Here is a 115,343-nt window from a genome sequence, read left to right as displayed (position 1 = left end):
TTGCTTAGCTGCGTAAGCGTTTTTGCACAAAAGGAAGAGTACTCTATTATTGTTAAGGATATAGAAACTTTGGAGCCAATACAAAATGCCACGGTTAAAATAATGAAAACCCAGCAGATTTTATTGAGCAATGAAGAAGGAAAAGTTACTTTTATGCTGACAGGGGGATCGAATGTTCAGGTTTCTGAAACTAATTATGAAGATCTGACTGTACGCTGGACTTCTTTAAATGGAGATCAAAAATTTGTTATTTATTTAAAGAGTAAAAACAATAAATTGGATGAAGTAGTTTTGTCTAAGGAATCTCCAGAAAAAATTCTGCAAAAATTGGTTAACAATTCTACCAAGAAAATTAGTATTTCCCATAGACAGAAAGTATATGTGAGAGAGTTTTTTATGCTTGACAATCAGTACACATATTATAATGATGGATTGGTAAATTTTCAATTTGATAAAAATAATAATGCAACCACTTTATTGGTTGAGCAAAATCGCTCTTACGGACTATTAGAAGCAGATGTAAGTGCTGATTTAAAAGGATATAATTTGAATAATATAATGGAAAATTATTTGGATTTTAAATACTTAGAACCATTATTAGATCCAAAAGCCAAAAAGGAATATGATTTTACAACCAAAGGACATTCAAAAAACAAAGATTACTACATAATGTCAGTTGTTCCTTTGGATAAGTCCAAAGAAGCGATTGATAATTTCGAAATTATTTATGATCCTTTAAAAAAGATTATTGTAGAATACACTATTTCTGTTACTCCTGCTACTCTTGATAAAGTGGAAGAGAAGACAAAAGAAGGTGAAAAAAACATCACAAAATCGTTTGTCAAAGTAAATTACAGATGGGATGGAACCGATTATTATTTACTGAGTTCAAATGAAGAAATTGGTTATAATGTTGTTTTAAAAGATAAAGCTAAAAATATACAGGTAAGAAATAGTTTTGTCACGACAGGTTTTAATAAACAGAATTTTACTTATAGTGAAAGTGATGTTTTTAAAGAAAAATCACTTTTCAACAAAAAGAATAAAATCTTAACGAATTACTGGGATATATCTGGTTTTACGGCTACCGATGAAGAAAAAGCAATCATCGCATCACTAGAGTTTAAATTGTAATTAAATAAATAGGAAAGAAAAATCCCGAACTTCATTTGTTCGGGATTTTCTTTTTTAAGAAATAACGTTAATCAATAGAGCAGAAAAAGAACTCTTTATCAAATTGCATTAATGTAAATATTTAATTCGCTAAAGAGTTATTAAATCTTATATTTGCAAAATTTTATTGCCGAAACGATTCATTTTGGCAATAACCCAAAAAAGCATATAACGGGTCTGAGTATTTAAAGGCCGATTAAAATAAATAGAAACAAACAGATGAAAGCAGGAATTGTAGGATTACCAAATGTTGGAAAATCAACATTATTTAATTGTTTATCTAATGCAAAAGCGCAGAGTGCAAACTTTCCGTTTTGCACTATCGAACCTAATATTGGTGTTGTAAACGTTCCAGATCCAAGAATCAATAAATTGGAAGAATTGGTAAAACCAGAGCGCGTTCAAATGGCAACAGTAGATATCGTAGATATTGCAGGTTTGGTAAAAGGAGCAAGTAAAGGTGAAGGTCTTGGAAACCAGTTTTTAGGAAACATTAGAGAGTGTAATGCTATTATTCACGTTTTACGTTGTTTTGACAATGATAATATTGTACACGTTGACGGAAACGTAAATCCAATTCGTGACAAAGAAACTATCGATATCGAGTTGCAGTTAAAAGATCTGGAAACTGTTGAAAAACGTTTAGAAAAAGTAAAACGTGCTGCAAAAACTGGAAATAAAGAAGCTCAGGCAGAAGAAGCTTTATTGAACAGAATTAGAGAAGCTCTTTTACAAGCAAAATCTGCAAGAACAATCGTTCCTCAAAACAACGATGAAGAAGTTTTGATGGAAGCTTTCCAATTAATTACAGCAAAACCAGTTTTATATGTTTGTAACGTTGACGAAAGTTCTGCTGTAAACGGAAACAAATATGTTGATCAAGTTCGTGAATTAGTAAAAGATGAGGAGGCTGAAGTTATTGTACTTTCAGTGGGAGCAGAGGCAGATATCACAGAATTAGAAAGCTACGAAGAGCGTCAGGTGTTCTTAGAAGATATGGGACTAGAAGAGCCAGGAGCATCAGTTTTAATTCGTGCAGCTTACAAATTGTTAAAACAGCAAACTTACTTCACAGCTGGTGTAAAAGAAGTTCGTGCATGGACAATCAATATTGGAGCAACTGCACCACAAGCAGCAGGAGTTATCCACACCGATTTTGAAAAAGGATTTATCCGTGCAGAAGTAATTTCATATGACGATTACGTTCATTATGGTTCTGAAGCAAAAGCAAAAGAAGCTGGAAAATTCAGAGTTGAAGGAAAAGAATATATCGTGAAAGATGGTGATGTAATGCATTTCCGTTTTAACGTTTAGTCTTTTTTGGAGAAAAGAAGAAAGAACATAGAGAATAGACTAAGACTGCTGGAGGAATTCAGCAGTTTTTTTATGCTTTAAAATATGCAGTCACAAAGTTTGTCATCCTGAGGAACGAAGGATCGCAAACGAAACGCTACAAAGATTGGGGACTTAGATTACGGAAATTCTAGTGTGATCCTTCGTTCCTCAGGATGACAAAAAAAGACAAAAAAATGAGTAATAAATCCGTTTAAATCTGCGCTTTCGCGAAAGCGAATCTGTAAAATCCGTGTCCCATTTTAGCAACTGAAAAATTTTTGGCTCAAAAATTGGTTACAGAAAAAATAACCAATTACTAATCTAAAATCAACCAATCAAAATGCTAAAAAAAACATTCAAAATTCTAGGCTGGACGCTTTTCGGAATTTTCAGTTTTCTTGCTCTGTACATTTCTTCTGTTTTAATTATTTCAAAAATTACAGTCAATTCAGATGTTGCAAAAGTCGAAGAGCAAGATGCCGTTCCTATCTACATTCTTTCAAACGGAGTCCATACTGATATTGTTGTTCCGATAAAAAATGAAATCAAAGACTGGCGAAACGAAATTCAATTCAGCCAAACTCAATCAAAAGATTCGCTAATGAATTATATTGCTTTTGGTTGGGGTGATAAAGGTTTTTATCTTGAAACTCCAGAATGGTCAGATTTAAAAGCAAGCACAGCTTTTAAAGCCGCGTTTGGAATTAGTTCGTCGGCCGTACATGCTACATTTTTTAAGCAATTAAGAGAAGGTGATGATTGCAGACGTATTTTAGTTTCAAAAGAAAATTATAAAAACTTAGTTAATTATATCTCCAATAGTTTTAGCAATCCAGTTCATCCAGAATGGATTCAAGGTCACAGCTACGGAAAAAAAGATGCTTTTTATGAAGCGAAAGGAAGTTATAGCCTTTTTTATACTTGCAATACTTGGGCGAATAATGCTTTAAAAGCGGCAAATCAAAAAGCAAGTTTATGGACGGTTTATGATAAAGGGATTTTTTGTCATTATAAGTAAACATGGGAAAAATGTAAAACTCAACAAAAATCCAAGAAGTACGGAATTTTCATTAATGCTTAAATTTGAGTGAATATCAAAAATAAGCAAATGAAAAATCATAATATCTTTTCGAAAACTTGGTATTTATTAAAAACAACATTTTTAGAATTCAACGATGACAATGCGATAAAGTTAAGCGCGGCGTTATCTTATTATACCATTTTTGCTTTGCCTCCTTTGTTGATTATTATAATTACCATTTGTGGCTTCTTTTTTGGGGAAGAGGCAGTCACAGGTCAATTATATGGTCAGATAAATCGATTGGTCGGGAATAATGCTGCTGTACAGATTCAGGAGGCAATCAAAAATGTTCAATTATCAGACAGTAATGTCTTTGTAACCGTATTTGGAGTTGTGATGCTTTTAATTGGAGCATCAGGAGTTTTTGCGGAAATTCAGAGTTCAATCAACTACATTTGGGGACTTCGAGCAAAACCAAATAAAGGCTTGAAAAAATTTATTCAAAACAGATTAATGTCATTTTCGATGATCGTTTCTGTTGGATTTTTAATGCTAGTCAGTTTAATGCTCAATGCTACACTCGACGTTTTAAATGCCCGTTTAAAACTTTATTTTCCAGACACAACAATATACCTTTTTTATGTTGTCAATCTTGTGATTGTTTTTGCTAGTATCACATTGCTTTTTGCTATTATATTCCGAACTTTACCAGACGGTATTATCAAATGGAAGGATGCTTTTATAGGAGCTTCTTGCACTGCTATTCTATTTATGATAGGTAAATTTGCAATTGGACTGTACTTAGGAAATTCAACTGTTGCAAGTGTTTATGGCGCAGCGGGTTCTGTAATTATAATTTTGGTTTGGGTATATTATTCGGCTATTATTTTATATTTTGGAGCAGAGTTTACAAAAGTTTATGCCAAAGCTTTCGGCGGAAGTATTTCGCCAAATGATTATTCTGTAGAAATACAAAAAGAGATTTTTGAAATAGAAAATTAATAGTAAATCATATAAGTAATATAAGAAAATTTAAGTTTGTCTTCTTTAAGTTAAAGTCAAAGCTTTTTAAATGAACTTATATTACTTATATGGTTGATAAAACAAATACCACAAATATGAAAATAATAGCCTTTGGAGGAAGTAACAGTAAGCACTCAATCAATAAACGTTTAGCTACTTATGCATCAAGTTTGTTTGAAAATGCCGAAGTTGAAGTTTTAGATCTTAACGATTTTGCAATGCCAGTTTTTAGTGTAGATCTTGAAAAAGAAATAGGTCAGCATGAAGTGGCGCAAGCATTTCTGAATAAACTTAAAGGAGCTGATATTCTGGTGGTTTCAATGGCGGAAAATAACGGGAATTATTCGGTTGCTTTCAAGAATGTTTTTGACTGGAGTTCAAGAATCGAAAAAGACGTTTTTCAGCATAAACCAATGTTATTATTGGCAACTTCTCCAGGAGGTAGAGGAGGCGCATCTGTTTTAGGAATTGCGCAGAATCTTTTCCCTCGTTACGGGGCAGAAATTAAAGGAAGTTTCTCATTGCCAGCATTTGGCTCGAATTTTGATTTGCAAGAAAATAAAATCTCTAATCCAGAATTGGATCAGGAATTGAAAGATATTATTAAATCAAATTTTTAAATGCCACAAAAAAAGATTGCCCTTATTTTCCTTTTATTAAATAGTATTTTTATCAATTTTGCTTTTTCTCAGAAGATCAGCGAAGTTGATAAAATAGTTGCAAAATACCCAAAAAGCTTTGATAGCACAGAGAAATTAGCTGACAAAATCGAAAAAGATTTTGATTCGGATTATGATCGTGCGCGCGCTATTTATAGCTGGATTGCCTTCAATATAAGATACGATTACAATGCATATTTGAATCCGCCGAGAACACAAGGTTTCAGCTATTCTTCTGAAGTCGAAAAACAGCGAAAAATAAAACAACTGAATGATAATCTAATTCAGAAGGCTTTTAAATCTAAAAAAGCAGTTTGTGAAGGTTTTACAGCTTTATATCAGCATTTAGCCTCTTTAATGGGAATTAAATGTGAAATTATTCGTGGCGATTCTAAGATTTCAGTGCGAGATATAGGTAGAAAAACCACTTCATCCAATCATGCATGGAATATGGTTCTGATCGATAAAAAATGGCGCTTAATTGATGTTACTTGGGGACAAGGCTATTATGACAGCAGTAAAGGCAGAATGGTCAACGATTTTAATCCTGCATATTTTGATACTGATCCCGATTATTTCTTTGCCAAACATTTTCCAGATTCTGGAACTTTTTTAGGTAATAGATTAAGTAAAGACGATTTTCTAAATGGCCCGTTAATTTACAATACAACAGTCGAAAAAGATTATAAAATTAAATCGCCCGATTCTGGAATAATTGAAGCTAGAAATGGTGATAAGATTACTGTTGAAATCAAAAATCTCTCAAAATCCAATCAGGTTTTTTATTTAAATAAAAGAAATCAGCCAGTAAAAGTTCAAAACCCGAAAGAAAAACGAAGAGGATTAGAATTCCAAATCGGCATTGATAATAATATTGGAGATTATATTACTGTTTTTGTGGATGGTAATAGTGTTGTTTCTTTCAAAATAACTTCAAAATAATCGATTAAGAAACCAGCAATTTTCATCTTTTCTGAAATTGGCGTATCTTAGCCAGAACGATCCGAATTTGAACACTATGGAAGCGACTTTTCTGAAATCAATCTTAGATAATGATTTCTATAAATTTACAATGCAGCATGCTGTAATTAAACTTTTTCCAAAAGCAAAAGTTCGTTACGGATTTATAAATCGAGGTAAACATATCTTTCCAGAAGGATTTGCAGATTTACTTCGAAAATCTGTTGATGCATTATCTGAGCTTCGTTTAACAAAAGAAGAAAAAAGTTATTTAGCCCATTATTGTCCTTATCTTGATCCTACTTATTTAGATTTTCTGCAAGGTTATAGTTTTGATCCGTCTGAGGTTGAGATTAGTCAGGAAGGTTCAGAAATTTCAGTAACAGTAGAAGGTTATTGGTATAGGACTATTTTATGGGAAGTTCCTTTAATGGCGCTTATTTCGGAGCTTTTTTATAAATCAAATCATTTAATTCGTTTAAATGATGAAGCCATAAAAGAGCTAACAAAAGAGAAAATCGATAATTACAATAAATTAGGAGTTTCGATTTTAGAATTTGGAACAAGAAGACGTCATTCTTACGATGTTCATGATTTAGTCAATGAAACTTTAAGAACTTACGGCGGAAACAGTTTTATTGGAACAAGTAATGTGCATTTTGCAATGGTTAACAATAGAAGACCTTTAGGGACGCATGCTCACGAATGGTTTATGTTTCATGCGGCACAATATGGTTTTCAAGTCGCGAATTTTATAAGCCTCGAAAACTGGACAAAAGTTTATGGCGGTGATCTCGGAATCGCTTTAACGGATACTTATACTACAGAAATATTTTTCAACCAATTCGATAAAAAATATTCTAAGCTTTTTGATGGCGTTCGACATGACAGTGGCGATCCAATTGAGTTTGCCCAAAAAGTAATTGCTCATTATAACAAAATGGGAATCGATCCAAAATCAAAAGTTATTGTTTTTTCAGATTCACTCAATTATGATAAAGTAAAAAAGATTGTCGATTTCTGTCAGGGCAAAATAAAAATGTCATTCGGAATCGGAACAAATTTCACGAACGATGTTGGACTTCCAGCGATGAATATGGTCATAAAATTAACAGACACAAAACCTGATAATATACATTGGCAAGGTGTGGTGAAACTTTCTGACGAGAAGAATAAAAACACAGGAACGCCCGAAATGATTGCCTTAGCAAAAGAAGTGCTTGGAATCAAATAGTATTTTTTTGACAAAAAAGCAGTTTTTTATAATTTTACAGTCTATTTTATTTTAAAATAAATTTAAATAGATTTCAAACTGTTATTATTCATAACAAAAAGAGAATACGCTTTCATTTTTTGCTAAGAAATGGTACATTAGCAAAAAATCCTAAATTCATATATGCTAGAGCAAAATCAATATACCGAAGATAATATTCGTTCACTTGATTGGAAAGAACATATCCGTATGCGTCCGGGAATGTATATCGGAAAACTTGGAGACGGTTCTTCTCCAGATGATGGTATTTATATTCTATTAAAAGAGGTTTTAGATAACTGTATCGATGAGTTCGTAATGGGCTCTGGAAAAACTATTGAGGTATCGATTAAAGACAAAACGGTTTCGGTTCGTGATTACGGACGTGGAATTCCATTAGGAAAAGTGGTCGATGTAGTTTCGAAAATGAACACAGGAGGAAAGTATGATTCTAAAGCTTTCCAGAAATCAGTTGGTTTGAATGGTGTCGGAACAAAAGCAGTAAATGCGCTTTCTACTTATTTCCGTGTAGAATCGGTTCGTGATGATAAACAAAAAGCGGCAGAGTTCTCGGCAGGAAATCTAGTTTCAGAAGAAGATGTAATCGATACTACAAAACGTAAAGGAACAAAAGTAACTTTTACGCCAGACGAAACGATTTTCAAAAACTATAAATTCCGTTTAGAATACGTTATCAAAATGGTGAAAAACTATTGTTATCTAAACAATGGTTTGACAATTATTTTCAATGGAGAAAAATACTATTCAGAAAATGGACTTCGTGATTTATTAGAAGAAACAATCAGCGAAGAAGATTTAGAATACCCAATTATCCACTTAAAAGAACATGATATCGAGGTTGCGCTTACACACAGTAAAACGCAGTACAGCGAAGAATATCACTCTTTTGTGAACGGTCAGAATACAACACAAGGAGGAACGCACTTAGCCGCTTATCGTGAGGCGGTTGTAAAAACGATTCGTGAATTTTACAATAAGAATTTCGAAGCATCAGACGTTCGTAAATCGATTGTGAGTGCGATTAGTATTAAAGTAATGGAGCCGGTTTTTGAGTCTCAGACCAAAACAAAATTAGGTTCTACAGATATGGGTTCTGATGATGGAACGCCAGCGGTTTCTGTTCGTACTTTCGTTAACGATTTCATTAAAACGAAACTAGATAATTATCTGCATAAAAATCCAACTACAGCAGAAGCTTTATTACGTAAAATTCTTCAAGCAGAACGCGAGCGTAAAGAGTTATCTGGAATTAGAAAACTGGCGACAGATCGTGCTAAAAAAGCCAATCTTCACAATAAAAAATTAAGAGACTGTCGCGCGCATCTTCCAGATACCAAAAACCCAAGAAACTTAGAAAGTACGCTTTTTATTACCGAGGGAGATTCGGCTTCTGGATCGATTACAAAGTCGCGTGACGTAAATACGCAAGCGGTTTTCAGTTTGCGTGGTAAGCCTTTGAATTCATACGGAATGACAAAGAAAATTGTGTATGAAAACGAAGAATTCAACTTATTGCAAGCAGCACTGGATATCGAAGACGGATTAGAAAAATTGCGTTACAACAACATTGTAATCGCAACCGATGCCGATGTCGACGGAATGCACATTCGTTTGCTTTTGATTACGTTCTTTTTACAATTTTTCCCAGAATTAATCAAAGAAGGACATTTGTATATTTTACAAACACCGCTTTTCAGGGTTCGTAATAAAAAAGAAACCATTTATTGTTATTCTGAAGAAGAAAGAAAAGATGCGATTGAAAAACTAAAACCAAAACCAGAAATCACCCGATTTAAAGGTTTGGGAGAGATTTCTCCAGATGAGTTTAAAAACTTTATTGGAGATACGATCCGCCTTGATCCGGTTATGATGGACAAGCATACTTCAATTGAACAGTTATTGTCTTTCTATATGGGTAAAAACACACCTGATAGACAAGATTTTATTATCAAAAATCTGAAGGTTGAGATTGATGAGCTAGAGGAGGTTTAAAAGAAAGAATTATAGAAGAATTTTTTAGTATTTATACTGAACAAAATATATGAAAGACGAAGAAGACGATAACATAATTCCAAACGACGACGAGAATAATCAAGATGAAAACCATATTGATGACAATCAAAATGGAGATGACGATGAGATTATTGATGTAGATGCGAAGCATTTCGAAGGACAGCATTTTTACGAAAATCAGGAAGAAGAAGGCGAGGACGTTATTACGAAAGTGACCGGAATGTACAAAGACTGGTTTTTGGATTACGCTTCGTATGTAATTCTAGAACGTGCAGTTCCTGCTATCGAGGACGGATTCAAACCGGTTCAGCGTCGTATTATGCACTCTCTAAAAGAGCTGGATGATGGTCGTTATAATAAAGTTGCCAATGTTGTTGGTCACACCATGCAGTATCACCCACATGGAGATGCGAGTATTGGTGACGCAATGGTACAGATTGGTCAGAAAGATTTATTGATTGACTGTCAAGGAAACTGGGGGAATATTTTAACGGGTGACGGAGCAGCTGCTTCGCGTTATATTGAAGCACGTTTATCTAAATTTGCTTTGGAGGTTTTATATTCTCCAAAAATTACCGATTGGGGTGTTTCGTATGATGGTCGTCGTGCAGAACCAAACAATCTCCCTGTAAAATTCCCATTGCTTTTAGCACAAGGTGCAGAAGGTATTGCAGTTGGACTTTCTACAAAAGTATTGCCTCATAACTTCAATGAATTGATTGATGCGTCGATCAAGATTTTAAAAGGAAAATCGTTTACGCTTTATCCAGACTTCATGACTGCTGGTATTGCTGACGTGTCAAATTATCATGATGGAATGCGTGGCGGACGTGTGCGTGTGCGTGCTAAAATTTCGCAATTAGACAAAAATACATTGGTGATTACACAGATTCCGTTTTCGACCAATACATCAAGTTTAATTGACAGTATTTTGAAAGCCAATGAAAAAGGTAAAATCAAAATCAAGAAAATTGAAGACAATACGGCTGCCGATGTAGAGATTTTAATTCATCTTTTCCCAGGCGTTTCACCAGACAAAACAATTGATGCTTTATTTGCTTTTACAGCTTGTGAAACTTCTGTAGCGCCTTTAGGATGCGTTATTGAAGATAACAAGCCATTGTTTATTGGAGTTTCTGAAATGTTGAAAATTTCAACAGACAGAACAGTCGATTTGCTTCGTCAGGAATTAGAAATTCAATTAGAAGAATTAAAAAATAAGTGGCACTTTTCTACTTTGGAGAAAATATTCATTCGTGAAGAAATGTATATTGACTTCAAATTATATGGAGACAGAGAGTCGCTTTACAAATATTTATACGATCGTTTTGAGCCTTTCAAAAAATCATTCGTTAGAGAAATCAACGACGATGATTTACAGCGTTTGACTCAAATCCCGATGATTCGTATTACGCGTTTCGACTCTGATAAAGCCGATGATTTAATTGCTAAGTTGGAAGACGAAATGAAAGAAGTAGAGCATAATCTGGAACATTTGACAGATTTTGCAATTGCTTACTTTACCAAATTAAAAGAGAAATACGGAAAAGGACGTGAACGTCAGACAGAACTTCGTGTTTTTGATAACGTTGAGGCCACAAAAGTAGTTTTACGTAACACAAAACTTTATGTAAACCGCGAAGAAGGTTTTGTTGGAACAAGTTTAAAGAAAGACGAGTATGTAGGTGATTGTTCTGATATTGATGATGTTATCGTGTTTTTAAGAGACGGAACATTGATGATCACAAAAGTCGATGCCAAAACTTTTATCGGAAAAGACATTATACACGCAGCCGTTTTTGATAAAAACGATAAACGTACCATTTATAATATGATGTATCGAGATGGTAAATCTGGACCATCTTATATAAAACGTTTCAACGTTACTGGTGTAACTCGTGATAAAGCGTACGATTTGACAAATGGAACAAATGGTTCGCAAGTTGTTTATTTCTCGCATAATCCAAATGGAGAAGCTGAGGTTGTAACTATTTTATTGCGCCAAGTTGGAACAATCAAGAAACTGAAATTCGATATTGATTTTGCGAAATTGGCAATTAAAGGACGTGGTTCTAAAGGAAACCTAGTGACCAAATACCCAATCAAGAAAATCGAATTAAAAGAAAAAGGAATTTCAACTTTATTGCCTAGAAAGGTGTGGTTTGACGATACTGTAAAACGTTTAAATGTTGATGCAAGAGGAGAATTGTTAGGAGAGTTTAAACCAACAGATAAAATCTTAGTAATTAGCCAGTCAGGGAAATTGAAAGTAATCATTCCGGAATTATCGACTCACTTTGAGGAAGATATGATTGTCTTGGAAAAATGGAAACCTAAAAAACCGATTTCTGCAATTTATTATGATGGTGAAAAAGAACGTTATTTCTTGAAACGTTTCCTTGTAGAAAATGAAGGAAAAGAAGAGAGTTTTATCACTGACCATCCAAATTCACAACTGGAGATCGTTTCTACGGATTATCGTCCAGTAGCGCAATTGATATTTGCTAAAGTAAAAGGAGTTCAAAAAGACGATTTACATATTGATGTAGAAGACTTTATAGCCGTAAAAGGTTTCAAAGCTCTTGGGAATCAATTGACAACTGATAAATTAAGACAAGTAAATCTATTAGAACCGCTTCCTTATGAGGAGCCAGTTGAAGAAGTTCCTGAAAAACCAGAAATTCCAGAAGATGATTCTGTGGAGACAGAATTAGATGACGACGGCCAAATAGGCTTGGTTTTAGAATAAAAAAAAGAAAACGCTAAGATTTAATTCTTAGCGTTTTTTTATAGCGTTAAATTAATTTTCAACCGCAATAGCCTCTGCTATAATCCATTTCACTTCGTTGTTTTCAATAATTACCGAGATGCTGTTGTTGTCTTTAACTTCTCCAGAGATTATCTTTTTGGCTAGAGGTCTTCTTAAATGCGTTCGAATAATGTTCTTGATAGGTCTTGCACCATATTTAGCATTATAGCCGTTTTCAGCTAAATACAGTTTAGTTTCTAAAGGAATTTCTACTGTGATTTTACTATTTTTCAATAAATCAATGAATTCTTTTTTAAGGTGGATCTCAAATATTTTTAGAGCATTTTCTTTATTGATTGGAGCAAAAGGTACAATTTCTGTTAATCGCCCTAAAAATTCAGGTCTGAAATAATTTGCCATGATTTCCATTAACGAACTAGATGCTGGAATTTCACCATTGTTAAATGTATTGACAATATGATCTGCGCCAATATTCGACGTAAAAAGAATTATGGCATTGGAGAAATCTCCTTCTTTACCTAAACGATCGTGCAGTTTTCCTTCGTCCATGATTTGAAGAAATACATCAAAAACGGAAGGGTGTGCCTTTTCAATTTCGTCAAATAAAACAATAGAGTATGGTTTTTGTCTAATCTTATTTACCAATAATCCACCTTCTTCATAACCAACATATCCTGGAGGAGCGCCAAGAATTACTACAAAATGTATTAGACTTGTTAAAGGACGAAAGTTCTTCTTTTGCAGGTTTGGGTAAAGACTTTATGAACAGCTCTTTGGTTGAAATTAATCAGCTTTTAGCTTCTGTGGAACAGCAGGCGAGAGAAAGCAGTTTTTCTAAAAATAATGATCCTTATCTCATGATTAAGCCAAAGATCGATGAGTCTATAGGAAAGTCATTTGGAATACATTATTGGTCTACTTGTGCAGAAGAAGGAAATGATATCAAAGCAGGGACTGTTTTAGAATCTAAAGAAGATTTACTGTTTGTAAGTAAAGAGGCAGTATTGGTTACCAATACAGTAGGCGGTATGAACAAGCAGAATAATAAAGACCGTATTTTAGCTTATCGAAACGCGTTACTGACTCGTGGCAGAATTGTAACATTTGCAGATATAAAAGCATTTGGATTTAATCATTTTAAAAGCTGTGTAACAGATATTAGAATAGAAAAAGGAACACGAAAAGAAATTTCAGTAAAAGCAGGTTTCAGTAGAACAGTAGATATTTATCTAAAAATTGATGCAACAGAAAGAAGCTATCTATCCGCTACAGAATGGGATTATCTGTCCGAAAGTTTTATAAAAAACTTAAAAAACAGGTCATCAAATGTATTTCCTTATCGTCTTTTCATAGAAGAATAAAAAATAAAAAACGCCGAAAAATTACTTTTCGGCGTTTTACTTAATTGGGGATTTATTTTGGTTTTACTGGTATTTTTTATCCGTTAGCGTTTTCATAAATGCAACAAGAGCCTTTTCTTCTTTTACACTCAAATTCAGTTTGTCAAAAGGAAGCGTTTGGTTTTCTACTTCATAGCCTAAACCAATTCCACCACCCTTATTGTAGAAAGAAACTACTTCTTCGAGCGTTTTAAAAACTCCGTTATGCATATATGGCGCTGTAACAGCAGCATTTCTGACAGTTGGCGTTTTAAATGCACCAACTAATTGAGGCATTTGATTGTAGATGTAACGGCCTTTATCTGGACTTAAAGATTTTCCTGAAGCTTCACTTGGAGTTCCGATAACTTCATGTTCGGTTTTGGAATAACTTGGCGGAACTGTTCCGTTAAATAATGGCGTAAAATGGCAAGTGGCACATTTTGCTTTTCCCATAAAAAGGTTCATTCCTTCGATTTCTTCGTTGTTCAGAATATTTTTATTTCCTCTCATGTATTCATCAAATCTGGAATCGAAAGCATTTAAAGAGCGTACATAACTCGCAATAGCATTTTGAATCTGCCACGCTTCTGGCTTTGATATTTTTGGATAAGCTTTTTTGAATAGTGTTACATATTCCTTATCCAGCTGAATTTTAGCATGAATATTTTCCATCGAGCCATGCATTTCGTCTTTATTCTGAATCACATCCACACTTTGTTTTTCTAGATCCAACTGACGCATATCCCAAAATTGAGCATTCTGCAAAGAAGCATAGGTTAGAGTAGGAGTGTTTCTTGGTAAATTCATTCCCGTTAATGAAATGTTTGTTTTTAATCCGTCTGTAAAAGCTTTTTCAGGATTATGGCAAGTTGCACAGCTTCGGTCATTGTTTTTGGAAAGACTTGTATCATAAAACAATTTTTCGCCTAAAATGGCTTTTTCTTTAGTAAAATTATATTCTTTAGAAAGTACAAAAGCATTCACATCAAAAGCGTCTTTATCAAATAAAGTTTCAATTGTTGGTTTCAGCGGACTGCTTTTCTTTACATTTTTAATGTTTTCTTCTTTCTGAAAAGTTTTCAGTTTTTTCGAAATTGGATTTAGATATTCAGATATAAAAATAGCACGATTGAAAGCATTGAAATTAGTATTTTCAGTACAGTATTTTTGTGCGTTTTTGGTTAATTCTCTTAATTCAGATACCGATTTATTATTTGCATTAATTTTTTCAAGCGTTTCTGGAATTGAGATTAAACTCTGGCTAGCTTCTGGAATTGAAGACTGTAGGATCGGACTGTCAAAACCTGTAATTCCTAAAGCAATAACTCGAAATACATTCTGCTGAATGGCATCCAAAACATAATCATCACTAATGGTAATAGCCTCAAAAGTGCTTTTTAACTGTTTAATATTCGCCTGAAAAATATTCAATTCTCTCGTTAAATCTTCTTTGCTTTCAGGATTGTATTCAGGATATATCATTTCTTCCATAACCTGAAAACCATGAGGTTCAAAAGATCGGTTTTCTTCCAGTTCCATTTCATCTAATGCTGGACCATTCATGAATCTAGCTGTTTCAGGAATAAAATATTCAATTGCCCATTCGACTTTTTTGTATGCTAGACGTGATTTTTTAAATTGGGCTACAATTTCTTTTTGTGAAGAATTGCTGGTTACAAGTTTTTGAAATTGTGAAATTTCGTTGCTAAGTTTATTTAAGTCTACAAGTAATTCTTGTTTGACCGTTGGTTTTGATGCTTCGCTTTCTTTGCATGAATAGAAAAAAGAAAGCAGTATAAATAGAAAAGTAAAATATTTTAATTTCATAGTGGAGTTGTAATAGAAACAACCCTTATCGAAAAATAAGGGTTGTCAATAGATTTTGGTAGAAATTATTAGCGCTGTACGTTTCTAATAATTACAGTTTGTCCTCCCTCTTTGTTAGTTTGAGTTCCTGAACCATCAGCATTTTTAAATGCATCACTTTGCCAAGTATGAGGGTGAATATTTACAGTGAAAGTATCTGGAACGCCAATGATATCTGAAATGTCTTGCATAGCTCCAAATTCCCAGCTTCCAAATCTCATTTCGCCAGTTTGGTTATAAAGTGCATTCCAAGTTGTATCTGTTCTTTTGTGGTTCATATTTAACCACGGTTTATTCTGTTTTGTAGCAATATTGTACTGCCAAATATATGAATCGTGTTTTGCATCTGCATAATAACTATCACCATCTTCCTGAATGTAAACATAGTTTTCAGTCACACATAAGTTATCAGGATTGATGATTCCGGTTCCAGGAGTACTGTCACCTTCAACAGCCAATTCTAAAGTTCCTTTTAATGGGTTTGTTGCATCTAATTTTACTTTATAAACTCTTCCCCACATTGTATATCCTTCAACAGGAGCATTGTTTGTTGCTTGACCAGTTGCAGTAAAGTAAATTTCTCTATTGTTGCTTGCGCTTCCTTTTCTGTAATCTACGTCTTCAACTCTTGAGAAACGAATTGCTTTTAAATCATTAACCGTTGTATTGATTACCGCACCAGTTAAGTTTTTTGCATTCGGAATTTCAACAAATTCAACTGGATATGAATTGTTTAAAGTGATGGTTGTTTCAACTTGATTTCCGTCAGTTCTTTTTAAAGCGTATAATTTCCCGTTAGATAAATCGCCAACTGTACTCACATACATAATTAACTGACCAGCACTCACGTGAGAAGTTGCATACGATTGATCTTCACCAATTAAAATAACTGTTTTTCCTGGGTAAGCTTCTTTTGGAAGCGGAACAGCGTTTTCCATACTCGCTTTTCCTAAAGCTGGCAACACTCTGTCAGTTCTAGCTTTATCAGTAGATAATCCAAGAGGATTAATTCCGTGAACCATACTTTCCTGACCGCTTTCTCCAGCAGTTAAAAAAATTGGTCCAAATCCGTGGATTTCTGGAGTTGCCAAAGTAGCAGAACACAAACGAGTAAGACCTCCAACACCATCAACGATATAGTCTCCTTTTACAGGCTTGAAAGTTTTGTCTAAATATACTCTTGATACAGATTGAATAATTTCATGGTTAGTAATCATAATGTATCCATCACCTTTAGGATCTTTCATTATTCCAGCTCCGTCAGGCTGCGCACCATAAACAAAAGATGGAGAATCAGGAAGTACATCAGAACTAGCAATTAAAGTGGTGATTTTTAAGTTTTCAAAACCTGTCTGAGCATAAACAAAAGGTGGTACTTTTGAATGTGAAGTGAAATCGATGCTTGCGTTTACATCGTTTTTTGAATCTTTGTCATCATTTTGACAGCCAATTGCAGTAAGACCTGCAATTCCAAGCAAGGTAATCGATTTTAAGAAGTTAGCTTTCATAAAGTGTTTTTTTGTGTTTTTTTTGATTAGAGCAAAGCTATCTTTCAAAAACAAAATACATGTTATGAGTATTTTTCCTTTTTGCTAACTTTTATAAGTGTTGTATTACTAAATAGTAAATTAAAAGTTTGGAATGTAAATTTTAGATTCCCAAAAAAATCTTAAAGCGGTTTAAAAAGCTGATTTAGATTGACTGCTTTTTTCTCTTTTAGCTTTTTTACAATTTTAAGAAAAGCAATCGCCGTGATGTAAGCATCACCCAAAGCAGTGTGACGGTCTTTTTTTGAAATATCAAATTTGTCAGCCAAATCATCTAAGGTATAATGATCTTTTCTTTCGAATAAATGCGATTGAATCAAAGTCTTTTTGTACAAATAAGCGGTATCTAAAGTTTTATTGGTTAAATGCGGAAGACCATTTCGTTCTAAAGCTTTATTAATCATGGTAACATCAAAAATTGTGTGATGCGCAATGATTATAGAATCTCCTAAAAAATCTAAAAATTGCTGTAAAGCCTCTAACTCGGTCGGACGTTTAATCAATAAATCTTTTAAAATGCCATGAATTTGAGCAGTCGTTTTATCATAATGATCTTGTTCTAGATAAACTTCAAAACTATCCTGAACATTAATGATTCCGTTTTGAAGAACCAATGCGCCAATACATAAAATACGATCGTTATCATAATCAAATCCTGTAGTTTCGGTATCTAAAACAACAAAACGAGTTTCTTCGATGGTAATATTTTCATCGAATAGATTAGTCTCTTCTTTTTTCCAAAAATTGAATAAACTCATAATTATACCAGATTTGAAATATTAAAACGTACTGAAATAAGTTCCTGAAGTTCTTTGATAGTTTTAAAAGTACGTTTCAGCTTAATTTTTTCCATTTTGGTTAAAGATTCCAGCTCGATAAATTGACCCGAGTCATGATGTAACAATCCTTGTTTCGTTCTGAATTTTAATAATGCTTTGAACGAATAAGAACATGATAAATACAATTCTCTATTATTTGGTTCCAGTTCAGCCAATTTTTCAAAACGCTCTGCCGTATTACTGATTCCTTTTACGGAATGCGATAAAATTAAAACACGCGCCGCATCGGTTAAAGGCATTAAAGCTCTACGCTTAATATCAAAATTGTCTTTGTTTGCACCATCTTGTTCAACCAAAAACTGTCTAAAGAAGCCAGTAGGAGAAGGGCTTTGCAAAGCACCGCTCACCAAATGCATATAAAAAATCGGATTTGCTTTTACATTTTCAAAAATAGAATCAGATAATTCGTTAACGATTTCAGAATCGCCATAAGTTTTGCTGTAATCAAAGAAAATAAAGGAAAGTAAAACTTCATTTTTCCCTGGATTTGTAATCCAATGATGCACCTGAGCTTTCCATTCATCCAGGCTCATGCACCATTTCGGACTAGAAGCCATCATATCGGCAGGACAATAATCGTAACCAATTTCAAATAGGCCTTTATTGACAAGACCGGCAAATTTTAAGAAATATATTTTCGTTTCATCTCTAAAAACTTCATTTACATTTTCATAAACAATTGCATTATCTTGATCGGTATGCAGCATTTGTTCGCCGCGTCCTTGGCTTCCAAGCGCCAACCATGCAAATTTTACAGGCGGCGGACTGCTCATTTTTTCCAAACAGATCTCGATAACTCGAGTAGTGCAGGCCTCGTTCAATTCTGTAATGATTTTGGTAATCAAAGTCATCGGAATATTTTGATCCAGATAACCTTGTAGCAGTTGCATAATTCGGTTGCGGATTGGTTTTATTTCCTTGATTTTTTTAGTGCGTTTTAAGGCTTTTATTAAAACCGCAGGATTGTTTCCAAGCGCCACCATAACGTCGTGTTTCGATAAAATTCCGACCGCTTTAGTATTTACCGTTCCATCTTTCGTTAAACACAAATGGCTGATATTGCTTTTCATCATCGCCATTTGAGCCTCAGTAACCGTCATTTTTTTTGGATACGTAATAACAGGTTTCGTCATTATCGTTTCAGCTGTTGTCGTAATTGGAAAATCACCGGTAACAATTTTATTTCGAAGGTCTTTATCAGTTAGAATACCAATTGGAAGCATTTCATCAACAATCAGAATAGCACCAACTTTCTTTTTATTCATAATCTTAGCCACTTCCTTAACAGTCGTTGTCGGACTGCAGGTTACGATTTTTTTTGAATATTTGATGGGCGCTAGATCAAAAGAATGATTGCTCGAATGCAGGTTTTCATTTAACTGATCATCGCCATATAATTTATCTTTATGAATGTCTGAATACGGATTTCGAGTATTTGAAGCATAACTTTCAATTAGGAAATTACCAATGTTTCTGTTTTCAAGGGCGTAAGGTTTAAAAACCGCAATAGGAATAGCGTAAAGAATACTTTCTTCATGTGCTACAGCTTCCATAATGTAATTTTCTTGTGCCAAAAGCGGACGAAGTCCAAAAATATCGCCTTCGTCACACATGTCTAAAACCGTATTTTTAGTGCTTTTTTTTAATGCAATTGCACCTTTATGCACTACATAAAAAGAATCGTGCGTTTTATCATTTTCGGCAAAAATTACGGAATCTTTTTCTTTATAAATAATAGAAATCTGTTCAGACAGATTTTCTAAATCTCTCTGGTGTAGAAAATTAAACGGCGGATAGTTCTTTAAAAAGTCGGCAACACGTTGCGAAATGGTATTTTTCATTTGGTTAGATTAGAGTTCTAATGTACTATTTATAATAGAAATGTAAAAGAAACATTTTTGTTTTTTGAGTTGCAAAGAAACTGAGGGACAAAGGGACAAAGGTTTTTTTTGCACATTTTTGTCATCCCGAGGAACGAGGGATCTCCGCAAGTAGCTCCACACTGTATTTCAATTTTAAACAGATTAAAAAAAGCTCCAAGATTGGAGCTTTAAATAGTATATAACGAAAGTTTAATCAACTTTATAAACAGTACCTCGCTGTTTCTCTTCAGAACCAACCAAGCCAAATTCAAACGTATAAGAATCTTTAGAAGTTGTTAAAATCTTCATGCTGATTGCTTTTTCTTCTGCCATGTTTTTTGGATGCTTTTTCTGTAGTACATATTCGCAATCACTTACCCAACGAATGGTTGCTGTATCTGTTTTTCCTTCAAAAGTTTCGATTTCGATATCATCTTTGCGTTCAAAATAGGTTGTTTTTTTCTCTCCGTTGACTTCTGTTTCAAATTTGAATTTTCCAGTTTTAAAATCCTTGCAATTGTGTTCAGCATTATAACATGAAACTAAAGTCAAAATAGGGAATAAGAATAGTATTTTTTTCATTTTAAATAAGTTTTTTTAGGAGCTGATTCCCGCTGTCCGCTATATCTTTTGTGGTGAACCCCACCACAAAAGGATGTCGCTACCATCGGGGCTAGGACTTTGGTTTTCAAAAGTTCTTTTTCAATTAAAGAATAAAAAGAAAATTACAAGAGTTATAAAAGCTATAAAAAGTAAATTTCGTTTTTTGTTTTTGGAACTCTGCTCTTCGGTTAAATTTGTTTTACAGAATTTAATTAAGATCCACCAGCATGTCCCGCCAAAATTTGCATAATATTCGATCATTTCAATCTCTTTAATTCATCATCGGTAAAGTTCTTAATTTCTTTCTCTTTGGCAAACTTTTCAGCATTGTAATTTCCCGATTTATTCTTCGGAATCGATAAACTATTCCATTCACTGTTTTTCAACTGTTTGGCGTAAAAAACAATCTGACCAACATGATAAGGATAATGTGCTAATTGACGATTTATAGCTTCAATAACCGTATGACCTTCATTTCTAATGTAAATGATATCTGAAAGCTGTTCTGGTTTTAGACTTCCCAAAGCATTTTCAAGACAATTCCAGCCTTTGTTCCAGACTTCCAGAACTTCTTCTTTAGACTGTAAATCGTTTTCAAATTCTGCATCACGATTTCGCCATTCTTTCTCTCCATCAGAAGTTAGAAAGTCAGTCCAACGCGAAAGCATGTTGCCTGAAATGTGTTTTATAATGGTAGCAATGCTGTTGGTGTCGTCATTAAACGATACAAAAAGTTGCGAAGGCTCAAGTTGCTCTATCGCTTTTTCTCCAAGCATTTTATAATATAAAAATTGCTTTTTGACACTTTCTAGGTAAGATTCAGATAATTTCATAGCTATTTTCTTAAACAATCTTGATATCGTATTTGTCTAATAATCCAACAATTCCGTCTGTAGAAAATTGTGCTTTTTTCATCGGATTAAATTCAGGATCGATTTTATAATTATAAGCTGTTTTAAAATTAACTCCAGCCAATTGTGTTTCATTAAAAATAGCGCCATCAAGATTGCAATTATCAAAAATAGAACTCGTTAAATTCGTTCCGATAAAAGTTACTTCACGCACAGAAGAATTGATAAATTTGGTTTTTGGCATTTTTTTATTCGAAAAAAGCGCATAATCCAAAACGCAATCTTCAAAATATACCTGAAATAAGAAATCGTCACATTCGTTAAAAGCGATTCCGAGAAGTTTACAATTTTTAAAAGTGACATTTTTTAAACTTGTTCCAGCCAAACTTGTCATAGATAAATTACAGTCTATAAATTCGCAGTCAAGAAAAGTATTAGAACTAAAATTACTGTTGGAAAAATCACAATTTTTAAACACACAATCTTCAAACTCCCGATTGTTTATTCGTTTATCAATATAAACAACTTTGTCAAATGTTTTCTGAATGTGAATTAGACTTTCCATGAATGTTTTTTAGTTTTTTGTGCATTGTGGCGCACTCGAAGTATATAGATATTCTCGTTCGTTATTTGATAAGAAATAGCATAATCGTAAACAGAATAAACTCTAAAATTGCCATCATTTTTGGCTTTCTGTTTGTCAAGTTTATAGATTTCAGGCTGTATTTTAAGAATTTCTGTACTTTCAAAAATAGTATTAACTACTTTGTCAGCAATTGTAATTGATTTGCTTTCAAAAAAAATGTAAAAATGAATATCTTCTAATTGGCTCAAAGCACTATTTGTCCAAATTATTTTCTTCCCCATTTTTTTGCAATTTCTTTAGCTTCATCTTCAGTATAAAAATTACCTTTTTTAATATCGTCTAAGGCATTTTCAATATCTAAATTATAAGCTGCATCCGAATCAATTGCAGTATTGTTTATTGATTGTAAAAGGTGTTTTAGTTTTTCAACAAAAGAAGGATCTTTTACTTTATCAATTTCTTGGTGAATCCAGTTTATTTCTGCTTGTATATCCATAACAAAGAATTTTAGTAAAGATACAAATTAGTCATTAAATATACCTTTCATAATGGTTTTCAATCCCAAAAAGATCAAAACCATAGAAGACAAGCAAGCTACAATTCCGATTCCTAAAACAAGATAGTGCCAGTTGTTGCTTTGATTCTGAAAAGCATTATAAATTAACGATGGACCAAGAAACATTAAAGGCAAAGCACCTGTTAAATATTTAATTCCTTTTCCTAGTAATTGTCTGTTTGTTGCCATTTTGTTTTTGTTTCAAGTTTTCTTTGTTTCAAGTTTCAAATTGCAGTTTGAAACAACATTTCACATTTCACAGAAAACTTTTTACTTATTATAATTATCGACAGCATTTCTCACACTGCCGTATTTTTTCAACAGTTCTGATGCTTCGTCATACGATACTGGAATTTCGTCCATAATCATTTTTACGCCACGATCAACCAGCTTAATATTACTTAGCTGCATGTCGACCATTTTATTGCCTCTCACTTTTCCTAACTGAATCATTGCAGCAGTAGAAATCATATTTAAAACCAGTTTTTGAGCAGTTCCAGCTTTCATTCTCGAGCTTCCTGTAATAAATTCTGGTCCAACAACAACTTCAATTGGAAATTGAGCTGTTAATGCCAACGGACTTCCAGCATTACATGTAATACATCCTGTAACGATATTATTTTCATTACAAGCTTCTAAACCACTAATTACATAAGGAGTTGTGCCAGATGCCGCAATTCCAATTACAACATCATTTGAATGGATATTATGATTTTGAAGATCGATCCAAGCATTTGTTGTACTGTCTTCAGCGTTTTCGACAGCACGTCTGATAGCGGTATCGCCACCAGCTATAATACCATTTACTAAATCAAAAGGTACTCCAAATGTAGGCGGGCATTCAGAAGCGTCAACAACACCAAGTCGGCCAGAAGTTCCAGCTCCAATATAAAACAATCTACCACCCAGCTTTAATTTGTCGACTATTTGCGGAATCAAAGCTTCGATCTGTGGCAAAGCTTTTTCGACAGCATAAGGAACAGTTTTGTCTTCTTGATTAATATTAGATAACAATTCATGAACAGACATTTTCTCTAAATGTTCATATTTTGATGCTTGTTCCGTGGTTTTTGTAAATGTCATTTTATAGTTATTTAGACGCGTCAAAATTAATATATTTTATCTCAATCTCGCAAAGTTCAAAGCTTTATAATCTTCATTTTCTTTTATTTTTTTTGAATAAAGACGCTTCTCTCTCATCATTGTTACATAAACTAAAATATTATATTTGTTTAATATTCATAAAAGATAAATGGACAAATTAGATTTACTACAGGGAATTGCTCGAATTTCTGTTTTCGTTTCCTTATTAATGGCGTTTTTTCTGCTGACAGTTAAAACAGAAAACAAACTGGCAAACCGTATTTTTGCTTTATTTTTTATTTTTTCGGCAATTGATCTTAGCGGTTTCTTTATGTATCTCTATACAGAAGATTATAGAAATCTAGAGATTTTTAGAGCAACTTTCTGTCTGCTGGGAATGCCTTCTTTTTATTTATATGTTTTATCTGTATGCTATTCAGATTTTAAATTGAAATGGAAACATCTCATTCATTTGTTGCCCTTTGTAATGGTCAATTTAATTTTTATACCAAGAATATATTTAGGTATTATAAATGGCAATTTCATAGGTCCATTAAATGAAATGTCTGAAATCTATTTTATTCAGATTTTAATCGAATTGCAGTATGGTTTTTATATCGTAAGCGTGTTTTTAATTTTGAAAAAGTATAAAGAAATCTATTTGGAGAATTACACCAATACAGGTATATCAACGTATAAATGGCTTTTCCAAATGACTTGTGTATTTCTTGTTGCACACTCTATTGTAGCATTAAAAAATGTACTTCGATATAGTGGTTTCAAAGAAGTGTTTTTGTGGGCAAATGTCCTTGTTGGAACGATCGCTTTATTTATAACATGTTGGTTTATAATGAAAGCTTTAAAGCATCCAGAACTTTTTAGAGGAGTAAATTCGAAACTGAAATTGACCAAAGATATTCTACCTGAAGTTGAAGAACAAAACGAAACTAGAAATGAACAAAACGATTTTATTAATACTCAGATATCGACACTAAAACAATATATGCTAGAAAAAGAGCCATTTCTAGACCCATCGCTTACCATTCAGGAATTGGCAAATCAAATTAATATGCCTGTTCGAGATTTATCTATTTTGATTAATCATCATATGGACCAGCATTTTTTTGATTTTGTGAATGAATACCGCATTCAGAAAGCGATGGATATTTTGAAAGACCCTTCAAAAAATCAGTTTACAGTTTTAGAAATATTGTACGAAGTAGGTTTTAATTCGAAATCATCGTTTAATACTTCTTTCAAAAAATATACAAATTTAACGCCTACGGCTTACCGAAATGCTATTGTAAATTGATCTAACTTCTGATGAATTTATGTTTAAGAACTAAAACATTATATTTGTTAAATAATCAAAAAAGTAATGAATACAGTCACTTTTTTAACAGGTATGGCTGGAATATCAGTTTTTGTTTCCTTATTGCTGGCCTTCTTTTTACTCACTGTGCAAACAAAAAACAAACTTGCAAATAGGCTATTTGCTTGCTATTTGATATTTTTTGCCATTGATAATAGTGGTATTTTCATCGATGAGAACTTCATTAGAGACCATTTTAATTTCGAATTTTTTAGATGGACTATTTGTGCGTTAGTACTGCCAGCTTTCTATCTTTATGTTTTATCCGTTTGTTTTGCTGATTTTAGGTTGCGTTCAAAACATTTGTTGCATTTAATTCCGTTTGTTCTAACAAATGTGGTTTTCTTGTTTAGACTCTATTTTTTAAATGAAGCTAACAAAAGACTGTTTTATGACCATCGTGACCAATCGCCAGAAATGTTTTATTTGTTTCTTGTTCTTGGTCTACAAACAGTGGTTTATAGCATAGGCGTCTTTTTGGTTTTGAAAAAGTACAGAGAAATATTTCAGGAAAATTATACAAATCCGAGAACTTCTATTTTTAAGTGGTTGTTTCAAATCGCAATGGCACTTTTTGTTTTGTATTACCTAGCGATAGCCAAAAATATATTGCGATATGCTGCTATTGATTTCTTATGGATTTGGCTTAACACCATATTGCAATTTTTGGTTTTGGCGATCACTTGTTGGTTTGTTTTAAAAGCGCTGAATTATCCTGAACTTTTTAGAGGCATCGATTCAAAATTGTTATTAGCAAGAGATATTCTTCCTAAAGAAAATAATGGAAGTACTGACGCAAAAGACAGCCAAAACGAAATAATTGCAAACCAGATTTCGGCATTGAAACAATATATGGCAGAAAAAGAACCTTTTCTTGATCCGTCGCTTACAATTCAGGAACTTTCTAATCAAATTGAAATTCCGGCTCGAGATTTATCTCTTTTGATTAATCAACATATGGATCAGCATTTTTTTGATTTTGTGAATGAATATCGTATTCAAAAAGCGATGGAAATTCTTAAAAATCCTTCCAAAAAAGATCTAACGGTTTTAGAAATCTTGTATGAAGTAGGATTTAATTCAAAATCATCTTTTAATACTTCGTTCAAAAAATATACAAATTTAACACCGACAGCGTACAGAAACAGCTAAAAATAAAGGCTTTGTAAAAAGTCGAACGCATTACAAAAAAAGGTCGAACCAATTTCTATTTGAGAAAATGGTTCGACTTTTTTTTGTCGGTCGCACAGGGAAATTTTCTATAGCAACTTTGCTTCAAATTAATCGAACAAGTTAAAAATTAGAAATCATGAAAAAATTAAATCTCCTAATCTTTTTACTATTGCCTTTATTTTGTTTAGCGCAATTAACATTAAAAGGTAAAGTAGCTAGTGAAACAAAAGCTTTAGAATGGGCAGAAATTTCAATATTAAATAAAGAAGGAAAAATTATCGATGGAACTACAACTAAAGAAGATGGTTCTTTTGAAATAAAACTTAAAAGTGGCTTTTATAAAATAGAAATCGGTCTTTTAGGATTTACTAATTATGAAAAAGAAATTTCGCTAGAAAAAAACACCGATTTAGGAACTATTATTCTCAAAGAAAATGAAACCAAATTAGTTGAAGTTGTAGTTCAATCTAAAAAGAAAACCATCGAACAGAAAATAGATCGCTTAGTTTATAACTTCGAAAACAATGTTACAACAACTGGCGGCGATGCTTTAAGTGCCATTAATACAGCGCCTGGAGTTGTAGTAAAAAATGATGTAATTACCATTTTAGGAAAAGGAACTTCACGCGCTATGATAGACGGGCGTTTGATTGAATTGACTGGCGAGGAATTGAATAATTTCTTAAAATCGATTTCTGCAGCAGACATTAAGAATATTGAAATTATAAGCAATCCGCCAGCAAAATATGAAGCCGATGGGACTGGAGGATTGATAAATATTATCATGAAAAAAGGAGTTCGTGATTCGTGGAAAAATACTGTGACAGCTTCTTATGATCAAAATAAATACGGGATCTATACTTTGAGAGATAATTTTTTCTACAGTAAAAATAAGTTTAGATTTTCGGCAAGTGTAAATGGTAAAACGGGTTATAAAAATTCTACAGAGAATTTGGACATGTATTTTCCCGATGGACTTTCAACAATGAGAGCTGACACAAAAATTAAAAACGAGAATTTTTCAGGAAAATTGGCTCTAGATTATGATTTATCACCTAGCACCTCTATTGGTTTTCAGTTCATGAACGATAGGAATAATCCAGATTTTGGATCAGATATTAAGATAGAAAAATACAATACGCAAAACGACTTGGAAAATATAACATTGAATAAAAGTTTTACAGATAAAGGTTCGAAAAATCAGACTTACAATGCGCATCTTATTACCAAATTAGATCCTTTGAATCGAAAATTGTCTTTTGATGTAGATTATTTTAATTACAGCTCAAAATTCGATCGTGATTTTATTGCCAATAATTATACGCCAGAAATGGAGTTTATTGATGTAAATCAAGCTGGAAAAAATATTTCGAATCAGGATATTGATAACTGGAGTTTTAAAGCAGATATGGAACATCCGTTGCAAGCATTCGATTTGTCTTATGGTGCAAAAGTTAGCTTTACCAATAGTATTAGCGATGTGTTTTTTTACAATACGATTTCGGGAACACCAGTATTAGATCCTAGTCAATCCAATAGATTTAGCTACAAAGAAAATAATCAGGCGGTCTATGTTAACGGAAGTAAGAAAATTAACGAAAAATGGAATCTTCAAATGGGGCTTAGGCTTGAAAATACACAGACAACAGGATTTTCAGAAACGCTGAACCAAGAAAATGTCAATAATTATTTGAAGCTGTTTCCAACGTTTTTTGCTTCATACAAAAAGAATGAAAACAATACATTTAGCTTGAATTATGGAAAAAGAATTAATAGGCCGCGTTTCGATCTGCTGAATCCGTTTAAGGTCTATATTAACAGCAACAGTTATTCTGAAGGGAATCCATTTTTGAAACCTTCATTTAGTGACAATTTTGAGTTGGCACATTCTTATAAAGAGATTTTAAGAACAAGTATTTTTGTAAATGCAATTACAAACGGATATGGAGTTGTTTTTACCTCAAATCCAGAAACCAATACGCAAATTGTAACTCGCGAGAATTATTTTAAAAATTTGAGCTACGGAATTGGAGAAACGTATTCGGCAAGTTTTGCAGAATGGTGGTCAAGTGAAAATTCTTTGTATTTTTTGGGAGCCAAAACAGAATTTATTAAAGATATTAATGCAACGCCGTCAAACAGTTTGCAAATCGATTTTACAACAAACAATACTTTTGTTTTAGGAAAAAACTCCAAGCTTCAAATAGATTTTAATTACAGTACGCCTTTTAAAAGCGGTTTGTATGAGGTTGGCTATGTTTCGAGTTTTGATATTGGTTTTAAACAGGATTTGTTGAATAAAACTTTGCAGATCGCATTTTTGGCTAATGATATTTTTAATACTTCTTATTTGAAAAATTTTACATCGGTTGTAAATGGTGTGAAACAGGTTTATAGTCAAAATGAAAGCAATCGTTTTGTGCGTTTGTCTGTGGTTTACAATTTTGGAAATAAGAAGATTAATGTGAAAGAGCGTGCTTTTGGAAATCAGGATGAGAAAAAGAGAGCGAATTAAATTAGATAATTAGAAAATGTGCCAATTAGAAAATTATCATTATCTAATTGGCACATTTTCTAATTGACACACTATAAAAAGAATGCCAATAAAATTCCGAGAACGATCATCGAAACTTTGGCGATATTGAATTTGTGCCCTTCGCTGCTTTCAAAAATAATCGTTGATGAAATGTGAAATAAAATACCAATTACGATTGCCGTTATTTCGGTGTAATATTTACTTAAAAAAGGCAAATATTCAGATGCTACAGTTCCTAGTGGCGTCATGATGGCAAATGTGAGCATGAAAGCAAAAATGGCTTTTTTGTTTAAATCGGCATTAATGAAAAATGTTGTTAAGATAACAGCAATTGGCAGATGATGAATGGCAATTCCGACGGCTAAACCGTGGTGATGGCTGACAGGAAAACCTTCTAAAAAAGCATGAATGCAAAGACTGATAAACAATAGCCACGGAATTTGAGACATTTTTGCATGTCCGTGTACATGTCCGTGTTCGGCACCTTTTGAGAAAAATTCGAGAACGATCTGGAATAAAATCCCGACCATTATGAAGATTCCGATATTGTGGTTATGCGATTCGTAAACATCTGGTAGCAGATGCATTACTGTTAAAGACAATAAAAAAGAACCGCTGAATGCAAGCAGCAGTTTTAAATTGGTTTTGTTTTCTGGTTTTATAAACAAAGCCACACTATATCCTAAAAGTACAGAAATTAAGGGTAGTAAATAGTTCATTTTTATTTTGTTTAATCGTTGATTCGTTTAATCGGTTAATTGTTTTTTTGTTTAGCGATTAAACGGTTCAACAATTAAACGATTAACCAATTTATTTAAAAATCATGATTAATCTTTCGCTTTCGGTTTTATGGAATTTTTTGAGTTTATAATCTCCAAAAATGTCCAGCAGGAAAATTCCAGCTTCGTCCATTAAATCTTGAAAGTCTTTCAAAGTTAGTGCTTTTACTTTTTCTGTAAAATGATATTTTCTGCCATGGTCTTCAAAATCAATTTCTTTGAAAATATGCCCGTCTTCTACATATCTTTTGATGTGAAAATCTATTTCGTCAACCGTTTTTACTTCTTCTGGAACAAGGTTTTCAATTACGTTTGCAACATTCATAAAATCGATAACCGCAAAACCGTATTCAGATAAGCTTTCCTTAATTGCTTTTAAGGTTGTCAGATTATCGTCGTCGCTTTCGAAGTAGCCAAAACTGGTAAAAAGGTTGAAAATAGCATCGAACTTTTCTTCAAAAGGTTCGCGCATGTCATGCACTTTAAAATGCAGGGTTTCGTTACTATTTTTACTAGCTTCAGAAATGCTGTTTTCAGACAAGTCGGCTCCTAAAACATCGTAGCCTAATTGATTTAAATAAATAGAATGACGGCCTTTTCCGCACGCTAAATCCAATACTTTTGCTTTCTCAGGCAAATTAAGGTAGTGCGTTAAATTGTCCATGAAAACCTGAGCTTCACGATAATTACGATCCTTGTAAAGAATGTGATAATAAGGCGTGTCAAACCACGAAGAGTACCAGTTTTGATCGTCGCCTTCTTGATTTGGGATGGAGTCGTTATGCTTTTCGGACATTTATTCTATTTCAATTAATTCAAAGTCCGGCAAATTTAGTGTATTTTTGCCGAAAAATTACTATTTAGCAGCGATACATTGTTGCATTATGCAAAGAGATGCAGGAATGCATCTTTTAAATTTTTAGTTTTTTTTAATTTAAAAGACAAGATGGAAGAAAATTTTAAAATGATTGCCAAATGTTTTTTTGGCTTTGAAGAAATATTAGAAAAAGAATTACGTGCACTTGGCGCTCAAGATGTCGAAAAGGGAGTGAGAATGGTGAGTTTTAAAGGAGATAAAGGTTTTATGTATAAAGCCAATTTGTCTTTGCGTACAGCACTAAAAGTCTTAAAACCAATTTATTCTTTTAGAGCAAATAATGAACAAGCGTTGTACAAAGGGATTTCGGGTTTAAACTGGTCTAAACTTTTAAACGCGAATCAGACTTTTGTGATCGATGCAACGGTGCATTCTACTTATTTCAATCATTCTGAATTTGTTTCGCAGAAATGTAAAGATGCGATTGTAGATCAATTTAGAGAAAGAACTGGTCAAAGGCCGAGTATTGATAAGCAATATCCAGATTTACGTATTAATATTCATATTGACAAAGATCAGGTTTCTGTGGCTTTGGATACTTCTGGAGCTTCACTTCATCAGCGTGGTTATAGAACAGCTACTAATATTGCTCCGATTAATGAGGTTTTAGCGGCTGGAATTCTTTTACTATCTGGCTGGGACGGACAAAGTGATTTTCTTGATCCAATGTGCGGTTCTGGAACTTTTTTAGCAGAAGCAGCAATGATTGCCTGCAATATTCCAGCAAACATTAACAGAAAAGAATTTGCTTTTGAAAAATGGAAAGATTGGGATAATGATTTGTTCGACACAATTGTTGATAGTCTAATGAAAAAAACAAGAGAGTTTCATTATACAATTAAAGGTTTTGATAAAGCGCCAAGTGCTGTAAGCAAAGCCAAAGACAATATTAGAAATGCCAATTTAGAAGATTATATTAAAATTTACGAAGAGAATTTCTTTGATACGGAAAAAGAAACAGAAGGAAAACTTCATATTGTCTTCAATCCGCCTTATGATGAGCGTTTAGATATTCATATGGAAAGATTCTACGCAAGCATTGGAGATACCTTAAAGAAGAATTATCCAGGAACAAATGCTTGGTTTATTACAGCCAATCTTGAAGCCTTAAAATTCGTAGGATTAAAACCTTCAAGAAAAATCAAACTTTTCAACGGAAGCCTTGAAGCACGTTTGGTAAAATACGAAATGTACGAAGGAAGTAAGAGAACGAAATTTCAGGTTTCTGAATAGGTTCAAGTTGCAAAGTTGCGAAGGTTCAAAGGGACAAAGTGAAATACTTTGTCATCTAGAAAACTGAAACTTTAACCTAGAAAAAGAGTATTAAAAATATAATTTGATTATCAGTTCAAAGAACAAAGCTTTAAAACAGCAAAATGAAAAACTTTGCTCCTCTGAACCTTTGCAACTCTGAACCTTAAAAACAAAAACATGTCAAAACTACAACTACGCGCTTTTTTATACCAATTGGCAGCTTTTGCTATCTTATTTCTTGCATTTAGATATTTGATTGCTGCTTACACAGGATTAACTGGAATCTGGATTCCGATGACGGCATTTGTAATCGGAACTATTATTGGGCCTAAATTCCAAGCAGTAAGAACCAAAGACGGTGAAAAGCTTTTTATGAAATGGCTTTTTATAAAAGGAATTAAAGAAATCGGATAATTTGGAAAATATATGAGGAAAATTGGACTTATTGGCGGAATCAGCTGGGTTTCTACATCTGATTATTATACTTTGATTAATAAAGGAATTAATGAGAAATTGGGCGGATTAAATTTCTCTGAATGTCTAATTTACTCTTTTAATTATTCCGATATTAAAAAGAATAACGATGCTAACGATTGGGATTCGACTTTTAATATGCTTTTAAAAGCTGCTGAAGTTTTAAAATCGGGTGGGGCAGAAGCTATTCTTTTATGCGCCAATACCATGCATTTAATTGCTGATAGGATACAAGAAGCTATTGATATTCCTCTTATTCATATTGCAGAAGAAACAGCGATTGAAATTCAGAAAAAACAATTGAAAAAAGTTGGTCTACTAGGAACGAAATTTACAATGGAATTGGATTTTTTTAAAGATAAATTGGCTGAGAAAGAAATTGAAACGATAATACCAATAAGTGAAGCTGACAAAGATTTTATTCATTACACCATTTTCGAAGAATTAGGAAGAGGAATTGCAACAGAAGAAACGAAAAAGCGTTACTTAGAAATCGCAAATGAATTGATTCAAAGCGGAGCAGAAGGAATCATTTTAGGATGTACCGAAATTCCGCTAGTCATAAAAGAAGGTGACTTAAACGTTCCAATTTTTGATACTACTTTAATACATACACAAGCAGCGATTAATTTTCAGTTAACTTAGTTTTAGGTGTTGAGGTTCTAAGCTACTAAAGTTCTAAGTTTTCTTAACAACATAAAAAAGCGGTAAATTCAATTTGAATTTACCGCTTTTTTTAGCCTTAGTACCTTAGTATCTTAGAATCTTAGCATCTTAAAAAAAGAACTATTTCTTCTTCTTAGGTTCTTCTTTTTTTGCAGTTTCAGACGCCATTGTTTTTTTCTTGTAAATCGGAATAAAGTAAGAAACTGTATAGTTGAAACCAATTCCGAAGCTTCCATCATAAGTTCTGTTGAAACCTGGAATATAAAGGTTTTCAAAATTATTAGGCTCTTTATTGGTTGCCAGAAGTTTAAGCTGTACGCCAAAACCAACAAATACATTTCTAAAAACCTGCGCTTTTAATCCCATTGCAACCTCGATCCAAGTTGCTGTAAGGCCGTTATATTTTTGACCTTCTGCTATAGGAGGTAATTCCCCCCAATACGGATTCGGATTATAAATTTTGTAATTAATCAGTTCTTGACTAAAAGTACTGAAACCGCCTCGCATTCCAATCGTAATCAGGTTTTCCATATCCAACCAGTTTTGATAAAAGTTATAATCAAAACCTGCTTTTATGTACGTTCCGTTAGCCGAAGAGGTTAATCGGTCATCCTCGGTAGTTTTGTCTTCGTAGCCTAATTCTGCAGCGATATAGTATTTTTTTGTCAAGCGCCAGTCTCCAACAAATTCAACTCCTTTATAATTTTTGTCATAAAGTCCACGGGTAAGTTTGTACAAATCGACACCGACACGAAGCCCGTAGCGATCTGTTTTTACAACGCTGTCTTTTTGGGTTTCCTGTACTTCTGGTTTTGCCGTCTTTACAGTTTTTTCTGTTTGAGGCTTTTTAGTCACTATTGTATCTTTATTTTTAGAAATCTCAGGAACATCCTGAGCGTAACCTAAAAACATTGAAAACAATAATGAAAGACTAGAAATAAACTTTAATGTGTGTTTCATTTTCAGATTCAATGTTAGGGTTTTCTAATTCAACGTCGGTCATCCAAATACTACCGTCTGGATCAGTTTGAACAATAGGAAGAACGTTTCTTAACTGAAATATAGTTTTAAATCCACATGCTCTAGAAACATATACATTTTGCGGTGTATAATTAAATTTTAACACATCAGTATTGATTGAAGCAGGATTAAATGAATTGGAAATAAACTTGAAGGTTGTTGTACTGTCGTTTACTTTTAAAGGAATCATAACAGTGCTTCCATTGGTTACATATCGTAGTGAATCATCAACTGCAAGACTTTCATTAAAAACAATTCCCTGTTCCATTCCTTCACCAATAACTTTTAAGTTACTCACATTTCTGGTTTTGGTCGGATTGGAAATATCATAGAATGTAATCACCAATCTAGGTGTAGTTGGTGTATTGGGATCACAGACATCATCTTTCTCGCAGCTAGATAAGCCAAAAGTAAAGAGCAGTAAAAGAGAGATTAGTTTTTTCATCTATTTTTATCGAAGTTCTAAAAGTACAACATTTTCAACATGATGTGTCTGTGGAAACATATCTACAGGTCTCACACGTGTTACTTTGTATTTTTCATCCATTAAAGCCAAATCACGTGCCTGCGTTGCAGAATTACAGCTTACATAAACAACTCTTTTTGGTGCAATTTTTAAAATTTGCTCCACTACATCTTTATGCATTCCGTCACGAGGCGGATCTGTAATAATAACATCTGGTTTTCCGTGCTGTGCAATAAAAGCTTCATTGAATACCACTTTCATATCACCAACAAAAAACTCGCAATTTGTAATATTATTGCGTTCTGCATTGGCTTTAGCATCAAGAATTGCTTCAGGAACACTTTCTACTCCGATTACTTTTTTTGCTTTTTTAGAAACGAATTGAGCAATTGTTCCCGTTCCTGTATACAAGTCATAAACCGTTTCATTTCCGGTAAGACCAGCAAAATCTCGGGTTATTTTATATAATTCGTAAGCTTGGTCAGAATTGGTCTGGTAGAAAGATTTAGCATTAATGCTGAATTTTAGACCTTCCATTTCTTCTAAGATGTAATCTCTTCCTTTATAAAGAACAACATCTTGATCGTAAATGGTATCGTTTGGTTTTCCGTTTACAACATATTGCAATGAAGTAATTTGTGGAAACTTCTCGTATAAATGGTCAAGAATCAATTCTCGATTTTCTTTATCGTCTTCAAAAAACTGAATTAAAACCATGATTTCGCCTGTAGAAACAGTACGAATCATAACAGTTCTTAATAATCCAGAATGTTCTCTCGGATTAAAAAACGCTAAATTATGTTCGTTTGCAAAAGCTCTTATTTCGTTACGAATGGCATTTGAAGGATCTTCTTGTAAATGACATTTGTTGATATCAAGAATTTTATCCCACATTTTCGGAATATGGAATCCTAAAGCATTTCTGTTTCCTAAATCTTCAGTGCTTCCAATTTCTTTTTCAGTTAACCAACGGCTATTTGAAAAAGAAAATTCCATTTTATTTCTATAAAAGAACTGTTTTTCAGAACCTAAAATATCTTCAAATTCTGGAAGTTCAATTTTTCCTATTCTTTGTAAGTGATTTTTAACCTCATTTTGTTTAAATGCAAGCTGCTGGCTGTATTTCATGTTTTGCCATTTGCAGCCTCCGCATACTCCAAAATGTTCGCAGATTGGCTCTACTCTATATTCAGATAATTCGTGAAATTTTACAGCTTTACCTTCGTAGTAAGCCTTTCTTTTTTTTAATGTCTGCACGTCCACAACATCTCCAGGTACCACATTCGGAATAAAGATTACTTTTCCGTCAGGTGCTTTGGCTACTGAAACGCCTTTTGCACCAGCATCAAGAACTTGAATTTGATGAAAGACAACTTTGTCTGTATTTTTTCTTCCCATAGCGCAAAAATAAGCCTTTGAAAACTTTTACAAATTTAATTTTTGAAAAAATTTAGAAATTCTTTAAAATATTAGTTTAATTGAGCATAAAAGTTAATTTTGTTTTTATTATTACCCCAACAAAAACAGCTATTAACCTGCGCTTATTCACCTCTTTTTATGAAGTTGTATCATAAACTTTCTCAAATCAGTTTTCTTAAAAAAAGTTATGCATTTAAATTCCTATTTGTCGCTTTTATAGGAATTCATATTCCCTTAATCGGAATTTTGTTTTTCGTTTTATTTTTTGAACATAGTATTTCTCCATCTTCAATTCTTATTTTTTCGCTAATTATGACATTGCTTGCAACAGCAATTACACTTTTAGTTTTAAACAGACTAATAAAACCTATCGCAACGGCATCAAAAGCATTAGATGAGTACAGAGATTCAAGAAAATTATCTGATTTGCCAACAGACTATACAGATGAAGCAGGACTGCTTTTGTGTAATATACAGGAATCTATTAATGAAGCGGAAAATTTTATTAATGAAAAACAGGATTTAATCTATATGCTTTCGCATGATTTGAGAAATTTTGCAGGAAATCCGCAAGGTTTGGCGCAGCTGATTATAAGTGAAAATCCATCAGAATCAGTTAAAAATCTAGCCGAATTGATCTGCGAATCGACTGATCTTCAATTTCGATATATTGAAAATTTTATCAAATTGCTTAAAGAACAAGATGAAGTGGTAAAAGTAAATCAGGAAGTTAAAACGGTTTTATTTCCTAATATCATTCCATTTATTAATGAACAAGTAGAACAGCGCTTGTTTGATAAAAACATAAAGCTGGCTTTGGCCGTAGAATGTAATGAAGCAAAATTAAAAATAGACGAGGGGCTTTTAATTCAGGTTCTGGTGAATCTGATAAGCAATGCGGTCAAGTTTTCTTATTTTGATAGTGAAATTAAAGTTAGGATCTTTTCAGAACATTCCAAATTGATAGTTACGGTACGAGACAAAGGAATGGGCTTTGATAAAAACCAAATTGAAGAGTTGTTTAAAAAGTTTACCAAAATGAGCCGTCTAGGAACCGCAAATGAAGGTTCTACGGGAATTGGATTGTATCTATGCAAGAAAATCATTGAAAGAAACAAAGGCGGATTGACTGCATCGAGCGAAGGAAAAAATAAAGGTGCCGAATTTAGGATTGAATTTGATATCTAAAAAAAATAAAAAGGGTTATTAAGATTTGTAAATGCTTAATAACCCTTTTTTGTTTTTCTTTTAGTATGTATTACCAAAGCTGATGAACCGAAGGTTTAATCAGATCGTTATAGATTTTATTCATTGCTACAATCTGTTCTGAGGCCACTTTTGGAGTATCATAAACCGATAAATTCGATAAAACATGTTCCGTTTTTGATGCGCCCGGAATAATACAGCTTACTTCATCAAAACTCAAAATCCATTGAAGCGCAATTGCTGCCAGATTTTTTGATTCAGGAAATAAAGCTTTTAATTCTTCAACAGTTTTTAAGCCTAATTCATAATCAATTCCAGAAAAAGTTTCGCCTTTATCAAACGCTTCTCCGTTACGATTAAAATTTCGGTGATCCTGAGGTTCAAAAGTAGTTTTTGAATTAAATTTACCTGTTAAAAGTCCGCTTGCTAAGGGAACTCTTGCAATGATTCCAATGTCTTTCTTTTTAGCTTCTGAGAAAAACAGCTCAGAAGGACGCTGGCGAAACAAATTGAAAATAATTTGAACTGTAGTTACATTCGAATATTCGATAGCTTTTAATGCTTCTTCAACCTTTTCGACACTTACGCCAAGATTAAGAATTTTTCCCTGATCTTTCAATCGGTCAAAGAGTTCAAAGATTTCTGGACGATAGTACACTTCTGTTGGAGGACAGTGTAATTGGATCAAATCAAGTGTTTCTAAACCTGTTCTTTTTAAGCTGTCTTCAACAAATTTTTGAAGCACTTTTGGAGTATATCCTTCATTAACATGTGGATTAATCTGGCGCCCGCATTTTGTGGCAACAAAAATTCGTTCAGAGCGAGAACGAACGACCCTTCCAACAGCAGTTTCGCTCAATCCGTTTTCGTAGACATCAGCTGTGTCAATAAAGTTTACGCCATTGTCAATAGCGGTATTCAATAGTTCGTCGGCAGTTTTATCATCAAAACCCGATCCCCATTTTCCACCAACCTGCCAAGTGCCAAGCGAAATTTCAGAGATATTAAAGTTTGTTTTTCCTAGTTTTCTGTAGTTCATTTTTTTCTTTTTAGTTACAAAGGTTCAGAGGTTCAGAGTTGCAAAGGTTTTTTTGGAAAGTTTAGAGGCTTTGTCCCTTTGCACCTCTGAACCTTTGTCTCTTTTTTAATCAAATAAATCCGAAGACAAATAACGGTCGCCTCGATCGCAGATCACGGCAACCACAACTCCAGATTCTAATTGTTCTGCTATTTTTAAGGCAACGGCAACAGAGCCTCCGCTGCTCATTCCTGCAAAAACGCCTTCTTCAAGAGCTAGTCTTTTGGTCATTGCACGAGCTTCTTCTTCGCTCACATCGATAACAGTATCTACTTTTGAAGCATCAAAAATTTTCGGTAAGTATTCTTTTGGCCATTTACGAATTCCAGGAATCTGCGAGCCATCGCTTGGCTGTGCGCCAATAATCTGTACGTTTGAATTCTTTTCTTTTAAATAAGTAGAAGTTCCAATAATGGTTCCAGTTGTTCCCATAGCAGAAACGAAATGTGTTACCGTTCCATCAGTATCATTCCATATTTCTGGTCCGGTTGTTTTGTAGTGCGCTTTCCAGTTATCATCATTGGCAAATTGATTCAGCATCAAATAACCGCCTTGTGCTACTTTTTTATCGGCATAATCTCTAGAACCAATAATTCCTTCGCTTGCAGGTGTAAGGATAACCGTAGCGCCATAAGCACGCATTGTTTGAGTACGTTCTTTGGTAGAATCTTCTGGTAAAACCAATTCGATTTCAATACCAAATAATTGAGCAATCATGGCTAAGGCAATTCCTGTATTTCCACTGGTTGCTTCAATCAATTTGTCTCCTTTTTTGATGTCGCCCCTTTCCAAAGCGGCAGCAATCATATTGTAAGCAGCCCTGTCTTTTACACTTCCTCCAGGATTATTTCCTTCCAGTTTCAGTAAAAGTTTTACATTTTTATTTTTAACTAGATTGACCGTTTCCATTAACGGAGTATTGCCAATTAGGTTTAATAATTTATGTGAATTCATTTTATTTTTTTTCTTTTATTTTAACTTCAGTAGTAGTGGTATTTAAGACAATAGAATCTTCTGGAATCGATTTGGTAATCCAGGCATTTCCTCCAACAACACTGTTTTTTCCAATTACTGTTTCTCCACCCAAAATGGTTGCATTGGCATAAATGCAGACATTGGCCTCAACTGTCGGGTGCCTTTTTGCATTTTTCATTTCCTTGCTTACGCTTAATGCACCGAGCGTAACACCTTGGTAAATTTTTACATGTTTTTTAATAACAGTTGTCTCACCAATTACGATACCTGTTGCGTGATCGATAAAAAATGGTGAAGCAATATCGGCTCCTGCGTGAATATCTGTACCTGTAATTCTATGCGCATATTCGCTCATTAAACGAGAAAAAAGCAATAAATCGAGATGGTATAATTCGTGGCTTAATCGGTAAATTGCGATGGCATAAAATCCAGGGTATCCCAGATAAACCTCGTCAATGCTATTTGAAGCGGGATCGTTCTCAAGAATATATTCGGCATCTTGATTTAGCTTTTCTAAAACTCCTGGAAGCTTTTCTAAAAAACGATCCCAAATAGATTCGCATAAATTTTGAGGCTTTTTACAAGCTAAAACCGCAATTTCTTTAAAGCGAAACTCTAGTTCGTCAATGCTTTCGTCAAGAGCCGCATTCGAATCAAAAAGCGTATAAAAAAGCTTTTCTGTAAAGTCTTCCGTTTTGGTTTTAATGCCGTAATTTATGTGAGAGTGGCTCTTTAAAGCTCTTATGTTTTGTATGATAGTGTCTTTTGTCACAATGGTAAAAATGAATGAATAATTTTGGAACGTTAAAAGTAAGGCGTTTTTTGGAAATAAAATCACGATTTAACGAAAGAAATTTTCTTTACAAAGTCTGATTTGTGATAAAAAGCAAATTCTAAACTGTTCTTATTTATGCAATTCTTAAGAAGTTAATTGCGTAAATTAGCTTTCAAAATATACTAAAATGAAAAATAAGCCAACATTTACAAGTGCAATTTCTGGACTTCCTTTTGATGAAAACGAGAAAATTTACGGAAGGGCAATACACGATCCTATTTTAGGATTGATTAAAAAAGAATATCCAGATTTTAGCGCCGAAGATTGTATTTCTATAAATGAATTAAATATCTATCGCCAAAAATATATATCAAATTATCTTTCTACTGAAATTGGGGCGCTTTCTGCAATGGAGAAAAACGTTATTTCTTCATTAAAAGAAGACAAATCAATTGTAAGTATTGTAGAAGAGGAAGAAGAAACTAGAAGCTTAGGACAAAAAGTGGCAGATAAAGTGGCTGATTTTGGAGGAAGCTGGACATTTATTATTTCGTTTGTGGTATTTATTTCGATTTGGATTATCTCAAATGTGTATATTTTTCTAAATAAAGGTTTTGATCCCTATCCGTTTATTCTTTTAAATTTAATATTGTCGTGTGTTGCAGCTTTGCAAGCACCAGTAATTATGATGAGTCAAAACCGTCAGGAAGAAAAAGACCGTAATCGTGCTAAAAAAGATTTTATGATCAATCTGAAATCGGAATTAGAGATTAGATTAATTCACGATAAAATTGATCATTTAATTATGCATCAGCAACAAGAATTAATCGAAATTCAAAAAGTGCAAATTGAAATGATGAATGATATTTTGGATCAGATTAAGAAATAAAAGGTTCTTGAAATTCCAAAAGGAGCAAAGCGACTTTTAGAAAATCTAAAATCTAAAAATAAAAGTGCTTCAGATAATATCCGCCAAGCATAAAAAATAGATTTATAATAGCCATTCTCCAGATTAGTTTTTTATAGTTTCTAGACTTGTCTAAAAAATGAAAGGCGATAAAAACGGAGAGTAAAAGGCAGGTGTAAATAGCTGGATACATTTTAAAAGCAGCCAAAAAATCACCTTGAAAAAGTAAGAATAGAGAACGCTGAAATCCACATCCTAAACAGTCATAACCAAACACGGTTTTGAACAGACAAGGAATCATGTATTTCTCTAAACTCATAGCAGATCTTTTTTGCAATTTTACTAAAAAAATATGACAAACGTTTAGGTAAGTATAGAAGCGCTATCTGAAAGTTTTATATTTTTGAAATCTTAAAATAAAGAAAGGATGAAAACTTTTAAAATTATAATAATGATTCTTGCGATTTCGGTTGCGTTATACGAACAGGTTTCGGAAGAGAAAAATATCTATATCATGATTGCTGCAATTGTAGTTTTCATGTTCGGAATGATGCAGCTGAGTGCAAAAACGCCAAGTAAAAATAACGATAAAGAAGAGTAGGATGTTGGCAAAAGGAGATAAAGTTTCGGTACTAGACGAAGCTATAAACGGAACAGTAGTTTCGGTTAAAAATAACGAGGTTTTGATTGAAACTGAGGACGGATTTATGATGACATTTTTAGTCAATGAATTGCTTAAAATTCAAGAAACCAGTAATTTAATGAATTCTATTAAAAGAATTGATTTAGATGAAATTTCAAAAGAGAAAACAGAACCAAAACCGAGAAGTTTTGTTAAAGAAAAGAAAGATAAGCGCGAAGTTGGCGTTCCAGAATTTGATTTGCATATCGAAAAATTGGTTCCAAATAAGCGCGGAATGTCGAACTATGATATTTTGACATTACAGACGGAAACGGCAAAAAGACATATCGAATTTGCGATAAGAAACCGCATTCCGAAAATCGTTTTTATTCATGGTGTTGGTGAAGGGATTTTGAAAGCTGAACTTGATTTTTTATTAGGACGTTATGACGGAATTGATTTCCAAGATGCCAATTATCAAAAGTATGGTCTTGGTGCTACCGAAGTTTATATAAGACAAAACAATAAATAAATTAGCTCTTTAAACGTATAAAAAGCTTGCTTGTAAAGCATAAAAAAAACGTCTGCTTTTTGATTCGATTTTGTTGTAAAATCATCTCAAAAAACAGACGTTTTTTTGTAAGAATTATTTCTGCTGATTTCTTTTTGGAAATCTACTTTTTTAGTTTGTTTTTGGTCTGGTAATTTTTCCAAGAACGAAACTGCTTCCCAATTTAAAGCTGCTCTTACCCTTCTCTAAAATTACATTTTTAAGTACTATTGTGTGCTCATAAATTTGTCCAGTTAAAGTAGTGGTTACTTCAATAATTCCACTTTCATTTGGCTTGCCGAGTTGCCCTGTCCAAGTTTCTTCAATTGCAGGTGCTGTTGGCTGTAATTTGGCACAAACAAAAGCTGGTGTTATAGATCCGGTTCCTTCTTTTGCAGTTTTATAAAATACTTTATTCTGTGTTGCTGTTATTAAACTTGTACGAGGCTGACCTAGAGTAATGGGTTCTGCAAACAATGTTGGATCTATATCGTCAATAGATAAATAAAACGTATTATTGTAATTGTAAACTCTAGCAACTTCATCGCACTCATAAGCAGAACCATTCGGATTGGTTTTGAAAGTCAGATTGGCAGGAGTTATATTAGTATTGTAAGTTCCAAATTTAAATTCTGCTTCTGTTTGGTTTCCTGCTGGTTTGGCAAAGGTGATATTTCTAAAAATAATACTATGTTCATAACCTTTTATTCTAGTGCTTCCATCAGTTGCGTTTGTATCTACTAACTGAGTGGTTACAATTTCAATTAGACCGTCAATTCCAAGCCATTCTTCGGTTACTTTTGGAGTACTTGGCGGAATCGTACCGCAGATATTGTCTTTTGCAACAGCTCCGTCATAAGCTCTATAAACTACTCGATATGAGCCTTTACCTTTTGAATCTATGGTGTATGTTATGGTGCCATTGTCATTGATAATTGCTCCTTCTGGCATTTGAAGTAAAAGCGCTTCTTGAGGTTTTAATTTATAAATCAAGGTGTTTGTTAACGGATCGCAGGCTTGAGATTCCTTAATGTCTGCAAAATCTATTTTGTCTACGGTCAAATCTCCATCATCGCATCCGTTTAAGAATAGGGCAAATAATAGGAGGGCAGCATATTTTTTCATCGTAAAATTTATTTGGGTCAAAAATAGTGAAAAAATTGCCAAATGATATTTAAGATTTGACAATTGATATTTCTTAACTTTGCAGCAATGAAAAAAGTATATCTAGATAATGCCTCAACAACAGCCATGCGTCCTGAAGTAATTCAGGAAATGACAAGGATTATGCTTGAGGATTATGGAAATCCGTCGTCTACACATAGTTTTGGACGAAACGCTAAAACCATCTTGGAGCTTTCAAGAAAAAGCATTGCCAAGCATCTCAATTGCACTGCTCAAGAAATCATTTTTACTTCTGGCGGAACGGAAGCTGACAACTGGATTCTGCGTTCTGCTGTTGAAGATTTAAAAGTAGAAAGAATCATTACTTCAAAAATTGAGCATCATGCTGTTTTGCATACCGTTTGGGTGCTTCAGGAAGAATATAATGTTCAAGTTGATTACGTTAATGTAAGTGCAGATGGCAGTTTAGATTTAACGCATTTGTCTAATTTATTGACCGAAGAAAAAAAGACTTTAGTTAGTTTAATGCATGTCAATAACGAAACGGGAACAATTTTAGACCTAGATCGTGTTGGTCTGATTTGCAAGCAATATAATGCTTTGTTTCATTCAGACACAGTTCAATCTGTTGGAAAAACCGAAATTGACCTGCAAAAGACTCCTGTTGACTTTATTTTGGCTAGTGCACATAAGTTTCATGGGCCAAAAGGAATTGGATTTGCTTTTATCAGAAAAAATTCTGGTTTACAGCCGTTGCTTTTTGGAGGTGAACAAGAAAAAGGGCTCCGTGCAGGAACAGAAGCCGTACATCAGATTGCGGGAATGGCAAAAGCGTTGTCTATTTCATACGAAAAACTAAATGAAGAAAGAGCTTATATCTTGGGAATAAAAAACTATTTGATTGAGCAGTTAGAAATTCATTTTCCAGATTTTAGAATCAACGGAAAGAAAGATGATTTTTATAACATCATCAATATTATTCTGCCGTTTTCATCAGACAAAACTTCAATGCTGCTTTTTAGTTTAGATATGAAAGGAATCGCGGTTTCTAGAGGAAGTGCCTGTCAATCTGGAAGTATAAAACCTTCGCATGTTTTAAATGAAATGCTTTCGGAGGCTGATTTAAAATTACCAAATCTCCGAATTTCATTTAGTCATTATAACACCAAAGAAGATATCGATTGGCTTATTGAGAGTTTGAAAACGGTCTAAGTTGCTAAGCTATTAAGATTCTGAGATTCTAAGTTTTTAAACGCGGAATACGCAATCCCGATAGCTATCGGGAACGCAAAGGTCGCTAAGATTTTTTAAGAGCTATTAAAATAAAAAAGTTCGCAAAGCTTGTTTTGACAAAGCTTTGCGAACTTTTTTAAGTCTATTTATATTCTCAATAAAAGCTTCTTTACGTACTTTGCGGTAAAACTATACTCAAAGTATTTCAAAAACCTGAAACCTGAAACTTGAAACAAAAAAAAACTATTTACGAATTACTTTTACTTGCGAATCTTTAGTCAATTTGATAATGGTTGAAGATTTTCCGTTGACTTTGTCTTGGTTTAACTTTACAACATAATCAACGCCGTTGATAATTTCAGGGCTGATGTCTTTGAAACTTTGAGGTGTTGGCTGTCCAGAAATATTAGCTGAAGTAGAAACTAAAGGTTTTTTCATTCTTTCCATCAATTTGTAGCAAAAAGGTTCTTTTACCATTCTAACTCCAAGAGATTTGTCGGCTGCAATGATGTTTGGCGCAACGTTTCTGGCGTCGTCTAAAATTAAAGTAGTTGGCTTTTCAGATAAATCCATAATTTGCCATGCAACTTCAGGAATGTCTTTAAAAACATTGTACATCATTTTTTCGCTATTCATTAAAACAATCATGCTTTGTGTTTCTGCACGTTGTTTTAATTTGTAAATTTTAGCAACAGCCTCTGCATTTGTGGCATCACAGCCAATTCCCCAAACGGTATCAGTTGGGTACAAGATTATGCCTCCGTTTTTAATTACCTCGTATGCGTTGATGATTTCCTCGTTCATTTTACAAATTATAATTTACTTTATTAAGGTTGCAAAGTTATAAATTTTACTTGTAAAAGCTTTTTAGAGTTTGAAAATAGAAGTATTTTAAGTCTTTGGTTCTATTTTCTGCAAAGAGATTATTTATGATTTTACAGTAGAAGATTTTAATTTAACCTTCGCCAATTCCATCAAAGGATGTTCAATATATTTGAATGTTAGCTGGCTGATAAAAATTAACGGAAAAATTGATAAAGAAATGATCGACCAAAATTCTAACTCAGTTAAATCTTTTGCTTGTTCAAATCCGATGACAAAATAAAAAAGGATGAATAATAAAATGCCGTGCAGTAAATAAATGCTATAGGTGATTTGTCCAAATTTGCGTGAAAAAGTGCTTGACAGAAGCCCAAAAAAGCTATTTCCAGAAGCAATTATGATAAAGACAATTGTAGTGATGATGATTGGAATAGGCTTTCTTCCGCTATTGAAGAAATAAATAGAACATGCAATTAATAAAACAGCTAGAAAAGCGTATTTTTTCTGTTTTAAAACGGCTCCCAATTTATTTTTGCTAATTACTAAAGCCGCAATAATACCTCCAAGAAAAGGGAAGAAGTGTCGTAATGAAGATTCATTAATAATCATTATAACAGCTGCAGTCGAGATAAATAGCAATAATGTCTTGTAGTTTACTTTAAGCTTAAAAAACAACGCAATAAGAGGCAATAAAAAGTAGAAAGCCCACTCGTACGGAAGCGTCCAAGTTACTCCAGCATTAAATAAAAAACTGTCTTCTAGTCCGTTAATGCTTAATCCCTTTCTTATGTTGAAAAGTATCCATGAAAGCAAATGCAACAAGTTTTCAAAGAAGGGAATTCTTGATTTGAAATTGGTTAAATAACCTGCGATAAAGAATATAATTCCAACAGAAAAAAGATACATCGGGAAAAGTCTATACAGGCGAGCATTGATATAAGCCGACCAATCGATTTGTTTGTTTTTGCTGTTGATTAATTTTAGAGTAAATAAGAAAGCGGTGATTACAAAGAAAAAAGCAACCGTAGTCTGTCCAAAGTGATTGAATAAATTTGATTTTGGTTCTTCCCATTCCCCATTTTGAAGAAAAAAACGCCAGATGTAACTGTGATGAAGGAAAACAAAAAATGCTAAATAACCTCTTAAGCCATCAATTTCTGGATAACGCACTTCTTGTACATCTAATTTTACTACTCTATTGGTAATAATTACTGAAAAAATAAGAGCAACTAAGATGAGGAAAAAACAAAGCAAGAAGGTTAATGTCATTTTTTGAGAGGATAGCTTTTTATTGAGATGTTTTTTAACAGATTTTTAATATTTGGGCAAAAATAGAAAACATTTTCAAATGCAAAAATATTAGGGTTAAAATTATCCTAAACAAAATATGAATCCTTACAAGCCTAAAATGATTTTTATTTGCAATTAAGAAGAAGGACTTTCTTGAAAAACAACGCGATTTGTCCAGTCTTTTAAAGTGTACTGGCTTAAAATAGAATCTGGAATTTTCTCGTATTCATTTTCAAAAAAGGCTATAGGTATAACTGGATTTTTTTCGTCAATAATTAAAATATTATTTGGATTGTAAAAATCGTAGTTTTTAATATCTGTATTTGTTGTTATAAGTTTCTTCTCTAAACCTAAACTTTCAAAAACCCTAAACGTAAGTCCGATTTGACCAAGTCGATTAATGTCTAAAAGCACTTTCGAACGATTGATATAATCATTTACTTCACTCAAAGGCATATGACTTTTTATATAAGTAATATTTTCATCATTGTCTTTTTGCTTTTTATCGTAAACAATGAATTTAAATTTGGAATGTTGCGAGGCCAAATTGGCTGCAATTCTTTTTAATATCGGTAGTCTTTTGTCAATTGAACTAATATTGAAAACATCATATTCAAATTGATTATTAGGGATTGCATTTTCTGAATTATAAATCCAATTTGGCGCAAATTTTAAATTGAATTTTTCGCAGTCTTCTTTTTCAAATGAGAAAACTTCATCAAAACAATGAAGGACACGTTTGATTTTTGGACATCGATAAATATTGTCATTAAAAAAACCGATTGATTTTTTAGTGTAATTTTTAAATTCTAAAATGCTTTCAGGAGTTATAAAGTCTCCTTTTATGGTTAAAATTACATCTTGAATCTGATCGTTTTTCTTTAATTCATTGATAATTTCTTTTCCGTAGTGCTGATGCTTTAAATTTGTTTTGAAGAACGCTTTTAATACAAGATTATACGCTTTATGAAATACAGAAGGATATTTATATTTGAAAGTATTAAAATCGATATGGCGCACAATATGTCCTTGTTTTTCTAAGTCTGCCGCTATATGTTTGTTAAGTCCCCAGTTGTCTAAACTTATAAGAGTAATATGCATTATCTACGAAATAGTTTTTATTAGTTGGTAAAACTAGCTAAATTTGCTGAAACAATTTTTATGATTTTAAGATTAAATCGCGGATATGAAAAATTTGAAAATATTCTTCTGGAATATATTCGTTTTTTCGATACAAAAGGAGAGGACTTTGTAATTGGCCAGCGCAATCAGATAAAACTTTTTGATTTAGACGATAAAAAAATAAATATAAAATCGTTTAAAGTTCCGCACTTTATCAATAAAATCGCTTATAAATACTTTAGAAAATCAAAAGCAAAACGCTCTTTTGAGTTTGCAAACAAATTGTTAGAATTAGGTGTAGGAACTCCAAAACCTATTGCATTTGCCGAATTTTCATCACTACTAGGTTTAGAAAAAAGCTTTTACGTAAGTGAGCAATTACAATGTGATCTTACTTATAGAGAATTGGTAGAAATACCAGATTTTCCAGACCGTGAAAACATCTTAAGACAGTTTACTAAATTTAGTTTCGATCTTCATGAAAAAGGAATTGAGTTTTTAGATCATTCTCCAGGAAATACTTTAATTAAAAAGAATGCCAGCGGAAATTATGATTTCTTTCTGGTGGATTTGAACAGAATGGAATTTCACAATTCTATGTCTTTTGAAATGCGTATGAAAAACTTGTGCCGTTTAACACCGTTGAAAGAAATGGTTGCGACAATGAGCAATGAATATGCGAAATATTACAAAGAAGCATCTGAAGAGAAAATTTTTGAGACTTTATGGAAATATACTTCAGATTTTCAAGAGAAGTTTTATAGAAAAAAACGCCTAAAAAAGAAGCTTAAATTCTGGAAGAAGTAATTTTTCTTAATTCTTTATAGCGAATATAAACGCTGTAGGCATTCAAATAACATATAATTACACCCTTACTGCCATCCAAAAAGCCAAAACGGATTATAAACTGATACAAGAAAGTATATAAAGGGTGGAGAAGTTGCATTAAGAAATAAGACTTTTTTCCTTTAGCTAATTTTTCATTGGCTTTAAGAATGCCATAATTATACATTTTTGATTTATAATCTTCATAAGAAGAATAAGAAAAATGTATGATTTTGTATCTTAAAGAAGCAATTTTTCCGTCGACAATTAATTTTTCGTGAACGGTTCTTTCCTCATTGTATCGGCATTTCGATTTGTTAAAAAGCCTGAAAATCTTGTCAGTCTGCCAGCCACTGAAATTCAGTCGGCTATTTTTAAACATAAAAATACGATAGATAAAGTAAGCACTTGCCACATTTTCAGAATTAATTGCTGTAACGATTTCAGATTTTAATTCAGATGTTAGTCTTTCATCTGCGTCAATAAATAAAACCCATGAATTTTTGGCTTGGTCTAAGGCAAAATTTCGCTGTGCAGTATAATCAACAAAATGGTTCTGAATTAATTTTACATTGGCAAAAGATTCAACAATGCTAACTGTTTTATCGGTGCTATAGGAATCAACAACAATGATTTCATCAGCAAAATCAATATCTTCAAGAAGCGATTTTATATGCTGTTCTTCATTAAGCGTAATAATCAGAACTGATAATTTCTGCTTTTCACTATTCATTGGAGATTCTTTTTACTTTTTTCAATTTTTATATTCTTGAAAATAAGTCTCTAGCTTTTGAAGCATTAATTCCAACGGATATTCCGCATAATATTCAAAAGTATGTTCTTTTATGTATTGCTCTGTATGCTTTTCGTAGATTTCAGGTTTTAAGTCTTTTAAATGGATAGAAGCATTTTTCGCTTCATTTTCAAAAAGTTGCCAAGTTTCTTTTCTAACAGAAGGAGTGAAGATAGAAAAGGTTGGAATTTCAAGTGCTTTTGCCATATTTACAGCGCCACCTTCGTTTCCTATCAGCATTTCGCATTGAGAAAGGATTGCTAAAAACTGACGTAAATCAGTAGCGTATAAATCAAAAATAATATGCTTTTTTGTCTCTTCAGAACAATGATTATATACTTCTAACGCTTGCTCTTTCTGGTTTGGAATATAATTAAAGAGGATAGTAGCGTTTGTTTTAGCTACAGTAAAATCGATAATTTTTGCCATTCCGTCAAGCGGATAGGTTTTGTAATGCTCACTTCCTAAAATTCCAAACATGATCAATGGTTTTTCAGGATCTACATTATAGCTTTTTAAAATATTTTTTGCTTCGGTAATCTCAGATTCTTTTAAAAAGATTTTCGGTTTTACATTTGTTATCTTTTCTGAGAAAAAAGGTTTAAGTAATAATAGTCTGTTTTCAATCGCCAGACCAAATTCTGATTTTATAGCATCAAAACGCTCATAGCTATAATTGTAAAATATATTAGAATACCATTTATGGTAAGAAACTTTATATTTTGCGCCAGAGAAAAATGTGATTAGGCTAGTTCCTAATTTACTGTAGACATCTATTACAGCATCGTATTTTTTTCTTCGCATCTCAAAAATGAACTTAATAAACCCAAAAGTCGATTTTCTGATTTTATTAGTCACTGGTATAATGTTATCAATATTCGGATTTTCTATAAGAACATCAATCGAATTAGGATAACACATATAGTCAATTGTTGAGTCAGGAAACTTGGCTTTAAGATTGTTGCATATAATTGTACTTGTTAAGACGTCTCCGATTCTTTTTTGCTGAATGACTAATATTCTCATTTGGGTATTTGTTCAATTAGAAGGCTAAAGTACAAACTATTTTATGAAGTGTACAAGTGATGGTATTAATAAGATTAAACTAAATTAAAAAGTTATATTTTTGTGCTCAACAAATTAAAATGAACAATGGGAATTAGCGGTTTGGTTATTACTTTCAATGAAGAAAAAAACATTGGAAAATGTATAGATGCCTTATTTAAAGTTTGTGACGAAGTTATTATTGTAGATTCTTTTAGTAAAGATCGCACGGTAGAAATAGCTCAAGAAAAAGGAGCACAAGTTATTCAGCAGGCATTTTTAGGAGACGGTCCGCAGCGTACTCACGGATTGCCCTTTTGTAAAAACGACTGGATTTTAAATCTTGATGCCGATGAGTTTCTAGATAAAGATGCTGAAGAATTTATTCTAAAGAAAAAGTATTTAGAAGGAAATTATGATGCTATGAGTTTCAGGGTAAAAAACTTTTTAGCAGATAAATTAATTGATTTCTCAGGATGGTATCCAGATCATAAAGTTCGTTTTTTTAATAAGCAAACAGCTCATCCTTCAGATTCTAAAGTGCATCAGAAAATTGTTGCTCAGAATGAGAAAAAAGTTGCTGTACATATTCTGCACTACGGATGGGATTCTTTAGATCAGATTATTGCTAAAAAGAACCAATATTCTGGATGGCACGCACAGCAATTATATGATCAAGGCAAACGAATTGGTGCTTTTAAACCTGTCCTTAACGGAACTGTAGCTTTTGTACGTTGCTATTTCTTCAAGAAAGGAATCTTCAACGGCCTTGACGGATTATCAATCGCAATGATTCAGGCGTTTTTCTCATATATGAAATATGCTAAGCTTATAAAACTTCAAAAAGCAAAAAAAGATAATTAGAAACTAAGCTTATTGTCAACTACTCTTTCATTAAAGTTTTGAATATAAGCTTTCAAAAAATTTGAAATTTCTATTGTCTTGAGTGTATTTTGAGTTTGTAAATTGTTTTTTAACAAAGGGTCTTTTTTCCAATTGTATAGTCCAATAACTTGATTGTTTGCAAAGGCTAGATAATAGTCGTTTTGAACACAATGATAAATTCCCTGCAAATAGAAGACGGCAAAATTTTGATTGCTTTTAAAGCTCTTTCCAAAAGAAATTAAATCTGTTTTTATGCCTAGATAGGCTATTATACTAGGCATAATATCGATTTGTTGAAAGTTCTTTTCGTCTACACCAGAAAAATTTGGATTGCTTGGGTCAAAAAATAAAATTGGAATATGAAATTTGCCAATTATAGTTTTGTCTATTTCTGATTCTCCGCTAGAGGAAGTATGATCGGCAGAAATAACAAACAAGGTGTTGTTATACCATTTTTGCTTTTTAGCATTTTCAAAAAAACGTTTCAGAGAATAATCGGTATACGCAATACTTTCGTGTACAACTGTTGTTCCTTTTGGGAATTTGTCTTTATATCTTTCTGGTATCTTGTATGGATTATGAGAAGAAATGGTAAAGATAGTGCTAAAGAAAGGTTCTCTAAAACTAGATAATTTTCCCGCAAAAAACTGTAAAAATTCTTCATCAAAAATTCCCCATTTTCCGTCAAAAGCTTCGGGGCCGATGTATTCGTCTTTGCCATAGTATTTTTCAAATCCTGCTGCCTTTGCATATTGATCAAAATTTTGACTTCCGTTAAAGGCACCATGGAAAAAAGAAGTAATGTATCCTTCCTTTATAAGAATTGTGGGCAGACTATTTGTTTTGTCCAAAGAATAGCTAGAAATGATAAAAGAGTTGTTCATTAAACTAGGTATGCTTGAAATAATTGATGGAACAGCATCGATAGAGACTTTTCCATTGGCAAATCCATTTTTAAAGTAATAAGATTTTGTTATCAGCGAGTCTAAAAAAGGAGTTTGTTTTATACCGATATTTTCATGACCAAAACTTTCTAAAATAATAATTACGACATTTTTTTTGCTTGTTGTTTGAGCTTTTTCAAAAGACAAGATTGGTTTGTATATTGAATCAAGATCTTTTTTATCAAAATAATTGACTTTCTCTATATCTTCTTTTTGAGCTATTGTTTTTAATATACAGAAAGGAGTATTTAAAATAAGCGGAGCGTTATTCAGAGAGCTGTATTTGGCTGCGTCTACAATTCTAAGGGGTTTCTTTTGGAATCCGCCGCGCCCAACGATTAGCAATAGGAAAACTGAGGTTAAAAAATAAAAAGATTGTTTTAGGAATTTTTCTTTTGTGAAACTTTTTATTTCGTTTTTGTTTTTAAAATTAGGTATCGATTTCCAAAAAAAGATGCTTAAGATAATGAACAGTAAAAGGATGTACCAAAATTCTTTTGCAAAAGAAAAAAATAAACCTAAGGCTTCTTTTTCCATTCCTTTTGCAGTAATCATGTTAAAAGTGCTTCTTCTTCCTGTGAATCGGAAATATATAACATCAATAAGATTTGCAGCGATAAACAAAAGATTGATTATAAAGAAAGAAACTTTTAATACACTTTGATACGTTTGACGGTACTTGAAATTTCCGGGAATTGCATGTGCTATTAAAAAAATGAAAGTTACATATGAAATAGCTGACAGATCAAACAAAACGCTTCCTAAAATATTTTGAGCAGTTATATGATCAAAGTATTTAGTGTTTAAAACATAAAAAAAGATATTGCAAATTTGATAGATAAAAAAAATTAAAAAATATCTATAGAGAAATAATTTTAAGCTTGATGTGTAATTTTTCATTAATAGGCATATAAAAAGTCTTCTTGTTTAGAAGTCATTTAAAATGCGAAATTATAATAATTTTCTTTCTTTTTGTTATTTGTAAGATTTTTATTTTATTATTTGTAGTGTGTATAAAAAAAGGGCGGTAAAGACCGCCCTAATATATCAAGATTTTTATATCAATTATACCGCAACATCGTATTCACGAAGCGCATTGTTTAAAGAAGTTTTTAAATCTGTAGATGGTTTACGAGTTCCAATGATTAATGCACAAGGAACTTGAAATTCTCCAGCAGCAAATTTCTTAGTATAGCTTCCTGGGATAACCACAGAACGAGCTGGTACATATCCTTTCATTTCAACTGGTTCATCACCTGTAACATCAATAATTTTTGTAGATGCTGTTAAACATACGTTAGCTCCAAGAACTGCTTCTTTACCAACGTGAACACCTTCAACAACAATACAACGAGAACCAATAAAAGCGCCGTCTTCAATAATTACTGGAGCTGCTTGCAATGGCTCAAGAACACCACCAATACCAACACCACCGCTTAAGTGTACATTTTTACCAATTTGAGCACAGCTTCCTACAGTTGCCCAAGTATCAACCATTGTTCCTTCGTCAACATAAGCACCAATGTTTACGTAACTTGGCATTAAAATTACACCGCTTGAGATGTAAGCTCCGTAACGCGCAACGGCATTTGGTACCACACGAATTCCTTTTTCAGCATAATTTCTTTTTAGCAACATTTTATCATGGTATTCAAAAATACCAGATTCCCATGTTTCCATTTTCTGAATCGGGAAATACATTACAACTGCCTTCTTAACCCATTCGTTTACTTGCCATTTGTCACCAACTGGTTCAGCAACACGTAATTTTCCAGCGTCTACCAATTCGATCACTTCTCTAATGGCATCAGTAGTTGTAGTTTCTTGCAATAAAGCTCTGTTTTCCCAAGCTTGTTCAATTATAGTCTGTAAAGAATTCATACGTTTAATTTTTTGCCAAAGATAAGGTATTTGTAGAAATGCAAAAAAGCAAAACAGCTTGAAAATGTTACAGATTTAACTTTTTGTTTCTTATTTGTATGGTTAATGAAGCGAGGTGTGCTTTCGATTGATATTGCTACCACTAAAAGTTTTTTTTATATCAAAATATGACAAAAGTCAGGATTTCTGCTTTTTCTTCGCTTTAATTTCGCAGTGTTGATCAACATTCCATTCCATAAATAATCATATAAGCAGTAAAATATGAATCAAGAAAATCACCTTCAAAACAGAGTAATTATAGACAAAGAAGTAAGCTGGGATAAAACTCAGGTTATTATGAGTAAAACAAATGCATACGGAATAATCGAATACGCCAACGAAGTATTTGTAGATGTTTGCGGTTACGAAGACTATGAATTAATGGGACAACCTCATAATATCATACGTCACCCTGATATGCCTAAAGTTATTTTTAAAGTGCTTTGGGAAAATCTTAAAAACGGAAAAAACTTTCACGCTATTGTAAAAAACCTTGCAAAGTCTGGAAGATACTATTGGGTAATTACAGATTTTGAAATTGCCCGCGATGAAAACGACGTTATTGTAAATTTTTTTGGTAGAAGACAGGCTGTACCACAAGAAGTAATTGCATTGCATATTGAACCTTTGTATAAAAAGTTGTTACAGATCGAAGCAGCAAGTGGAGTAGAATTTAGCGAAAAGTACTTAATTGGATTCTTGGAAGAGAAAAAAAGAACTTACGTTGAATATATTAAGGAGCTGATTTACGAACATGAAAAATCACAATCTAAGTTTGCTAATTATTCTGAAGAAGAGGATGCAGGAGAAGAGGAAGAGCATAGAGGCTTTTTTAGCCGATTGTTTGGAAGATAAATTGAGTTATTTTTTAGGTTTGAATATTTGGATAAAAGTCCGTCTTGAAATTTTCAAGGCGGATTTTTTTATCGAAAGAAATATTGAAAAAGTTTATTTTCAGTGAAATGGAAAATTAGAAAAATATTTTGAACTAAATTTGCTGAAAATTTTAGACATGCCAAGAATCCTTTCGATAGATTACGGACAAAAACGCACAGGAATTGCAGTTACAGACGAAATGCAGATTATTGCTTCAGGCTTAACAACGATTCCGACTCATACTTTGATTGACTTTTTGAAAGACTATTTTGCTAAAGAAAAAGTCGAAGCAGTTTTGATTGGCGAACCAAAACAAATGAACGGTCTTCCGTCTGAAAGTGCTTCTGTGATTAACGGATTTGTAACTCACTTTTCGAATATCTTTCCAGACATGAAAGTAATTCGTGTTGATGAGCGTTTTACCTCTAAAATGGCATTTCAAACAATGATTGACAGTGGTTTAAATAAAAAGCAACGTCAGAATAAAGGTTTGATAGACGAAATTTCTGCCACAATTCTGCTTCAAGATTATCTTTCCGCAAAAAAATAGCACTGTTCGTCGTATTTTTTATTTATAATTTAATGGTTTTTAGAAAATCCTAACTTTTATCATCTAAAAATTAGTTTTTTTTTGCAATTAAAAAAGTACCTTTGCACTTTAAATAAAAATACTGTTATGCCTGACGAAACCATACGTTCAAATAGTGATGTAGTACTCATTGGCGCTGGAATAATGAGTGCCACTCTCGGAGTAATTTTGAAAGAATTACAACCAGATATAAAAATTGAAATTTACGAAAGATTAGATGTTGCCGCAGCAGAAAGCTCTGATGCTTGGAATAATGCAGGAACGGGACACTCGGCTTTTTGTGAACTAAATTATACTCCAGAAAAGGCAGACGGCAGTATCGATCCTAAAAAAGCAATTAGCATTGCAGAATCATTTGAGATTTCTCGCCAGTTTTGGTCTTACTTAGTGCAGCAAAACAAAGTGCCTTCTCCGGATAATTTTATTAAAAGTGTGCCTCATATGAGTTTTGTGTGGGGAGATAAAAATGTAGATTATTTAAAAAAGAGATTTGAAGCGCTTCAAAGCAACCCAATCTTTGCCGACATGACTTTCAGTACCGATTTTGAGCAACTTCAAAAATGGATGCCATTGGTAATGGAAGGTAGAAATGCTGATGAAAAATTAGCAGCAACACATATGGAAATTGGTACCGATGTTAATTTTGGTGCTTTAACAAGAAGTATGTTCAACTACTTAGAAAAATTAGACGGTGTTTCTTTGTTTTTTAATCACGAAGTTAAAAAATTAAGACAGCGTGAAGATAAATCTTGGAGAATTAAGATTAAAGATTTGTCAACAGGAAAGACTCGTAAGGCTTATACTAAATTTGTATTTATTGGTGCAGGAGGAGGATCTCTTCCTTTATTAGAAAAAGCAAACGTGCCAGAAGGAAACGGATACGGTGGTTTTCCTGTAAGCGGACAATGGCTAAAATGTACCAACCCAGAAGTAATTGCAAAACATCAGGCAAAAGTATACGGAAAAGCAAGTGTTGGAGCTCCTCCAATGTCTGTTCCGCATATCGATACTCGTGTAATTGATGGAGAGAAAGCGCTTCTTTTTGGTCCATTTGCAGGATTTTCAACTCGTTTCCTTAAAAATGGTTCTTATTTAGATTTGCCTATGTCTATTAAGTCTAACAACTTAATTCCTATGTTGGCTGCTGGATATCATAATATTCCTTTAACGAAATATTTGATTGAACAGGTACGCCAGTCTCCAAAAGACAGAATGAAAGCTTTACGTGAATATCTTCCAACAGCACGTTCTAAAGATTGGAAATTGGAAAAAGCAGGACAGCGTGTTCAGGTTATCAAAAAAGATGAAAAAGAAGGCGGAGTTTTAGAATTTGGTACAGAAGTAATCAATACACACGACGGAAGTTTAGCGGTTTTATTAGGTGCTTCTCCTGGAGCTTCTACAGCAGTGGCAATTATGGTGGATTTGATTAGCAGATGTTTTACACATCAAATTAAAACGCCAGAGTGGCAAGCAAAATTAAAAACAATGATTCCTTCTTACGGTCAGACTTTAAATGATAAGCCAGAACTTTTAGAACAGCTTAGAAAACAAACGGCAGAAGTTTTAAAATTAAATTAAGCTTCTCATATTTCAATATAAAAAAAACAAATCCAGATGAATTAATCTGGATTTGTTGCTTTTAAGTCGGTTGTGTTTTTTAGAATCTTTTCTGCCAGATTGCTCATCCAGATTAATTGTTCAATAACCATCTGTGCTTCCTGCATCTTGGCTTGACGCGTTTCTTTGTCTAAATCATCATCTTCGGCCAAACGTGTGAAATGCCTACGCTTTAATTCTTCAAATTGTAAAGTCACATCTTCTTTTTCGAAAAAAGTATCTTGTATGACAACTTCATTTCTTAAAACAGAAATCGAATGATCTAGATTGGCTAGAATAGTTTTGATAATGTAATTGAAAGAATCAGATGCAGATGTTGTTTGGTGTGACTGAATATACGTTGATAGTGATGCCAAAGCAGATAATAACGAGTGATTTAAAACTACTAGTTTGTTTACTAAAGGCATTGTTTTTTGTTTCGATTTAGGTTCCTGCATCATACGCTGAAAAGAAGTCATTAAATTTCCTATTTCAACAAAGGCATTTTTTCTCGCTAAACGATATGAAGTTGGAACTTCTCCTTTTTTATTATAAAAGTCTGCAATTTCTTTTAAGTAATTTCTATTGGCACGAATGGTATTCTCAATATGGATGGGCGTATTGATGAATTCCCAAGCAGGCCATAAAAATTGATTAGCAATAAAAGCTAAAGTTGCGCCTGCGAGCGTATCTAATATTCTGTATTGAATAACTTCATTGATGTCTGGAGTTAAAATTCCGTAGATAAAAACGACATACATTGTAACAAATGTCGCGCTAATCTTGTAATTGATTTGGGTAAATGAAATCCCAAGTAACATACATACAATAGAGAAAATACTTAGTGCAACGTGGTTCTGAATGACAGATACAATTCCGAAAGCTATAATTCCCCCCAAAACAGTACCGAACATTCTATTATAGGATCTCTCTTTGGTTAAACCATAACCAGGGCGCATGATTACGACAATAGTAAGAAGGATCCAATACACATTTTGAAACGGCAGAACCTGTCCAAGAAAAAAACCAATCAAAATAGTGATTGTTAATCGTATCGAATGCCTAAAAATTGAAGAAGAATAACTTAAATTCTCAGTTAAAGTTCGCAGTGGATAATACTGCGGTGTTAAGAATTTTTCAAGCTCTTTATCTTGATCTTTCAGTTTATAGGACTGCATTGCTAAAGAAAGCGCGCGCTGAATAGTTTTGATTTTTCCAACCTGATTTTTAGCATATTTCAGCATATTGGTCAGCATTAAAACACCTTCTGCAGCTTCTTCTTTTCCTAATGTTTTTTCATAATCAAAAATGGCAAATTCCAGTGCATCCAATTCATTTTTTAAATCGTGCTTATCAACATAAACACTAATATGATTGACATTTTTCGAAAGTTTTTTGAGGGTTGAAGCTAATTTATAAGCCACATTTTGATACGTTCTTAAAACATCAGGATGTTTGGCAAATTTTTCATGAAGTTTGCTGTGGTCAAAAGAAGTGTATAGCGCCAATTCTTGAATTTCGACTAAAGTAATAAAAACCAAAAGCATTTTTCGGTTTTGGCTCGTAGTTCCAGATGCATTTTGGTTTCCAATCAGCATCTTTCTTAAATCTTCGTGAATAAGATTCAATTCGACTTGTACAGCAAGCTGCTTCTCGATAATAGCTGTTCTGTTAGCCTCGGGACTCCACAAATCACCTCTTAATTTGAGATATTTTGCAGTGAGTTTTATTCCTTCGGCAATTTGTAATTCTACATATTTATAAGGCTGAACAAAATGAAAAACAAGAGATACTATTAAATAGAGAATTCCTCCAATGAAAATAAAACCAGAGTATTCAAAAGCTTCCCAGCCTTCATGCAAATGCCCAAATGATAGAGAAATTGATAATAAAGCAGAGAAAGAAATCAATGTGGCTCGCTGTCCGTAAACCGAAATCATGGAACATAAAAACAAAAGAAAACCTAAAAATATGTAGAAAAGTAAAGGAAATGGATAAATTAGATTTACTAGAAGATTAACCCCAGAAACAATAAAAGAGGCTGCTATTAATCCTTTTACTTTATGGCCAAGAGAACTAGGAATATCGCTGGGATAAGTATAAAAAGCACCAAGCGCAATTGTAAACCCAATTTCAAAATGACCGAGAAAATTTAAAACTAAAACAGGAACAACAGAAGCAATAGTTACTTTAGAGGCGTTGAGGAAGGAAGTGCTGTTAGTAAATTTCGAAATCTTATCAATCATAAAAAGAGGTTTACTAACAAAGGTAAGAATTGTAGTAGTGATTTTGGCATAATTATGGATGAGATTTTTAGGATCAAGTAAAAAATACGAATAATACATTATAAGAATTATTCATTGACTATTTTTTACTATTTTTGCCAGCTGAAATATCAGAACTTTAATTCTGTTTTTACAGCACATAAAACATAAATAAAAACAAATGATTTTACCAATTGTAGGATACGGTGATCCTGTTTTAAGAAAAGTTGGACAAGATATTACACCAGAATATCCAAACCTAAAAGAAACGATCGCAAACATGTACGAGACAATGTACAATGCGTATGGAGTTGGACTTGCTGCACCGCAGGTTGGACTGCCAATTCGTTTGTTTGTGATAGATACAACGCCTTTTAGTGATGATGAGGATCTTCCTTCAGAGGAACAAAAAGATTTGAAAGGTTTCAAGAAGACTTTTATCAATGCTAAAATCGTTAAAGAAGAAGGAGAAGAGTGGGGATTTAATGAAGGCTGTTTGAGTATTCCAGATGTACGTGAAGATGTTTACAGAAAACCTACTGTTACAATCGAATATTGCGAGGAAGATTTCGTTATGAAAACGGAAGTATTTGACGGATTAATTGCAAGAGTGATTCAGCACGAATATGACCACATTGAAGGAATCTTGTTTACAGATAAAATTTCATCTCTTAAAAAACGTTTAATCCAAAAGAAATTGAAAAATATTACTGAAGGAAAAACGTCTCAGGAATATAGAATGAAGTTTTTTGCAGCTAAAAAAGCAAGATAAGTTTTCTAAATACTTAGAAACAAAAAATAAATAAAATTCTTAATACTAATTTTAATAAAAATGAATTTAACGAAAATTTTAGCCATTTCAGGAAAACCAGGTTTATACGAATTGAAAGTTCAAACTCGTACAGGTTTTGTGGCGGAATCATTAATTGATGGGAAGAAGATTACTGTAAATCTAAAAAGCAATGTAAGTTTATTATCTGAAATTTCGATTTATACTTACGAAGGCGAAAAACCGTTAACTGAAGTAATGCAGCAGATTGCCGTTAAAGAAAACAAAGGTCAAGCGATCTCTCATAAAGAAGATAACGCTACTTTGTCTGCATATTTTAAACAAATTCTTCCTGACTATGACGAAGAAAGAGTTTACCCATCAGATATCAAAAAAGTATTAAACTGGTACAACACGCTTCAAGCAAAAGGTTTAGTTACAGATTTAGCTCCAGCGGCTGAAGAACCAAAAGAAGAAGCTCCAGTTGCTGAAGAAAAACCGAAAAAAGCGCCAGCAGCTAAAAAAGCAAAAGCTAAAAAAGAAGAATAGTAATTTTTCTTTAAACATAAAATAATCCTGTTGAGATGTTTTCTTGACAGGATTTTTTAATTTTACAGAATCGAGTTTAAATCAAAAGAAACTTCAAAATGAATAGAGAAAACCAGTTAAAAGCATTTGAGAGATTATTGAATATCATGGATGAATTGCGTGAACAATGTCCGTGGGATAAAAAGCAAACGTTGCAGACCTTGAGACATTTGACGATCGAAGAAACTTACGAACTGGGAGACGCTATTCTGGATAATGATTTAAATGAAGTTAAAAAAGAATTGGGAGATTTGCTGCTTCATATTGTTTTTTATGCTAAAATAGGCAGTGAAACCAATGATTTTGATATCGCTGATGTCTGCAATGAAATCTGCGAGAAACTAATTCATCGTCATCCTCATATTTATGGTGATGTCAAAGTGGAAAACGAAGAAGAAGTAAAACAAAACTGGGAAAAACTAAAGCTTAAAGAAGGAAAAAAATCTGTTTTAGAAGGCGTTCCAAGAAGTCTTCCTGCTTTGGTTAAAGCAAGCAGAATTCAAGATAAGGTAAAAGGAGTGGGGTTCGATTGGGAAGAACCTCATCAGGTTTGGGATAAAGTCCAAGAAGAATTACAAGAATTGCAAGACGAGGTAAAATCTGGAAACCAAGATAAAATCGAAGATGAATTCGGAGATGTTTTATTTTCTATGATTAATTACGCGCGATTTTTAAATGTAAATCCAGAAGATGCCTTAGAAAGAACCAATAAAAAATTCATTAAACGTTTTCAATACCTAGAAAGTAAAGCAAATGAATTGGGAAAACCATTAATGGATATGACACTTACAGAAATGGATGTTTTTTGGAATGAAGCTAAAAAGCTTTAATTGTCAGCTAATTTCTTTAAAGCGCGAACATCTTTAAGCATGATTTTTTTACCAACCAATTCTATTAATCCCAATTTATTAAAATCAGATAATAATCGAATACAGCTTTCGGTAGCAGTTCCAATAATACCTGCAAGTTCTTCTCTTGTTAGTTGAACTTTAAGTGTTTTGTCAGCATCTTCACCAAATTCATCATGCAGGTGCAGTAAAGTTTCTGCAAGTCTCTGCTTAACTGTTTTTTGGACTAAAGCAATTTTTTCATTCTCAGATTCCTTTAAATCTTCGCAGACAGACTGCATCATATTTAAAGAAAACTGATTGTTGCTATTAAAGAAATTGATGATTTCATTTTTAGGAATAAAACAAACTTCCATGTCTGCGATTGCTTTTGCAGTTAAATTTGCTGGCTCATTGCTAATCATAGAACGCTGTCCAAGAAGTTCACCAGATTTGACCAATTTTACGATTTGGTCTTTTCCGTTTGCACTCAATTTTGAAAGTTTTCCAACACCGTCTTTAACGCAGAAAACGCCATTGGTTACTTCGCCTTCTTCAAAAAGAGCTTCACCTTTTTTAATTTTATAGGTCGTTTTACTGCTGGCTAATTTAATAACTTCTTCTTTATTAAGGGCTTTTAATGAGCTTAGCTGGCGTACAATGCATTGATCACATTTACTCATGACAATATTTGTTTGCTGCAAAAGTAAGTATATTTAAGGTTTTTAGCTACCATTATAAGGCAAAATTATTATAAATTAGGGTTAACTCTAATTTGAGCTTTTTATTTTATAAATTTAGGAATCCGATTTCAAAATAACATGACAATTATCATCTTAATAATTGTGGTTTAATTGGAAATTTGCATCAAATAAAAACAAGTTTATGAGGGAGCAAAGTTGTTTTCATTGTGGTTTAACTATTGAACAAAATGAAGAAATTGATTTTGACGATAAGAAGTTTTGTTGCACAGGCTGCAAAACGGTTTACGAAATTTTCAGTATCAACGATCTAACATCTTATTATGATTTTGAAAAGTCTCCGGGCGCCACTCCCCAAGACATCAAAGGAAAATATGATTTCTTGGAAAATGAAACCATATTGGCAAAGATTCTAGAATTTCAAGAAGGAAACACATCAATTGTTTCATTGAATATTCCGCATATCCATTGCAGTTCTTGTATCTGGATTTTAGAAAATCTTCATCGTCTTCAGTCCGGAATTAGTACGTCTCAAGTTAATTTTCATGAAAAGAAAGTTAGAATTACCTTTAATTCTGATGTCGTTTCTTTAAAAGAAATAGTTTATCTCCTTAGTTCTATAGGTTATGAACCTTATATTAGTTTAGAAAATTATGGGTCTGCAAAAGCCAAGATTGACAGAAGTCTAACGTATAAACTAGGTGTAGCATTTTTTTGTTTCGGAAACATCATGCTGCTTTCATTTCCGGAATATTTCGAAATGAAAGAATTTTGGCTAGATAGCTACAAACCGTTTTTCAGATTACTTATTTTTCTCTTAGCATTGCCAACTTTTTTATACTCAGCTAGCGGATATTATGTTTCTGCTTATCATAGTATTAGAACAAGAATGCTTAATATTGATATTCCGATTGCTTTAGGAATTATCGTGATGTTTATTCGCAGTACCTGCGACATGCTGATGGATCATGGTCCAGGATTTTTTGACAGTTTGGCCAGTTTGATATTTTTTATGCTTCTTGGCAAAATGTTTCAGATTAAAACCTATAGTTTTTTAAGTTTCGAAAGGGATTTTAAATCCTATTTTCCAATTGCAGTTACCAAAATCAATAAAGATGCTTCTGAAGAAAATGTTGCCATTTATGATGTTCTAAAAGGAGATAGACTGTTAATTAGAAATCAGGAACTTATCCCTGTTGATGGAATTTTAATTAGCGAAAGCGCCGAAATAGATTATAGCTTTGTTACAGGTGAAGCAGTGCCAATCACAAAAAAGTCTGGAGATAAAGTATTTGCAGGAGGAAAACAGATTGGAAAAGTTATAGAAATGGAAGTTTTGCACTCCGTTTCTCAAAGTTATTTAACTCAATTATGGAGTAATGAAATTTTTCAGAAAAAAGTAGACCAGAAACACAAAACCATAACAGATGCGATAAGCCGATATTTTACCCCCATATTATTGCTCATTGCATTTGCTGGTTTTGGTTATTGGATTTTTATAGATGCTAATACGGCTTTTAATGTTTTTACCGCAGTATTGATTGTAGCTTGCCCTTGCGCATTGGCTCTTACAGCTCCGTTTACTTTTGGAAACATATTGCGTATTTTGGGAAAAAAGAAATTTTACTTAAAAAATGCTGTTGTGATTGAACAGCTTGCTAAAGTTGATACTATTGTTTTTGATAAAACAGGAACTATTACAACCAACAAAAAATCGAATATAATGTATGAAGGAAATTCTATTTCAAGTTCAGATATCGTATTGATTAAAAATGTATTGCGAGGTTCAAACCACCCGTTAAGCAGAATGCTTTATGAATTTCTGCCAGAAGCTAAACGTATTAATGCAGAAGACTTTCAAGAAATTACTGGAAAAGGTATTTTGGCGATTGTTGAAAATAAAGAAATAAAAATTGGATCTGGACAATTTGTTGATGATATAGTTGCGGATGGTTCGGAAATTGAAAAAACGGCATTACATATTAAGATAGGGGGTGTTTATTTTGGGAAATACACTTTCCAAAACCAATATAGAGAAGGCTTAGAAAAACTTTTTTCTAATCTGAGTAAAGACTACCAAATTAAAGTGCTTTCTGGTGATAATGATGGTGAAAGATCGAATTTGGAAGCCATTCTGCCAAAAGGGACCGAATTGATATTCAATCAAAAACCTGAACAAAAACTAGAATACATAAAGAAACTTCAGGAGAAAGGGCAAAACGTAATGATGGTTGGTGATGGGTTAAATGATGCTGGAGCATTGGCGCAAAGTAATGTTGGGATTTCGATATCAGAGAATGTAAATGTCTTTTCGCCTGCATGTGATGCTATTTTGGATGCAACAGAATTTTCACGTCTCAATTACTTTCTAAAGCTTTCTCACAAAGCTATTTTAATTATAAAAATGAGTTTTGGTTTGTCATTGCTGTATAATGTTGTAGGGCTTGCATTTGCTGTTACAGGAAATTTGCTTCCATTGGTTGCGGCAATCATTATGCCGTTGAGTACAATTACGATTGTAAGTTTTGTGACTTTTATGTCTAACTATTTCAGTAACAGAAATTTAGAATGATTATAAATTATTAAAGGAGATATTTTATTAAATTTAACATAACTAATCGTCTATGATAATTATCATATTTTATGCGCCTTTAACGAATTAATTTTGTTAACATAAATCTAGGGTATGAGTGTTATTTATCTATTAATTTCAGTAAGTATTTTTGTGGCAATCTGTTTCTTTATTGCCTTTATCGTAGCTGTCAAATCTGGGCAGTATGATGATGATTATACTCCTTCAGTCAGAATTCTTTTTGATGACGAAACCAAAATTAATTCCCAAAATAATAATTCACCAATCGAAGAAAAACAAGTATAATTATGGAAATGGAACAGTTTTATTACGACAACAAAATTGTAAAAAAATTCATTTACGCCACAATACTCTTTGGTGTTGTGGGTATGTTAGTGGGACTTACCTTAGCGGTAATGTACCTTTTTCCCAACATGACAGATGGGATTCCGTGGCTGAGTTACGGACGATTAAGACCGTTACACACTAACGCAGTTATTTTTGCCTTTGTGGGTAATGCTTTTTTTGCCGGTATGTATTACTCGCTACAAAGATTGCTAAAAGCCAGAATGTTTAGTGATTTTTTAAGTAATCTTCATTTCTGGGGCTGGCAGCTAATTATTGTGGCTGCAGCAATCACACTTCCGTTAGGTTATACTTCTTCTAAAGAATATGCAGAGCTAGAGTGGCCAATTGACATTGCAATCGCTTTAATTTGGGTTGTAATGGGGATCAATATGATTGGTACGATGTTGCGTCGTAGAGAGCGCCATCTTTATGTTGCAATCTGGTTTTATTTAGCAACATTTGTGACAGTAGCAGTACTTCATATCTTTAATAATATAGAAATTCCGGTTTCAGCTTTAAAAAGTTACTCAGTGTATGCAGGTGTTCAGGACGCGCTTGTACAATGGTGGTACGGGCATAATGCGGTAGCATTCTTCCTTACAACTCCATTCTTGGGATTAATGTACTATTTCGTTCCAAAAATTGCAAACAGACCTGTTTACTCTTATAGATTATCTATTATTCACTTTTGGTCTTTAATCTTTATCTATATCTGGGCTGGACCACACCACTTATTATATTCTGCATTGCCAAACTGGGCTCAGAATTTAGGAGTTGCATTCTCAGTAATGTTAATTGCTCCATCTTGGGGAGGTATGATCAATGGTCTTCTTACATTAAGAGGAGCTTGGGATAAAGTTCGTGAAGAACCAGTTTTAAAATTCTTCGTTGTAGCGATTACGGGTTACGGTATGGCAACTTTTGAAGGTCCGATGTTATCTTTAAAAAATGTAAATGCTATTGCGCACTATACTGACTGGATCGTAGCGCACGTACACGTAGGAGCATTAGCTTGGAACGGTTTCATGTCATTTGGTATTATCTATTGGCTAATTCCACGAATGACAAAATCAGAATTATTCTCTAAGAAATTAGCAAACTTCCATTTCTGGATTGGTACTTTAGGTATTATCGTATATACAATTCCACTATATGTGGCAGGTTTCCAACAAGCGTCAATGTGGAAACAGTTTAATCCAGATGGTACTTTAACTTATGGTAACTTCCTTGAAACAGTAACCGCTATTATGCCAATGTATTGGATGAGAGCTATCGGAGGTAGTTTGTATCTAATTGGTATGCTTACTTTGGTTTATAATATTATTATGACCGTAAAAGCAGGTAATACTATTGAAGATGAATTGGCTCAGGCACCAGCTTTACAAACAATAAAAAGCAGTAGATTAAGTGGAGAGAAATTCCACTCATGGTTAGAAAGAAAACCAATTCAATTAACCATTTTAGCAACAATTGCAATTTTAATTGGAGGTATTATTCAGATTGTTCCAACGATTATGGTCAAATCAAATATTCCGACAATTTCAAGTGTAAAACCATATACACCGTTAGAGCTTGAAGGACGTGACTTATACATTAGAGAAGGTTGCGTTGGATGTCACTCACAATCAGTTCGTCCGTTTAGAAGTGAAGTAGAACGTTATGGGGTTCAGTCAAAAGCGGGTGAATTTGTTTACGACCATCCATTCTTATGGGGGTCAAAACGTACAGGACCAGACTTATTAAGAGTAGGTGGTAAGTACAATGATAACTGGCATTTTAACCACATGTGGAATCCGCAAAGTACATCTGCGGGATCAATTATGCCAGGTTATAAATGGTTATTTGATAACAAACCGATGGACATTTCATTGACTCAGAAAAAAATGCAGGCAATGATTTCTTTAGGAGTGCCATATACTCCAGAAGAAGTTGCAAATGCGCAAAGAACATTAAGAGAACAGGCTGTTAAGATAGAGAAAAGCTTAGAAAGCGATCCTGATTTCGTTAAGAGTTATGAAGACAGCCGTAAAAAAGCTGCTGCAAAAGGCGAGAAATTCATTCCGATGAACGAAAGAGAAATCGTTGCTTTGATTGCTTATATTCAAAGACTTGGTACTGATATTAAAGTAAAAGAAACTTCAAAATAACAGCATTATGTTTGAACAAATAAAACACAATATGGAAACAATATCGGGTGTAGAATTATACCCGATTATTTCCCTCTTGATTTTCTTCTTCTTCTTTGTAGGATTAGGCATTTGGGTGTTCTCTTATAGAAAAGAAAAAATTCAAGAAATGAGTAATATACCTTTAGATGAAGGACTTAGTGTAATCACAAAAGATAGATAAAAATGAAAAAGTTTTTCCCAGTATATGTTAGAGTACCGTTGATTTTCTTCATCGTATTTGCTTTGATGGAATATTTTATAGACTCGGGTGATAAACCGGCTTTTGTGAAATTTCCAATGGTGTCACTCTTTTTATTTGTCTTTTTATTTATTCTGATTGCGATAGAGATTACACTGAGCGCAGTAAATCGAGTGATGTATCAATTATTATCACCTGAAGAAAAGGCACAAAAGGAACTTGAAGATAGTTTAAGTCTTAAAGAAAGCACTTGGTTTAAAAACCTAATGCACAAATTGACTAAAACAGAGCCAATTGAAAAAGAGGCTGACCTATTGATGGATCATGATTATGACGGAATTAAAGAGCTGGATAATAATTTACCGCCATGGTGGGTGTATTTATTCTACATCTGTATCATTTTCGGAGTAATTTATGTGGTGCGTTATGATGTTTTAGGAGCTGATGATCAGGAAATGGAGTTGAAGAAAGAAATGGCGCAGGCAAAGATAGACGTTGAGGAGTATATGAAAACGGCACCAGATTTAATGGATGAAAAAACGGTTGTTTTACTTACTGACGAACCGAGTTTAGCTGCTGGAAAAGAAATTTTTGTAACCAATTGTGCAGCATGTCACCGTGCAGATGCTGGAGGACAGATTGGACCAAACCTTACAGATGATAAATGGATCTTAGGAGGAGGAATTAAAAATTTATTCCACACCATTACAAACGGAGGTAGAGATGGTAAAGGGATGATCGCTTGGAAAGGAACCCTTAAACCAAAAGAAATACAAAAAGTGGCAAGTTACATTCTGTCTTTACAAGGAAGTAATCCTAAAGATCCGAAAGAAGCAGAGGGAGAAGTTTGGGTAGATGATAGTGCTCCCAAAACAGATGCGGCCTCTGCAGCCCCAAAAGATACCACAGAAGTTAAAAAATAATTAGAATATCATGTCAAATTTACCAGACGAAGCTTTTAGAGATACCATCGGAACAATAGATGAAGGTGGAAAACGAAAATTTATATTTCCTAAAAAACCGTCTGGTAAATTTTATGAATATAGAAAAATTGTCAGTTATGTCTTATTGGCAATTTTATTCATAAATCCTTTCATTAAGGTTAATGGGAATCAGTTTATGATGTTCAATATCTTAGAACGTCGTTTTAATATTTTTGGATTCCCTTTTTGGCCACAGGATTTTTATCTCTTCGTAATTTCAATGCTTGTCGGCGTTGTATTTATAATATTGTTTACTGTTGTTTTTGGAAGAATATTTTGTGGCTGGATCTGCCCCCAAACGATTTTTCTTGAAATGGTTTTCCGCCGTATTGAATATTGGATTGACGGAGACCGAGGTTCCCAGTCTCGTTTAGCAAGAATGGAATGGAATAGTGAGAAAATTAGAAAACGAGTTTTAAAATGGACTATTTTCTTTCTTATCTCTTTTCTTATTGCAAATATCTTTTTGGCTTATTTAGTAGGAAGCGATACTTTATTCCTAATGATAGAGCAAGGACCTATCGCTCAAGCTAGTAATTTTATTGCACTGCTCATATTTACTGGAATCTTCTATTTTGTTTTTGTATGGTTTCGTGAACAGGTTTGTATTATAGCTTGTCCATACGGAAGATTACAAGGTGTTCTTTTAGACAATAAATCAATAAATGTTGCCTACGATTTTGTTCGTGGAGAAAAAGAAGAGGGACGTGCTAAATTCAAAAAGAATGAAGACAGAGCATTAACAGGAAAAGGAGATTGTATTGATTGTTTGCAATGTGTTCATGTTTGCCCGATGGGGATTGACATTAGAAACGGAACACAGTTAGAATGTACAAACTGTACAGCTTGTATTGATGAATGTGATCATATTATGGAATCTGTAGGATTACCAAAAGGTCTTATTCGTTATGCATCTGAAGATGAAATTGCAAAAAAAGAGCCTTTCAAGTTCACCACTAGAATGAAAGGATATACAGCGGTTTTGTTTATTTTATTGAGTATTTTTGTTGGAATGCTGTTTTTAAGAACAGATGTTCAGGCAGTTGTTCTACGTTTGCCTGGTCAATTATTTCAGCATAATGGAGAAAAAATCAGTAATGTTTACACTTATAAAATTGTAAACAAAACAATGAAAGATTACAACGATATTCATTTCGAATTAATCGATCAAAAAGGTGAAATAAAAAATGTTGGTAAAAGACATTTTAAAGTTCCAAAAGAAGGAATTTCTCAAGGAACATTGTTTATCGAAATTGATGAAGTTTTATTAGAAAGTGATAAAACTAAAGTAAAAATAGGAGTTTATAATGGTTCTGAACTCATAGAAACTACATCAACAAATTTCTTAGGACCACGCAGTTTTAATTAAAACATTTACATCATGAAATTTAATTGGGGAACAGGAATTGTCATTGCATTCGGATTGTTTATGACATTTATTTTATATTTTGTGTTTGAAGTGCAGTCAAATTCTAAATATGATAATGATTTGGTTGTAGAGGAATATTACAAACATGATACACACTTTCAGGAAGAGATGGCAAGGATTCAAAATGCGCATGATTTACAGCATAAACCATCAATAAAATATACGGGAGAAGGTGTGGCTGTAATTTTTCCTGCAGGATTTGAAAGTGATAAAGTGAAAGGAAATATTCAGCTATATAGACCTTCAAACAAAAAATTCGACTTTAATACTCAAATTGCTTTAACGAATTCAGAAATAATTATTCCGCAGAAAAAATTAATAAAAGGGCGCTGGGATGTGAATATGGAGTGGCAGTATGAGGGGAAAAAATATCTCACAAAAGAAGTTATTTACGTAAATTAAAAAAAATGTTATTCTCTGCTTTCTTTTTAGGTTTAATCAGTAGTCTGCATTGTGTTGGAATGTGCGGACCAATTGCGATGATGCTTCCCGTAGATAGACAAAATGAAGCTAAAAAGGCAACGCAGATTATGACTTATCACTTCGGCCGATTAACAGCTTATTCAATAATCGGATTGATTTTTGGATTGCTCGGAAGAGGTTTTTTTCTGGCAGGATTACAGCAGAAAATGTCGATAATTATTGGGTTAATCATGATTATTGTGGTTTTGATTCCTGAAAAAAAATTTGCGCAATACAATTTTTCAAAACCAGTTTATAAAATCATTTCAAAAATTAAAACTAATCTAGGAAGTCAGTTTAAAAATAAGAGTTATAAATCACTATTTACAATTGGTCTCTTAAATGGATTTTTACCATGTGGAATGGTTTATGTTGCTTTATTTGGAGCAATTGCAATGCAAAGTGCTGGTTATGGTGTGCTTTACATGCTTTTATTTGGAATTGGAACGATACCTCTAATGACGGTTGTGGTTTATGTCAACACATTATTAAAACTGCCTTTCAGAAACAAAATCCAAAAGGCAATTCCTTATGTTGCGGTTATAATTGGCGTTTTATTTATCCTTAGAGGATTGGGATTAGGAATTCCTTATATTTCCCCTTCAAACATGAGTTTGTTTGTACAGCAGACTCCAAACTGCCACTAGAAATAAGATTTAAATTTTTAATTATACAGTCATCGAAAACAGATTTGTTTCCGGTGACTTTCTTTTTAGATGTAAATCAAAAGCCATACAAATATTACGTACAAAAGGTCTTCCAGCTTCTGTAATCTTGATTTTATGATCTTCAATACAAATTAAATTATCATTTTCGATTTCATTAAGAGCGGCCAAAGTTTCAGGAAGCTCTGCAAAATTCAAGCGTTCTGCTGTCCAGGAAGTTTCTAATTCGCAAGTTAAATTAAGAATGTGTTTTCGGATAATCAAATCCTCATCAGTTAAAATATGGCCTTTTACAACAGGAAGTTTATCTGAATCTAAAATTTCATAATATTCTTCAAGGTTCTTTGTGTTTTGAGCGAAACTATACCAGCTGTCGCTTATAGAAGAAACGCCTAAGCCAATCATAACTTGAGTTTTAGACGCACTGTAACCCATGAAATTTCTATGCAGATTTCCGTTGTGAGCAGCTTTGTATAAACTATCATCTGCTAAGGCAAAATGATCCATTCCAATTTCGTGATATCCATTTTGAATAAGGAGTTGTTTGCCAATTTCATACAGCTTTCTCTTTTCTGCATCTTTTGGAAGATTTTTGTCATTAAAACCACGTTGTCCGTTTCCTTTTATCCAAGGCACGTGCGCATAGCTGTAAAATGCCAATCTATCTGGTTTTAATGAATTGGTTTTTTCAACCGTATCAACAACATCTTCAATAGTTTGAAATGGAAGACCAAAAATAATATCATGTCCAATAGAAGTATAGCCAATTTCTTTTGCCCAAAAAGTAACTTTGGCAACATTATGAAATGGCTGAATTCTATTAATAGCTTTTTGAACTGTGGCAGAATAATCTTGTACTCCGAAACTTACTCGACGAAAGCCTAAATCATATAATTTTTTAAGCTGTTCGTGTGTCGTGTTATTTGGATGTCCTTCAAAACTAAATTCGTGGTTTTCTGCTCTTACAGCATGATCAAAAATTCCGTTAATAAGACATTCTAAATTCTCTTTTGAAAAGAATGTAGGAGTTCCTCCACCTAAGTGGATTTCTTTAATTACGGGTTTTTCAGGAAGCAAATCACAATACATTTTCCATTCTTTCAAAACAGCCTGAATGTATTTTTCTTCTACTGAATGATTTTTGGTAATGCGTTTATTGCATCCGCAGAAAGTACACATACTCTCACAGAAAGGAAGATGAATGTATAAACTTATTCCGTTCTCCAAATTGCTTTCAGAAAATGATTGCTTTAAAGTGGTAATCCATTTTTCTGCAGTAAAGTCTGCTTCATTCCAATATGGAACTGTCGGATAACTAGTATATCTTGGACCTGGGACATTGTACTTTTGAGTCAAAGAAATTTTCATAATGACGGATTTAGTTTACATCAAAATTAAAACTTTGGACTAAGACATAAAATGACAAATATCATGAAACTTGTAAATAAAAAGAGACCCAAAATTGAGTCTCTTTTCTGAATTAAATAACTAACGTGATATAGAATCTTGGATGATTTTAAGCCATTTTTTCGCAAACTGATGATCTTGATAGACACTAATCTGTTTGATACGGTCATCATCAAAATCATAGAATGGAATTATTAATTTTTTAGATGTTTCTTTTTCTTGAAATTCAAAATCTATTTTGATAATAGTATCTGATCCTGAATCTGTAGTTGGAATTAATTTGCATGAAGCAATAGTATTCAAATCGACATAAATTGATTCTTGCTGATTTGGATTAAAATTCATCAAAATAAATTTATTGTTTTTCTGATCAATCGTTAAAGTCTTATTGTTGATTGATTCTGTCAAGTCAAAATCCTCTGGATGAGTTGGATTGAATCTTTTTTTTATGTTTAATATTCTTGATTTGCTTGCAGCTGATGAACGTGCAGAAAAATAAATTGGGATAGCAACAATAATTAAAATCACAATACCCATTATTGTGGTAGTAGTTTCCATAAAGTTTTAATGTAATAAATAAATGATATGCAAAACAGTTTTCGGCTTGAAAACGGCTATGTAAGTACAGAAGAATTAATTCTTCTAAAAAAAATCAAGTATTTATTTACCAGAAAAAATGGAAAGCATAGAGTATGACCGAAACCTTTTTACTTTGAGTTGTAAAGAGTTTAGTATATGCTGTAACAGATGTAACGGTTTGATGCTGCGGGATCAGCGGTAAAAGAGTATCAAAACATTTAATTATTCCCGTTGGATTTGTCTTGATGTTTGCTGCAAATTGGTAGCTTCCTTGTGGCTGTATAAAAGCAGACGAATCAGGAATGTCTTTGCAGAAGTTAGTATCGGATTTTTCCGTTTCGATTATGCGTACAGAACCTTGGTCTGCTTGATAAGCAAACAATCCTGCAAGCAAAAGCGTAATAAAAATAACGGTTTTACGAATCCAATTCATGTCGGCGAATTTAAGTCATAAAACGCAATTAAAGAAATTTTATGGAATTAATTAACACTCAAAAAAAAGTCCTCAGCTAAACTGAGGACATATGAGTCTATTGTTGCATTTTAAAATAATAATCTGCCGAGTGTTTTCCACTTCCATAAAACAGGAAGAATATGCAGACTAATAAAACGATGATAGCTAAAGCCAAACTTTCAGAATGCATTCTTCCCATAGAATTTACAAGAACAGCACCAAATAAAATGGGTAATTGGGCTGCAATTGCCCATCTGGTTAAAAGTCCAAAAATAATCATTATACCACCAATCATGTGGGCAGGAGCAATGTAATGCAGCATAAACATACCTCCTCCAAACTTGTCAATTGGGGAAATCAAATCATGCAGGTACTGAATATTGGTGACGAAAGAGACACCTTTCATAAATAAAAATCCACCCAAAACAATACGTACTAAATCAACTGGTAAATAAGTGTGCGAATTCGCCCATTTATTCAAACTTTTTACATTTTCCATGATGTTGTGTGATTAAAAATTATATACTAAGTTACTAATTTTTAATGATATGTGTATTTTAAACAGCTAGAAAATGAGTTTTTTGCTTTTTATTTAACGTCTTGTTGAGAATTCTTAAATCGCTAGACTTGGATCACTCCCAAATTAAAAGGTTTTTGAATAGGAGCGTGGTTTGCAGCTTCGATTCCAATCGAAATCCAGTTACGAGTTTCTAATGGATCTATAATAGCGTCTGTCCATAATCTTGAGGCAGCATAGTACGGCGAAGTCTGCTCGTCGTAACGTGCTTTTATTTTATCGAATAATTCGGCTTCTTTTGCTTCGTCAACGGTTTCTCCTTTTGCTTTAAGCGAAGAAGCTTCGATTTGTGCCAGTACTTTTGCAGCTTGAGTTCCGCCCATAACAGCAAGTTCAGCACTTGGCCAAGCAAATATTAATCGAGGGTCGTATGCTTTTCCGCACATCGCATAATTTCCTGCACCATACGAGTTTCCGACAATAACGGTAAATTTAGGAACAACAGAATTACTTACGGCATTTACCATTTTAGCACCATCTTTAATAATTCCGCCATGTTCTGATTTTGAACCCACCATGAAACCTGTTACGTCTTGTAAAAATACCAATGGAATTTTTTTCTGATTGCAATTGGCAATAAAACGAGTGGCTTTGTCAGCACTATCCGAATAAATAACTCCTCCAAACTGCATTTCGCCTTTTTTGGTTTTTACTACTTTTCTTTGATTGGCTACAATTCCAACAGCCCAGCCATCAATTCTGGCATAACCTGTAATCAGCGATTGCCCGTAACCTTCTTTATAAGCTTCAAATTCTGAATTATCAACCAAACGTTTGATAATTTCCATCATATCATATTGTTCAGTTCTAGCTTTTGGCAGAATTCCATAAATATCATTTGGTTCTAAAGCTGGTTTCTCCGATTTGATTCTACTATATCCTGCTTTATCAAAATCACCAATTTTATCTACAATATTTTTAATTTTATCTAAAGCGTCTTTGTCGTCTTTGGCTTTATAGTCGGTAACGCCTGAAATTTCACAATGCGTTGTAGCACCTCCTAAAGTTTCGTTATCAATAGTTTCGCCAATTGCGGCCTTTACCAAATAACTTCCAGCAAGAAAAATACTTCCTGTTTTATCAACTATTAAAGCTTCATCGCTCATAATTGGTAAGTAGGCGCCTCCAGCAACACAGCTTCCCATGACTGCAGCAATTTGAGTGATTCCCATGCTGCTCATTTGAGCATTATTTCTAAAAATTCTTCCGAAATGTTCTTTATCAGGAAAAATTTCATCTTGCATTGGCAGATAAACGCCAGCGCTGTCTACTAGATAAATAATAGGAAGTCGGTTTTCCATGGCAATTTCCTGTGCACGAAGGTTTTTCTTTCCTGTAATAGGAAACCAAGCTCCAGCTTTCACAGTGGCGTCATTGGCAACTACAATGCATTGTTTCCCTCTGATGTAGCCAATTTTAACCACAACACCTCCAGAAGGACAACCGCCATGTTCTGGATACATTCCTTCACCGGCAAAACCTCCTATTTCAATACTTTTAGAATTTTCATCCAATAAATAAGCAATTCTTTCGCGAGCAGTCATTTTACCTTCAGAATGCAGTTTCTCGATTCTTTTTTCGCCTCCGCCTAATTTTACTTTTGCAAATTTTTGTTTTAGTTCAGAAAGAAGTAATTTATTGTGATCTTCGTTTTTATTGAAGTTTAAATCCATGGTATAGTATTGATTTGATAAAATAGTGTTGGCTAATTTACAAAATCAATTGAAATAAACGAGTTGCTTTGTGAATTAAGAAATACTATTAAATAAAAAAAAACATCCGTTCAATGGATGTTTCTTTATTAAGGTTTTTAATTAAAATTATTTTTTAGGACCACAAACCATTTGTTTTAATAGTGCCCATTGTTTTAAAGCATCTCGAGCTTCAACAGCTGGATACCCAAGCATTGTTTTTCCTGCAGGGACATCTCCAGTCACGCCGGATCCTGCACCAATTATAGCACCGTCGCCAATAGAAGTATGATCTTTTATTGAAGCGCTTCCGCCGATGATAACTCCGTTTCCTAAAGTTACAGAACCTGCTAAACCACTATTTCCAGCCATAATACAGAACTTGCCTAATTTGCTGTTATGTCCAATCTGAACTAAATTGTCTATTTTGCATCCGTCACCAAGAATTGTAGAGCTGAATTTTCCGCGATCAACACACGAATTTGCTCCAATTTCTACACCGTTGCCAATAATTACATTTCCAATTTGCGGAATTTTTACCAAACCTTTTTCAGTGCAAGCACGAAATCCGAAACCATCTGCGCCAATTGTTGCGTTGGGGTGAATGATGCATTCGCTTCCAATATGACAACGTTCACGAATAACGGTTCCAGACCAGATAGTTGTATTTCTTCCGATTGTGCATTCGTCTAAAATAGTCACATTTGGGTAAATTACTGTATTAGCGCCAATTTCAACTTTTGGACCAATGTAACATCCGGCACCAATTTTAACGCCTTCGCCAATTATAGCAGTTTCGTCTATCGTGGCTGTTTTATGAATATTGTTATGAAAGATTGGGGCAGGGGGAGCAAAAAGGGCAAGGATTTGTGACATTGCCAAATCGGCATTTTTTACTTTTATAAAAGCGCGATTTTCTCCAGGCTCTATTGAAATATCTTCGTTTACAACTGCAATTGAAGCATTAGATGTCGACCAGTATTTTTCGTATTTTTTATTTCCGATAAATGAGATTTCCGAAGTTGTTGCTTTTTCTAATTGTTCTGTGGCAGTTATGCTTTGTGAAGTGCTGCCGTAAATTACGCCATTAATAACTTCGTTAATTTCTTGAATTGAATAGGATCTCATTGACAAATTTTAATCGACTAAGGGTTATTTTTTGCCAAATAAAATGAATTACATTTTAATTACCTAATTATATTTTTACGTTTCTTAATAAATGTTTAAAATAAAATGACAATTTTTACAAAATTAACATTTAGGATATTAATTTAATGAGGTTTTTTTAATGAATTGAATAGCAGTAACTTGATAGTTTTGCTTAAAATGGGTAGAAATTTGGATAGAGAAAATAAATAATTTAATTGCTAGGTTATAGCTTACATTTGTTTTGTTAAATCATTTATTTATAGAAGATTAAAAAAAGCGATTCATCTTAATGAACCGCTTTTTTATGTATTATTCTTTAATTTTTGATAATGAAACTGCGTTAATACAATAACGTAACCCAGTTGGTGGTGGACCGTCAGGGAAAACGTGACCTAAATGTGCATCGCAAACATTGCAAACTACCTCAACACGAATCATCCCGTAGGATTTGTCAGCATGGTAACCAATTGCATTTTCTTTAATTGGCTGTGTAAAAGAAGGCCAGCCAGTTCCTGATTCAAACTTTTCGCTTGCATCAAAAAGAACCGTTCCGCAGCATTTACATTCGTAAATTCCAGGATCAAATAAGCTACACAATTCAGAACTAAAAGATCTTTCAGTCCCTTTTAAACGTGTTACCTGAAATTCTTCTGGAGTTAGAATCTGTTTCCATTCGTCCTCCGTTTTCTCCACTTTTTTATCTGGAGTTGGATTTCCTTTATTTGTAAAATGAATTACGTCTGCCCATTTTATCATAATTTTTTGTTTTAAAGTTTAAAGTTTCGGGTTTCAAGTTTACTGTGACCGCAAACGAAAACTGAACACTAAAAAAACTGAACACTGGATACTATTCTTCCTCTTTCTGTCCCATCATCATAAGATAGGCTTTAAGGAAAGGATCGATATTTCCGTTCATTACGCCATCAACATCGCTGGTTTCGTAACCTGTACGAACGTCTTTTACTAATTTATAAGGTTGCATTACGTAATTACGAATTTGCGAACCCCATTCGATTTTCATTTTCCCAGCTTCAATATCAGCACGTTGCGCTTGCTGTTTCTTTAATTCGATTTCATACAATTGAGAACGAAGCATTTGCATGGCACGCTGTCTGTTATCTTGCTGAGACCTTGTTTCAGAACATTGAATTTGGATTCCAGTTGGTTTGTGAACTAGTTGCACTTTAGTTTCAACCTTGTTTACGTTCTGTCCACCAGCACCACTTGAGCGAGAAGTTGTAATCTCGATATCAGCAGGATTAATGTCAATTTCGATACTGTCATCTACAAGCGGATAAACGTAAACGGATACGAAAGAAGTATGGCGCTTCGCATTACTGTCAAAAGGCGAAATACGAACTAAACGGTGAACACCATTTTCTCCTTTTAGATATCCGAATGAATAATCACCTTCGAACTCTAAGGTTACGGTTTTAATTCCGGCAACCTCGCCTTCCTGAAAGTTAAGCTCTTTAATTTTGTAGCCATAACTTTCTCCCCACATCATGTACATACGCATTAGCATTCCTGCCCAATCACAACTTTCGGTTCCTCCAGCACCTGCTGTAATCTGAACCACAGCGCTTAAACTGTCACCTTCGTCCGAAAGCATGTTTTTGAATTCGATATTTTCAATATGTGCTTGTGCAGCTTCATATTGTTCATCTAATTCATCTACAGAAAGTTCTCCTTCTTTGTAAAAATCATAAGCTAGCTGTAGTTCTTCTGTTAATGCTACTGCTTTATCATAATCTTCAATCCATTTTTTCTTATTTCGAAGATTTTTTACAATGTTTTCTGCTTCTTTTGGATTGTTCCAAAAGTCTGGAGCGAACGTTTTTTCTTCTTCGTTTGCGATCTCGATTAGCTTGGCATCAACGTCAAAGATACCTCCTCAACGCACCAAGGCGCTCCACAATACCTTTTACTTGTTCGGCTGTTGTCATAAATTAATTAATAGGTTTTTATATGTTTTTTAGAATTATTACGTTAATTTGGTCTAGAGAAACCAGCGAGTTAAATTTTACCAAAACTTGCTGAGAATAACTATAAGTAATACGTAATTTTGCATACAAAAATAAGATATAGTTTTTAGAATATGGAAATAAATTTAATCAGCGATACCATAACAAAGCCTACTTATGAAATGCTGCAGTATATGTTTAACGCCCATGTTGGCGATGATGTATACAAACAGGACCCAACGGTGATTGAATTGGAAAATAGAACAGCAGAGTTTTTTGGTATGGAAGCTGGTCTTTTCTTTCCGTCTGGAACTATGGCAAACCAGACTGCAATTAAACTGCATACGCAACCTGGAGAACAGCTAATAGCTGATAAATATGCTCACGTTTATCATTATGAAGGAGGAGGAGTTTCTTTTAATAGCGGTGTTTCGTGCTGTTTAGTAGATGGAAACAGAGGTATGATAACGGCAGCGCAAGTTAAAGCCGCAATAAACGATCCAGAGTTTTATCATAGCCCGCTAACAAGTTTGGTTTGTGTGGAAAATACAACCAATAAAGGTGGCGGTGCGTGTTATGAGTTGGAAGATTTAAGAGAAATAAAGAAAGTATGCGATGCTCATAATTTGAAGTTTCATTTGGACGGAGCTAGAATATGGAACGCATTAGTAGCTAAAAGGCAGAATCCCAGAGAATTTGGGGCAATTTTCGATACCATTTCCGTTTGTTTGTCTAAAGGGTTAGGTGCTCCAATTGGTTCAGTATTGTTAGGAAGTAAAGCTGATATTCACAGGGCGTTGAGAATCAGGAAGATATTAGGTGGAGGAATGCGTCAGGTAGGTTATTTGGCTGCAGCTGGATTATATGCTTTGGCTCATAATATCGAAAGATTAGCAGAAGATCACCGCAGAGCAAAAGAAATTGCAAAAATCCTAAGCACAAAACCTTGGATCGCGGCAATCGAACCTGTAGAAACTAATATTTTGATTTTTTCGCTGGCAGAAGGTTATAGCGATCAATTATTAATTGAAAAATTGAAACAGAAAAATATACTTATAAGTTCTTTAGGGCATAATAAGCTCAGAATTGTAACGCATCTAGATTACAAAGAAGTGATGCATACATATGTGTTGGAAACACTTTCGAAGTTTTAGTGAAAGGTTCAAAGATGCAGAGGTTCAAAGGAGCAAAGGTTAAAAAAAAGAGGATGTTAAAATATCCTCTTTTTTTATGGCAAAGAAAGAAAACCTTTGAATCTTTGCAACTCAGAACCTTTGTCCCTATTATTTAAACAAATTATCCATTCCAGGAATAGAAGGCATATCCATTCTTGCTACAGCGTCTAATTCTCTTTCGTTTACACTAGTTGCTTTTTCTATTGCTTTATTTAACGTTACAATTAAGTAATCTTCTAATTGTTCTTTATCTTCTAAAAGAGAATCATCAATAGAAAGTGATTTTATTTTTCTACTAGCTGTAATAGTAACTTTTAATAATCCGTCAGCGCTTTGTTCATCAATCAAAACAGTATCTAAACGCTTTTTGGTATCTTCAATTTTTTGCTGGGTTTCTTTAAGTTTACCCATCATTCCCATTAAATCCATTTTTGTTGATTTTTTAAATTATTTCAGACAAAATTACTATATTGCTGTGTTAATTCAATAGAATATTTTATGAAAAAATTAATTTTGTTCTGTTGGGTTTGTGCTATTTTTGCGTCTTCATATTTAAAAATTAATGCTTAATAAATGCAAAATGATATATCGGCCCCAAAGGCTAAAATAATTCCAAAGACATTAAAAAAACATAAAGAAGCTAGAATTGACAACTATTTCTGGCTTAATGACAGAGAGAATTCAGAAGTAATTGATTATCTAAATAAGGAGAATGCTTATTACGAAAGCATGACTTCTCATACTCAAAAATTAAAAGATAGTCTGTTTGAAGAAATGAAAGCAAGGATTAAAGAAGACGATTCTTCTGTTCCTTATTTCTACAATGGCTATTTTTATATAACACGTTTTGAAACTGGTCAGGATTATCCAATTTTTGCCAGAAAAAAAGGAAGCCTTTCTGCCGAAGAAGAAATTCTTTTTAACTGCAACGAAATGGCAAAAGGACATGCTTATTTTAAATTAGGAGGTTTAAGCATTAGTCCAGATAATAAATTTGCCAGTTTTGGAGTAGATATTGTCGGAAGAAGAATATATACAATTCAATTTAAAAACTTAGAAACAGGTGAAATTTTAGCTGATAAAATAGAAAATGTTACAGGAGCTTCTGTTTGGGCAAATGATAACAAGACTGTTTTTTATGTTAGACAAGATGAAACAACACTAAGAGCTGATAAAGTTTTCAGGCATAAATTAAATACAACTTCAGACAATGATGTTTTAGTTTATGATGAAGTTGATGATACTTTTAATGTGTCTATCAGCAAAGAAAAATCAAGAAAATACATTGTTATTGGCTCTGGAAGCACTTTGACAACTGAATATAGAATCTTGAATTCTAGTAATCCAGAAGGAGAATTTACTGTTTTTCAACCACGCGTTCGCGGATTGGAGTATAGTATTTCTCATTATGAAGATTCGTTTTATATCTTAACTAATAAAGATAAGGCGACGAATTTTAAGTTAATGAAAACGCCAGAAGACAAAACAGGAAAGAAAAACTGGGTAGATCTTATTCCGCACAGAGAAGATGTTTTGTTGGAAGATATTGAAATATTTAAAAATTATTTAGTTGTAGAAGAACGTTCTAATGGATTGAATCATATTAGAATTATGCCTTGGAATGAGGAGCCGGATTATTATCTTCCTTTTGGCAGCGAGACGTACAATGCCTATACAACAACAAATGTTGATTTTGATACTGATATTTTGCGTTACAGTTACCAATCATTGGCAACGCCATCTTCTGTAATTGATTTTAATATGAAGACTAAAACCAAAGAAATCTTGAAAGAGCAAGAGGTTTTAGGTGGAAAATTTGATAAAAACAACTACGTTGAAGAACGAGTTTGGGCAACGGCTAGAGATGGCGTAAAAGTGCCTATTTCTATGGTTTATAGAAAAGGATTAGAGAAAAATGGTAAAAACCCGTTGTTGCTTTACGCATACGGTTCGTACGGAATTACGATGGACACCTATTTTTCTTCAACAAGATTATCGCTCTTAGACCGCGGATTTGTTTATGCAATAGCTCATATTAGAGGAGGTGAGGATTTAGGAAGACAATGGTATGAAGACGGAAAACTGTTAAAAAAGAAAAATACCTTTACAGATTTCATTGATTGCTCTAAATTTGTAATAGACCAAAAGTATACTTCTCCTGAACATTTGTATGCAGAAGGAGGATCTGCTGGCGGACTTTTAATGGGGGTAATCGTAAATGAAGCTCCTGAATTGTATAATGGCGTTATCGCTCAGGTGCCTTTTGTAGATGTAATTACTACAATGTTGGATGACAGTATTCCACTTACAACTGGAGAGTATGACGAATGGGGAAACCCAAACAATAAAAAATATTATGATTATATGTTATCGTACTCACCTTACGATAATGTAAAAGCACAAGAATATCCTAATATGTATGTTTCTACCGGATTACACGATTCGCAGGTACAATACTGGGAGCCAGCTAAATGGGTTGCGAAATTGAGAGATTTAAAAACAAATAATAAACTTTTGTTTTTAGATACTAACATGGATGCAGGTCATGGCGGGGCTTCGGGACGTTTTGAGGCTTTAAAAGACTTAGCAAAAGAATTTAGTTTTTTATTAGATTTAGAAAAAATTAAAAGCTAATTAGAAATTTTTTGTTAAATTTGCAACCTATCAAGGTTAATTTGAAAAGGCCTTTGATTAACTATTTTTTTATGAAAGAAGAAATAACTGCTTATAATAATGTTTTAGAGTTAATAGGAAACACCCCCCTTATTAAGCTAAATAAAATTACCGAAGAGTTAGAAGGAAATTTCTACGCAAAGGTAGAAGCTTTCAACCCAGGTCATTCCTCAAAAGATAGAATAGCGTTATATATTATTGAAGAAGCCGAGAGAAAAGGAATTCTATCTCCAGGAGATACCATTATCGAAACTACCTCTGGTAATACAGGATTTAGTTTAGCAATGGTAAGCATTATTAAAGGTTACAATTGTATTTTGGCCGTAAGTTCAAAATCATCTAAAGATAAAATTGACATGTTGAGAAGTTTAGGCGCCAAAGTGTATGTCTGTCCGGCTCACGTTTCTGCAGATGATGAAAGATCTTATTATAATGTAGCCAAACGTTTGCACGAAGAGACTAAAGGGTCAGTCTATATTAATCAATATTTTAATCAGCTAAATATTGATGCTCACTACAACACTACAGGTCCAGAGATTTGGGAACAAACAAAAGGACAAATTACGCACTTAGTTGCTTGCAGCGGAACAGGAGGAACTATCTCTGGAACTGCAAAATTCTTAAAAGAAAAAAATCCAAATATTAGAATTCTAGGAGTTGATGCTTTTGGTTCTGTATTGAAGAAATACCACGAGACAAAAGAGTTTGACAGCAAAGAAATTTACCCATATCGTATAGAAGGTTTAGGTAAAAACTTAATCCCGTCAGCTACAGATTTTGATATTATTGATAAATTCATGAAAGTAACCGACGAAGAAAGTGCTCACTCTGCAAGAGAGATTACTAGAAAAGAAGGTTTGTTTGTTGGGTATACTTCTGGAGCAGTAATGCAAGCTATTAAGCAATATGCTGAGGAAGGAGAATTTACAAAAGACAGTAATATTATTGCTATTTTCCCAGATCATGGTTCTCGTTACATGAGTAAAGTATTCAGCGATGACTGGATGAACGAACAAGGTTTCTTTGATAGTGTTAACGAAGAAGAAGCACAAAAAATTGAATTTGTAAAGTAATAAAGTACTTTTAAAAATATTTAAACTCCATTCGTAATTTTCGAATGGAGTTTTTTTTTAGCAAATTCCCAGGAAATGCTAAACGATTCAAAAAGTGTAATTTATAATATTGTTGAATATACCGTATTTATACGTAGGAAATTATGATTTTTAATAATTTTAATTTAATAATTTAATAGTATTTGTGATTTTGTGTAAAAGTTATTTGTTGATAAAATTGTTGAAAAGTAGTACTTTAACGAGTATTTAGGTCAGTTGTCGGAAATATTTCCGCTCAAAATCATAATAATCTAGTTTAGAGGTGTTAAAATAACATAAGTTGTTTAATCCCTAAAATCTACTATTATGAAAAAATTACTACTAGCAGTATTGTTTGTAAGTTTTTTGAATGTGAATGCGCAAACACCGATTCAGGAATTTAACTTTAATGGAACTTTAAACAATACAGCAAACACCATCTCATTTATCGGAACCAACAATTTCGTGGCTGACAGAGCAGGAGTTGTAAAAGGAGCTCAACGATTAAATAATAAAGCTTTAGAAGCCGTAATTGATAACTTGCCTCAAGGAAAGAGTTCAAGAACAATTAGCATTTGGGTTAAATTCAATGATATTTCGAATCCAAACTATGTTTGGGGTTACGGAAATCCTCTTAATGCACAATATTGCGGCTTATTACAGCAAGGAACAACTTCTTCTAACTCTGATTTGAGTTTGGCTGCTTGGGGTGCTTCTAATGATGTAATTGTCTCTACATCGCTTGAAAAGAATGTGTGGTACAATTATACTATTACATATGAAGGTACGACTTCTAAGATATATCGTGATGGTAAATTATTAAAGTACCTGGAAGGTATGGCAAGATCTACTAATGGAAATATTTTTAGATTGGGCGAAATCAATACGACGGTGGGAATTAATGCAGATATTGACGATTTAAAGATCTATAATGTAGCTTTGACTCCAGATCAAGTAAATGAGTTATATGAGAACGAAAAAGCAGCTAATTTAATGGCAGTGGCTACAGAGGCGAAGACAACAAAAACTGCAGTGAAAGCAAAACCAAATCAAACAATAATTACTTCGGGTGATGTTAACGGAACAGCAAAAAGCATTGAGGTTTATTCGCAAGGGCAAAAAATAGTGGGAAGTAATGCAACGAATTTAAGCGATCTTCCAGAAGGGACTTATTTATTAAAAATTACAAGTACTCCATCGAAAAAAATTACTTCAAAATAAATGGTTTTTTAGTTTACTTTTTAAATGTTAGTTAGTTTTTTATTGCGCATGCAATTGGGTTTTTGGAATAGTAATGAAAGCTTTCTGTATTCAGAAGGCTTTTTTTTAGTCTAATTTCCATCCAAAAGTAGTCTGAAATACATAATCATCTTTTGATGCGCCTGGCTTTGGTTTGTTATCATAGTTGTAAACAAACGAAAGTTTGATGAAGAAATCTAACGGTAAATCATATTTGGTATCTACAGAAAAATCGGCACGTATTCTTTTGCTTTCTGTTAAACTCGGAAAAAAATTCACTTTAGATTGAATGCTAAAATCTCCAATATCATACAAGTTAAGGTCGCTTCCTAGAAATAATTCCAAACTTTTATTAGGAGTTGCAGTTCCAGTAAAGCGTTCGTGGTTAAAAGATAATCCGGAAGCAATTCCCCAGTATTTTTTATTGCTATGTATAAGGTATTTTCCGTAACCTGCTTTTGAGACAACACGAAGATCAATATCTTGTTCTGTATTTTTTAAAGTTACAACAGATAGCGGAATAAAATAGTCTTTTGGCAGTAAATGGATATAGCTGACATCGGTATCAATCCTTCGTATAGGATCACTATCATCCTGTATGGATTGGATTTGTTTGTAGGTTGCAGTTCCGTACCATTTTTTTGCAGTGTAGCCTAAATTTACATTTATTGTCAATTGCTGCAAACTTTGTGCTTTAGTCAATTTGATTCCTGCGTCGAAACTAGCATCAAGTCTATGCCAAAAATTTTCGTCAACAGGTTTAATGTGCACAATATCAGTAAGATAAACAGTTCTTTTGGTTTGCGTTTCAACATCGGTGATTTCGCATTTAATGGGAGTTTCGTTTTTGTTGATTTTCCCATTTAATAAATCTCCATTTGAAAGATTAATGATATAAATCCGATCAGAGGTGATACTTTTAACATGTTTCCATTCTAATTTAAAATCCTCTTTGCTGTAATCAGTTTCTATTTGTAATATGCCTTTGTTCATTGTTTTTATTTCGCCAACAATGATATCATTGTTTTTTAAGACAAGAGTATCAGAAATTTGCGCACTGATTTTTAAGAAAAACAAAAGAAAAAATAGAAATATAGTTCTCTTCATATTTGAGTTTATTTCTTTGATTTACAGCTTGTAATATTAAAGTTAGAAATAAAAATGCAATGTAAGATAGAATTATAAAAAATTAGTGTTTTGAATGTTTTCAATTACTGCTGACAAATTAGATTGAGTTTAAAACAATTTGAAAGAATGGTATTCGAGCTATAAGAGTATTTTTGTGAGAATTGTGTATTTCTATGTAGGAATGGTTTGGATATGCTGAATTTTAATTATAGTTTTAACAGATTTTTTAAAAATAATAAACGAAATTTTAAAATTGTAAATCTTAATCGTTTAAATTTTAAAATCAAATACTATTTGCCTTAACCCAAAACTATTCTGATAAAAGCTATAATTATGAAAAAAATATTACTCACTTTAATGTTTGTAAATTTTTTAACTGCTAATGCGCAAAATCCGGTGCAAGAATTTAATTTCAACGGAAATTTAAACAGTGCCGATAATACCATTTCTTTTTTGGGTACTCCAGTTTTTGTAAATGACAGAATGGGGAGCCCTAAAAGTGCCTTACGACTTGCAAACAAGGCTTATCAGGCAGTAGTAGGAGAGCTTCCTCAGGATAATAAACCAAAAACAATATCGATTTGGGTAAAATTTAATGCAGTTAATATTCCGAATTACATCTTTGGATACGGTACAGCGGTAAATGGACAATATTTTGGTTTGGTGCATCAGCCGGTAACTGGAGGCAGTGCAGATTTAAGTTTAGTGGGTTGGGGAGACACAAATAGTGTAATAGTTTCAGTGCCATTAGTAAAAGAGACATGGTATATGTATAGTGTCACTTATGATGGAAATGTATCAAAAATTTATCGTAATGGCGAATTGTTAAAATCGGTAGAAGGAATTCAGCGTTCAGCCAAGGGCTATATTTTAAATCTAGGGAAATTAAATACTTCAACGAGTATTAATGCAGATATTGACGATTTAAGATTGTATAGTGTTGCTATGACAGACGAACAGGTTAGAGAAGCGTATAATAGCTCAAAACCAAGCACTTCTGCGGTATCTCAAGCTGTTCCTTTGGCTACTAATACTGAAAATGCACCTAAAAAAACGGTTGTTACACCTGTAAAAGCTTCTGCACCTGTCAGCGCTCCAGCAGAAAACAATAAAAGCACTAAAACTATTGAGGTTTTTTCGCAAGGAAAACAAATAATGAGTGCTAATGCTTCCAATATAACCGATTTGCCTGAAGGGACTTATTTGATTAAGGTTATTAATACGAATGCGAAAAAGTAAAGTTCCTATTTGATTTTAATATAACAAAAAAAGCCTTCTGAAATTTCCAGAAGGCTTTTTTTGTTTTAGTTTATTATGCTGATTGCTATTTTAGAGATCAATTATTTATCTGGATTAGCAATTAAATGATTTCTCCAATCTCGAATAAATTCATAGATTTCTTGTGTTGAAATTTCTGTAATTGATTCATAATTGTTATAAATATCTATTATAGATGAAATATCATTTTTGCATTCAATACTATAAGCTTCATATCCAAATTCGTAATATTGTAATTCTCCCTGTAAGATTTGTTCTAGAGAGTTAACTATATCGTTTAAATATTTAATATTTAAGTTTTTAATTTCCGTAGAAAAGTACACTCCATACTTATCTTCATTTTCAATAAACATTAGGGATGTTGATTTGTTGGTATTATCTCTTTCATCGAAATAATTATATTTTACAAATTTATACTTCATTATTTATTCTTTTTAGGGAAAACGGAATTGACTTTTGTTTAAAATTCAAACAAAAAACCTTCTGAAATTCAGAAGGTCTGTTTTTATCTCTTTTTCTGCTGACCAGGAGCATACGCTTTAGCGCTTTTATCTCCATTCATTTTTTTGGCTTGTCCTGGTGGTATTTTTTTGCCAGATGGCGCAGGCGTATAAGTTTGAGTATGTGTATGTGTACTGCAGCTGATTACGCTTAATACTAAGAACAAAAGAACTAATACTACGACAGCAATTCGGGTGATTTTTGATACTTGCATTTTTAAGTTTAAATTTATTTGAGGTGTTGCAAATATAATCTAAATGTTATCTTTAGTTTGATCTAAGTTTAGTTTAAAATGAGTTCAAATAATAATCTTAACCGAGTTTATTTTAGTTTTGATCTCCTGAATATTTACACAGTAATATGACAATAAAAGAAAAGTTTTTATTAATTGGATTTACAGGTTTTGTTCATTTGGACAAGAAAAAGAGAGACGGAAAGGAAAGAATAACTTTTTGTTCTAAATACTGCAACGAATGGATTTTTCTAGTATTGGTTAATGAAGATGATATTTGGAAAATCGAAAAAGTGGAAGATAATGATATTATCAGCAGTACATTAAACAAAAATAAATCTTCACTTGACGCAGAAGATTTGCTTCTGTTTTTTAAAAACTATTATTACGCGAATAATGATTTCTCGAATGATTTGTAAGTAGAATTAATTTTATAAAAAATTATTTTCTATCTGTAAAACTCCATATATATAAAAGCCATAATAACCTCTATTTTCATGAATATCAAAAATTAAAAGATAAGTGTTCTGACAATCTTTAAAATTACAAATTTGATACCTAAATGAAATTGCTGTATTGGGATTTTCTAAGTATTCTAACTTAATAATATTGTTTTGGGCTAAATCCTGATTGGTTATCACGCCAGTTTTGATTAATGAACTTAAGAAATTAGAGGTTTTAAAAGAAATAATAGCTTCATGTTTTATTCGTCCGTTTCCGCAGTAGAAATTAAAATGTACTTCAGAATCAGGAGTTTCAATTGGAAGCGACCTTCCGCCACCTAATTGTATTTTTTTTATAATTGAAATTTTGGTCATAATTAGCTCAGAGAATTTGGCTTTAAGTTTTCAGCAGTTTAGGAATATAAATATAGCCAAGAACTATAAGTATCACAGAAATAAAACTGGCGTAATCTACAAAGCCATAATAATTCCGGACTTGTTCTCCATTTCGTTTTATCATACGGACAGCTTTTGAATCTCCATTATGAAGTTTTCTAAACACAACTTGATCTCCAATTAAAAAACCATATTGATTGGTGTCGCTATTGCCACTATCTTCATATTTTATTCCATCTTTACCTATAATGGAATAAGAATATGTTCTGGCAGAATTAGCACCTCTCTTGTAAGAGCTACTGTCATAAATTTTGCCTTCCCCAAGATTATTTTCGTTTGTATAGATTACATTAATGACAATTCGCTGAAGGAAAATGAGAAAAATTATTAATATAAAACCATGAAAAACAATTTTCTCTTTCATTTTGTGTTGGCCTTGAGAATTTTATAATGCAAACAAATAAAAAAGTCTTCTGAAAACCAAAAGACTTGTATTTTTTTTAGCTAATAACACTAATCACAATAAATAAGATTACAAGTGCTATTACAGCAAATTTCATAAATTTTGATGATTGCATAAATTAAGATTTAAGTTAGTTTATATCTGATATTAGCAAATATAATTTTTTATTTGAATGGATGTAAATCTATCTTAATTTTTTATTTTGTAGTAATAAATTGCTTTATTGCATGTTTAATTAATTAATTATGATGAGAAAACAATATAACCTACGGAAAAGCGAGCAAGGACTAAAAGCCTGGGATGTTCATCGACTAATTGAATTGTCTAAAAAACTAATCGTTAAAAGTGTTTTATTGTGTGATATAAAAGAAGTAAATGAACCTTACTGGTTCGAGCATAATACCAATTTGCCAACTTGTGCTGATGTCCTTAGTCATATGAAACTTGTTCAGGAAGCAGAGTTAACATATCCAATTATTTTATGTGCAGATGGACGCTTAATGGACGGAATGCATAGAATAATTAAAGCTTTGCTCGAAGGGCATGAAGAAATTAAGGCAGTTCAGTTTGAAATAACTCCAGAACCGGATTTTATCAATATTTCTGTTGATGATTTGCCTTATTGAAAAGTGAAACAAAAAAGCCCCAGAAAAATCCAGAGCTTTTGAAATATATTTTATAGAAAGACTATTCTTCTTTCATGGTATGATAAACGTTCATAACGTCATCATCTTCTTCGATTTTCTCGATTAGTTTCTCAACATCAGCGATTTGAGCTTCAGTCAATTCTTTAGTAATTTGCGGAATACGCTCAAAACCAGAAGAAAGGATTTCAAGACCTCTGTTTTCTAATTCTTTTTGTAAAGCACCAAAACTTCCAAAAGGAGCATAGATTAAGATTCCATCTTCGTCTTCAAAAACTTCCTCAGCACCAAAATCAATTAATTCTAACTCTAATTCTTCTGCGTCGATACCATCTTTCGCAATTCTGAAGTTGCAAGTGTGATCAAACATAAACTCAACAGAACCTTGAGTTCCCATTGTTCCGTTGCATTTGTTGAAATAACTACGAATGTTAGCTACAGTTCTATTATTGTTATCAGAAGCAGTTTCAATTAAGATTGCAATTCCGTGAGGAGCATATCCTTCAAACAAGATTTCTTTATAGTTGGCAGTATCTTTATTACTTGCATTTTTAATAGCGCGCTCCACATTGTCTTTAGGCATGTTTGCGGCCTTTGCATTCTGTATAACAGCTCTTAATCTAGAATTGGCATCTGGGTTTGGTCCGCCTTCTTTAACAGCCATTACGATATCTTTACCAATTCTGGTAAATGTTTTGGCCATTGCTGACCAACGTTTCATTTTTCTTCCTTTTCTAAATTCGAACGCTCTTCCCATTTCTAATTTTTAGTTTTGTGATGCAAAAATACGGTTTTCCTAATTTTTACAAAAACAAAATTGTTCTTTTTTGTTTCAAGTTTCAGGTTTCAAGTTGAATGGCTTACGCTGATTTTAACCGCAAAGTACGCGAAGGTTTACGCAAGGTTCGCAAAGTTTTATTTATATAGCTTTGTGAACTTTTTTATTTTATGCCTTAACTTAAAAATTTCTTTGTGTGCTTTGCGTAAACCTTAGCGTACTTTGCAGTTAAACCTGAAACCTGAAACAAACTACTTAATCCCTCCATTAAATTCGTTAATGATATTTACGGCTTCGTTGAGGTACGGATTGGTTTTAAGATTGTCCATCTGATATTGATTAATCGTTTTGTCATTTGGATAAGCTCCTAGAAGAAACTGATTCACACTCGAATTGTACACATCAAGCGGATTGTTTTCGTCATTAAAAGTATTGATCTCTGTCCAAAGTGCACTTAATGTCTTTTTCTGTTTGAAAACCGCATCTAATGTCATCGGAATTTCCGCTTTTGGAGCGTTCACAATTTGATCTATTTTAAGATTTATCTTTTTAATATTGTTGAAAAAGTAATTGTCTGACAATCTTGCTGAACTGTTTTTAGCAATTTTATCGATTAAATTTCGCTTCACATACGTTTTATACTTTAGGAAAGGTTCGATGCTGTCATTTTTTATGGCTGTCGGGAAATCACTTTCTTTCTGGTAAATATCCTCATAGAATTCAGGAAGCACCACATCTGGTTTTACGCCAATGTATTGGTGGCTTTTGCCCGTAATCCTGTAAAATTTATTGATTGTTATTTTTAAGAAATCAGTGTTTTTTTCTTCGTCAAGCGGAAGAATAGTCTGCATGGTTGCTTTTCCTAATGTAGTGCTTCCTAATAAAAGTGCACGATTATAGTCTTGCATGATCGAAGAAAAAAATTCGCTTGCCGAAGCCGTATTGCTGTTAACCAAAACTACGATTGGTCCTCTGTAAATTACTCCTTTAAAAGGGTCATTAATTACAGATTTCTCTTTTTTGTTATCAATTACAATAGAAAGCGGACCATAATCTACAAACATTCCAGCCAGTTTTATAGCTTCTTCCATAGAACCGCCACCGTTGTCAATAAGGTCAATTACGAGACCTTTTATACTATCTCTCTGCAGTTTTATAACCTCACGCGCAACGTCATCGGCACAGCCTTTTCTACTGGTGCCATCAAGATCTGCATAAAAACTCGGAATTTTTATATAACCTATTTTACTGTCTTTGCCAATGATGAAACTGAAAACTGAATTTTCTTCATCTTTCATCATTTGTTTTTCAATATAAACATCAAAACTTTTTCCTGAGTTGCGTTTTAAGGTAAGCGTAATATTTTTGTTGCTCTCAGATAAAATCATGGTCGATATAGACTCTAACGAAGCGCACGATACCTGAAGCGTTTCTTTCTGATTGGATATCGAAATAATCTGATCACCTTTTTTTATTTGTCCTGTCTGATACGCTGGCCCGTTTGGGTCAACTTCATCAATAATAATTTCGTTTTTCTCGTTGAGGTTTACTGTCATTCCAAGTGACAAATGCTCTTTGGATAAAGAAGCAACAAAACTTGTTTTAGAGTCATCGCTAAAATAAGCGGTATGCGGATCAAAATACGTACAAAAGAAATTGTATAATTTTTCTTCTTGTTTGCTGTTATTTTCAAGTAAAGTTGAAAAACGGCAGATTTCATTCGTAAGAATTTGATTTTTAGAAGCTTGTTCGATCGATTTGAAATTAGCTTTTACAGAATCTAAATTCTCGCTCATCTCAGAAATATCATCCAAGATTTGATAGCGTATCTTTTTCATCCAAACCTTTTCCATGTCTTCTTTCTTTAAATAAAAAGCAAAAGACTTCTTGTAAAAACGGATTGTATCTTTCTTAGCGTAATCAATAGGGATTGTTTGAATTTTTTCTAAGACTTTTTTAGTGCGTACAAGGCCATTTATATACACTGCTTTTATATCAGTAAGAAAACTGCAATCATTCTTTAGAATCAGATCGTCTAAATTGTAGCGGTATTTTTGAGCTAGCTCATCGTATTCACTCTTAAAAAAAATATTGCGTGAAGGATCAAGTTCGTTAATTAAATTGTCAAAAACGAACACAGATAAACTGTCATCAACTGGTTTTGGCCTTAAGTGTTCTGCTTGAATAAGCGCATTTATTTTGTTTAATATTTCACAAGTTTCTGCGCTGTTCTGACCAATGGATATAGTTGATGTCAGCAAAAAAAGGAGTAGTGAAATCTTTTTCATAAATGGAAATTCATGGGTTCATGATTAAAGTTACATCAATTTTTTTACAAATTGTAGTATTTTTAGCAAAATATCGACAACAAAAAGTTTTTAATCGTTAAACGAACGCGAACCAAATGATTTAACTTGAATTTGCCTATTTTAAAGCAAAAAAAATGCGTTACAATCGTAACGCATTCTTTAAATTATGAAGTCAAAACTTATTTCTTGTAAAAAGGTAATTTTACCACTTTTGCAGGAACATCATTTTTTCTGATTCTAATAAAAATATCGCTGTCAACAGCACTATTTGCAACAGTTACATATCCTAGACCAATTCCTTTATTCATAGAAGGAGACATAGTTCCAGAAGTTACAATACCGATTACCGCTCCAGAACCATCAACAATTTCGTAATCGTGTCTTGGCACCGCACGTTCTTGCATTTCAAAAGCAATTAATTTTCTAGTAACACCTGCTTCTTTTTGTTTTTTAAGCGCTTCAGAATTAGTAAAATCTTTAGTAAATTTTGTAATCCATCCTAAACCAGCTTCAAGCGGAGAAGTAGTGTCGTTAATGTCATTTCCGTAAAGGCAGAATCCCATTTCCAAACGCAAAGTATCACGAGCAGCAAGACCAATCGGTTTAATTCCAAATGCAGCTCCAGCTTCAAAAACTTTGTTCCAGATAGCTTCAGCATCAGCATTTTTGCAGTAAATCTCAAATCCGCCAGAACCAGTATAACCAGTAGCAGAAATAATTACGTCATTAAATCCAGCAAAATCAGCTACTTCAAAATGGTAATACGTAATTGCAGATAAATCGATAGAAGTTAATGGTTGCATAGCTTCAACAGCTTTTGGCCCTTGAATTGCTAATAAAGAATATTCGTCAGAAAGATTCTTCATTTCAACTCCTAAATCATTGTGAGAAGTAATCCAGTTCCAGTCTTTTTCAATATTAGAAGCATTTACAACAAGTAAATACTCTTCCTCTTTCATTTTATAAATAATCAAATCGTCAACAATTCCGCCTTCGTTATTTGGAAGACAAGAATATTGTGCTCTTCCAATCGTCAAAGTAGAAGCATCGTTTGAAGTCACTTTTTGAATCAAAGCTAGTGCATTTGGACCCGTCAATAAAAATTCACCCATGTGCGAAACGTCAAAAACGCCCACACCATTACGAACCGTTTCGTGTTCTGCATTAACCCCTTCATAAGTAATAGGCATATTGTAACCAGCAAAAGGAAGCATTTTTGCTCCTAGACCTTCATGTATGTGCGTAAGCGCAGTATTTTTCATTGTGTTGTTTTATAAAATTGTTTTGCAAATCTATTCAAAAAATATCAAATTAAAAGAGCTTAAATTATAAATTTCGCAATAATTAGGAGCTATTTCCTGCTATCCGCTATATTCCCGATAAACAAAAACTACGGCTAAAGAGCCTTGTTTTTCTAACTCGGGAGATGCCACTACAAACGAAGTTCACTGAACTCCAATAAAAAATAGAAATATAGTGAAGTAATCTGGGCTAGGGCTAACAGTTTCAAAAGAACAATCAGGATTTCGATTTTTTACGTAATTTTATTATATAAAAGTATTCAAATGAAATCACCGTATTTAATTAATAAAGAAGAGATTCAGAAATTATACAAACCCGTAAATCCTCAAACTCATAAAGGAACACAAGGTCATGCGGTGATTATTGCCGGAAGTTATGGCAAAATAGGAGCGGCGGTTTTAGCTTCAAAATCCTGCCTAAAAACAGGCTGCGGACTCGTAACAGCTTTTGTTCCCAAATGTGGTTATCAAATACTTCAAATCTCCATTCCAGAAGTAATGGTGACAACCGATGAAAACGTGAATTTTATAACCAATATACATTTACCATTAATTCCGCAAGCAGTCGGAATCGGACCCGGAATAGGGAAGGAGCTCGGAACGCAAAAAGCCTTGTTTGAATTTTTAAGAGTCAATAAAGCGCCTTTAGTTCTAGATGCCGATGCGTTGAATATTATCTCAGAAAACTTATCTTGGTTAGAATTAGTTCCAGAAGACACCATTCTAACACCACACCCAAAAGAATTAGAACGTTTGATTGGAAAGTGGAATTCAGAAGCCGAGAAATTCCAAAAAACAATCGCTTTTTCAGAAAAATACAAAGTCATTGTAGTCATGAAAGGCGCACCAACTTACATTATCAATAGAACTTCTGTCTATGAAAATACAAGCGGAAACGCAGCACTTGCAACCGCAGGAAGTGGCGACGTTCTAACCGGAATCCTGACAAGTCTTCTAGCACAAGGCTACGAACCCAAATATGCTTCCAAAATGGGCGTTTACCTCCACGGATTAACAGCCGATTTAGCTTTACCCAAAACAGGTTATGAGTCTTTTACGGCTTCTACCATTATTAAGTACTTAGGAAAAGTTTTTCTTGAATTAGAAAATTAGAAAATTAGAGAATGTGTCAATTAGATAATTAGTTGTACGTTTTGTCATCCTGAGGAACGAAGGATCACACAAGAAACTCCGCACAGTAACCATAAAGTAATTTGCCAATCTTTGTCGAGCTACTACTGTGATCCTTCGTTTCTCAAGATGAAAAGCCAAATGTTTTATTCTGCAATAAAAAACTTTGTGACCTTAAAAAAAGCAAAGCAAACTCAAAAAAACTCAGTGCTCTTTGTGTAAAACCTCCGTGAACTTTGCGCTACAAAAAAACTTATCAGTTTTAAAAAAAATCTAAAATCTATCCTCTACAATCTAAAATCAAAAAAACGTAAGTTTGTAACATCCAAGATTAGAGACTTAGCAACTTAGTTTCTTAGAATCTTAGAATCTTAAAAAAATGAAAAACAATTTCGATCTCAGAACAGTAAACGTCATGCGATATATAACGCCACTACGCGAAGGCGGTTCTTTACCCGCATTAGCAGAAGCCGATGACGACTTTAAATACGTATTAAAATTTAGAGGTGCCGGACACGGCGTAAAAGCCTTAATCGCCGAATTAGTGGGCGGACAAATCGCTAAAGCCTTAAAGTTACAATTGCCAGAATTAGTATTCGCCAATCTCGACGAAGCTTTTGGAAGAACCGAAGCCGATGAAGAAATTCAAGACTTATTGCAAGGAAGTCAAGGATTAAACTTAGCATTACACTTTTTATCTGGAGCTATTACTTTTGATCCTGCTGTAACAACCGTAGATGCTAAATTAGCTTCTCAGATTGTTTGGCTAGATGCTTATATCACCAATGTTGACAGGACTTTCAGAAACACCAATATGTTGATTTGGCATAAAGAATTATGGCTGATTGATCACGGTGCATGTCTGTATTTTCATCATTCTTGGCATAACTGGGAACAGCATGCTAAAAGTCCATTCGCATTGATAAAAGATCACGTTTTATTGCCTCAAGCTTCACTTTTAAAAGAAGTTGATGCTGAGTTTAAAGCGATTTTGACTCCAGAAGTTTTAGAAGAAATTGTCAATACAATTCCGCTAGACTGGCTGCAATGGGAAGATGCCGATGAAACTCCAGAAGGATTGAGAAATGTGTATCTGCAGTTTTTAAAAACAAGATTAGAGAATTCAGAAATATTTGTAAATCAGGCGCAAAATGCAAGATAATCACTTATACGAATATGCTGTTATTCGCGTTGTGCCAAGGGTAGAGCGCGAAGAATTCCTGAATATCGGAATCATTTTGTTTTGCAAAAAAGCCAAATTTATAAAGGTTCTTTTTCATTTAAATAAAGAAAAAATTCAAGCGCTTTCTGCCGATTTCGACATCGAACAGTTAGAATGTAATTTAACTTCATTGGTAAAAATCGCCAACGGAGCCAAAGACGGCGGTCCAATTGCCGAATTTGAGATTCCAGAACGTTTTAGATGGTTAACAGCCATTAGAAGTTCGGCAATTCAAACCTCAAGACCTCATCCTGGATTGACTCAGGATTTGGAGAAAACGATTCAACGTTTGTTTGAAGAGTTGGTTCTTTAAGGAGGTTCAAAGGAGCAGAGGTTCAAAGGGACAAAGGTTTTTCTGTAGAGACGCACTGTAGTGCGTCTATTTGTTTGCCACAGATTAAATGGATTAAAATGATTTTTGTTTCTCAATCTTGTCATTTCGACGAAGGAGAAATCTCCACAAGTAACTCCGCAACGATAATCCAAATCTTTGTAGAGCTTCTAGCGGAGATTTCTCCTTCGTCGAAATGACAAACTGGATGGAAACTTTATCTAATACTTTGCGGCTCTGCGACTTTGCGAGATTAAAAAAAACTTAGTGTCTTCGCGTCCTCGTGGCAAGAAAATAAAAACCACGAACTACATCTAAATGTAATCCGTGGTTTAAAAACTAAAAATAACTTATTTTTAAGGGTGATTCTTTTTAGAAAGAACCACAAACGTTACCGCCTAAAGTAGGTCCTGCATTTGCAGAAACATCAGCTTTAACGGCAGTATTAGCCAATTTTACGATAGAATATGGCGGAGTAAAAGCCGTTCCGCTTCCAGCTTGAGTTCCTGTTACACTTGTAAATATATTGCTCGTAGAAGTAACTGCTGTAAAGCCAGTCATTAATTCGATTGGGTTTTTTACGCCTTCAAAAACATTGCTTTCTACGCGAATGTTTGCTTCAAATCCTGCAGCAATACATTTATTGCTTACGGTGCTGTTAAAGAAACTGTTTAGGATATGCACTTGTCCAAAACGAACTCTTGGCATTCTTTCTCTACAGCCTGGAGCCCACCAGCACCTTGCAAAAGTGATTCTCAATTTTCCGCGATCAGCAGTTGCGCCATCGCTTGAACCAATTAAATTTGAATATCTATGATCATCTGATCCTCCAGAACCGCCCGCTTTTGGAGGTTTTAGGTAATGGAATTTAGTATAGGTAACCGAAATATAATCTGATTTGTTTTTGATGTCGAAGTTTCCGTCAACACCATCTCTAAATTCGCAGTGGTCAATCCACACATTTGTACATTCGTCTAGAACAGCATTATCCCATCCGTCAGTATCGTAAGCGCCAGGGCCTTCAAAAATCAAGTTTCTGATGATGATGTTTTTGCATCGTTTGATATTGAAAATTCCAGAACCGTCTTTAGTTTGGTCAGTAGAAACTAATTTGGCACCGCTTGCACCGTAAATAGTTTTTCCGGTTTGATCCTGAAAAGACAATCTAGCCGTAATTGTAATTGTTCCGGAAACCTTAATCACTTTTACAGCCGTGTTTTCTACAGCCGATTTTAGTTGAGCGTATGTGGTAACTGTAGTTTCGGCAGCAGAACCACCACCAGTTGTTCCGCCGTTTTGAGAAGCCCATCCTGGCACCTCAGCGCAGTTTCCGATTTTACCAGTCGGATTGGTTGCAGAAGCATCAATCGATGTTTCGTTTGTTGGTTGAATACTTGCTTCTGTGTTTGAAGCGATTTCTTCAGAGTTACATGCCGTAAATCCGAAAATCAATGCTGCAGCGAACATTGAAAGTGTTGATTTTAAGTTCATAATTAAAGTTTGGTTATTTAATAAGTTAACAACGCAAAACTCAATATTATTTGTAGGAAAAAAGTTGAACAAGTTCAAACTTTCGTAAAAAAATCTATGAAATATGTTTTTTTAACACTTCTAAATTTACAAAAATGTATTTTATGTCTATTTTTACGTAATCGATTACATTAATTTAAGCCCCTAATTAATAATGAGTTGAAAAAACAAATTTAACCTCACCAAAAACCACAAAAACCACAAGATGTACAACCTACTAAGAGCAAACATTGAGCGAAAGATTCCGCTCACAGATGAAGAATGGAATATTATTGTTTCCAAAGCAGAACTCATTAAACTGAAGAAAAATCAATTCCTACAAGTCCAGAACTCCAATAGCAGTTATGAAGGATTTATTTTGAAGGGATCTTTCAAAACCTACATTCTAAACGAAAACGGAACAGAAACCGTTATTTTCTTCTCATTCGAAGACGAATGGATTTGCGATCTGGAAAGTTTTTACCATCAAAAACCAACCACATACAATATTAAAGCCATAGAAGACAGCGAAATAGTAGTCATCAATAAAATGCAAAAAGCGTATTTGTTTGCTGTAATTCCGAAACTCATTAAGTTTCATGTCCTGATGATCGAACGTGCCAATGTCGCTATTCAGCAGCGGCTTTTAGATGTGCTAAATAAAACCTCCAAACAGCGTTATTTGGATTTTAAAGAACGTTACCCGCAAAAAGTAACTTCGATAAACAATAAAAATTTGTCTTCCTATTTAGGCGTTTCGCACGAGTTTCTTTCGAAGATTAAGAGAACGGTTTCTTAGTTTTTGAGGTTCAAAGGTGCAGAGATGCAAAGTGACAAAGGTTTTTCTGTAGAGACGCATTGCGGTGCGTCTCACGTTGCTTAAAAAAATCTCGCAATCCCGATAGTCATCGAGAGCAAAGGCGCGAAGTTTTATTCTCATTTTTTGTCATTTCGAGGAACGAGAAATCACACTAGAAACTTGACAAAGTATTTCGCCAATCTTTGTCGATATGCGCGTGTGATTTCTCGTTCCTCGAAATGACAAACTGCATGGGAAACTTTATCAAAAAACTTTGCATTTTCCGACTCTGCGCGATTAAAAATAAAAACTTCGAGTCTTCGTGCCTTCGTGGCAAGAATTAAAAATTCAATATTCCAAAAAGGCATTCGTTAGAAAAATGAAAGCTTATATTTTCTTTTTTTTGATTTTCAATAACCAATACATCATAAGGTTCTAAATGGTACGGCTTCTCATTAATTGTAATAACGGTTGTATCTAAAGAAAATACAATTACCATTTCAGCATTACAATTCAGATTGCCATTTGCAATTTCCAGTTTATGATAGGATATTTTTTCAGAAACCATCCAATTAAAATCAGTGCCTTTGGTGAAAGAAGTTACTTCATCATCTGAGTTAAATTCCATGATTTCATATTTTCCGTATGATTTTTTTTCTTCGTTTACCTCAACCTCTAAGTCGTTATCGAGCATAATCAAGTATCGGTAATAGCCTTTAAATTTGGTAAATTCTGAAGGTGTTTGCTCTATTGTAGCGCTGCTTATTCTAAATGCAAAATCTCTATTGGCATAAATGGCGGTTTTTGGATAAATCATATATTCATACGTCAATCCGCCGCTCCAAATAGAGGGTTTAGTGTTTTTTTTAGAGAGAAGCTGTATGTTCATTTATTGAATATTTTATTTAGAGAAAACAATTTGTCGTTTGTTTGAAGAGCTCGTGTTGTAACTATTTTGAACCATATAAGTTATATAAGATAATGTAAGGTTAGTCTAAAAAAAGAATCTAGCAAAGTTTTTTTAGACAAAGTTTACATACAGTTTGTCATTTCGAGGAACGAGAAATCTTCGCGAGAAGCTCTACAAAGATTGGATTCTCGTTGCGGAGTTACTTACGAAGATTTCTCGTTCCTCGAAATGACAAGATTGGGTATATAATGCATGAAATAAAACTCAGCGAATCTCTGCGTAATTCTTTACGAATCTGTGTGGTATAACTCTACAACACTTTCTCCAAATAGATAAACTCCAAAGGTTCAGCAGAAACTGTAGTATGAATTTCGCTTTCAGGAAAAGCTTCACGTTTTCCTGTATCTACATAACCATGACGTTTGTACCATGCCACAAGTTCATCACGAACTGAAATAACCGTCATAATGATATTTGATAATCCCAAAGATTTTGCATGATTTTCGGCTTCTGCCAAAAGCTTTTTCCCGATTCCACTGTTTTGAAGTTCTGACGAAACGGTTAGCATTCCAAGATACAATTGATGTCCTTTTTCAACCAATAAAACCGAACCGATGATTTTGTCATTCTCTGTAAATTTCAGAATCGTATTTTTTGGATCAAGAAAGATTTCGGCCATTTCTTGTTCGTCGGTTCTTTTTCCTTCTAGTAAATGCGCTTCGGTTGTCCAGCCTTTTTTAGAAGTTTCGCCTCTGTAAGCTGAATTTATTAAGGTTGTTAATGCTGGAATGTCTTCTAGTATTGCTTTTGTAATCATATATTGTTGTGAAATGTGAAATGTGATATGTGAAATGTGAGGTGTAAAATTACATTAGAAAATAGCTTTAGCCTAATGTTTTATGTTTTTTGACTAAATTTGAATTTGTCAATTCGTACAAAATACGAAAATAGTATCTTACAAAAACAACTTTGTTTTTTACAGGAATTTATTTTTGTTTAAGAATTTTAAATATCTTTGAATTATGAGTACAGCAACAAAACCAAAACATATCGGCAGAAATATAAGCCGTATTAGAGAGCTTAAAGATATGAAGCAGGATGCACTAGCATTGGCTTTAGGCATAAGTCAGCAGATGGTTTCGAATATTGAAAACAGCGAAACGGTTGACGAACCAAGACTAAGTGAGATAGCAAAAGCCCTTGGAGTTTCTGTTGAAGCAATTAAAAACTTTTCGGAAGAAGCGGTTTTTAATATTATTGGAAATACTTTTCAAGATCATAGTGCAATTGCTTCAGGTGATTACAATTCCAATTGTACTTTTAATCCTTTAGATAAAGTGGTTGAACTTTACGAACGTTTGGTGCAAGCTGAAAAAGATAAAGTGGAGTATTTGGAGAAGTTATTGAATGGGAAATAAACCGTTTTTTTGAAGATATATTAAATTGAGAAGAGACCTTTGATGAGGTCTCTTTTTTTTATTTATATTTTATTGCTTACGCAAGTGGTTTTTTGTAGTCTAACATATTTTGCACTACCAAATTATTCAGTTTTTTCCAACTTTCATCACTTCCAATAACAATTTTAAAAGTTTCATTCATGGAGTTTCCAAAAAGCTTATGCGCTATAGGGCAATCTTTTTCATTTGTATAAAAGAACAAAGCATAATCAACGGTATAAATAGCATAAGAGTTTGGACCGGAATTATATGCACTAAATATTCCGCGAGTTTTGTATTTAGGTTTAATTAAACATAAATAATAATTTGGAACATTTTCTATTTTTTTAGAATGTTCTAATAAATCGCTATGCAATTCTTGTAAATTGTTATTGAGAAAAACTCTAATTTCTTCCTCTATATGAGATTCAATTGAAAATGTGTCGTAAAGTAAGTCTTTAGAAATTGAACATCTCCAAATAAGAGAGTATAAAAATAAATAAAACAGTGAGGGACTAATTTCTTCGCAATGTAAGATTTCCTGATTTTGGATATTTTCTAATTTATATTTTCTACGAGCATTTTGTAATGAATTTACTTCTGTAAAAACTTTAGAGAAATATGTTTCGAGTTTTTCTAGTCGTTTCTCGCACCAACTACAAAAAATATGATTTTCCTTTGGAATATCTTGAAGCTTAGTTCGGATTCCATCTTTTGAAACCTGAATGCTATGTCTTGGATTTGCATCTTCGAAAAGCCGTTTACACATAAATTTAGGAATTATGTGTGAGTTGAGTTTGTCGGCAATTCGAGTTTTACAAAGGTTGCAATTTTGTATAATTTCCTTTTTATTTGTCATAATGGAATGCTATTATTTCAAGTAAAACTTTTTTATTTTTATCTTGGGGCAGTCTAAATACATAACTAAAAGAGGATTCTCCTTTTTCTCCATTAGAGCTAACATAATATTCATGATTGATAACTTCGTCTTTAATTATGCTCAATACATTACTAAAGTCTTTGTTCGTAACAAATAAGATTAAAGCAACTTTTGAATCTCTCCAAGTTAAATACCTATCAAATAATTGAGAAATTGCTTTTAAAAACTCTGAAGTACCGTGCCAAAATTTGCATTCCGCAACAAATACATTACTGTTGTCATTAGCATATTTGAGTATAATATCTGTTTTTCCTCCACGATTAAATGTTTCTCCTGTGGCAGTTGTTCCATCATATCTTGTTTCTAAAAACAACAAGATTTGATCTCGTAAAGCTTCTTCATCTTTATTTTGATAAGTTGAAGGTTTTTTTTCCATGCTTTTGCCTAAATCATATATTACTTTCAAAACATCTCTATACATCTCTATTGCCATGGTCGGTTCGCTAGAAAATTCTTTGTTTTTTGATACTGTAGGTTGCGGAATGTCTTTTTTTGTAATAGTTGGAATTGAAAAAACGGATTCAGTATCTTTATTAACGTTAACATTTATAGCTGTAAAAAAATCATTTTCCCGTTTGAATTTATTTTTTTCATTTTGAAATGCGGTCTTAACGGCATTTTCAAAACCTTTTATAGACTGTACATTATTATTAATTCTTTCTAAATCATTAAATGCATAAGAATAGGCGTTTGACTTTGCTTTATTAAATTCTATAACGTTTTGTTTGTAAATTGAAAATGAAAATGAGACTCTATTATTTTTCACTTCTATATCATAGCTTATATAAGTTGTTGGATTTGATTGAACAAAGAATAATTCTTCACTTCCTGTAAATTGGTAACTAACAGTAAAGTAATATACTTCAGCATCAAAATATCTCCCCCAATCATCTCTTACGGTCTCTATTTCTTTTTTCGGTTCTGAAATTGATTCAGTTTCAAGATGAATCTGTAATGGTTCAAGTCTATATTTTTCAATTAAATATTCAATAAATTCATCTTCATCGATTTTAAGGATATAATCTTTTCCTTTAGATAATATTTCTTCTCTTATTCTGTCAAAATGTTGTCTTGGGAAATCTAACCAAGAAATACCTGAAAATGATTTCATCTTATTTAAATTTGAAATTTTATAAGGTGTTGATAATTAGTTTTTTGTTTTTCAAATATATGTATTTTTCATTGCTAATTTTTACGGATTTCCGTAGTAACAAAAAAAGCGAGTAAAAATTTTTTACTCGCTTTAATCATTTATTATATGTTTTTCTATCCCAAGAAACTCTTCAATTCCTCATAAGTACCAATCTTAACACTAACTTTTTCCTCATTAATAACACTTTCAATTTGACTCGATAGCGCGGATTTGTAATCCGTGCCCGCAAAGATTGGCAAGTTCTCTTTCTAGAAACATTAATTTGCATAATTTTCGTTTAATGATTTGTTTTGTGTCTCACTGTTGCGGGCACGGATTGCAAATCCGCGCTATCGGGGTCACGAGCGAGATGCTCGCGCTAGTTAGAGAAGGGAAGTCGTTAGCAAAACTTTACAGCAAGATTAATTTTACTTCATTATCTGTATAAATTATTAAATTCTCTTTACTTTCATCAATATATAAATTTCTTATTTCGTTAACTAAGTCTAATTGAATCTCTTTAAGTATTTTCTTTTCTTGCTTATCAATGAATAATATAGTCTTTCCTTTTCCGATAAGGATAACCTTTTCATCTTTAAAAGCCAAATAGCTCAAAGCATGTTTTGAATGGTATTTCGAAATATCCATTTCCCAAATTTTAGTAATAGTATCATGTTTAAATAAGTAGTATTCTAATTCATTTGGAAATGATACGGCAAATTCACTAGAATTGAATGCAAATCCGCTAGAAGTGTTATTCCATTCTTTAAAGAAGCAATGAATAAATTGAACGCTCAAATCTTCTTTAAGATGATATAAATTAAAATAGGTTTCTTGGTCATAACTATCAAAAGCAATCAAGTTATTATGATTTGTTTTGGGACTAAGAGTACCATCTTCAGCTTTAGTTTTGCTAATTATTTCAAAATTTTCAGAAAGTAAGACTATTTCCCAATTCTGAGAACTGCCAATGTATAAGCTTCTTGATGGAAGATAAGTAATTTGATCTAAAACTAAATCTTTTGGTAATGTTATAGTTTTTGTGTGTTTAAAAGATTCTTCCTCAATAATTAATAATTTATTATCTCCCGTAGGAACTATAATATTTCCTTGATAATCAAAAGTAAAATTTCTAATTGTAGGAACATCAATATTTATAATTTGGTTGACTATAATTTCATTCCCAGATTTTGAATACTTTACTAAGTTAGAATTTTTTGTTAGCGCTATAAAAGTTGATAATTTAAGGAGATTTTCTTTTATAAAAAATATTCTTTCGTAATGATAATTTTCAGTTGATAGATGTGTTACTTTGTTTGAGATTATTTCTGAATAGTATTTTTCAAAATGATTTAAAATACTTTCACACCTTCCTTGTTTTGCTAAATAATATGGTGTTCTGCTGCTACTGTCTTTTTTCCATTCACATCCATTTTTATAAACGAAATCAAATACTTCAGGTAAATCAAGCCAAGCTAGCTTATGAAGTAAATTGCTTTTGTTTTCATCACAACCATTTAGTTCAATTTTATGCTTTAAATAAATTTTCACACATTCAATTGATTTACACTTTAAATATTGAGGTTCTTGTTTGTCTATTTTTGCACCATTACTCAATAATAAATCAACTATTTCAGCCTTGTTTTCCTGAGTTGCACAAAAAAGCTCTCTGTCATTCATTGTTGCACCTTTTTCAAGAAGATACTTAGCAATTTCATAATTATCTGCCCAACATAATGGAGTAGCATATATTCCACTTCTCTCAGAATTAACATTGGCCCCTTTATGCAAAAGATATTTAACCATTTCAAAATTTCCACTTAACGATGCAATATGCAATGGTGTATTATCCATCCATCCTTTTAGAAATATTTCTGATGGATTATGTTTTAAATGTTTTTTGGCTTCTTCATTTTTATGCTCTTGTATAAGAATGAATATTTCAGGTGTTTGTGTGTGATCAGTCTGATATATGTTTGGTTCAGTTGTTTCTCTCAATTGGTTAGCTATTTTATTTAAAAACCTCATTTCGAATTATATTTTTTATTCAATTTAACTTAGTAAATATAAGATTTGTCCTTTTAAAAATAGTTGTCAAAATAAAAAACCATAGATTATAATATAATCTATGGTTTTTTATTTTTTATTATAGAGATGATTTTTTTACCCCAAGAACCCCTTCAACTCCTCATAAGTCCCAATCTTCACACTTACTTTCTCCTCATTAATAACACTCTCAATTTGAGCAGGAATAGGAAGTGTAATTCCTAACGCAGGTTCAACAACATCTAAGAATTTAATAGGATGCGCCGTTTCTAAGAAAATACCAATGGCGTTCGGGTGTTTTTCAAGTTCTTTTTTCAAACCTAAATAACCAACAGCGCCATGTGGATCTGCAATATAACCGTCTGTTTTGTAGATTTTCTTTAGGGCTTCTAGTGTTTCTTCGTCAGTATAACTATAAGAAGAAAAATCTTTTTCGAAAGCTTTTAAATCATTATTGTATAATTCCTGAATTCTAATAAAGTTACTTGGGTTTCCAACGTCCATGGCGTTAGAAATTGTTGCTTTAGAAGGTTTTGGGTCGTATTTTCCGTTTTCTAAGAATCTTGGTACGGTGTCGTTTACGTTTGTAGATGCTACAAAATGCTCAATTGGCAAACCTAATTTCTTTGCCATAATTCCCGCACAGATATTCCCAAAGTTTCCGCTTGGGCAAGAGAAAACCAAAGGTTTGTTTTGGCTTTTCAAGGCTTTGTAAGCAAAGAAGAAATAGAACATTTGCGGTAACCAGCGCGCAATATTAATAGAATTTGCCGAAGTCAGGTTTTTATGTGCTAAAGTTTCATCTAAAAATGCTTTTTTTACCATATCCTGACAATCGTCAAAAACACCGTCAACTTCAAGCGCTTTAATGTTTTGCCCTAAAGTCGTCAATTGTTTTTCCTGAATATCGCTCACTTTTCCAGACGGATATAAAATGACAACATCAACGCCGTCAACGCCAAGAAATCCGCTTGCAACAGCTCCGCCTGTATCTCCAGAAGTCGCTACTAAAACGGTGTTTTTAGCGTCTTTTTTGTCTTTGTTGAAATAGCCCAGACAACGCGACATAAAACGCGCTCCAACGTCTTTAAACGCCATTGTTGGGCCGTGAAATAATTCTAACGAATAGATTCCGTTTTCGACTTTCACAACAGGAAAATCAAAAACTAAAGTTTCAGCAATGATTTCTTTTAGTTTTTCTGCTGGGATTTCGTCTCCAACAAATTGTTTAATCGCTTCAAAAGCAATTTCTTCGTGGCTTAAACTTTCGATTTTATCAAAAAATGAAGGATCAAGCGGTGTGATGTTTTCTGGGAAATATAATCCTTTGTCAGTTGCTAATCCTTGTATAACAGCTTCTTGAAAAGAAACTTTTGGGGCATTATGGTTTAAACTGTAGTATTTCATTGGTTGTTTTTTATTTAACCGCAAAGCACGCAAGGAATTGGTTTCTTTTGAAAACGCAGAGATCGCAAAGCTTTGTGGTTATATTTTTTTATTTCAATAGTTATTTTTAAGCATTTTTGTCATTTCGAGGAACGAGAAATCTTCGCAAGTAACTCCGCAACGTTAATCCAATCTTTGTCGAGCTTCTCGTGGAGATTTCTCCTCCGTCGAAATGACAAACTGCATGGCTATGCCTTGTGTCTACTCTTTGTCGAGCTTCTCGTGTGATCCTTCGTTCCTCAGGATGACAAACTGTGCGTGCAATACTTTGCAGGGCTTCGACGGAGTTTATCCTGAGGAACGAAGGGCTCAGCCTGACAAGCGTCTCGTATAACTCTTAATACTTAATTCTTCTTACTTAATACATTTCACATTTTACAAAATCCTTACGCCATCAGGGTTGATTTTCGAAACATGAATTTCATACGGTAAATTCATTTTTTCATAAACGTCGCTCATGGCTTTTGCGATTTGTTCTGCGGTTTCTTTTCCTCTGCTTAAAGCGAATATTGATGGACCAGAACCTGAAATTCCAGAACCTAAAGCGCCGTTTTCATAGGCGGTTTGTTTGATTTGATCGAAACCTGGGATTAAAACACTTCTTAAAGGTTCAACGATTTCGTCATGAAGCGAACGTCCAATTAATTCGTAATCTTTGGTGTAAAGACCTGCTACTAATCCGCCTACATTTCCCCATTGCATGATGGCGCTTTTTAGGGAAACGTTTTGTTTTAAAACTGAACGAGCGTCAGATGTTTTCAACTCAATTTGCGGGTGAACTACCGTTGCGTACAATTCTTCTGGACTATCAATTCTGATAATATCAAGCGGTGCATAACTTCTTACCAACGTAAATCCGCCTAAAAGGGCAGGAGCAACGTTGTCGGCATGCGCGTTTCCGCTGGCTAATTTTTCGCCCTGCATCGCAAACTGAACTAAATCTTTACGAGAATACGGTCTTCCTAATAATTCATTAATTCCGAAAACCGCTCCAGCAGAACTTGCAGCACTGCTTCCGATTCCGCTTCCGGCTTTGATATGTTTATAAATTTCGATTTCGAATCCAAAATCCAGTTCGTCCAAAGTTTCCAGCATTGCCAGCGCAGCAACTCCAGAAACGTTTTTCTCGGTTTCCAAAGGCAAATCGGCACCGACAATTTTAGTGATTCGAACTCCTTTTTGATCGACTTTTCGAACAATCATTTCATCGCCCGCATTGTCTAAGCAAAGTCCCAATACGTCAAATCCGCATGAGAGATTGGCGATAGTTGCTGGGCAAAATAGTTTAATTTCCATTTTTTTATAAGGTTCAAAGTGGCAAAGGCTCAGAGGTTCAGAGGCTTTACTGCTTATTGTTTTTTTAAGGTTCACAATGGCAAAGGTTCATAGGCTCAAAGTTTTTTAACTTTGTCCCTTTGCACCTTTGAGCCTTTGTACCTCTTTATATATTTCCAATTCTAATTACATCCGCAAAAATTCCTGATGCTGTTACTGCTGCTCCAGCTCCAGCTCCTTTGATCAATAAAGGCTGATCTACGTAACGATCTGTGTAGAAAAGCACGATATTGTCTTTTCCTTCTAAATTGTAGAAAGGATGATCTTTTGGAATGAATTGTAGACCTACGCTTGCTTTTCCATTTTCGAATTGCGCTACGTATTTCAATCTTGAATCTTTGGCTAAAGCTTCTTTATAAATATCTTCAAAATGAGCAGCGTGTTTGATTAACGATGCGAAGAAATCTTCGTTGTTCGTTGTTGCTAAACATTCTGCTGGCAGGAACGATTCGTTTGCAATGGCGTCAATATCCATTTCGTAACCGCTTTCGCGAATTAGGATTAAGATTTTACGCGCTACGTCGATTCCGCTTAAGTCAATTTTTGGATCTGGTTCTGTGAATCCTTGAACTCCAGCTTCTTTTACCACATCGTGGAAAGAGTTATTTTCGTCAAAATTGTTGAAAATAAAGTTCAAACTTCCAGATAAAACCGCTTGAATTTTATGCACTTTATCTCCAGATGCAATCAGGTTTTTTACTGTATCGATAATTGGCAATCCCGCACCAACATTCGTTTCAAACAAGAAAGGAGCATTGTATTGACGAGACAAGCTTTTTAATTTTTTATAGTTGTCGTAAGCAGAAGAACAAGCAATTTTGTTGCAAGTTACAACGGCAATACTTTCTTTTAAGAATTTCTCGTATGCTTCAGAAACTGTTGCATTTGCAGTGATGTCTACGAAAATACTGTTACGTAAATTCAGTTCTTTTGCCTTTTTGATAAATTCTTCAATGCTTGCTGGTTCGCCTTCGCTTAAAGCGGCATCCCAATTTTTTAAAGAAATTCCGTCTTCATCAAATACCATTTTTCTAGAATTAGACAAAGCAATTACGCGAACGTTGATCTTTAAATTATCTTTTAAGAACTTTCTTTGATTGTGAATCTGCTCGATGAATTTTTCTCCCACATTTCCAACTCCCATTACAAATAGGTTCAGCTGTTTTGTATTTTCTTCGAAGAAGTTTTCGTGTAAAGTATTCAGTGCTTTTTTAACGTCTCTTTCGTTAATTACAGTCGAAATGTTTCTTTCAGAAGCACCTTGCGCGATTGCACGAATGTTCACGTTGTTTTTTCCTAAAGTGCTGAACATTCTACCGCTTAAACCTTGGTGGTTTTTCATGTTTTCGCCCACCAAAGCAATAATACAAAGGTCTTTTTCTACATAACAAGGGTCGATTTTGTTCTGAGAAATTTCGATTTCAAAAGCGCTGTTGATTGCTGCTTCTGCATTATCAGCATCCGAATTCAAGATTCCGATACAAATTGAATGCTCAGAAGAAGCCTGAGTAATAAAAATAACGTTGATTTTTTCCTGAGACAATACTTCAAACAAACGTCTAGAAGAACCCGCAACTCCAATCATTCCTGGACCTTCAAGAGTTAAAAGCGAAATATGATCGATATGGCTAATTCCTTTTACAACTGTATCTTTTGATGAAACCTGATTCGAAATCAAAGTTCCCTCAGCTTCTGATTCAAAAGTATTTTTGATTAAAATTGGAATGTTTTTTCTTAAAACTGGCTGAATTGTTGGCGGATACAACACTTTTGCACCAAAGTGCGACAATTCCATTGCTTCTTGATAAGAAATAGTGGCAATTGGCTGTGCTTGTTTTACAATTTTTGGGTTTGCAGTAAACATTCCGTTTACGTCAGTCCAGATTTCCAATTGTTCGGCATTGATTGCGCCAGCGATAATGGCAGCAGTATAATCTGAACCTCCGCGTCCTAAAGTCGAAGTGATTCCGTCCAAAGTCTGCGCTATAAATCCAGGCATAATATTGATTTTCGCTTCATTCGAACCAAAATATTCCTGAATCAATTTATTTGAAACTTCAAAGTTTACAACTGCTTTTCCGAAGTTATTATCTGTTTTAATTAATTCTCTACTGTCTTTGTAAACTGCATCTTTACTGATTTGCTCATAGGCTTTAGCAATAATGAATGAAGAAAGTAATTCTCCAAAACTTAAGATAGTATCGGCAGTTCTAGGAGATAATTCGCCAAGCAAGAAACATCCGTCTAATAAAGTTTCTAAATGGTTGATGATTCTTTTTACATGGCTTAGAAGACTGCTTTGTTCGCTAACAGGAATCAGTTCTTTTAGTGTGTCAAGGTGTTTTTTCTCGATTTCAGCCACAACTTCTCTAAAGCTTTCGTCGTTTGCCGCAGCTTTTGCCGCCGCTGACTGTAGTAAATCAGTTACTTTGCTTAGGGCAGAAACTACTACAACGAGTTGATCTTGTTTAGATTTTTGATTGACAATTTCGAGAACGAGTTTTATATTTTGAGCATTGGCTACCGAAGTTCCGCCAAATTTTAATACTTTCATTTTGTGTGATATTTTTAATAAGGTGCAAAGATTTTGAGTAACAAAGGTTCAAAGGTTATCAACTGTGAACTGAAACTGAAAACTGCGACTTTTTTTTGTAAATGTTTTTTATGTATCCAATAACTCTCTTCTTTCAAGAAAAAAGTATAGGTAACCTAGGATTATATGTAAAAATGTATACCCCTAAGGGGTAGTAGTTGTTGTAGTAGTAATAATGGTAGCAGCAATTGCAACTCGTGTTGGAGCTGTAATAGTTGTAGATTGATATTTTATGCTGTTACTTTTCATTTTTGATTTTTCAAAAGTACAGCTTTTTATATGAGTTAAAAACTTAGAAGGCGTTTTTACGAATATTTTAATAATTCAAATCTCTATAAATCAATATTGAGTATTTGTTAAAATTGAATATGCTAAATTGATGTTTTGATATATTTTGGACAGCTTTTTTTTGAGATTTGGTCCGTGCAAATGATTGATGTTTAACTCAAAAAGACCTTAAAAATGGGTTGTAACAGTATATTTTGATTTAAAAAGCGATTTGAAATAGTTAAACCGCTTTTAAAGAAAACTTAATTATTGTGATAAAATGTTGCTTTTTAATATTGATTTGTTGAATTTTGGCGTTTAAAATTTACAATCATCATGAGAGAGATCCATTATATAAGTTCAGAAACGATTACTTTAGAAACATTACAAGAAATTTTAAGTCAGAATAAAATACTTGAATTATCTGAGGAAGCTAAAGTAAATGTTCAGAAATGCCGCGATTATTTAGATAAGAAAATGGCATCGCATACTGCACCAATTTACGGTATCAATACAGGTTTCGGATCTTTGTATAGTGTGAAAATCTCTAACGAAAATTTATCTAAGCTTCAAGAAAACTTAGTAAAATCGCACTCTTGCGGTACTGGTGAAGAAGTTCCTGCCGAAATCGTAAAAATGATGCTGTTGCTTAAAATTCAATCTTTAAGCTATGGACATTCAGGAGTTCAATTGATCACTTTACAGCGTTTGGTTGATTTTTACAATAATGATATTCTGCCAATAATATATACTCAAGGTTCGCTTGGTGCTTCTGGAGATTTAGCTCCATTGGCACATTTGTCTTTGCCTTTAATTGGAGAAGGAATTGTATTATTTGAAGGAAAAAAGGTAGCTTCTGCAGAAGTTTTGAAGCAGTTTAACTGGGAACCAATCGTTTTACAGTCAAAAGAAGGTTTGGCTTTATTGAACGGAACTCAGTTTATGAGTGCTTATGGAGCTCATATTTTAATTAAAGCGTATAAATATTCGTATTTGGCAGATTTAATCGGAACTATTTCTTTGGAAGGTTTTGATGGAAGAATCGAGCCATTCAACGAATTGATACATTATATACGTCCGCACAAAGGACAAATTGTAACCGCACAAAGAATTACTGAATTCTTGGAGGGAAGTGAAATTATCACTCAAGAAAAGAAACACGTTCAAGACCCGTATTCTTTCCGTTGTATGCCACAGGTTCACGGAGCTTCAAAAGATGCAATTGATTATGTCAGAAAAGTATTCAAAACAGAAATCAACTCGGTAACTGATAATCCTAATATATTTATAGAAGCCGATCAGATTATTTCTGGAGGAAATTTCCACGGACAGCCTTTGGCTTTAGCATTAGACTTTATGGCAATTGCTTTGGCCGAATTAGGAAGTATTTCTGAAAGAAGAACTTATCAATTAATTTCAGGATTGCGTAATCTTCCAGCATTTTTGGTAGATAATCCAGGATTAAATTCAGGTTTCATGATTCCACAATATACTGCAGCGAGTATTGCAAGTCAAAACAAGCAATTAGCGACACCTGCAAGTATTGATAGTATTGTTTCCAGCAATGGTCAAGAAGATCACGTGAGCATGGGAGCAAACGGTGCTACAAAAGCCTTACGAATTTTAGATAATTTGGAGCGTATTTTGGCAATCGAATTATTAAATGCTTCTCAGGCAATTGCCTATAGAGAGCCTTTAAAATCAAGCGATTTTATCGAAATGTTCTTAAACAGCTACAGAGAAGTGGTGCCTTTGGTAAAAGAAGACAGAATCTTACATAATGACATAGAAAACACGGTGTTATTCCTTGAGAGTTTTCAAATTGAAAACGATTTGTTAACAATGGCTTAACACTGAAACGTGTTATTGAAGGTAATTTTGCGCTATCAAAAATAAAACAATGTCAATAAACAGTATTTTCCAATTTTTAGTGCCGAAAGACAAAAAATTCTTTCCACTTTTTGAAGAGGCTTCTAGCAATTTAATTGAATTAGCTTCTAACTTACACGAAGCTGTAAATTTACCATTAAAAGAAAGAGAAATTCTTTTTCAAAAGATTGACGAATTAGAACAAAAAGGAGAAGACATTACACGTCAGACTAACCTTGAGTTAAGCAGAAACTTTATTACTCCATTTGATAGAGAAGACATTCACACGTTAATTACTTCAATTGACAACGTTGCAGATTACCTTCACGGTGCATCTAGCCGTATGAGATTGTATCAAGTTGATAAGATTACAAAATCTATCAGAAAAATGACAGAAATCAACCTTGAAGCTTGTCAAAACATTGACAGTGCTGTAAAAGAGTTGAGAAACTTACAAAACTTTAAAGTTATTAAAGATGCTTGTGCTAGAATCAACAAACTAGAAAACAAGTCTGATAACGTATATAACAAAGCAGTTTTTGAAATTTTTGAAAACGAAACAGACGCTAAAAATATTATTAAATATAAAGAAGTGTTATCTGTTTTAGAATCAGCAACAGACAAATGTAAGAGTGTTGCGAACATACTAGAATCTATTTCTGTAAAACATTCTTAATTCAATTTTTCAATCTGAAGTTATAATTTTATGACGCTACTTATATTAATTATAGTATTAGCCTTAATTTTTGATTACATCAATGGTTTTCATGATGCGGCAAATGCTATAGCGACTGTTGTTGCAACAAAGGTTTTGACACCTTTTCAGGCGGTTGTCTGGGCAGCATTTTTTAACTTTCTGGCTTATTGGGTTTTTGGATTTGGTGTTGCGGATACTGTTGCCAAAACAGCGCACACAATGGAAATTAACCTTGTTGTTATCCTAGCCGGAGTAATTGCAGCAATCTGTTGGAACTTATTGACTTGGTGGTTAGGAATCCCTTCAAGTTCTTCGCATACCTTAATTGGAGGTTTCGCAGGAGCAGCTGTAGCGCACGCTATTGCAGTTCATGGTTTCTCTGGATATGTTGGAGAAGACGGAGCAACTCACTACTGGTATGAAATTGTAAGCTGGTATAAGGCCGGTAAAGATGGCGGAATGCCCTCGGGAGTCCTCATTATTATTGCATTTATTGTATTAGCGCCACTTTTAGGAGTTATTGCTTCTTATTTAATTTCGATTTGGCTGTTAAATGCTTCTCGTAAAAGTATCGGACCAAAAATATTTACTGTAGCTTTAATGCTTGCAACTATTTGGTTTGTTTACGTTCAAATGGTTTCTTATGAAGAAATTGTAGAGCACGGAAAACCTCGTTTTGATTCTCATTTCTGGAGCGTTGTATTCGATTCTCATAATATTAAATGGTTCTTAGTAGCTTTCATTATCTTGACAGTGAGTGGATTTTGTTTAATATTCAGTAGTTTGAATCTTCATCAGGCAGATGCTGCTTTAAAGAAAATGCAGTTGTTGTCTTCTGCGGCATTTAGTTTAGGTCACGGAGGAAACGATTCTCAAAAAGTAATGGGTATTATTGCTGCTGCTGTAGCGGTATATATTAATACGAACCCTGGAGTTCACATGGATGCTTGGCTAGATGTTGTGCTTCCAAATGACGACGCAGGTATTAAAGGTGTAATGCCAAGTTGGATTCCTCTTGCGTGTTATTCTGCAATTGCAGCAGGAACTTTAAGCGGTGGATGGAAAATTGTGAAAACAATGGGTTCTAAAATCACTAAAGTAAGCTCGTTTGAAGGTGTTGCAGCAGAAACTGCAGGAGCTTTGACACTTTACTTTACAGAACACTTAAAAATTCCAGTAAGTACAACACACACTATTACAGGATCTATTATTGGAGTTGGATTAACAAAACGTGTTTCTGCCGTTAGATGGGGAGTTACAGTAAGTTTAATCTGGGCTTGGATCTTAACTATTCCAATTTCAGCTTTATTAGCAGGTTTGGTTTATTTTATTCTAAGCGTCTTTATGTAATCTGAGAAAATGAATTTTGTAAAATGTGAAAAGTAAATCACATTTTGTTAATATAGAAAACCGATTTCAAATCTGAAATCGGTTTTTTTTGTTTTAATTTGTTTTAAAGTGAAAGAATAAAAACTTTTGAAGGTTATAGATAAAACCGATTTCACAGACTTTTGTAAATAGCTTAATATTTAAAATAATGAAGAGAATAATTTTGTTGGTTTTGATGCTGATTGTAAAAACTGGTTTTGCTCAGGCAAATGACAAAGCGTTTAAA

General features: G+C 33.4%; 109 protein-coding genes and 1 pseudogene (2 of these 110 cut by a window edge). 53 read left to right on the top strand and 57 right to left on the bottom strand.

The genetic code is table 11. The features are described from left to right. From LPB248_RS03505 to LPB248_RS03465, 9 genes are all read left to right on the top strand, one after another. Positions 1-1,134, top strand: the 3' portion of a protein-coding gene (locus LPB248_RS03505; protein ID WP_177210202.1) for a hypothetical protein. Its footprint begins 30 nt before the window's first position; 1,134 of the gene's 1,164 nt are visible here — the last part of the coding sequence; the start codon falls outside the window, past its left edge; the stop codon is at positions 1,132-1,134. A 258-nt stretch (positions 1,135-1,392) separates the two neighbouring features. Then, entirely contained in the window at positions 1,393-2,487 is a 1,095-nt protein-coding gene (gene ychF / locus LPB248_RS03500) for a redox-regulated ATPase YchF (protein WP_177210201.1), read from the top strand. A gap of 361 nt (positions 2,488-2,848) precedes the next feature. After that, positions 2,849-3,526 (top strand): TIGR02117 family protein, encoded by a 678-nt coding sequence (locus LPB248_RS03495; RefSeq protein WP_177210200.1) that lies wholly within the window; start codon positions 2,849-2,851, stop codon positions 3,524-3,526. A 90-nt stretch (positions 3,527-3,616) separates the two neighbouring features. Then, on the top strand, positions 3,617-4,531 hold the full coding sequence (locus LPB248_RS03490; RefSeq protein WP_177210199.1) for a YihY/virulence factor BrkB family protein: 915 nt from the start codon (positions 3,617-3,619) through the stop codon (positions 4,529-4,531). Between the two features lie 116 nt (positions 4,532-4,647). After that, the gene (locus LPB248_RS03485) at positions 4,648-5,172 is read left to right on the top strand and encodes an NADPH-dependent FMN reductase (RefSeq protein ID WP_177210198.1); all 525 of its coding nucleotides are present in this window, start codon (positions 4,648-4,650) and stop codon (positions 5,170-5,172) included. Further along, positions 5,173-6,153 (top strand): transglutaminase domain-containing protein, encoded by a 981-nt coding sequence (locus tag LPB248_RS03480; RefSeq protein ID WP_177210197.1) that lies wholly within the window; start codon positions 5,173-5,175, stop codon positions 6,151-6,153. Between the two features lie 76 nt (positions 6,154-6,229). Next, entirely contained in the window at positions 6,230-7,405 is a 1,176-nt protein-coding gene (gene pncB / locus LPB248_RS03475; RefSeq protein ID WP_177210196.1) for a nicotinate phosphoribosyltransferase, read from the top strand. A gap of 162 nt (positions 7,406-7,567) precedes the next feature. Then, entirely contained in the window at positions 7,568-9,436 is a 1,869-nt protein-coding gene (locus tag LPB248_RS03470) for a DNA topoisomerase IV subunit B (RefSeq protein WP_177210195.1), read from the top strand. A gap of 49 nt (positions 9,437-9,485) precedes the next feature. Continuing rightward, positions 9,486-12,206: a DNA gyrase/topoisomerase IV subunit A gene (locus tag LPB248_RS03465; protein ID WP_177210194.1), complete on the top strand. Its 2,721-nt coding sequence runs from the start codon at positions 9,486-9,488 to the stop codon at positions 12,204-12,206. A 51-nt stretch (positions 12,207-12,257) separates the two neighbouring features. Here LPB248_RS03465 and LPB248_RS03460 read toward each other — a convergent pair. Beyond that, positions 12,258-12,923 (bottom strand): annotated as a pseudogene (locus tag LPB248_RS03460) (AAA family ATPase); the annotation flags it as partial. Positions 12,924-12,940: 17 nt separating this feature from the next. Between LPB248_RS03460 and LPB248_RS03455 the strand changes: the two are divergent. After that, positions 12,941-13,588, top strand: a complete 648-nt coding sequence (locus LPB248_RS03455; RefSeq protein WP_255463003.1) for a hypothetical protein — start codon at positions 12,941-12,943, stop codon at positions 13,586-13,588. Between the two features lie 63 nt (positions 13,589-13,651). Here the strand turns inward: LPB248_RS03455 and LPB248_RS03450 are convergent, their stop codons facing one another. The 11 genes from LPB248_RS03450 to murQ form a co-directional block, all read right to left on the bottom strand. After that, a complete protein-coding gene (locus LPB248_RS03450) occupies positions 13,652-15,436 on the bottom strand; it encodes a cytochrome-c peroxidase (protein ID WP_177210193.1) in 1,785 nt (594 codons plus the stop codon). 68 nt (positions 15,437-15,504) lie between these two features. Further along, positions 15,505-16,983, bottom strand: a complete 1,479-nt coding sequence (locus tag LPB248_RS03445; RefSeq protein ID WP_177210192.1) for a hypothetical protein — start codon at positions 16,981-16,983, stop codon at positions 15,505-15,507. Between the two features lie 161 nt (positions 16,984-17,144). After that, positions 17,145-17,780, bottom strand: a complete 636-nt coding sequence (locus LPB248_RS03440) for a PolC-type DNA polymerase III (protein ID WP_177210191.1) — start codon at positions 17,778-17,780, stop codon at positions 17,145-17,147. A gap of 2 nt (positions 17,781-17,782) precedes the next feature. Further along, complete coding sequence (locus LPB248_RS03435; protein WP_177210190.1) at positions 17,783-19,702, bottom strand: DUF294 nucleotidyltransferase-like domain-containing protein; 1,920 nt, start codon at positions 19,700-19,702, stop codon at positions 17,783-17,785. 231 nt (positions 19,703-19,933) lie between these two features. Then, positions 19,934-20,305 carry a DNA topoisomerase IV gene (locus LPB248_RS03430; RefSeq protein WP_177210189.1) on the bottom strand — a complete coding sequence of 124 codons (372 nt, stop codon included), beginning with the start codon at positions 20,303-20,305 and terminating at the stop codon, positions 19,934-19,936. 278 nt (positions 20,306-20,583) lie between these two features. Continuing rightward, positions 20,584-21,159: a DUF1572 family protein gene (locus tag LPB248_RS03425; RefSeq protein WP_177210188.1), complete on the bottom strand. Its 576-nt coding sequence runs from the start codon at positions 21,157-21,159 to the stop codon at positions 20,584-20,586. Positions 21,160-21,169: 10 nt separating this feature from the next. Next, a complete protein-coding gene (locus LPB248_RS03420) occupies positions 21,170-21,742 on the bottom strand; it encodes a pentapeptide repeat-containing protein (protein ID WP_177210187.1) in 573 nt (190 codons plus the stop codon). Further along, entirely contained in the window at positions 21,730-22,044 is a 315-nt protein-coding gene (locus tag LPB248_RS03415; protein WP_177210186.1) for a type II toxin-antitoxin system RelE/ParE family toxin, read from the bottom strand. Before LPB248_RS03415 ends, LPB248_RS03420 begins: the two co-directional genes overlap by 13 nt. Beyond that, a complete protein-coding gene (locus LPB248_RS03410; RefSeq protein WP_111424143.1) occupies positions 22,029-22,259 on the bottom strand; it encodes a hypothetical protein in 231 nt (76 codons plus the stop codon). Before LPB248_RS03410 ends, LPB248_RS03415 begins: the two co-directional genes overlap by 16 nt. A 27-nt stretch (positions 22,260-22,286) precedes the next feature. Then, the gene (locus tag LPB248_RS03405) at positions 22,287-22,508 is read right to left on the bottom strand and encodes a DUF6095 family protein (RefSeq protein WP_177210185.1); all 222 of its coding nucleotides are present in this window, start codon (positions 22,506-22,508) and stop codon (positions 22,287-22,289) included. Between the two features lie 81 nt (positions 22,509-22,589). Beyond that, a complete protein-coding gene (gene murQ, locus LPB248_RS03400) occupies positions 22,590-23,402 on the bottom strand; it encodes an N-acetylmuramic acid 6-phosphate etherase (protein WP_177210184.1) in 813 nt (270 codons plus the stop codon). Positions 23,403-23,571: 169 nt separating this feature from the next. Here murQ and LPB248_RS03395 point away from each other — a divergent pair, with 169 nt between their 5' ends. The 3 genes from LPB248_RS03395 (at position 23,572) to LPB248_RS03385 (ending at position 28,462) form a co-directional block, all read left to right on the top strand. After that, the gene (locus LPB248_RS03395; RefSeq protein WP_177210183.1) at positions 23,572-24,714 is read left to right on the top strand and encodes a helix-turn-helix domain-containing protein; all 1,143 of its coding nucleotides are present in this window, start codon (positions 23,572-23,574) and stop codon (positions 24,712-24,714) included. Between the two features lie 66 nt (positions 24,715-24,780). Then, positions 24,781-25,926 (top strand): helix-turn-helix domain-containing protein, encoded by a 1,146-nt coding sequence (locus tag LPB248_RS03390; RefSeq protein ID WP_177210182.1) that lies wholly within the window; start codon positions 24,781-24,783, stop codon positions 25,924-25,926. 157 nt (positions 25,927-26,083) lie between these two features. Then, positions 26,084-28,462, top strand: a complete 2,379-nt coding sequence (locus tag LPB248_RS03385; RefSeq protein WP_177210181.1) for a TonB-dependent receptor domain-containing protein — start codon at positions 26,084-26,086, stop codon at positions 28,460-28,462. A gap of 71 nt (positions 28,463-28,533) precedes the next feature. Here LPB248_RS03385 and LPB248_RS03380 read toward each other — a convergent pair whose 3' ends face one another. Both LPB248_RS03380 and LPB248_RS03375 read right to left on the bottom strand, forming a co-directional pair. Then, positions 28,534-29,202 carry a ZIP family metal transporter gene (locus tag LPB248_RS03380; RefSeq protein WP_177210180.1) on the bottom strand — a complete coding sequence of 223 codons (669 nt, stop codon included), beginning with the start codon at positions 29,200-29,202 and terminating at the stop codon, positions 28,534-28,536. Positions 29,203-29,293: 91 nt separating this feature from the next. Continuing rightward, the gene (locus tag LPB248_RS03375; RefSeq protein WP_177210179.1) at positions 29,294-30,058 is read right to left on the bottom strand and encodes a class I SAM-dependent methyltransferase; all 765 of its coding nucleotides are present in this window, start codon (positions 30,056-30,058) and stop codon (positions 29,294-29,296) included. Positions 30,059-30,208: 150 nt separating this feature from the next. Between LPB248_RS03375 and LPB248_RS03370 the strand changes: the two genes are divergently transcribed. From LPB248_RS03370 to LPB248_RS03360, 3 genes are all read left to right on the top strand, one after another. Then, complete coding sequence (locus tag LPB248_RS03370) at positions 30,209-31,372, top strand: class I SAM-dependent RNA methyltransferase (RefSeq protein ID WP_177210178.1); 1,164 nt, start codon at positions 30,209-30,211, stop codon at positions 31,370-31,372. A 198-nt stretch (positions 31,373-31,570) separates the two neighbouring features. Beyond that, the gene (locus LPB248_RS03365) at positions 31,571-31,807 is read left to right on the top strand and encodes a hypothetical protein (RefSeq protein ID WP_177210177.1); all 237 of its coding nucleotides are present in this window, start codon (positions 31,571-31,573) and stop codon (positions 31,805-31,807) included. A gap of 12 nt (positions 31,808-31,819) precedes the next feature. Continuing rightward, complete coding sequence (locus tag LPB248_RS03360; RefSeq protein WP_177210176.1) at positions 31,820-32,512, top strand: aspartate/glutamate racemase family protein; 693 nt, start codon at positions 31,820-31,822, stop codon at positions 32,510-32,512. Between the two features lie 141 nt (positions 32,513-32,653). Here the strand turns inward: LPB248_RS03360 and LPB248_RS03355 are convergent, their stop codons facing one another. From LPB248_RS03355 to rlmD, 3 genes are read right to left on the bottom strand one after another with little or no spacing between them, the layout of a single operon-like run. Beyond that, positions 32,654-33,493 (bottom strand): DUF6048 family protein, encoded by an 840-nt coding sequence (locus LPB248_RS03355; RefSeq protein ID WP_177210175.1) that lies wholly within the window; start codon positions 33,491-33,493, stop codon positions 32,654-32,656. Next, a complete protein-coding gene (locus tag LPB248_RS03350) occupies positions 33,465-33,998 on the bottom strand; it encodes a DUF6452 family protein (RefSeq protein WP_177210174.1) in 534 nt (177 codons plus the stop codon). Before LPB248_RS03350 ends, LPB248_RS03355 begins: the two co-directional genes overlap by 29 nt. A 6-nt stretch (positions 33,999-34,004) precedes the next feature. Next, on the bottom strand, positions 34,005-35,417 hold the full coding sequence (gene rlmD, locus LPB248_RS03345; RefSeq protein WP_177210173.1) for a 23S rRNA (uracil(1939)-C(5))-methyltransferase RlmD: 1,413 nt from the start codon (positions 35,415-35,417) through the stop codon (positions 34,005-34,007). Between the two features lie 159 nt (positions 35,418-35,576). Here rlmD and LPB248_RS03340 point away from each other — a divergent pair, with 159 nt between their 5' ends. Continuing rightward, entirely contained in the window at positions 35,577-36,626 is a 1,050-nt protein-coding gene (locus LPB248_RS03340) for a sensor histidine kinase (protein WP_177210172.1), read from the top strand. A 70-nt stretch (positions 36,627-36,696) separates the two neighbouring features. Here the strand turns inward: LPB248_RS03340 and LPB248_RS03335 are convergent, their stop codons facing one another. The 3 genes from LPB248_RS03335 to LPB248_RS03325 form a co-directional block, all read right to left on the bottom strand. Next, on the bottom strand, positions 36,697-37,683 hold the full coding sequence (locus tag LPB248_RS03335; protein ID WP_177210171.1) for an aldo/keto reductase: 987 nt from the start codon (positions 37,681-37,683) through the stop codon (positions 36,697-36,699). 105 nt (positions 37,684-37,788) lie between these two features. Then, positions 37,789-38,676: a cysteine synthase CysM gene (cysM, locus tag LPB248_RS03330; RefSeq protein WP_177210170.1), complete on the bottom strand. Its 888-nt coding sequence runs from the start codon at positions 38,674-38,676 to the stop codon at positions 37,789-37,791. Between the two features lies 1 nt (position 38,677). Beyond that, complete coding sequence (locus LPB248_RS03325; RefSeq protein WP_177212499.1) at positions 38,678-39,469, bottom strand: serine O-acetyltransferase; 792 nt, start codon at positions 39,467-39,469, stop codon at positions 38,678-38,680. A 190-nt stretch (positions 39,470-39,659) separates the two neighbouring features. Here LPB248_RS03325 and LPB248_RS03320 point away from each other — a divergent pair, with 190 nt between their 5' ends. Continuing rightward, entirely contained in the window at positions 39,660-40,361 is a 702-nt protein-coding gene (locus tag LPB248_RS03320) for a DUF1003 domain-containing protein (protein WP_177210169.1), read from the top strand. 52 nt (positions 40,362-40,413) lie between these two features. Here LPB248_RS03320 and LPB248_RS03315 read toward each other — a convergent pair whose 3' ends face one another. After that, positions 40,414-40,698, bottom strand: coding sequence for a DUF2752 domain-containing protein (locus LPB248_RS03315; protein ID WP_177210168.1), 285 nt, complete (start codon positions 40,696-40,698; stop codon positions 40,414-40,416). A 108-nt stretch (positions 40,699-40,806) separates the two neighbouring features. On the opposite strand from LPB248_RS03315, the gene LPB248_RS03310 reads away from it, so the two are divergent. Beyond that, positions 40,807-40,980, top strand: a complete 174-nt coding sequence (locus tag LPB248_RS03310; protein WP_008462622.1) for a hypothetical protein — start codon at positions 40,807-40,809, stop codon at positions 40,978-40,980. 1 nt (position 40,981) lies between these two features. Continuing rightward, positions 40,982-41,533 carry a Smr/MutS family protein gene (locus LPB248_RS03305; RefSeq protein ID WP_177210167.1) on the top strand — a complete coding sequence of 184 codons (552 nt, stop codon included), beginning with the start codon at positions 40,982-40,984 and terminating at the stop codon, positions 41,531-41,533. A 150-nt stretch (positions 41,534-41,683) separates the two neighbouring features. Here LPB248_RS03305 and LPB248_RS03300 read toward each other — a convergent pair whose 3' ends face one another. After that, positions 41,684-42,676, bottom strand: coding sequence for a hypothetical protein (locus LPB248_RS03300; RefSeq protein ID WP_177210166.1), 993 nt, complete (start codon positions 42,674-42,676; stop codon positions 41,684-41,686). Between the two features lie 87 nt (positions 42,677-42,763). On the opposite strand from LPB248_RS03300, the gene LPB248_RS03295 reads away from it, so the two are divergent. Continuing rightward, a complete protein-coding gene (locus tag LPB248_RS03295; RefSeq protein ID WP_177210165.1) occupies positions 42,764-43,888 on the top strand; it encodes a cysteine desulfurase family protein in 1,125 nt (374 codons plus the stop codon). A gap of 264 nt (positions 43,889-44,152) precedes the next feature. Here the strand turns inward: LPB248_RS03295 and LPB248_RS03290 are convergent, their stop codons facing one another. From LPB248_RS03290 to LPB248_RS03280, 3 genes are all read right to left on the bottom strand, one after another. Further along, positions 44,153-44,713 (bottom strand): L-threonylcarbamoyladenylate synthase, encoded by a 561-nt coding sequence (locus LPB248_RS03290; protein ID WP_177210164.1) that lies wholly within the window; start codon positions 44,711-44,713, stop codon positions 44,153-44,155. Positions 44,714-44,836: 123 nt separating this feature from the next. Then, the gene (locus LPB248_RS03285) at positions 44,837-46,000 is read right to left on the bottom strand and encodes an acyltransferase family protein (RefSeq protein WP_177210163.1); all 1,164 of its coding nucleotides are present in this window, start codon (positions 45,998-46,000) and stop codon (positions 44,837-44,839) included. A 156-nt stretch (positions 46,001-46,156) separates the two neighbouring features. Then, positions 46,157-47,122, bottom strand: coding sequence for a hypothetical protein (locus LPB248_RS03280; protein ID WP_177210162.1), 966 nt, complete (start codon positions 47,120-47,122; stop codon positions 46,157-46,159). A 60-nt stretch (positions 47,123-47,182) separates the two neighbouring features. Here LPB248_RS03280 and LPB248_RS03275 point away from each other — a divergent pair, with 60 nt between their 5' ends. Next, complete coding sequence (locus LPB248_RS03275) at positions 47,183-47,950, top strand: lipopolysaccharide kinase InaA family protein (protein WP_177210161.1); 768 nt, start codon at positions 47,183-47,185, stop codon at positions 47,948-47,950. Here LPB248_RS03275 and LPB248_RS03270 read toward each other — a convergent pair. Next, a complete protein-coding gene (locus LPB248_RS03270) occupies positions 47,931-48,701 on the bottom strand; it encodes a glycosyltransferase family 2 protein (RefSeq protein ID WP_177210160.1) in 771 nt (256 codons plus the stop codon). The genes LPB248_RS03275 and LPB248_RS03270 overlap by 20 nt on opposite strands. Before the next feature lie 21 nt (positions 48,702-48,722). After that, positions 48,723-49,787 (bottom strand): glycosyltransferase family 9 protein, encoded by a 1,065-nt coding sequence (locus LPB248_RS03265; protein WP_177210159.1) that lies wholly within the window; start codon positions 49,785-49,787, stop codon positions 48,723-48,725. A gap of 126 nt (positions 49,788-49,913) precedes the next feature. Here LPB248_RS03265 and LPB248_RS03260 point away from each other — a divergent pair, with 126 nt between their 5' ends. Beyond that, on the top strand, positions 49,914-50,669 hold the full coding sequence (locus tag LPB248_RS03260) for a glycosyltransferase family 2 protein (protein ID WP_177210158.1): 756 nt from the start codon (positions 49,914-49,916) through the stop codon (positions 50,667-50,669). Here the strand turns inward: LPB248_RS03260 and LPB248_RS03255 are convergent. Both LPB248_RS03255 and LPB248_RS03250 read right to left on the bottom strand, forming a co-directional pair. Then, positions 50,666-52,534 carry an LTA synthase family protein gene (locus LPB248_RS03255; protein WP_177210157.1) on the bottom strand — a complete coding sequence of 623 codons (1,869 nt, stop codon included), beginning with the start codon at positions 52,532-52,534 and terminating at the stop codon, positions 50,666-50,668. The genes LPB248_RS03260 and LPB248_RS03255 overlap by 4 nt on opposite strands. A 165-nt stretch (positions 52,535-52,699) precedes the next feature. Further along, positions 52,700-53,515 (bottom strand): 2,3,4,5-tetrahydropyridine-2,6-dicarboxylate N-succinyltransferase, encoded by an 816-nt coding sequence (locus LPB248_RS03250; protein WP_177210156.1) that lies wholly within the window; start codon positions 53,513-53,515, stop codon positions 52,700-52,702. 261 nt (positions 53,516-53,776) lie between these two features. On the opposite strand from LPB248_RS03250, the gene LPB248_RS03245 reads away from it, so the two are divergent. The 3 genes from LPB248_RS03245 to LPB248_RS03235 all read left to right on the top strand — a co-directional run bounded on the left by LPB248_RS03245 (position 53,777) and on the right by LPB248_RS03235 (position 56,600). Further along, positions 53,777-54,409, top strand: a complete 633-nt coding sequence (locus tag LPB248_RS03245; protein WP_111378541.1) for a PAS domain-containing protein — start codon at positions 53,777-53,779, stop codon at positions 54,407-54,409. Between the two features lie 157 nt (positions 54,410-54,566). Then, positions 54,567-54,980, top strand: coding sequence for a Holliday junction resolvase RuvX (ruvX, locus tag LPB248_RS03240; protein WP_177210155.1), 414 nt, complete (start codon positions 54,567-54,569; stop codon positions 54,978-54,980). A 126-nt stretch (positions 54,981-55,106) separates the two neighbouring features. Beyond that, complete coding sequence (locus tag LPB248_RS03235; protein WP_177210154.1) at positions 55,107-56,600, top strand: malate:quinone oxidoreductase; 1,494 nt, start codon at positions 55,107-55,109, stop codon at positions 56,598-56,600. Positions 56,601-56,641: 41 nt separating this feature from the next. Here LPB248_RS03235 and LPB248_RS03230 read toward each other — a convergent pair whose 3' ends face one another. Then, entirely contained in the window at positions 56,642-58,864 is a 2,223-nt protein-coding gene (locus LPB248_RS03230; protein WP_177210153.1) for an FUSC family protein, read from the bottom strand. Between the two features lie 199 nt (positions 58,865-59,063). Here LPB248_RS03230 and def point away from each other — a divergent pair, with 199 nt between their 5' ends. The 3 genes from def to mazG all read left to right on the top strand — a co-directional run bounded on the left by def (position 59,064) and on the right by mazG (position 61,069). Beyond that, entirely contained in the window at positions 59,064-59,654 is a 591-nt protein-coding gene (gene def, locus LPB248_RS03225) for a peptide deformylase (protein WP_008462650.1), read from the top strand. 60 nt (positions 59,655-59,714) lie between these two features. Then, entirely contained in the window at positions 59,715-60,200 is a 486-nt protein-coding gene (locus LPB248_RS03220) for a DUF5606 domain-containing protein (RefSeq protein ID WP_095930921.1), read from the top strand. 98 nt (positions 60,201-60,298) lie between these two features. Continuing rightward, positions 60,299-61,069, top strand: a complete 771-nt coding sequence (gene mazG, locus LPB248_RS03215; protein WP_177210152.1) for a nucleoside triphosphate pyrophosphohydrolase — start codon at positions 60,299-60,301, stop codon at positions 61,067-61,069. On the opposite strand, the gene LPB248_RS03210 is transcribed toward mazG, so the two are convergent. Next, entirely contained in the window at positions 61,066-61,749 is a 684-nt protein-coding gene (locus LPB248_RS03210) for a Crp/Fnr family transcriptional regulator (RefSeq protein WP_177210151.1), read from the bottom strand. The two genes, mazG and LPB248_RS03210, sit on opposite strands and share 4 nt — an antisense overlap. 202 nt (positions 61,750-61,951) lie before the next feature. On the opposite strand from LPB248_RS03210, the gene LPB248_RS03205 reads away from it, so the two are divergent. The 8 genes from LPB248_RS03205 to LPB248_RS03170 all read left to right on the top strand — a co-directional run bounded on the left by LPB248_RS03205 (position 61,952) and on the right by LPB248_RS03170 (position 70,575). After that, a complete protein-coding gene (locus LPB248_RS03205) occupies positions 61,952-64,339 on the top strand; it encodes a heavy metal translocating P-type ATPase (RefSeq protein ID WP_177210150.1) in 2,388 nt (795 codons plus the stop codon). Positions 64,340-64,453: 114 nt separating this feature from the next. Further along, positions 64,454-64,645, top strand: a complete 192-nt coding sequence (gene ccoS / locus LPB248_RS03200; RefSeq protein ID WP_008462657.1) for a cbb3-type cytochrome oxidase assembly protein CcoS — start codon at positions 64,454-64,456, stop codon at positions 64,643-64,645. 2 nt (positions 64,646-64,647) lie between these two features. Continuing rightward, on the top strand, positions 64,648-66,834 hold the full coding sequence (gene ccoN, locus LPB248_RS03195; RefSeq protein WP_177210149.1) for a cytochrome-c oxidase, cbb3-type subunit I: 2,187 nt from the start codon (positions 64,648-64,650) through the stop codon (positions 66,832-66,834). A gap of 7 nt (positions 66,835-66,841) precedes the next feature. Then, a complete protein-coding gene (locus LPB248_RS03190) occupies positions 66,842-67,036 on the top strand; it encodes a CcoQ/FixQ family Cbb3-type cytochrome c oxidase assembly chaperone (RefSeq protein ID WP_111378528.1) in 195 nt (64 codons plus the stop codon). A 2-nt stretch (positions 67,037-67,038) separates the two neighbouring features. Next, positions 67,039-67,977 carry a cbb3-type cytochrome c oxidase N-terminal domain-containing protein gene (locus LPB248_RS03185; RefSeq protein ID WP_177210148.1) on the top strand — a complete coding sequence of 313 codons (939 nt, stop codon included), beginning with the start codon at positions 67,039-67,041 and terminating at the stop codon, positions 67,975-67,977. Between the two features lie 10 nt (positions 67,978-67,987). Next, entirely contained in the window at positions 67,988-69,406 is a 1,419-nt protein-coding gene (gene ccoG, locus LPB248_RS03180; RefSeq protein WP_177210147.1) for a cytochrome c oxidase accessory protein CcoG, read from the top strand. Between the two features lie 12 nt (positions 69,407-69,418). Continuing rightward, entirely contained in the window at positions 69,419-69,868 is a 450-nt protein-coding gene (locus tag LPB248_RS03175) for a FixH family protein (protein WP_008462668.1), read from the top strand. Positions 69,869-69,873: 5 nt separating this feature from the next. After that, complete coding sequence (locus tag LPB248_RS03170; protein WP_177210146.1) at positions 69,874-70,575, top strand: sulfite exporter TauE/SafE family protein; 702 nt, start codon at positions 69,874-69,876, stop codon at positions 70,573-70,575. 21 nt (positions 70,576-70,596) lie between these two features. Here the strand turns inward: LPB248_RS03170 and hemN are convergent, their stop codons facing one another. From hemN to prfB, 8 genes are all read right to left on the bottom strand, one after another. Then, positions 70,597-71,961 (bottom strand): oxygen-independent coproporphyrinogen III oxidase, encoded by a 1,365-nt coding sequence (hemN, locus tag LPB248_RS03165; protein ID WP_177210145.1) that lies wholly within the window; start codon positions 71,959-71,961, stop codon positions 70,597-70,599. Positions 71,962-72,081: 120 nt separating this feature from the next. Continuing rightward, positions 72,082-72,558 carry a hypothetical protein gene (locus LPB248_RS03160; RefSeq protein ID WP_177210144.1) on the bottom strand — a complete coding sequence of 159 codons (477 nt, stop codon included), beginning with the start codon at positions 72,556-72,558 and terminating at the stop codon, positions 72,082-72,084. 106 nt (positions 72,559-72,664) lie between these two features. After that, the gene (locus LPB248_RS03155) at positions 72,665-73,012 is read right to left on the bottom strand and encodes a hypothetical protein (protein WP_177210143.1); all 348 of its coding nucleotides are present in this window, start codon (positions 73,010-73,012) and stop codon (positions 72,665-72,667) included. Between the two features lie 97 nt (positions 73,013-73,109). Beyond that, on the bottom strand, positions 73,110-73,532 hold the full coding sequence (locus LPB248_RS03150; protein WP_177210142.1) for a DoxX family protein: 423 nt from the start codon (positions 73,530-73,532) through the stop codon (positions 73,110-73,112). 122 nt (positions 73,533-73,654) lie between these two features. Then, positions 73,655-75,283 (bottom strand): acyl-CoA carboxylase subunit beta, encoded by a 1,629-nt coding sequence (locus LPB248_RS03145; RefSeq protein ID WP_177210141.1) that lies wholly within the window; start codon positions 75,281-75,283, stop codon positions 73,655-73,657. 147 nt (positions 75,284-75,430) lie between these two features. Continuing rightward, the gene (gene lpxD / locus LPB248_RS03140) at positions 75,431-76,429 is read right to left on the bottom strand and encodes a UDP-3-O-(3-hydroxymyristoyl)glucosamine N-acyltransferase (protein ID WP_177210140.1); all 999 of its coding nucleotides are present in this window, start codon (positions 76,427-76,429) and stop codon (positions 75,431-75,433) included. A 330-nt stretch (positions 76,430-76,759) separates the two neighbouring features. Further along, complete coding sequence (msrB, locus tag LPB248_RS03135) at positions 76,760-77,206, bottom strand: peptide-methionine (R)-S-oxide reductase MsrB (RefSeq protein ID WP_177210139.1); 447 nt, start codon at positions 77,204-77,206, stop codon at positions 76,760-76,762. Positions 77,207-77,297: 91 nt separating this feature from the next. After that, a protein-coding gene (prfB, locus tag LPB248_RS03130) for a peptide chain release factor 2 (protein ID WP_177210138.1) occupies positions 77,298-78,396 on the bottom strand; the annotation gives its coding sequence in 2 pieces (ribosomal slippage) (positions 77,298-78,332 and positions 78,334-78,396; 1,098 coding nt in all). A gap of 152 nt (positions 78,397-78,548) precedes the next feature. On the opposite strand from prfB, the gene LPB248_RS03125 reads away from it, so the two are divergent. After that, positions 78,549-79,568, top strand: a complete 1,020-nt coding sequence (locus LPB248_RS03125; protein ID WP_177210137.1) for a threonine aldolase family protein — start codon at positions 78,549-78,551, stop codon at positions 79,566-79,568. A gap of 129 nt (positions 79,569-79,697) precedes the next feature. Here LPB248_RS03125 and LPB248_RS03120 read toward each other — a convergent pair whose 3' ends face one another. Continuing rightward, positions 79,698-80,018: a YbaB/EbfC family nucleoid-associated protein gene (locus LPB248_RS03120; protein WP_008462685.1), complete on the bottom strand. Its 321-nt coding sequence runs from the start codon at positions 80,016-80,018 to the stop codon at positions 79,698-79,700. A 144-nt stretch (positions 80,019-80,162) separates the two neighbouring features. Here LPB248_RS03120 and LPB248_RS03115 point away from each other — a divergent pair, with 144 nt between their 5' ends. The 3 genes from LPB248_RS03115 to LPB248_RS03105 all read left to right on the top strand — a co-directional run bounded on the left by LPB248_RS03115 (position 80,163) and on the right by LPB248_RS03105 (position 84,574). Further along, positions 80,163-82,223, top strand: coding sequence for a S9 family peptidase (locus LPB248_RS03115; RefSeq protein WP_177210136.1), 2,061 nt, complete (start codon positions 80,163-80,165; stop codon positions 82,221-82,223). 71 nt (positions 82,224-82,294) lie between these two features. Next, a complete protein-coding gene (locus LPB248_RS03110) occupies positions 82,295-83,335 on the top strand; it encodes a PLP-dependent cysteine synthase family protein (RefSeq protein ID WP_008462690.1) in 1,041 nt (346 codons plus the stop codon). A 345-nt stretch (positions 83,336-83,680) separates the two neighbouring features. Then, on the top strand, positions 83,681-84,574 hold the full coding sequence (locus tag LPB248_RS03105) for a LamG domain-containing protein (RefSeq protein ID WP_177210135.1): 894 nt from the start codon (positions 83,681-83,683) through the stop codon (positions 84,572-84,574). A 105-nt stretch (positions 84,575-84,679) separates the two neighbouring features. On the opposite strand, the gene LPB248_RS03100 is transcribed toward LPB248_RS03105, so the two are convergent. Next, positions 84,680-85,699 carry a DUF481 domain-containing protein gene (locus tag LPB248_RS03100; protein ID WP_177210134.1) on the bottom strand — a complete coding sequence of 340 codons (1,020 nt, stop codon included), beginning with the start codon at positions 85,697-85,699 and terminating at the stop codon, positions 84,680-84,682. A 354-nt stretch (positions 85,700-86,053) separates the two neighbouring features. Between LPB248_RS03100 and LPB248_RS03095 the strand changes: the two genes are divergently transcribed. Then, positions 86,054-86,959: a LamG domain-containing protein gene (locus tag LPB248_RS03095; RefSeq protein ID WP_255463000.1), complete on the top strand. Its 906-nt coding sequence runs from the start codon at positions 86,054-86,056 to the stop codon at positions 86,957-86,959. Positions 86,960-87,060: 101 nt separating this feature from the next. Here LPB248_RS03095 and LPB248_RS03090 read toward each other — a convergent pair whose 3' ends face one another. Further along, positions 87,061-87,420, bottom strand: a complete 360-nt coding sequence (locus LPB248_RS03090; RefSeq protein WP_177210133.1) for a hypothetical protein — start codon at positions 87,418-87,420, stop codon at positions 87,061-87,063. An 83-nt stretch (positions 87,421-87,503) separates the two neighbouring features. Beyond that, a complete protein-coding gene (locus LPB248_RS03085; RefSeq protein ID WP_177210132.1) occupies positions 87,504-87,713 on the bottom strand; it encodes a hypothetical protein in 210 nt (69 codons plus the stop codon). 146 nt (positions 87,714-87,859) lie between these two features. Here LPB248_RS03085 and LPB248_RS03080 point away from each other — a divergent pair, with 146 nt between their 5' ends. Continuing rightward, positions 87,860-88,150, top strand: a complete 291-nt coding sequence (locus LPB248_RS03080; protein WP_177210131.1) for a hypothetical protein — start codon at positions 87,860-87,862, stop codon at positions 88,148-88,150. A gap of 12 nt (positions 88,151-88,162) precedes the next feature. Here the strand turns inward: LPB248_RS03080 and LPB248_RS03075 are convergent, their stop codons facing one another. Beyond that, positions 88,163-88,549 carry a hypothetical protein gene (locus LPB248_RS03075; RefSeq protein WP_177210130.1) on the bottom strand — a complete coding sequence of 129 codons (387 nt, stop codon included), beginning with the start codon at positions 88,547-88,549 and terminating at the stop codon, positions 88,163-88,165. 22 nt (positions 88,550-88,571) lie between these two features. Continuing rightward, the gene (locus LPB248_RS03070) at positions 88,572-88,994 is read right to left on the bottom strand and encodes a hypothetical protein (protein WP_177210129.1); all 423 of its coding nucleotides are present in this window, start codon (positions 88,992-88,994) and stop codon (positions 88,572-88,574) included. Positions 88,995-89,386: 392 nt separating this feature from the next. Between LPB248_RS03070 and LPB248_RS03065 the strand changes: the two genes are divergently transcribed. After that, positions 89,387-89,659: a hypothetical protein gene (locus tag LPB248_RS03065; RefSeq protein ID WP_236673013.1), complete on the top strand. Its 273-nt coding sequence runs from the start codon at positions 89,387-89,389 to the stop codon at positions 89,657-89,659. 61 nt (positions 89,660-89,720) lie between these two features. On the opposite strand, the gene LPB248_RS03060 is transcribed toward LPB248_RS03065, so the two are convergent. The 3 genes from LPB248_RS03060 to gcvT all read right to left on the bottom strand — a co-directional run bounded on the left by LPB248_RS03060 (position 89,721) and on the right by gcvT (position 94,026). Next, on the bottom strand, positions 89,721-90,434 hold the full coding sequence (locus LPB248_RS03060; RefSeq protein ID WP_012024626.1) for a YebC/PmpR family DNA-binding transcriptional regulator: 714 nt from the start codon (positions 90,432-90,434) through the stop codon (positions 89,721-89,723). 272 nt (positions 90,435-90,706) lie between these two features. Beyond that, complete coding sequence (locus LPB248_RS03055; RefSeq protein WP_177210128.1) at positions 90,707-92,743, bottom strand: S41 family peptidase; 2,037 nt, start codon at positions 92,741-92,743, stop codon at positions 90,707-90,709. A 200-nt stretch (positions 92,744-92,943) separates the two neighbouring features. Next, complete coding sequence (gene gcvT / locus LPB248_RS03050; RefSeq protein ID WP_177210127.1) at positions 92,944-94,026, bottom strand: glycine cleavage system aminomethyltransferase GcvT; 1,083 nt, start codon at positions 94,024-94,026, stop codon at positions 92,944-92,946. 303 nt (positions 94,027-94,329) lie between these two features. Here gcvT and LPB248_RS03045 point away from each other — a divergent pair, with 303 nt between their 5' ends. The 3 genes from LPB248_RS03045 to LPB248_RS03035 all read left to right on the top strand — a co-directional run bounded on the left by LPB248_RS03045 (position 94,330) and on the right by LPB248_RS03035 (position 96,731). Next, positions 94,330-95,178, top strand: a complete 849-nt coding sequence (locus tag LPB248_RS03045) for an NAD(P)H-hydrate dehydratase (RefSeq protein WP_177210126.1) — start codon at positions 94,330-94,332, stop codon at positions 95,176-95,178. A gap of 397 nt (positions 95,179-95,575) precedes the next feature. Beyond that, the gene (locus LPB248_RS03040) at positions 95,576-96,358 is read left to right on the top strand and encodes a HipA family kinase (RefSeq protein WP_177210125.1); all 783 of its coding nucleotides are present in this window, start codon (positions 95,576-95,578) and stop codon (positions 96,356-96,358) included. Then, complete coding sequence (locus tag LPB248_RS03035) at positions 96,348-96,731, top strand: DUF3037 domain-containing protein (RefSeq protein WP_177210124.1); 384 nt, start codon at positions 96,348-96,350, stop codon at positions 96,729-96,731. Before LPB248_RS03040 ends, LPB248_RS03035 begins: the two co-directional genes overlap by 11 nt. A gap of 390 nt (positions 96,732-97,121) precedes the next feature. On the opposite strand, the gene LPB248_RS03030 is transcribed toward LPB248_RS03035, so the two are convergent. Next, the gene (locus LPB248_RS03030) at positions 97,122-98,240 is read right to left on the bottom strand and encodes a polysaccharide lyase family 1 protein (protein ID WP_177210123.1); all 1,119 of its coding nucleotides are present in this window, start codon (positions 98,238-98,240) and stop codon (positions 97,122-97,124) included. A gap of 244 nt (positions 98,241-98,484) precedes the next feature. Between LPB248_RS03030 and LPB248_RS03025 the strand changes: the two genes are divergently transcribed. Beyond that, positions 98,485-99,057 carry a Crp/Fnr family transcriptional regulator gene (locus LPB248_RS03025; protein ID WP_177210122.1) on the top strand — a complete coding sequence of 191 codons (573 nt, stop codon included), beginning with the start codon at positions 98,485-98,487 and terminating at the stop codon, positions 99,055-99,057. 340 nt (positions 99,058-99,397) lie between these two features. Here the strand turns inward: LPB248_RS03025 and LPB248_RS03020 are convergent, their stop codons facing one another. Together LPB248_RS03020 and LPB248_RS03015 are read right to left on the bottom strand one after the other, a co-directional pair. Further along, positions 99,398-99,946, bottom strand: coding sequence for a HutD family protein (locus LPB248_RS03020; protein WP_177210121.1), 549 nt, complete (start codon positions 99,944-99,946; stop codon positions 99,398-99,400). A gap of 331 nt (positions 99,947-100,277) precedes the next feature. Then, entirely contained in the window at positions 100,278-100,784 is a 507-nt protein-coding gene (locus LPB248_RS03015; RefSeq protein WP_177210120.1) for a GNAT family N-acetyltransferase, read from the bottom strand. Between the two features lie 205 nt (positions 100,785-100,989). Between LPB248_RS03015 and LPB248_RS03010 the strand changes: the two genes are divergently transcribed. Beyond that, positions 100,990-101,385: a helix-turn-helix domain-containing protein gene (locus LPB248_RS03010; protein WP_177210119.1), complete on the top strand. Its 396-nt coding sequence runs from the start codon at positions 100,990-100,992 to the stop codon at positions 101,383-101,385. Positions 101,386-101,461: 76 nt separating this feature from the next. Here the strand turns inward: LPB248_RS03010 and LPB248_RS03005 are convergent, their stop codons facing one another. From LPB248_RS03005 to thrA, 6 genes are all read right to left on the bottom strand, one after another. Further along, positions 101,462-102,262 (bottom strand): hypothetical protein, encoded by an 801-nt coding sequence (locus LPB248_RS03005; RefSeq protein ID WP_177210118.1) that lies wholly within the window; start codon positions 102,260-102,262, stop codon positions 101,462-101,464. Further along, the gene (locus LPB248_RS03000) at positions 102,252-103,454 is read right to left on the bottom strand and encodes a hypothetical protein (RefSeq protein WP_177210117.1); all 1,203 of its coding nucleotides are present in this window, start codon (positions 103,452-103,454) and stop codon (positions 102,252-102,254) included. The genes LPB248_RS03005 and LPB248_RS03000 overlap by 11 nt, the downstream gene beginning before the upstream one ends. A gap of 432 nt (positions 103,455-103,886) precedes the next feature. Then, the gene (locus LPB248_RS02995) at positions 103,887-105,503 is read right to left on the bottom strand and encodes an ankyrin repeat domain-containing protein (RefSeq protein ID WP_218279848.1); all 1,617 of its coding nucleotides are present in this window, start codon (positions 105,501-105,503) and stop codon (positions 103,887-103,889) included. A gap of 135 nt (positions 105,504-105,638) precedes the next feature. After that, positions 105,639-106,928 carry a threonine synthase gene (thrC, locus tag LPB248_RS02990; RefSeq protein WP_177210115.1) on the bottom strand — a complete coding sequence of 430 codons (1,290 nt, stop codon included), beginning with the start codon at positions 106,926-106,928 and terminating at the stop codon, positions 105,639-105,641. Between the two features lie 414 nt (positions 106,929-107,342). Beyond that, positions 107,343-108,263 (bottom strand): homoserine kinase, encoded by a 921-nt coding sequence (locus tag LPB248_RS02985; protein WP_177210114.1) that lies wholly within the window; start codon positions 108,261-108,263, stop codon positions 107,343-107,345. A 145-nt stretch (positions 108,264-108,408) separates the two neighbouring features. Beyond that, positions 108,409-110,856, bottom strand: coding sequence for a bifunctional aspartate kinase/homoserine dehydrogenase I (gene thrA, locus LPB248_RS02980; RefSeq protein WP_177210113.1), 2,448 nt, complete (start codon positions 110,854-110,856; stop codon positions 108,409-108,411). Between the two features lie 642 nt (positions 110,857-111,498). Between thrA and hutH the strand changes: the two genes are divergently transcribed. From hutH to LPB248_RS02960, 4 genes are all read left to right on the top strand, one after another. Next, on the top strand, positions 111,499-113,013 hold the full coding sequence (gene hutH, locus LPB248_RS02975; protein WP_177210112.1) for a histidine ammonia-lyase: 1,515 nt from the start codon (positions 111,499-111,501) through the stop codon (positions 113,011-113,013). Positions 113,014-113,062: 49 nt separating this feature from the next. Continuing rightward, positions 113,063-113,707, top strand: a complete 645-nt coding sequence (locus tag LPB248_RS02970) for a DUF47 domain-containing protein (RefSeq protein ID WP_008462731.1) — start codon at positions 113,063-113,065, stop codon at positions 113,705-113,707. 30 nt (positions 113,708-113,737) lie between these two features. Then, complete coding sequence (locus LPB248_RS02965) at positions 113,738-115,078, top strand: inorganic phosphate transporter (protein ID WP_177210111.1); 1,341 nt, start codon at positions 113,738-113,740, stop codon at positions 115,076-115,078. A 187-nt stretch (positions 115,079-115,265) separates the two neighbouring features. Then, positions 115,266-115,343, top strand: partial view of a WG repeat-containing protein gene (locus tag LPB248_RS02960; RefSeq protein ID WP_177210110.1) — the beginning only. It continues 918 nt past the right edge of the window; 78 of the gene's 996 nt are visible here — the first part of the coding sequence; the start codon lies at positions 115,266-115,268; its stop codon lies off the right edge, out of view.

The organism is Flavobacterium sp. LPB0248 (assembly GCF_013388355.1).
Classification (GTDB): Bacteria; Bacteroidota; Bacteroidia; order Flavobacteriales; family Flavobacteriaceae; genus Flavobacterium.
Note: the sequence above shows the minus strand (reverse complement) of the source record. Positions and strands in the feature narration are given on the sequence as shown.

Bases quoted from the DNA above. Each gene is read 5' to 3' on its own strand.
- LPB248_RS03075 (WP_177210130.1), bottom strand. From the start codon at position 88,549: ATGACCAAAATTTCAATTATAAAAAAAATACAATTAGGTGGCGGAAGG.
- LPB248_RS03010 (WP_177210119.1), top strand. From the start codon at position 100,990: ATGAGTACAGCAACAAAACCAAAACATATCGGCAGAAATATAAGCCGT.
- LPB248_RS03020 (WP_177210121.1), bottom strand. From the start codon at position 99,946: ATGAACATACAGCTTCTCTCTAAAAAAAACACTAAACCCTCTATTTGG.
- LPB248_RS03060 (WP_012024626.1), bottom strand. From the start codon at position 90,434: ATGGGAAGAGCGTTCGAATTTAGAAAAGGAAGAAAAATGAAACGTTGG.
- LPB248_RS03105 (WP_177210135.1), top strand. From the start codon at position 83,681: ATGAAAAAATTACTACTAGCAGTATTGTTTGTAAGTTTTTTGAATGTG.
- LPB248_RS03170 (WP_177210146.1), top strand. From the start codon at position 69,874: ATGTTATTCTCTGCTTTCTTTTTAGGTTTAATCAGTAGTCTGCATTGT.
- LPB248_RS03375 (WP_177210179.1), bottom strand. From the start codon at position 30,058: ATGTCCGAAAAGCATAACGACTCCATCCCAAATCAAGAAGGCGACGAT.
- LPB248_RS03150 (WP_177210142.1), bottom strand. From the start codon at position 73,532: ATGGAAAATGTAAAAAGTTTGAATAAATGGGCGAATTCGCACACTTAT.
- murQ (WP_177210184.1), bottom strand. From the start codon at position 23,402: ATGACATTTACAAAAACCACGGAACAAGCATCAAAATATGAACATTTA.
- def (WP_008462650.1), top strand. From the start codon at position 59,064: ATGATTTTACCAATTGTAGGATACGGTGATCCTGTTTTAAGAAAAGTT.
- LPB248_RS03145 (WP_177210141.1), bottom strand. From the start codon at position 75,283: ATGGATTTAAACTTCAATAAAAACGAAGATCACAATAAATTACTTCTT.
- LPB248_RS03270 (WP_177210160.1), bottom strand. From the start codon at position 48,701: ATGAATAGTGAAAAGCAGAAATTATCAGTTCTGATTATTACGCTTAAT.
- LPB248_RS03495 (WP_177210200.1), top strand. From the start codon at position 2,849: ATGCTAAAAAAAACATTCAAAATTCTAGGCTGGACGCTTTTCGGAATT.
- LPB248_RS03210 (WP_177210151.1), bottom strand. From the start codon at position 61,749: ATGAGTAAATGTGATCAATGCATTGTACGCCAGCTAAGCTCATTAAAA.
- thrA (WP_177210113.1), bottom strand. From the start codon at position 110,856: ATGAAAGTATTAAAATTTGGCGGAACTTCGGTAGCCAATGCTCAAAAT.
- LPB248_RS03295 (WP_177210165.1), top strand. From the start codon at position 42,764: ATGAAAAAAGTATATCTAGATAATGCCTCAACAACAGCCATGCGTCCT.
- LPB248_RS03405 (WP_177210185.1), bottom strand. From the start codon at position 22,508: ATGGCAACAAACAGACAATTACTAGGAAAAGGAATTAAATATTTAACA.
- ccoN (WP_177210149.1), top strand. From the start codon at position 64,648: ATGGAAATGGAACAGTTTTATTACGACAACAAAATTGTAAAAAAATTC.
- LPB248_RS03155 (WP_177210143.1), bottom strand. From the start codon at position 73,012: ATGAATTGGATTCGTAAAACCGTTATTTTTATTACGCTTTTGCTTGCA.
- LPB248_RS03205 (WP_177210150.1), top strand. From the start codon at position 61,952: ATGAGGGAGCAAAGTTGTTTTCATTGTGGTTTAACTATTGAACAAAAT.
- LPB248_RS03445 (WP_177210192.1), bottom strand. From the start codon at position 16,983: ATGAAAGCTAACTTCTTAAAATCGATTACCTTGCTTGGAATTGCAGGT.
- LPB248_RS03250 (WP_177210156.1), bottom strand. From the start codon at position 53,515: ATGAATTCTTTACAGACTATAATTGAACAAGCTTGGGAAAACAGAGCT.
- pncB (WP_177210196.1), top strand. From the start codon at position 6,230: ATGGAAGCGACTTTTCTGAAATCAATCTTAGATAATGATTTCTATAAA.
- LPB248_RS03055 (WP_177210128.1), bottom strand. From the start codon at position 92,743: ATGAAAAAGATTTCACTACTCCTTTTTTTGCTGACATCAACTATATCC.
- LPB248_RS03280 (WP_177210162.1), bottom strand. From the start codon at position 47,122: ATGCATATTACTCTTATAAGTTTAGACAACTGGGGACTTAACAAACAT.
- LPB248_RS03300 (WP_177210166.1), bottom strand. From the start codon at position 42,676: ATGAAAAAATATGCTGCCCTCCTATTATTTGCCCTATTCTTAAACGGA.
- LPB248_RS03095 (WP_255463000.1), top strand. From the start codon at position 86,054: ATGAAAAAAATATTACTCACTTTAATGTTTGTAAATTTTTTAACTGCT.
- LPB248_RS03290 (WP_177210164.1), bottom strand. From the start codon at position 44,713: ATGAACGAGGAAATCATCAACGCATACGAGGTAATTAAAAACGGAGGC.
- ychF (WP_177210201.1), top strand. From the start codon at position 1,393: ATGAAAGCAGGAATTGTAGGATTACCAAATGTTGGAAAATCAACATTA.
- LPB248_RS03485 (WP_177210198.1), top strand. From the start codon at position 4,648: ATGAAAATAATAGCCTTTGGAGGAAGTAACAGTAAGCACTCAATCAAT.
- LPB248_RS03420 (WP_177210187.1), bottom strand. From the start codon at position 21,742: ATGGAAAGTCTAATTCACATTCAGAAAACATTTGACAAAGTTGTTTAT.
- LPB248_RS03430 (WP_177210189.1), bottom strand. From the start codon at position 20,305: ATGAAAAAAATACTATTCTTATTCCCTATTTTGACTTTAGTTTCATGT.
- LPB248_RS03230 (WP_177210153.1), bottom strand. From the start codon at position 58,864: ATGATTGATAAGATTTCGAAATTTACTAACAGCACTTCCTTCCTCAAC.
- LPB248_RS03385 (WP_177210181.1), top strand. From the start codon at position 26,084: ATGAAAAAATTAAATCTCCTAATCTTTTTACTATTGCCTTTATTTTGT.
- LPB248_RS03115 (WP_177210136.1), top strand. From the start codon at position 80,163: ATGCAAAATGATATATCGGCCCCAAAGGCTAAAATAATTCCAAAGACA.
- LPB248_RS03045 (WP_177210126.1), top strand. From the start codon at position 94,330: ATGAAATCACCGTATTTAATTAATAAAGAAGAGATTCAGAAATTATAC.
- LPB248_RS03080 (WP_177210131.1), top strand. From the start codon at position 87,860: ATGACAATAAAAGAAAAGTTTTTATTAATTGGATTTACAGGTTTTGTT.
- LPB248_RS03110 (WP_008462690.1), top strand. From the start codon at position 82,295: ATGAAAGAAGAAATAACTGCTTATAATAATGTTTTAGAGTTAATAGGA.
- LPB248_RS03040 (WP_177210125.1), top strand. From the start codon at position 95,576: ATGAAAAACAATTTCGATCTCAGAACAGTAAACGTCATGCGATATATA.
- LPB248_RS03380 (WP_177210180.1), bottom strand. From the start codon at position 29,202: ATGAACTATTTACTACCCTTAATTTCTGTACTTTTAGGATATAGTGTG.
- LPB248_RS03185 (WP_177210148.1), top strand. From the start codon at position 67,039: ATGAAAAAGTTTTTCCCAGTATATGTTAGAGTACCGTTGATTTTCTTC.
- LPB248_RS03490 (WP_177210199.1), top strand. From the start codon at position 3,617: ATGAAAAATCATAATATCTTTTCGAAAACTTGGTATTTATTAAAAACA.
- LPB248_RS03175 (WP_008462668.1), top strand. From the start codon at position 69,419: ATGAAATTTAATTGGGGAACAGGAATTGTCATTGCATTCGGATTGTTT.
- LPB248_RS03160 (WP_177210144.1), bottom strand. From the start codon at position 72,558: ATGGAAACTACTACCACAATAATGGGTATTGTGATTTTAATTATTGTT.
- LPB248_RS03415 (WP_177210186.1), bottom strand. From the start codon at position 22,044: ATGGGGAAGAAAATAATTTGGACAAATAGTGCTTTGAGCCAATTAGAA.
- LPB248_RS03030 (WP_177210123.1), bottom strand. From the start codon at position 98,240: ATGAACTTAAAATCAACACTTTCAATGTTCGCTGCAGCATTGATTTTC.
- LPB248_RS03355 (WP_177210175.1), bottom strand. From the start codon at position 33,493: ATGAAACACACATTAAAGTTTATTTCTAGTCTTTCATTATTGTTTTCA.
- LPB248_RS03440 (WP_177210191.1), bottom strand. From the start codon at position 17,780: ATGAGTTTATTCAATTTTTGGAAAAAAGAAGAGACTAATCTATTCGAT.
- LPB248_RS03340 (WP_177210172.1), top strand. From the start codon at position 35,577: ATGAAGTTGTATCATAAACTTTCTCAAATCAGTTTTCTTAAAAAAAGT.
- LPB248_RS03260 (WP_177210158.1), top strand. From the start codon at position 49,914: ATGGGAATTAGCGGTTTGGTTATTACTTTCAATGAAGAAAAAAACATT.
- hemN (WP_177210145.1), bottom strand. From the start codon at position 71,961: ATGAAAATTTCTTTGACTCAAAAGTACAATGTCCCAGGTCCAAGATAT.
- LPB248_RS03365 (WP_177210177.1), top strand. From the start codon at position 31,571: ATGTCAAAACTACAACTACGCGCTTTTTTATACCAATTGGCAGCTTTT.
- LPB248_RS03015 (WP_177210120.1), bottom strand. From the start codon at position 100,784: ATGATTACAAAAGCAATACTAGAAGACATTCCAGCATTAACAACCTTA.
- LPB248_RS03120 (WP_008462685.1), bottom strand. From the start codon at position 80,018: ATGGATTTAATGGGAATGATGGGTAAACTTAAAGAAACCCAGCAAAAA.
- thrC (WP_177210115.1), bottom strand. From the start codon at position 106,928: ATGAAATACTACAGTTTAAACCATAATGCCCCAAAAGTTTCTTTTCAA.
- LPB248_RS03190 (WP_111378528.1), top strand. From the start codon at position 66,842: ATGTTTGAACAAATAAAACACAATATGGAAACAATATCGGGTGTAGAA.
- LPB248_RS03480 (WP_177210197.1), top strand. From the start codon at position 5,173: ATGCCACAAAAAAAGATTGCCCTTATTTTCCTTTTATTAAATAGTATT.
- LPB248_RS03335 (WP_177210171.1), bottom strand. From the start codon at position 37,683: ATGAACTACAGAAAACTAGGAAAAACAAACTTTAATATCTCTGAAATT.
- ccoG (WP_177210147.1), top strand. From the start codon at position 67,988: ATGTCAAATTTACCAGACGAAGCTTTTAGAGATACCATCGGAACAATA.
- LPB248_RS03305 (WP_177210167.1), top strand. From the start codon at position 40,982: ATGTTGGCAAAAGGAGATAAAGTTTCGGTACTAGACGAAGCTATAAAC.
- LPB248_RS03085 (WP_177210132.1), bottom strand. From the start codon at position 87,713: ATGCAAGTATCAAAAATCACCCGAATTGCTGTCGTAGTATTAGTTCTT.
- msrB (WP_177210139.1), bottom strand. From the start codon at position 77,206: ATGATAAAATGGGCAGACGTAATTCATTTTACAAATAAAGGAAATCCA.
- LPB248_RS03285 (WP_177210163.1), bottom strand. From the start codon at position 46,000: ATGACATTAACCTTCTTGCTTTGTTTTTTCCTCATCTTAGTTGCTCTT.
- LPB248_RS02970 (WP_008462731.1), top strand. From the start codon at position 113,063: ATGTCAATAAACAGTATTTTCCAATTTTTAGTGCCGAAAGACAAAAAA.
- ruvX (WP_177210155.1), top strand. From the start codon at position 54,567: ATGCCAAGAATCCTTTCGATAGATTACGGACAAAAACGCACAGGAATT.
- hutH (WP_177210112.1), top strand. From the start codon at position 111,499: ATGAGAGAGATCCATTATATAAGTTCAGAAACGATTACTTTAGAAACA.
- mazG (WP_177210152.1), top strand. From the start codon at position 60,299: ATGAATAGAGAAAACCAGTTAAAAGCATTTGAGAGATTATTGAATATC.
- LPB248_RS03465 (WP_177210194.1), top strand. From the start codon at position 9,486: ATGAAAGACGAAGAAGACGATAACATAATTCCAAACGACGACGAGAAT.
- LPB248_RS03265 (WP_177210159.1), bottom strand. From the start codon at position 49,787: ATGAGAATATTAGTCATTCAGCAAAAAAGAATCGGAGACGTCTTAACA.
- LPB248_RS03005 (WP_177210118.1), bottom strand. From the start codon at position 102,262: ATGACAAATAAAAAGGAAATTATACAAAATTGCAACCTTTGTAAAACT.
- LPB248_RS03125 (WP_177210137.1), top strand. From the start codon at position 78,549: ATGGAAATAAATTTAATCAGCGATACCATAACAAAGCCTACTTATGAA.
- LPB248_RS03360 (WP_177210176.1), top strand. From the start codon at position 31,820: ATGAGGAAAATTGGACTTATTGGCGGAATCAGCTGGGTTTCTACATCT.
- LPB248_RS02965 (WP_177210111.1), top strand. From the start codon at position 113,738: ATGACGCTACTTATATTAATTATAGTATTAGCCTTAATTTTTGATTAC.
- LPB248_RS03470 (WP_177210195.1), top strand. From the start codon at position 7,568: ATGCTAGAGCAAAATCAATATACCGAAGATAATATTCGTTCACTTGAT.
- LPB248_RS03310 (WP_008462622.1), top strand. From the start codon at position 40,807: ATGAAAACTTTTAAAATTATAATAATGATTCTTGCGATTTCGGTTGCG.
- LPB248_RS03395 (WP_177210183.1), top strand. From the start codon at position 23,572: ATGGACAAATTAGATTTACTACAGGGAATTGCTCGAATTTCTGTTTTC.
- LPB248_RS03315 (WP_177210168.1), bottom strand. From the start codon at position 40,698: ATGAGTTTAGAGAAATACATGATTCCTTGTCTGTTCAAAACCGTGTTT.
- LPB248_RS03450 (WP_177210193.1), bottom strand. From the start codon at position 15,436: ATGAAATTAAAATATTTTACTTTTCTATTTATACTGCTTTCTTTTTTC.
- LPB248_RS03090 (WP_177210133.1), bottom strand. From the start codon at position 87,420: ATGAAGTATAAATTTGTAAAATATAATTATTTCGATGAAAGAGATAAT.
- LPB248_RS03425 (WP_177210188.1), bottom strand. From the start codon at position 21,159: ATGAAATTATCTGAATCTTACCTAGAAAGTGTCAAAAAGCAATTTTTA.
- LPB248_RS03410 (WP_111424143.1), bottom strand. From the start codon at position 22,259: ATGGATATACAAGCAGAAATAAACTGGATTCACCAAGAAATTGATAAA.
- lpxD (WP_177210140.1), bottom strand. From the start codon at position 76,429: ATGAGATCCTATTCAATTCAAGAAATTAACGAAGTTATTAATGGCGTA.
- LPB248_RS03220 (WP_095930921.1), top strand. From the start codon at position 59,715: ATGAATTTAACGAAAATTTTAGCCATTTCAGGAAAACCAGGTTTATAC.
- LPB248_RS03370 (WP_177210178.1), top strand. From the start codon at position 30,209: ATGGAAGAAAATTTTAAAATGATTGCCAAATGTTTTTTTGGCTTTGAA.
- LPB248_RS03390 (WP_177210182.1), top strand. From the start codon at position 24,781: ATGAATACAGTCACTTTTTTAACAGGTATGGCTGGAATATCAGTTTTT.
- LPB248_RS02995 (WP_218279848.1), bottom strand. From the start codon at position 105,503: ATGAGGTTTTTAAATAAAATAGCTAACCAATTGAGAGAAACAACTGAA.
- LPB248_RS03025 (WP_177210122.1), top strand. From the start codon at position 98,485: ATGTACAACCTACTAAGAGCAAACATTGAGCGAAAGATTCCGCTCACA.
- LPB248_RS03235 (WP_177210154.1), top strand. From the start codon at position 55,107: ATGCCTGACGAAACCATACGTTCAAATAGTGATGTAGTACTCATTGGC.
- LPB248_RS03100 (WP_177210134.1), bottom strand. From the start codon at position 85,699: ATGAAGAGAACTATATTTCTATTTTTTCTTTTGTTTTTCTTAAAAATC.
- LPB248_RS03320 (WP_177210169.1), top strand. From the start codon at position 39,660: ATGAAAAATAAGCCAACATTTACAAGTGCAATTTCTGGACTTCCTTTT.
- LPB248_RS03070 (WP_177210129.1), bottom strand. From the start codon at position 88,994: ATGAAAGAGAAAATTGTTTTTCATGGTTTTATATTAATAATTTTTCTC.
- LPB248_RS02985 (WP_177210114.1), bottom strand. From the start codon at position 108,263: ATGGAAATTAAACTATTTTGCCCAGCAACTATCGCCAATCTCTCATGC.
- rlmD (WP_177210173.1), bottom strand. From the start codon at position 35,417: ATGGGAAGAAAAAATACAGACAAAGTTGTCTTTCATCAAATTCAAGTT.
- gcvT (WP_177210127.1), bottom strand. From the start codon at position 94,026: ATGAAAAATACTGCGCTTACGCACATACATGAAGGTCTAGGAGCAAAA.
- LPB248_RS03435 (WP_177210190.1), bottom strand. From the start codon at position 19,702: ATGAAAAATACCATTTCGCAACGTGTTGCCGACTTTTTAAAGAACTAT.
- LPB248_RS03000 (WP_177210117.1), bottom strand. From the start codon at position 103,454: ATGAAATCATTTTCAGGTATTTCTTGGTTAGATTTCCCAAGACAACAT.
- cysM (WP_177210170.1), bottom strand. From the start codon at position 38,676: ATGAATTCACATAAATTATTAAACCTAATTGGCAATACTCCGTTAATG.
- LPB248_RS03350 (WP_177210174.1), bottom strand. From the start codon at position 33,998: ATGAAAAAACTAATCTCTCTTTTACTGCTCTTTACTTTTGGCTTATCT.
- LPB248_RS03245 (WP_111378541.1), top strand. From the start codon at position 53,777: ATGAATCAAGAAAATCACCTTCAAAACAGAGTAATTATAGACAAAGAA.
- LPB248_RS03035 (WP_177210124.1), top strand. From the start codon at position 96,348: ATGCAAGATAATCACTTATACGAATATGCTGTTATTCGCGTTGTGCCA.
- ccoS (WP_008462657.1), top strand. From the start codon at position 64,454: ATGAGTGTTATTTATCTATTAATTTCAGTAAGTATTTTTGTGGCAATC.
- LPB248_RS03255 (WP_177210157.1), bottom strand. From the start codon at position 52,534: ATGAAAAATTACACATCAAGCTTAAAATTATTTCTCTATAGATATTTT.
- LPB248_RS03275 (WP_177210161.1), top strand. From the start codon at position 47,183: ATGATTTTAAGATTAAATCGCGGATATGAAAAATTTGAAAATATTCTT.